At 70.4% G+C, this 111,722-nt stretch carries 111 protein-coding genes, 1 tRNA gene and 1 pseudogene (2 of these 113 running past the window's edge); 42 read left to right on the forward strand and 71 right to left on the reverse strand.

Going from position 1 to position 111,722, the window contains the following annotated elements:
• Positions 1-210, forward strand: partial view of a (Fe-S)-binding protein gene (locus ACYUD3_RS06085; RefSeq protein WP_470964811.1) — the end only. Its footprint begins 2,097 nt before the window's first position; the window shows 210 of its 2,307 coding nt (coding positions 2,098-2,307); its start codon lies beyond the left edge, outside the window; the stop codon is at positions 208-210.
• A gap of 124 nt (positions 211-334) precedes the next feature.
• Positions 335-1,237: a Yip1 family protein gene (locus tag ACYUD3_RS06090; protein WP_470964814.1), complete on the forward strand. Its 903-nt coding sequence runs from the start codon at positions 335-337 to the stop codon at positions 1,235-1,237.
• A gap of 80 nt (positions 1,238-1,317) precedes the next feature.
• Here ACYUD3_RS06090 and ACYUD3_RS06095 read toward each other — a convergent pair whose 3' ends face one another.
• From ACYUD3_RS06095 to ACYUD3_RS06105, 3 genes are all read right to left on the reverse strand, one after another.
• Positions 1,318-1,815, reverse strand: a complete 498-nt coding sequence (locus ACYUD3_RS06095; protein ID WP_470964816.1) for a phosphoribosyltransferase — start codon at positions 1,813-1,815, stop codon at positions 1,318-1,320.
• Positions 1,816-1,819: 4 nt separating this feature from the next.
• On the reverse strand, positions 1,820-2,395 hold the full coding sequence (gene dcd / locus ACYUD3_RS06100; RefSeq protein WP_470964819.1) for a dCTP deaminase: 576 nt from the start codon (positions 2,393-2,395) through the stop codon (positions 1,820-1,822).
• A 323-nt stretch (positions 2,396-2,718) separates the two neighbouring features.
• Positions 2,719-2,961, reverse strand: a complete 243-nt coding sequence (locus ACYUD3_RS06105; protein ID WP_470966083.1) for a hypothetical protein — start codon at positions 2,959-2,961, stop codon at positions 2,719-2,721.
• Between the two features lie 290 nt (positions 2,962-3,251).
• Between ACYUD3_RS06105 and ACYUD3_RS06110 the strand changes: the two genes are divergently transcribed.
• Positions 3,252-3,325: transfer RNA gene (locus ACYUD3_RS06110), tRNA-Gly, on the forward strand.
• 89 nt (positions 3,326-3,414) lie between these two features.
• On the opposite strand, the gene ACYUD3_RS06115 is transcribed toward ACYUD3_RS06110, so the two are convergent.
• Entirely contained in the window at positions 3,415-4,206 is a 792-nt protein-coding gene (locus ACYUD3_RS06115; protein WP_470964822.1) for a GntR family transcriptional regulator, read from the reverse strand.
• A 107-nt stretch (positions 4,207-4,313) separates the two neighbouring features.
• Between ACYUD3_RS06115 and ACYUD3_RS06120 the strand changes: the two genes are divergently transcribed.
• From ACYUD3_RS06120 to ACYUD3_RS06145, 6 genes are all read left to right on the forward strand, one after another.
• Positions 4,314-4,721, forward strand: a complete 408-nt coding sequence (locus tag ACYUD3_RS06120) for an NUDIX hydrolase (RefSeq protein ID WP_470966038.1) — start codon at positions 4,314-4,316, stop codon at positions 4,719-4,721.
• Between the two features lie 45 nt (positions 4,722-4,766).
• A complete protein-coding gene (locus ACYUD3_RS06125; protein ID WP_470964825.1) occupies positions 4,767-5,195 on the forward strand; it encodes an ATP-binding protein in 429 nt (142 codons plus the stop codon).
• A 534-nt stretch (positions 5,196-5,729) separates the two neighbouring features.
• Complete coding sequence (locus ACYUD3_RS06130) at positions 5,730-5,927, forward strand: hypothetical protein (RefSeq protein WP_470964828.1); 198 nt, start codon at positions 5,730-5,732, stop codon at positions 5,925-5,927.
• Positions 5,928-6,424: 497 nt separating this feature from the next.
• Entirely contained in the window at positions 6,425-6,778 is a 354-nt protein-coding gene (locus ACYUD3_RS06135) for a type II toxin-antitoxin system RelE/ParE family toxin (RefSeq protein WP_470964831.1), read from the forward strand.
• Positions 6,778-7,257, forward strand: a complete 480-nt coding sequence (locus ACYUD3_RS06140; protein WP_470964834.1) for a helix-turn-helix domain-containing protein — start codon at positions 6,778-6,780, stop codon at positions 7,255-7,257. Before ACYUD3_RS06135 ends, ACYUD3_RS06140 begins: the two co-directional genes overlap by 1 nt.
• Before the next feature lies 1 nt (position 7,258).
• The gene (locus tag ACYUD3_RS06145; RefSeq protein WP_470964837.1) at positions 7,259-7,729 is read left to right on the forward strand and encodes a hypothetical protein; all 471 of its coding nucleotides are present in this window, start codon (positions 7,259-7,261) and stop codon (positions 7,727-7,729) included.
• 415 nt (positions 7,730-8,144) lie between these two features.
• Here ACYUD3_RS06145 and ACYUD3_RS06150 read toward each other — a convergent pair whose 3' ends face one another.
• Complete coding sequence (locus tag ACYUD3_RS06150; protein WP_470964840.1) at positions 8,145-8,807, reverse strand: 8-oxoguanine DNA glycosylase OGG fold protein; 663 nt, start codon at positions 8,805-8,807, stop codon at positions 8,145-8,147.
• A 25-nt stretch (positions 8,808-8,832) separates the two neighbouring features.
• Positions 8,833-9,954, reverse strand: coding sequence for a hypothetical protein (locus ACYUD3_RS06155; protein ID WP_470964842.1), 1,122 nt, complete (start codon positions 9,952-9,954; stop codon positions 8,833-8,835).
• A 330-nt stretch (positions 9,955-10,284) separates the two neighbouring features.
• On the opposite strand from ACYUD3_RS06155, the gene ACYUD3_RS06160 reads away from it, so the two are divergent.
• The 3 genes from ACYUD3_RS06160 (at position 10,285) to ACYUD3_RS06170 (ending at position 13,669) form a co-directional block, all read left to right on the forward strand.
• Positions 10,285-11,085 carry a polysaccharide deacetylase family protein gene (locus ACYUD3_RS06160; RefSeq protein ID WP_470964845.1) on the forward strand — a complete coding sequence of 267 codons (801 nt, stop codon included), beginning with the start codon at positions 10,285-10,287 and terminating at the stop codon, positions 11,083-11,085.
• Between the two features lie 122 nt (positions 11,086-11,207).
• Positions 11,208-12,572, forward strand: coding sequence for a S53 family peptidase (locus ACYUD3_RS06165; protein ID WP_470964848.1), 1,365 nt, complete (start codon positions 11,208-11,210; stop codon positions 12,570-12,572).
• A 125-nt stretch (positions 12,573-12,697) separates the two neighbouring features.
• The gene (locus ACYUD3_RS06170) at positions 12,698-13,669 is read left to right on the forward strand and encodes a D-alanyl-D-alanine carboxypeptidase family protein (RefSeq protein WP_470964851.1); all 972 of its coding nucleotides are present in this window, start codon (positions 12,698-12,700) and stop codon (positions 13,667-13,669) included.
• 12 nt (positions 13,670-13,681) lie between these two features.
• Here the strand turns inward: ACYUD3_RS06170 and ACYUD3_RS06175 are convergent, their stop codons facing one another.
• The 20 genes from ACYUD3_RS06175 to ACYUD3_RS06270 all read right to left on the reverse strand — a co-directional run bounded on the left by ACYUD3_RS06175 (position 13,682) and on the right by ACYUD3_RS06270 (position 35,425).
• Positions 13,682-14,545 carry a polysaccharide deacetylase family protein gene (locus tag ACYUD3_RS06175; protein WP_470964854.1) on the reverse strand — a complete coding sequence of 288 codons (864 nt, stop codon included), beginning with the start codon at positions 14,543-14,545 and terminating at the stop codon, positions 13,682-13,684.
• 155 nt (positions 14,546-14,700) lie between these two features.
• Entirely contained in the window at positions 14,701-15,405 is a 705-nt protein-coding gene (locus tag ACYUD3_RS06180; RefSeq protein ID WP_470964857.1) for a 2'-5' RNA ligase family protein, read from the reverse strand.
• A complete protein-coding gene (locus ACYUD3_RS06185) occupies positions 15,402-16,790 on the reverse strand; it encodes an extracellular solute-binding protein (RefSeq protein WP_470964860.1) in 1,389 nt (462 codons plus the stop codon). The genes ACYUD3_RS06180 and ACYUD3_RS06185 overlap by 4 nt, the downstream gene beginning before the upstream one ends.
• A gap of 93 nt (positions 16,791-16,883) precedes the next feature.
• Entirely contained in the window at positions 16,884-17,738 is an 855-nt protein-coding gene (locus ACYUD3_RS06190; protein ID WP_470964863.1) for a carbohydrate ABC transporter permease, read from the reverse strand.
• The gene (locus ACYUD3_RS06195; RefSeq protein WP_470964866.1) at positions 17,738-18,577 is read right to left on the reverse strand and encodes a carbohydrate ABC transporter permease; all 840 of its coding nucleotides are present in this window, start codon (positions 18,575-18,577) and stop codon (positions 17,738-17,740) included. Before ACYUD3_RS06195 ends, ACYUD3_RS06190 begins: the two co-directional genes overlap by 1 nt.
• 29 nt (positions 18,578-18,606) lie before the next feature.
• Positions 18,607-18,753, reverse strand: coding sequence for a hypothetical protein (locus ACYUD3_RS06200; RefSeq protein WP_470964869.1), 147 nt, complete (start codon positions 18,751-18,753; stop codon positions 18,607-18,609).
• Positions 18,754-18,842: 89 nt separating this feature from the next.
• Entirely contained in the window at positions 18,843-19,862 is a 1,020-nt protein-coding gene (locus ACYUD3_RS06205) for a LacI family DNA-binding transcriptional regulator (RefSeq protein WP_470964872.1), read from the reverse strand.
• Positions 19,855-20,484: an HAD family hydrolase gene (locus tag ACYUD3_RS06210; protein ID WP_470964875.1), complete on the reverse strand. Its 630-nt coding sequence runs from the start codon at positions 20,482-20,484 to the stop codon at positions 19,855-19,857. The genes ACYUD3_RS06205 and ACYUD3_RS06210 overlap by 8 nt, the downstream gene beginning before the upstream one ends.
• A 19-nt stretch (positions 20,485-20,503) precedes the next feature.
• A complete protein-coding gene (locus ACYUD3_RS06215) occupies positions 20,504-21,205 on the reverse strand; it encodes a response regulator (RefSeq protein ID WP_470964878.1) in 702 nt (233 codons plus the stop codon).
• Positions 21,205-21,837: a potassium-transporting ATPase subunit KdpC gene (kdpC, locus tag ACYUD3_RS06220; RefSeq protein WP_470964881.1), complete on the reverse strand. Its 633-nt coding sequence runs from the start codon at positions 21,835-21,837 to the stop codon at positions 21,205-21,207. Before kdpC ends, ACYUD3_RS06215 begins: the two co-directional genes overlap by 1 nt.
• A 5-nt stretch (positions 21,838-21,842) precedes the next feature.
• Positions 21,843-23,930, reverse strand: coding sequence for a potassium-transporting ATPase subunit KdpB (kdpB, locus tag ACYUD3_RS06225; protein WP_470964884.1), 2,088 nt, complete (start codon positions 23,928-23,930; stop codon positions 21,843-21,845).
• The gene (gene kdpA, locus ACYUD3_RS06230) at positions 23,927-25,591 is read right to left on the reverse strand and encodes a potassium-transporting ATPase subunit KdpA (RefSeq protein ID WP_470964887.1); all 1,665 of its coding nucleotides are present in this window, start codon (positions 25,589-25,591) and stop codon (positions 23,927-23,929) included. Before kdpA ends, kdpB begins: the two co-directional genes overlap by 4 nt.
• A 6-nt stretch (positions 25,592-25,597) precedes the next feature.
• Complete coding sequence (gene kdpF, locus ACYUD3_RS06235) at positions 25,598-25,687, reverse strand: K(+)-transporting ATPase subunit F (RefSeq protein WP_069759860.1); 90 nt, start codon at positions 25,685-25,687, stop codon at positions 25,598-25,600.
• Positions 25,688-26,182: 495 nt separating this feature from the next.
• Positions 26,183-26,968, reverse strand: coding sequence for an inositol monophosphatase family protein (locus ACYUD3_RS06240; RefSeq protein ID WP_470964891.1), 786 nt, complete (start codon positions 26,966-26,968; stop codon positions 26,183-26,185).
• Positions 26,961-27,617, reverse strand: coding sequence for a glycerophosphodiester phosphodiesterase (locus ACYUD3_RS06245; protein ID WP_470964894.1), 657 nt, complete (start codon positions 27,615-27,617; stop codon positions 26,961-26,963). Before ACYUD3_RS06245 ends, ACYUD3_RS06240 begins: the two co-directional genes overlap by 8 nt.
• Positions 27,614-28,672 (reverse strand): ABC transporter ATP-binding protein, encoded by a 1,059-nt coding sequence (locus ACYUD3_RS06250; RefSeq protein ID WP_470964896.1) that lies wholly within the window; start codon positions 28,670-28,672, stop codon positions 27,614-27,616. The genes ACYUD3_RS06245 and ACYUD3_RS06250 overlap by 4 nt, the downstream gene beginning before the upstream one ends.
• Entirely contained in the window at positions 28,669-29,475 is an 807-nt protein-coding gene (locus ACYUD3_RS06255; protein WP_470964899.1) for an ABC transporter permease, read from the reverse strand. Before ACYUD3_RS06255 ends, ACYUD3_RS06250 begins: the two co-directional genes overlap by 4 nt.
• The gene (locus ACYUD3_RS06260; RefSeq protein WP_470964903.1) at positions 29,472-30,470 is read right to left on the reverse strand and encodes an ABC transporter permease; all 999 of its coding nucleotides are present in this window, start codon (positions 30,468-30,470) and stop codon (positions 29,472-29,474) included. Before ACYUD3_RS06260 ends, ACYUD3_RS06255 begins: the two co-directional genes overlap by 4 nt.
• Positions 30,467-31,636, reverse strand: a complete 1,170-nt coding sequence (locus ACYUD3_RS06265; RefSeq protein WP_470964906.1) for an extracellular solute-binding protein — start codon at positions 31,634-31,636, stop codon at positions 30,467-30,469. The genes ACYUD3_RS06260 and ACYUD3_RS06265 overlap by 4 nt, the downstream gene beginning before the upstream one ends.
• Positions 31,637-32,233: 597 nt before the next feature.
• The gene (locus tag ACYUD3_RS06270; protein WP_470964909.1) at positions 32,234-35,425 is read right to left on the reverse strand and encodes an AfsR/SARP family transcriptional regulator; all 3,192 of its coding nucleotides are present in this window, start codon (positions 35,423-35,425) and stop codon (positions 32,234-32,236) included.
• A 220-nt stretch (positions 35,426-35,645) separates the two neighbouring features.
• On the opposite strand from ACYUD3_RS06270, the gene ACYUD3_RS06275 reads away from it, so the two are divergent.
• On the forward strand, positions 35,646-38,006 hold the full coding sequence (locus ACYUD3_RS06275) for an ATP-binding protein (RefSeq protein WP_470966041.1): 2,361 nt from the start codon (positions 35,646-35,648) through the stop codon (positions 38,004-38,006).
• Positions 38,007-38,031: 25 nt separating this feature from the next.
• Here ACYUD3_RS06275 and ACYUD3_RS06280 read toward each other — a convergent pair whose 3' ends face one another.
• Together ACYUD3_RS06280 and ACYUD3_RS06285 are read right to left on the reverse strand one after the other, a co-directional pair.
• On the reverse strand, positions 38,032-38,556 hold the full coding sequence (locus tag ACYUD3_RS06280; protein WP_470964912.1) for a hypothetical protein: 525 nt from the start codon (positions 38,554-38,556) through the stop codon (positions 38,032-38,034).
• Between the two features lie 5 nt (positions 38,557-38,561).
• Complete coding sequence (locus ACYUD3_RS06285) at positions 38,562-39,815, reverse strand: hypothetical protein (RefSeq protein ID WP_470964915.1); 1,254 nt, start codon at positions 39,813-39,815, stop codon at positions 38,562-38,564.
• A 236-nt stretch (positions 39,816-40,051) separates the two neighbouring features.
• Here ACYUD3_RS06285 and ACYUD3_RS06290 point away from each other — a divergent pair, with 236 nt between their 5' ends.
• The gene (locus ACYUD3_RS06290) at positions 40,052-40,792 is read left to right on the forward strand and encodes a hypothetical protein (protein ID WP_470964918.1); all 741 of its coding nucleotides are present in this window, start codon (positions 40,052-40,054) and stop codon (positions 40,790-40,792) included.
• Positions 40,793-40,816: 24 nt separating this feature from the next.
• Here the strand turns inward: ACYUD3_RS06290 and ACYUD3_RS06295 are convergent, their stop codons facing one another.
• Together ACYUD3_RS06295 and ACYUD3_RS06300 are read right to left on the reverse strand one after the other, a co-directional pair.
• On the reverse strand, positions 40,817-41,836 hold the full coding sequence (locus tag ACYUD3_RS06295) for a hemolysin family protein (protein WP_470964921.1): 1,020 nt from the start codon (positions 41,834-41,836) through the stop codon (positions 40,817-40,819).
• On the reverse strand, positions 41,833-43,152 hold the full coding sequence (locus tag ACYUD3_RS06300) for a hemolysin family protein (protein ID WP_470964924.1): 1,320 nt from the start codon (positions 43,150-43,152) through the stop codon (positions 41,833-41,835). Before ACYUD3_RS06300 ends, ACYUD3_RS06295 begins: the two co-directional genes overlap by 4 nt.
• A gap of 299 nt (positions 43,153-43,451) precedes the next feature.
• On the opposite strand from ACYUD3_RS06300, the gene ACYUD3_RS06305 reads away from it, so the two are divergent.
• From ACYUD3_RS06305 to ACYUD3_RS06320, 4 genes are all read left to right on the forward strand, one after another.
• Complete coding sequence (locus ACYUD3_RS06305) at positions 43,452-44,444, forward strand: sporulation protein (RefSeq protein ID WP_470964926.1); 993 nt, start codon at positions 43,452-43,454, stop codon at positions 44,442-44,444.
• Complete coding sequence (locus ACYUD3_RS06310) at positions 44,445-44,669, forward strand: twin-arginine translocase TatA/TatE family subunit (protein ID WP_470964929.1); 225 nt, start codon at positions 44,445-44,447, stop codon at positions 44,667-44,669. It begins immediately after the preceding gene.
• Between the two features lie 114 nt (positions 44,670-44,783).
• Complete coding sequence (locus tag ACYUD3_RS06315; protein ID WP_470966043.1) at positions 44,784-45,245, forward strand: cupin domain-containing protein; 462 nt, start codon at positions 44,784-44,786, stop codon at positions 45,243-45,245.
• An 80-nt stretch (positions 45,246-45,325) separates the two neighbouring features.
• Positions 45,326-46,192, forward strand: coding sequence for a helix-turn-helix transcriptional regulator (locus tag ACYUD3_RS06320; protein WP_470964932.1), 867 nt, complete (start codon positions 45,326-45,328; stop codon positions 46,190-46,192).
• Positions 46,193-46,216: 24 nt separating this feature from the next.
• Here the strand turns inward: ACYUD3_RS06320 and ACYUD3_RS06325 are convergent, their stop codons facing one another.
• Positions 46,217-47,161 (reverse strand): cytochrome c oxidase assembly protein, encoded by a 945-nt coding sequence (locus ACYUD3_RS06325; protein ID WP_470964935.1) that lies wholly within the window; start codon positions 47,159-47,161, stop codon positions 46,217-46,219.
• Positions 47,162-47,322: 161 nt separating this feature from the next.
• On the opposite strand from ACYUD3_RS06325, the gene ACYUD3_RS06330 reads away from it, so the two are divergent.
• Together ACYUD3_RS06330 and ACYUD3_RS06335 are read left to right on the forward strand one after the other, a co-directional pair.
• Entirely contained in the window at positions 47,323-47,550 is a 228-nt protein-coding gene (locus tag ACYUD3_RS06330) for an acyl carrier protein (RefSeq protein ID WP_470964938.1), read from the forward strand.
• Between the two features lie 85 nt (positions 47,551-47,635).
• Positions 47,636-48,091, forward strand: coding sequence for a tellurite resistance TerB family protein (locus tag ACYUD3_RS06335; protein ID WP_470964941.1), 456 nt, complete (start codon positions 47,636-47,638; stop codon positions 48,089-48,091).
• Positions 48,092-48,178: 87 nt separating this feature from the next.
• On the opposite strand, the gene ACYUD3_RS06340 is transcribed toward ACYUD3_RS06335, so the two are convergent.
• Complete coding sequence (locus ACYUD3_RS06340) at positions 48,179-49,168, reverse strand: M56 family metallopeptidase (protein ID WP_470964944.1); 990 nt, start codon at positions 49,166-49,168, stop codon at positions 48,179-48,181.
• A gap of 6 nt (positions 49,169-49,174) precedes the next feature.
• A complete protein-coding gene (locus ACYUD3_RS06345) occupies positions 49,175-49,564 on the reverse strand; it encodes a BlaI/MecI/CopY family transcriptional regulator (RefSeq protein ID WP_470964947.1) in 390 nt (129 codons plus the stop codon).
• A 253-nt stretch (positions 49,565-49,817) separates the two neighbouring features.
• On the opposite strand from ACYUD3_RS06345, the gene ACYUD3_RS06350 reads away from it, so the two are divergent.
• Both ACYUD3_RS06350 and ACYUD3_RS06355 read left to right on the forward strand, forming a co-directional pair.
• Positions 49,818-50,393 carry a TerD family protein gene (locus ACYUD3_RS06350; RefSeq protein ID WP_470964950.1) on the forward strand — a complete coding sequence of 192 codons (576 nt, stop codon included), beginning with the start codon at positions 49,818-49,820 and terminating at the stop codon, positions 50,391-50,393.
• A gap of 68 nt (positions 50,394-50,461) precedes the next feature.
• Positions 50,462-51,127: a hypothetical protein gene (locus ACYUD3_RS06355; RefSeq protein ID WP_470964953.1), complete on the forward strand. Its 666-nt coding sequence runs from the start codon at positions 50,462-50,464 to the stop codon at positions 51,125-51,127.
• Between the two features lie 552 nt (positions 51,128-51,679).
• Here ACYUD3_RS06355 and ACYUD3_RS06360 read toward each other — a convergent pair.
• A complete protein-coding gene (locus tag ACYUD3_RS06360; protein ID WP_470964956.1) occupies positions 51,680-52,192 on the reverse strand; it encodes a signal peptide protein in 513 nt (170 codons plus the stop codon).
• A gap of 267 nt (positions 52,193-52,459) precedes the next feature.
• Between ACYUD3_RS06360 and ACYUD3_RS06365 the strand changes: the two genes are divergently transcribed.
• Entirely contained in the window at positions 52,460-53,644 is a 1,185-nt protein-coding gene (locus tag ACYUD3_RS06365) for a right-handed parallel beta-helix repeat-containing protein (protein ID WP_470964959.1), read from the forward strand.
• A 106-nt stretch (positions 53,645-53,750) separates the two neighbouring features.
• Here ACYUD3_RS06365 and ACYUD3_RS06370 read toward each other — a convergent pair whose 3' ends face one another.
• From ACYUD3_RS06370 to ACYUD3_RS06410, 9 genes are all read right to left on the reverse strand, one after another.
• Positions 53,751-54,584: a TIGR03620 family F420-dependent LLM class oxidoreductase gene (locus ACYUD3_RS06370; RefSeq protein WP_470964962.1), complete on the reverse strand. Its 834-nt coding sequence runs from the start codon at positions 54,582-54,584 to the stop codon at positions 53,751-53,753.
• A 902-nt stretch (positions 54,585-55,486) separates the two neighbouring features.
• On the reverse strand, positions 55,487-57,721 hold the full coding sequence (locus ACYUD3_RS06375; RefSeq protein WP_470964965.1) for a HelD family protein: 2,235 nt from the start codon (positions 57,719-57,721) through the stop codon (positions 55,487-55,489).
• Between the two features lie 101 nt (positions 57,722-57,822).
• Positions 57,823-58,440, reverse strand: a complete 618-nt coding sequence (locus ACYUD3_RS06380) for a TetR family transcriptional regulator (protein WP_470964968.1) — start codon at positions 58,438-58,440, stop codon at positions 57,823-57,825.
• Between the two features lie 234 nt (positions 58,441-58,674).
• Positions 58,675-60,585, reverse strand: a complete 1,911-nt coding sequence (locus ACYUD3_RS06385) for a phosphotransferase (protein WP_470964971.1) — start codon at positions 60,583-60,585, stop codon at positions 58,675-58,677.
• A gap of 241 nt (positions 60,586-60,826) precedes the next feature.
• Positions 60,827-61,546, reverse strand: coding sequence for an HAD family hydrolase (locus ACYUD3_RS06390; protein ID WP_470964974.1), 720 nt, complete (start codon positions 61,544-61,546; stop codon positions 60,827-60,829).
• A gap of 29 nt (positions 61,547-61,575) precedes the next feature.
• The gene (locus tag ACYUD3_RS06395; protein WP_470966046.1) at positions 61,576-62,433 is read right to left on the reverse strand and encodes a GntR family transcriptional regulator; all 858 of its coding nucleotides are present in this window, start codon (positions 62,431-62,433) and stop codon (positions 61,576-61,578) included.
• 117 nt (positions 62,434-62,550) lie between these two features.
• Positions 62,551-63,462 (reverse strand): winged helix-turn-helix domain-containing protein, encoded by a 912-nt coding sequence (locus ACYUD3_RS06400; protein ID WP_470964977.1) that lies wholly within the window; start codon positions 63,460-63,462, stop codon positions 62,551-62,553.
• 348 nt (positions 63,463-63,810) lie between these two features.
• Entirely contained in the window at positions 63,811-65,058 is a 1,248-nt protein-coding gene (locus tag ACYUD3_RS06405) for a GNAT family N-acetyltransferase (RefSeq protein WP_470964980.1), read from the reverse strand.
• 55 nt (positions 65,059-65,113) lie between these two features.
• Positions 65,114-65,620, reverse strand: coding sequence for an RsiG family protein (locus ACYUD3_RS06410; RefSeq protein ID WP_470964983.1), 507 nt, complete (start codon positions 65,618-65,620; stop codon positions 65,114-65,116).
• A 397-nt stretch (positions 65,621-66,017) separates the two neighbouring features.
• Here ACYUD3_RS06410 and dtd point away from each other — a divergent pair, with 397 nt between their 5' ends.
• Positions 66,018-66,443, forward strand: coding sequence for a D-aminoacyl-tRNA deacylase (gene dtd / locus ACYUD3_RS06415; RefSeq protein WP_470964986.1), 426 nt, complete (start codon positions 66,018-66,020; stop codon positions 66,441-66,443).
• 9 nt (positions 66,444-66,452) lie between these two features.
• Here the strand turns inward: dtd and ygfZ are convergent, their stop codons facing one another.
• Positions 66,453-67,424, reverse strand: coding sequence for a CAF17-like 4Fe-4S cluster assembly/insertion protein YgfZ (ygfZ, locus tag ACYUD3_RS06420; RefSeq protein ID WP_470964989.1), 972 nt, complete (start codon positions 67,422-67,424; stop codon positions 66,453-66,455).
• Between the two features lie 39 nt (positions 67,425-67,463).
• Complete coding sequence (locus ACYUD3_RS06425) at positions 67,464-67,898, reverse strand: Fur family transcriptional regulator (RefSeq protein WP_470964992.1); 435 nt, start codon at positions 67,896-67,898, stop codon at positions 67,464-67,466.
• A 184-nt stretch (positions 67,899-68,082) separates the two neighbouring features.
• On the opposite strand from ACYUD3_RS06425, the gene ACYUD3_RS06430 reads away from it, so the two are divergent.
• Together ACYUD3_RS06430 and ACYUD3_RS06435 are read left to right on the forward strand one after the other, a co-directional pair.
• Positions 68,083-69,408, forward strand: coding sequence for an AAA family ATPase (locus ACYUD3_RS06430; RefSeq protein WP_470964994.1), 1,326 nt, complete (start codon positions 68,083-68,085; stop codon positions 69,406-69,408).
• A 166-nt stretch (positions 69,409-69,574) separates the two neighbouring features.
• A complete protein-coding gene (locus tag ACYUD3_RS06435) occupies positions 69,575-69,994 on the forward strand; it encodes an RloB family protein (RefSeq protein ID WP_470964997.1) in 420 nt (139 codons plus the stop codon).
• A gap of 51 nt (positions 69,995-70,045) precedes the next feature.
• Here ACYUD3_RS06435 and ACYUD3_RS06440 read toward each other — a convergent pair whose 3' ends face one another.
• From ACYUD3_RS06440 to ACYUD3_RS06470, 7 genes are all read right to left on the reverse strand, one after another.
• Positions 70,046-70,621: a heme-binding beta-barrel domain-containing protein gene (locus tag ACYUD3_RS06440; protein WP_470965000.1), complete on the reverse strand. Its 576-nt coding sequence runs from the start codon at positions 70,619-70,621 to the stop codon at positions 70,046-70,048.
• Between the two features lie 802 nt (positions 70,622-71,423).
• Positions 71,424-72,455: a hypothetical protein gene (locus tag ACYUD3_RS06445; protein ID WP_470965003.1), complete on the reverse strand. Its 1,032-nt coding sequence runs from the start codon at positions 72,453-72,455 to the stop codon at positions 71,424-71,426.
• Positions 72,452-73,057 (reverse strand): hypothetical protein, encoded by a 606-nt coding sequence (locus tag ACYUD3_RS06450; protein WP_470965006.1) that lies wholly within the window; start codon positions 73,055-73,057, stop codon positions 72,452-72,454. Before ACYUD3_RS06450 ends, ACYUD3_RS06445 begins: the two co-directional genes overlap by 4 nt.
• Entirely contained in the window at positions 73,054-73,851 is a 798-nt protein-coding gene (locus tag ACYUD3_RS06455) for a hypothetical protein (RefSeq protein ID WP_470965009.1), read from the reverse strand. Before ACYUD3_RS06455 ends, ACYUD3_RS06450 begins: the two co-directional genes overlap by 4 nt.
• A gap of 99 nt (positions 73,852-73,950) precedes the next feature.
• A complete protein-coding gene (locus ACYUD3_RS06460) occupies positions 73,951-74,661 on the reverse strand; it encodes a hypothetical protein (RefSeq protein ID WP_470965012.1) in 711 nt (236 codons plus the stop codon).
• Between the two features lie 145 nt (positions 74,662-74,806).
• Positions 74,807-75,079: a DUF397 domain-containing protein gene (locus ACYUD3_RS06465; protein WP_470965015.1), complete on the reverse strand. Its 273-nt coding sequence runs from the start codon at positions 75,077-75,079 to the stop codon at positions 74,807-74,809.
• On the reverse strand, positions 75,061-75,903 hold the full coding sequence (locus ACYUD3_RS06470; protein WP_470965018.1) for a helix-turn-helix domain-containing protein: 843 nt from the start codon (positions 75,901-75,903) through the stop codon (positions 75,061-75,063). The genes ACYUD3_RS06465 and ACYUD3_RS06470 overlap by 19 nt, the downstream gene beginning before the upstream one ends.
• Positions 75,904-76,072: 169 nt before the next feature.
• Between ACYUD3_RS06470 and ACYUD3_RS06475 the strand changes: the two genes are divergently transcribed.
• From ACYUD3_RS06475 to ACYUD3_RS06495, 5 genes are all read left to right on the forward strand, one after another.
• Positions 76,073-76,450 carry a hypothetical protein gene (locus ACYUD3_RS06475; RefSeq protein WP_470965021.1) on the forward strand — a complete coding sequence of 126 codons (378 nt, stop codon included), beginning with the start codon at positions 76,073-76,075 and terminating at the stop codon, positions 76,448-76,450.
• 89 nt (positions 76,451-76,539) lie between these two features.
• Positions 76,540-76,680, forward strand: a complete 141-nt coding sequence (locus tag ACYUD3_RS06480; protein WP_470965024.1) for a hypothetical protein — start codon at positions 76,540-76,542, stop codon at positions 76,678-76,680.
• 64 nt (positions 76,681-76,744) lie between these two features.
• On the forward strand, positions 76,745-77,803 hold the full coding sequence (locus ACYUD3_RS06485) for a hypothetical protein (protein WP_470965027.1): 1,059 nt from the start codon (positions 76,745-76,747) through the stop codon (positions 77,801-77,803).
• Positions 77,793-79,445, forward strand: coding sequence for a polyprenyl synthetase family protein (locus ACYUD3_RS06490; RefSeq protein WP_470965030.1), 1,653 nt, complete (start codon positions 77,793-77,795; stop codon positions 79,443-79,445). The genes ACYUD3_RS06485 and ACYUD3_RS06490 overlap by 11 nt, the downstream gene beginning before the upstream one ends.
• Positions 79,442-79,885: a hypothetical protein gene (locus ACYUD3_RS06495; RefSeq protein WP_470965033.1), complete on the forward strand. Its 444-nt coding sequence runs from the start codon at positions 79,442-79,444 to the stop codon at positions 79,883-79,885. The genes ACYUD3_RS06490 and ACYUD3_RS06495 overlap by 4 nt, the downstream gene beginning before the upstream one ends.
• Here ACYUD3_RS06495 and ACYUD3_RS06500 read toward each other — a convergent pair.
• The 3 genes from ACYUD3_RS06500 to ACYUD3_RS06510 all read right to left on the reverse strand — a co-directional run bounded on the left by ACYUD3_RS06500 (position 79,854) and on the right by ACYUD3_RS06510 (position 82,447).
• The gene (locus ACYUD3_RS06500) at positions 79,854-81,347 is read right to left on the reverse strand and encodes a DUF642 domain-containing protein (protein ID WP_470965035.1); all 1,494 of its coding nucleotides are present in this window, start codon (positions 81,345-81,347) and stop codon (positions 79,854-79,856) included. The two genes, ACYUD3_RS06495 and ACYUD3_RS06500, sit on opposite strands and share 32 nt — an antisense overlap.
• Before the next feature lie 10 nt (positions 81,348-81,357).
• Positions 81,358-81,927, reverse strand: a complete 570-nt coding sequence (locus ACYUD3_RS06505) for a hypothetical protein (RefSeq protein ID WP_470965038.1) — start codon at positions 81,925-81,927, stop codon at positions 81,358-81,360.
• A 136-nt stretch (positions 81,928-82,063) separates the two neighbouring features.
• The gene (locus ACYUD3_RS06510; RefSeq protein WP_470965041.1) at positions 82,064-82,447 is read right to left on the reverse strand and encodes a hypothetical protein; all 384 of its coding nucleotides are present in this window, start codon (positions 82,445-82,447) and stop codon (positions 82,064-82,066) included.
• Positions 82,448-82,656: 209 nt separating this feature from the next.
• Here ACYUD3_RS06510 and ACYUD3_RS06515 point away from each other — a divergent pair, with 209 nt between their 5' ends.
• On the forward strand, positions 82,657-83,019 hold the full coding sequence (locus ACYUD3_RS06515; RefSeq protein ID WP_470965044.1) for a DsrE family protein: 363 nt from the start codon (positions 82,657-82,659) through the stop codon (positions 83,017-83,019).
• On the opposite strand, the gene ACYUD3_RS06520 is transcribed toward ACYUD3_RS06515, so the two are convergent.
• The 8 genes from ACYUD3_RS06520 to ACYUD3_RS06555 form a co-directional block, all read right to left on the reverse strand.
• Positions 83,013-83,273, reverse strand: a complete 261-nt coding sequence (locus ACYUD3_RS06520) for a DUF3099 domain-containing protein (RefSeq protein WP_470965047.1) — start codon at positions 83,271-83,273, stop codon at positions 83,013-83,015. The two genes, ACYUD3_RS06515 and ACYUD3_RS06520, sit on opposite strands and share 7 nt — an antisense overlap.
• A 77-nt stretch (positions 83,274-83,350) precedes the next feature.
• Entirely contained in the window at positions 83,351-83,638 is a 288-nt protein-coding gene (locus tag ACYUD3_RS06525; RefSeq protein WP_010351646.1) for a DUF1416 domain-containing protein, read from the reverse strand.
• 36 nt (positions 83,639-83,674) lie between these two features.
• Positions 83,675-84,514: a sulfurtransferase gene (locus tag ACYUD3_RS06530; protein WP_470965050.1), complete on the reverse strand. Its 840-nt coding sequence runs from the start codon at positions 84,512-84,514 to the stop codon at positions 83,675-83,677.
• Positions 84,515-84,639: 125 nt separating this feature from the next.
• On the reverse strand, positions 84,640-84,720 hold the full coding sequence (locus ACYUD3_RS06535; protein WP_470966049.1) for a putative leader peptide: 81 nt from the start codon (positions 84,718-84,720) through the stop codon (positions 84,640-84,642).
• An 84-nt stretch (positions 84,721-84,804) separates the two neighbouring features.
• Positions 84,805-85,539 (reverse strand): LmeA family phospholipid-binding protein, encoded by a 735-nt coding sequence (locus ACYUD3_RS06540; RefSeq protein ID WP_470965053.1) that lies wholly within the window; start codon positions 85,537-85,539, stop codon positions 84,805-84,807.
• A gap of 106 nt (positions 85,540-85,645) precedes the next feature.
• Positions 85,646-86,722 (reverse strand): hypothetical protein, encoded by a 1,077-nt coding sequence (locus ACYUD3_RS06545; protein WP_470965056.1) that lies wholly within the window; start codon positions 86,720-86,722, stop codon positions 85,646-85,648.
• A 7-nt stretch (positions 86,723-86,729) separates the two neighbouring features.
• Positions 86,730-86,984 (reverse strand): MoaD/ThiS family protein, encoded by a 255-nt coding sequence (locus ACYUD3_RS06550; protein WP_470965059.1) that lies wholly within the window; start codon positions 86,982-86,984, stop codon positions 86,730-86,732.
• Between the two features lie 50 nt (positions 86,985-87,034).
• Positions 87,035-87,874: an alpha/beta hydrolase family protein gene (locus ACYUD3_RS06555; RefSeq protein WP_470965062.1), complete on the reverse strand. Its 840-nt coding sequence runs from the start codon at positions 87,872-87,874 to the stop codon at positions 87,035-87,037.
• 167 nt (positions 87,875-88,041) lie between these two features.
• Between ACYUD3_RS06555 and ACYUD3_RS06560 the strand changes: the two genes are divergently transcribed.
• The 6 genes from ACYUD3_RS06560 (at position 88,042) to ACYUD3_RS06585 (ending at position 93,663) form a co-directional block, all read left to right on the forward strand.
• Positions 88,042-88,830, forward strand: coding sequence for a response regulator transcription factor (locus tag ACYUD3_RS06560; RefSeq protein ID WP_470965065.1), 789 nt, complete (start codon positions 88,042-88,044; stop codon positions 88,828-88,830).
• A 97-nt stretch (positions 88,831-88,927) separates the two neighbouring features.
• Complete coding sequence (locus tag ACYUD3_RS06565; protein ID WP_470965068.1) at positions 88,928-89,953, forward strand: LacI family DNA-binding transcriptional regulator; 1,026 nt, start codon at positions 88,928-88,930, stop codon at positions 89,951-89,953.
• A 122-nt stretch (positions 89,954-90,075) separates the two neighbouring features.
• Positions 90,076-91,083 (forward strand): S1C family serine protease, encoded by a 1,008-nt coding sequence (locus ACYUD3_RS06570; RefSeq protein ID WP_470965071.1) that lies wholly within the window; start codon positions 90,076-90,078, stop codon positions 91,081-91,083.
• 26 nt (positions 91,084-91,109) lie between these two features.
• The gene (locus tag ACYUD3_RS06575) at positions 91,110-91,304 is read left to right on the forward strand and encodes a hypothetical protein (protein WP_470965074.1); all 195 of its coding nucleotides are present in this window, start codon (positions 91,110-91,112) and stop codon (positions 91,302-91,304) included.
• Between the two features lie 173 nt (positions 91,305-91,477).
• Positions 91,478-92,212 carry a response regulator transcription factor gene (locus tag ACYUD3_RS06580; protein ID WP_470965077.1) on the forward strand — a complete coding sequence of 245 codons (735 nt, stop codon included), beginning with the start codon at positions 91,478-91,480 and terminating at the stop codon, positions 92,210-92,212.
• Positions 92,209-93,663, forward strand: a complete 1,455-nt coding sequence (locus tag ACYUD3_RS06585; protein ID WP_470965079.1) for a HAMP domain-containing sensor histidine kinase — start codon at positions 92,209-92,211, stop codon at positions 93,661-93,663. Before ACYUD3_RS06580 ends, ACYUD3_RS06585 begins: the two co-directional genes overlap by 4 nt.
• A gap of 12 nt (positions 93,664-93,675) precedes the next feature.
• Here ACYUD3_RS06585 and ACYUD3_RS06590 read toward each other — a convergent pair whose 3' ends face one another.
• From ACYUD3_RS06590 to ACYUD3_RS06610, 5 genes and pseudogenes are all read right to left on the reverse strand, one after another.
• Positions 93,676-95,808, reverse strand: a complete 2,133-nt coding sequence (locus ACYUD3_RS06590) for a TerD family protein (RefSeq protein WP_470965085.1) — start codon at positions 95,806-95,808, stop codon at positions 93,676-93,678.
• 92 nt (positions 95,809-95,900) lie between these two features.
• On the reverse strand, positions 95,901-98,411 hold the full coding sequence (locus tag ACYUD3_RS06595) for an ABC transporter substrate-binding protein (RefSeq protein WP_470966052.1): 2,511 nt from the start codon (positions 98,409-98,411) through the stop codon (positions 95,901-95,903).
• A 177-nt stretch (positions 98,412-98,588) separates the two neighbouring features.
• Positions 98,589-99,146 (reverse strand): annotated as a pseudogene (locus tag ACYUD3_RS06600) (serine/threonine-protein kinase); the annotation flags it as partial.
• Positions 99,147-99,685: 539 nt separating this feature from the next.
• A complete protein-coding gene (locus ACYUD3_RS06605) occupies positions 99,686-101,788 on the reverse strand; it encodes a protein kinase domain-containing protein (RefSeq protein WP_470965091.1) in 2,103 nt (700 codons plus the stop codon).
• Between the two features lie 238 nt (positions 101,789-102,026).
• Positions 102,027-102,758, reverse strand: a complete 732-nt coding sequence (locus ACYUD3_RS06610) for a hypothetical protein (protein ID WP_470965095.1) — start codon at positions 102,756-102,758, stop codon at positions 102,027-102,029.
• A 358-nt stretch (positions 102,759-103,116) separates the two neighbouring features.
• Between ACYUD3_RS06610 and ACYUD3_RS06615 the strand changes: the two genes are divergently transcribed.
• Both ACYUD3_RS06615 and ACYUD3_RS06620 read left to right on the forward strand, forming a co-directional pair.
• Entirely contained in the window at positions 103,117-103,593 is a 477-nt protein-coding gene (locus ACYUD3_RS06615) for a GNAT family N-acetyltransferase (protein ID WP_470965097.1), read from the forward strand.
• A 100-nt stretch (positions 103,594-103,693) separates the two neighbouring features.
• Positions 103,694-104,686 (forward strand): glycoside hydrolase family 26 protein, encoded by a 993-nt coding sequence (locus tag ACYUD3_RS06620; protein WP_470965100.1) that lies wholly within the window; start codon positions 103,694-103,696, stop codon positions 104,684-104,686.
• A gap of 93 nt (positions 104,687-104,779) precedes the next feature.
• Here ACYUD3_RS06620 and ACYUD3_RS06625 read toward each other — a convergent pair whose 3' ends face one another.
• The gene (locus ACYUD3_RS06625) at positions 104,780-105,439 is read right to left on the reverse strand and encodes a hypothetical protein (protein ID WP_470965104.1); all 660 of its coding nucleotides are present in this window, start codon (positions 105,437-105,439) and stop codon (positions 104,780-104,782) included.
• Positions 105,440-105,622: 183 nt separating this feature from the next.
• Between ACYUD3_RS06625 and ACYUD3_RS06630 the strand changes: the two genes are divergently transcribed.
• On the forward strand, positions 105,623-106,468 hold the full coding sequence (locus ACYUD3_RS06630; protein ID WP_470965109.1) for a M23 family metallopeptidase: 846 nt from the start codon (positions 105,623-105,625) through the stop codon (positions 106,466-106,468).
• A gap of 54 nt (positions 106,469-106,522) precedes the next feature.
• On the opposite strand, the gene ACYUD3_RS06635 is transcribed toward ACYUD3_RS06630, so the two are convergent.
• On the reverse strand, positions 106,523-107,275 hold the full coding sequence (locus ACYUD3_RS06635) for a G1 family glutamic endopeptidase (RefSeq protein ID WP_470965115.1): 753 nt from the start codon (positions 107,273-107,275) through the stop codon (positions 106,523-106,525).
• Between the two features lie 185 nt (positions 107,276-107,460).
• On the opposite strand from ACYUD3_RS06635, the gene ACYUD3_RS06640 reads away from it, so the two are divergent.
• Entirely contained in the window at positions 107,461-109,542 is a 2,082-nt protein-coding gene (locus tag ACYUD3_RS06640) for an InlB B-repeat-containing protein (protein ID WP_470965121.1), read from the forward strand.
• Positions 109,543-109,838: 296 nt separating this feature from the next.
• Here the strand turns inward: ACYUD3_RS06640 and ACYUD3_RS06645 are convergent, their stop codons facing one another.
• Positions 109,839-111,722, reverse strand: partial view of an ATP-binding protein gene (locus ACYUD3_RS06645; protein ID WP_470965124.1) — the 3' portion only. 435 nt of this gene lie beyond the right edge of the window; the window shows 1,884 of its 2,319 coding nt (coding positions 436-2,319); its start codon lies beyond the right edge, outside the window; its stop codon occupies positions 109,839-109,841.

A 111,722-nucleotide genomic window follows, 5' to 3' on the forward strand; every position in this document is an offset into this window, starting at 1 on the left:
CTCAACCCCGACATCGTCTCGACGGCGTGCCCGTTCTGCCTGGTGATGCTGACCGACTCGGTCAACGGCAAGAAGAACGAAGGCAAGGCCAAGGAGTCGATCCAGGTCGTCGACGTCGCCCAGCTGCTGCTGGAGTCGGTGAAGACGCCGGCCGACCCGGAGGGCGCCGAGGAGAGCGAGAGCGAGCCGGAGCCCGAGCCGGTGAAGTAACAGCCGGCCGGCCTGTGACATCCCCTACGGGTTCCCCCTAGGGGATGTCACAGGTCGGCAGCAATGGCGTCCTGGAAACGTCGGCCCCGGCCCGCCGGCCTCCGGGACCAGGTACGTTCAGTGAGTGGCTGGATTCAGGATCGGACGCGGCGGCCGGGACGACCGCGCCCCGCAAGCGCGACCGCACGACCCTCCGTACGGGCAGCAGGGCCAGGGCGGGCCGGCGCACGGCTACCCGCCGGCGCCGCCGCAGCCGTCGTACCCGCAGGGGCGGCCGTACGGCTCTCAGGGTGGGCCGGAGGGCCCGGAGTACTTCGGGAGCGACCCTTACGGGGCGACGCAGGCCGGGGTGCAGGGCGGGCAGGGTGCGGGGCATGACCCGTACGCCGCCAACAACCCCGGGCACACGCAGGCGTTCTCGGTCGGGGACCAGTACAACCAGGGCGGGACCTATCACGCGGGCTCGGCGCCCTCGGGTCCCGTCGGGCCGCGGCTGCCCTGGAAAGAGCTGCTGAAGGGCATCGTCACCGCCCCGAACCAGACCTTCCTCGTGATGCGCGACTACACGATGTGGGCCCCCGCCCTGATCGTGACCTTCCTCTACGGCCTGCTCGCCGTCTTCGGCTTCGACAGCGCCCGCGCGGACGCGATCAACGCGACCCTCGCCAACGCGATCCCGATCGTCCTGACGACGGCCGTGGCGATGGTCCTGTCGTCCTTCGTGCTCGGCGTCGTCACCCACACGCTGGCCCGCCAGCTCGGCGGGGACGGGGCCTGGCAGCCGACGGTCGGCCTCTCCATGCTGATCATGTCCCTGACGGACGCGCCGCGGCTGGTCGTGGCGATGTTCTTCGGCGGCGACGCGTCGTTCGTGCAGCTGCTGGGGTGGGCGACGTGGGTCGCGGGCGGGGCGCTGCTCACGCTGATGGTGAGCAAGTCGCACGATCTGCCGTGGCCGAAGGCGCTGGGGGCGTCGGCGATCCAGCTGGTGGCGCTGCTGTCGATCGTGAAGTTGGGGACGTTCTAAAGGAGTTGGGGTACACCTAGGGGCCCGGCGCCAGGGTGGCGCGGGGCCCCTTTTCCGTCCTGGGGGAAGTCCCTTAGGGGTCAGGCGTCGAGGACCTGGCCGCTGCGCCGGACGACCGGCGGCTCCACGGACCAGGGGAAGTTGATCCAGTCGTCGGTGCGCTTCCAGACGTACTCGCACTTGACCAGCGAGTGGGACTTCTCATAGATCACGGCGCTGCGGACCTCGGCGACGGTGTCGAGGCAGAAGTCGTGCACCAGCTTGAGCGTCTTGCCGGTGTCGGCGACGTCGTCCGTGATCAGGACCTTCTTGTCGGAGAAGTCGATGACGTTGGGGACGGGCGCGAGCATGACGGGCATTTCGAGCGTGGTGCCCACACCGGTGTAGAACTCGACGTTCACCAGATGGATGTTCTTGCAGTCGAGGGCGTAGGCGAGCCCCCCGGCGACGAAGACCCCGCCGCGGGCGATGGAGAGGACGACGTCGGGCTCGTACCCGTCGTCGGCGATGGTCTGGGCCAGCTCGCGGACGGCCGTGCCGAAGCGGTCGTAGGTCAGGTTCTCGCGTACGTCGCTCATGCGGTCACACCTGGGTCCGGTGGAAGTTGCGGAACGAGCGGGAGGCCGTGGGGCCGCGCTGGCCCTGGTAGCGGGAGCCGTAGCGCTCGCTGCCGTAGGCGTGTTCGGCGGGGGAGCTGAGGCGGAACATGCACAGCTGGCCGATCTTCATGCCCGGCCACAGCTTGATGGGGAGCGTGGCGAGGTTGGAGAGTTCGAGGGTGACGTGGCCGCTGAAACCGGGGTCGATGAAGCCGGCGGTGGAGTGCGTGACGAGGCCCAGCCGGCCGAGGGAGGACTTGCCCTCCAGGCGGGAGGCCAGGTCGTCCGGGAGCGTGATGACCTCGTAGGTGGAGGCGAGCACGAACTCGCCCGGGTGCAGGATGAACGGCTCGTCGCCCTCCGGCTCCACGAGCCGGGTGAGGTCCGCCTGCTCCACCGAGGGGTCGATGTGCGGGTAGCGGTGGTTCTCGAACACCCGGAAGAGGCGGTCCAGTCGTACGTCGATGCTGGACGGCTGCACCATTGATTCGTCGTAGGGATCGATCCGTACGCGGCCGGAGGCGATCTCGGCTCGGATGTCCTTGTCTGAGAGAAGCACGTGCCCGAGGATACGCAAGCCGCGCGGAGTCGCCCCAATCGGACGGGGGGCGCGGCTTGCGGGGGGGCCGGGGGGGGTTGGTTGGGGGTGATGGTTGGGGGTCTCGGCAAGGGGGTGTTGCTTAGGGGGTTTCACCTAAGGGGTTTCGCTTAGGGGGGATTGCTTAGGAGGTTTCCCCTAGGGGGTCTTGCCGAGACGGTGTGGCTGTGCGGCGGGGTGGGGCCGCGAGGCCGGGTGTGACTTGCGGGGTGTGGCCGCGAGGCCGGGTGTGGCTGCGGGGTACGACTGCGAGGCGTGGCCCCTAACGCTTTCCCGATGCTTCCCTAATGCTTCTCAAGATGCTTGCCGAGGGTGTCGTCGCGCTGCTTCTCGTTCTGCGGGTCGCGATGCGCTTCGGGCCGCTTGCCGGTCTGCGCCTCGGGAGTGACAGGCACCACACTGCGGAGCCGGGCACATCGAGGGCAGCGGACGAGCCGTCCGGGGCCGAGCCGCTCGGCCTGCTGCATCGGGAACGAGGTGGTGCTGAACACGTGCCCATCGGCACAGCGGACGACGGTGCGCTCCATCAAGTCCTAGAGTCCCTTCCCCAAGAACCGCGTCACCTCTGGCGGGGATGCCGTGACGCTGGCGTCACATTACGGGATGAAAGGGACGGGGTCGCGGGCGGCACTCCGCCTCCCCCGAACCCCGCGGGGACCTCTCCACCACCTTCACCGTACGCCTCAACTCCCGCCCCCCGCAGCCGGATCGGGGCTGCCTCGCGGTCCTGGACCGGAGGGTTCGGCGACGGGGGGCGGGGATGGGGTAGAGTGGCGGAGCAGTCAGTCACCGACCGGTCGGCCGGAAGCTGATTTTCGCGGGTGTAGTTTAGTGGTAGAACATCAGCTTCCCAAGCTGAGAGTGCGAGTTCGATTCTCGTCACCCGCTCCACAACGCAGGGCCCAAGTCAGAGACTTGGGCCTTTTTGCTGTGCGGGGTTGTTCGGGCTTTGCGCGCCAGAGCGGAAGTCTCAACGGCGGCTAGACCGCCGGAAGGTGGTACGACAACACGTATGCGTCCGCCGCCATGATCGTGTCGCAGACTTCGACAGCTCTCCCGTCGCTGTCGAAGGCGGTCCGGACCAGTTGGAAGACGGGCACCCCGGACGACAGGTTGAGCACCTTCACCTCGGCGGGGGTGGGCATCCGGGCCTTGACCTCCTCCTCGAAGTGGTCGAGGCGGTGGCCGAGTTCTTCGAGGCGGGCGTAGATGCCGCCGGGGCCGGAGTTGAGTTCGGCGATCTGGGTGCCGCGAGCGATGTCGAGGGGGATGTAGGAGGTGGCGAACTCGACGGGGCGGCCGTCGTGCAGGTAGCGGCGGTAGCGGGACAGGACGCGGCGGACGGAGCCGAGGCGGGCTGAGATGTCCGGGGTGGCCTTGACCTCCTTCACCTCCAGGCTGTCGACCTGGGGGCGGCTGCCCACCGTGTCGGCCTCGACGAGGAACGCGGCCTTGCCTTCGGCCCGGTGCCGGCGGGAGAAGCGGTCCGAGGCCAGCCGTCGTACGGGAGGGCGCGGCCGTACGAAGACTCCCTTGCCGTGTTCCGCGCGGACCAGCCCCTCCCCCTGGAGGACGGAGAAGGAGTTCCGGACCGTCATCCGGGACACCCCGTAGTGCTCGACGAGCTCGGCTTCGGAGGGCAGCTTGGAGCCTTCCGTGAATCGCCCCCGGTCGATCGCCTCGCGCAGCTGATCGGCGATCTGCCGGAAGACCGCGCGGTCACTCGTGGGGTCGAGGCCCCCGAGGGAGGTCGTGGCAGGGAGGGTATTCACATGTACTCCTTTAGATATCTAGACGAGTGGGTGACTGGAGTTGCTACCGTGTGGAGCCTAGCCATACGAGAGGGCCGAGGAACGTGAGCACTGAACGTCCGCACTCCGTGAGCGTCGCCGGGGTCGTCGTCGACGGCCAAGGCAGAGCCCTCCTGATACAGCGCCGCGACAACGGCAAATGGGAACCCCCGGGCGGCATCCTCGAACGCGAGGAGACCGTCCCCGAAGCTCTCCAGCGCGAAGTCCTGGAAGAGACTGGCATCAAGATCGCGCTGCCCGCAAGCCTCACGGGCGTCTACAAGAACATGACCGGCCTGATCGTTTCGATGGTCTTCCGCTGCGAGATCGCCGACGGCACGCCCACCACGGGGAGCGAGACCCGCGCGCTGCGCTGGGCCACCCGCGAGGAGGTCTCCGAGCTGGCCGACGAGGCGTACGCCATCCGCGTTCTGGACGCGATGGACGGCATGTCTCCGCCCGCCGTCCGCGCCCACGACGGCGTCAAACTCGTCTGACCCGAACTCGCTGCGCGTGCGGCCTACCAGCATGAAGGAACTTGTATGCACGAGTATATGAGTGGTTCCCGGGTTTGGGGGCTCACTTGCCCGGGATTGCCGGAAGAGGTCAGCCGGGCCCGTCGCTGGACCCGGGAAATCCTTGGCGGATTGCCTCTGGTCGACGACGCCGAGCTGATCGTGAGCGAGCTGAGCACGAACGCGATCCTGCACACGGCGAGCGGTATGGAGTTCGGCGGCTTTCATCTGGCCGTCGCCGTGTCGACCCACATGGTGGCGGTGTCGGTCACCGATGAGGGCGCTGCGGGGACCGCTCCGAAGGCCGAGCACCAGGACCAGGAGGCCGAGCACGGGCGGGGGCTGGACATGGTCAGCGCGATCGCCCACCGGGTCGTCGTCCACCGCAGCGGGAACGGCTACGCGGTCACGGCCCTGCTGTACACCTCCCCCTCGAGGAGGCCGCCCCTGAGCTGAGCGTCGGTTTCGGGCGCGGCCGGCACTCGGGGGTCGCGTCCACGGTCATCGAGACGGATCTAAGGACAAGAGGGGTTGAGGACCATGTCCGACAGCACAAGTGGGCGTCGTAGCAAGGTCGTTCGGGTGGCGCCGGTCGCGTACACGACCTATGCGCCCTCGGGGCATGTCTGTGCCGACTGCAAGCAGTTGATCGGCCGGGAGGAGAGGGTTGTGCGGCTTGCCGTCGATCATGGGGGGAGTGGGCGGGGGATGGCCGATTATCGGCATGCGACTTGTTATTACCCGATGCCGAGGAAGCGCGGGAGGGGGGTTTGATGAGGGCTCCGGACAAGCGTGTCATCGTCTGCGTGAGAGTGGTGGGGGTTCCTCAGCGGGGTCGGCTCTCGGGGAGCTCGGAAGGCTTGCCTGCCGGCTGGTGGGGCGAGTGCGGCGGTGCGTTCAACACTGGTACGGGAAAGGCGAGCTTCCCTTTCCGTCGTACTCGCCGTGTCCTGTTCCCGGCTGCGCCGACTGTGAGTGGGAGAGGGGTGCGTGATGGTCACTGCTCGGCTTATCGGGCAGACGGTCACTGATGGGACCCGCAGCGGCATCCTCAAGGCTGTGATCGAGGATTGGACGGACCCGGCTAGTGCCCCTCAGGACCGCCGCACGGAGACCAAGGCGTTCGTCCGGCCGCCGAACGGCGGGATCGAGTGGATGGCCGACCCGGCCGAGCTGGAGCTTGCATGAACAAGGCATGCGCCGTCGCCGTCACAGTCACCGGAGTTCTGTGGGTCATCGCACTCATGGTCACCGTGGCCCGAGCCATCCCCGAGTAACCCGCCACCAGGGGTGAGTTACAACTTTCTCTACTAGTTCAAGGCGGCTCGCTCCGCTCCCCGCGCGCGGCCCGGCCCCCGGCCGGGCCTGCGCTCCTGTCTCCGCCCCGCTCCAGCCCGGTCGGCGCCCGTGCCGCACGCATCAATCAGCCACCTGGCGCCAGCGAGGGCTAAGTCGCCACTTGGACAGTCGGCCGCTCAAGAGGCTCTGTATGCCTGGTCAACGCATGGCGCACCAAGCCATCGATCAGGAACGAAACGCACCGAAGCGGCTCCACAGTGTCGCAACCGGGATAGCATCCCGCTCACTCATATCGCTCGTTCGGGGAGGGCAGTACAGTGGAAACTGTACGGCGGGCAACATGCGCAGACTGCCAACGGATCAGCTACGAGCGCGGGACTGCACTCATGATCGAAGCTGCGCGAACGACGGAAGGCAGGTCTGAAGCCGACGATTTCATTGCCGACTTGGAGAAAAAAATCAAACGAAAGGGAAACCTCCAAAGGCTTGCAGATATTGCAGTGCGATTGGAGGAATTTGCGGAGCGAGGAACTCTAAGGGTCCCCCTTCAGCTAAACCACCTTCGCGGTGAAATATATGAGATTAAGGCCGGAGATGCGAGACTCCCTTTCTTTTACTGTACGCACTTCACGGGAAAGACTGCACGTCTGACTCACGGCTTCCTAAAGAATTCCCAAAAGACGCCACGTAAGGAAATTGACAAGGCTCTCTGGGTGATGAAGGAGGATAGCTCAGCGTAATGAAGAACTTGTACGAACGACTCGCCTCAACAGAAGAGGGCGCTCGCGCACTTTCTGCGGCACGCCTACGTTATGAAGCACTCGCTGCCATCCATAACAGCCTAGCCGAGTCAAGGATGACTCAGAGCGATCTTGCTCGCAGGCTAGGAATCCGGAAATCCGCTGTAAACCAAGTACTTCATGGTGACGGTAACATGCACGTCTCCACGCTTGCCGAGTACCTGCACGCCCTGGGCTACGAACTGTCCTTGGAGCGGGTTGAAGCGGGAGCGGCGCGAAGCCGCATAGTCGCCAGTCGACCGCAGGACGAATGCGACGTGGACGAAGAGCAGCAGTACGTAACTTGGGCAGAAGTCATTGAACTGCCAATCGTACGAAAGGCAAATTCCCCCGCAGGTGAGAGAGAGTCCGAAGACTCCGTTGCCTGGGAAAGCGTTGATGACTCCGTGATCGAACATCGCACGGTGCGGGTGCAGTGACATGTCAGATTTGACTCCCACAGAAGAACCCGCGACCGACCCGAAGTGGTTGCATGGAAATGCCCATCTGTGCCAAGTTGCAACCAAGCGCCTAAGCGCCGAGAGGATGCGTCCCGGGCAGGCGGCGGAATGGGAAATCTCCATTAAGCGCTCCTTTGGGTTCAGTAAAGATCATATTCATATCGGCCTGTCGTGCACTGCCACAGCTCACGGCAAGTCAGAAAAACCTATCGGGAATATTGAAGCCGAAGTGGTGGGGAATTATCGAATCGGCCCGGGGAATCCTTCGATCTCGCCGGAGCATGCGATGACATTTGGGAATGATGTCGGAATTCCCGATGTTTTTCCATATCTCCGCCAAGTAGTTGACCTGATGGCCATGCAGATCGGCATCGGCAGAGTCAAGCTCGATCGTCCCGAGTCGCAACGTGCCATCGCCTCCCACCCGCCGGGCGTCTCACACAGGAAATAAAGAAAATTCACAGCAACGTGGCTAAGGCCGGTGGGGGTGCAACGAGGCACACGCGCGCCTGATCGTTCGACGCAACCACCATCGTGGTTGACGTTCATCGGCTGAGGCGCAGACGTCCAGGGCCCAACCTCCGGGACGACGAGAAACAGGAGGCGTGCCATTTGCGTGCCAGAACCTGCGGGGACTCACGGGGAACAAGGGGAAATCGACCACGGTCCGCCATGGGCCGGAGCACAGTTCCACCGCAGGTCAGTGCGGTTCCGGCACCCACAAGACTCAAGCTTCCCAAGCTGAGAGTGCGAGTTCGATTCTCGTCACCCGCTCCATAACGCAGGGCCCAAGTCAGAGACTTGGGCCTTTTTGCTTTACGGATCAGGGCAGGCGATAGGTGCAGCGGGAAACCGCCCCCCAGAACTCACCCCTCCCCCACCCCCACCCCATCCACATGAAACAGAACCCACTCAAGCCGCTCCGCCGTAACCCCCACCCCCGACGCCCAGCCATGCATGGCGCTCACGTAAGTGGCGTACCGAGTCGGCCAATGATGCGTACCCGCTGTTTTCCAGCTGGACCAGCCGAGGGCGTTGAGGGAGCGGAAGACGCGGTCGTCGAGGATCAGCGCCCGTTCGCAGGGGGCGGGGCGGTCGTCCACCGCGGCGAACCACTTGGTGAAGAAGGACCGCCCCACCCCCGTGAGCCGGAACTTCCGGTAGGCCCCGCTGAGATCACCGGCGCGGACCGCGTCGCGGGTGGCCCGCAGGACCGTGGGCATACGCGGATCGGCCAGGGCCGCCTCGGCGTACCGCGGCCCGCGCCCGTTGGCGGTGCCCGAGCCCCAGATCATGACGGCCGCGAACAAGTCGCGCAGGCCGTCGGGGTCTTCACCGACCCGATCCCGCAGGCGGGTCAGGTCGTCCCGGGTGATGAGACGGTCGCCTGCCGTGGTCCTGACACCGATGTCGAGTACGTGCTCGGCTCCGTGCGCCGCCAGCCGTGGCCGCCACGTCGTCGGACGGAAGCGCACGGGCTGCTGTTCGCACTCCCCGTGCCGGACGACGAGCTTCTGAAGCTGCTCCATGACATTCCCCCCACGGCCGACACGATCAGGAACGCCCCCGCCCCTTCACCCTCCTCCCCCGATCCCGCACAGGCCAAAACAACACATAACCGGTAGAAATCACCACAAACCCCAACCGAATCAACCCCCGAGCCGCGTCATCGGGTATGACGAAGACCGGGCCGTAGAGGGTGAGCAGCGCGATCCAGCTCCACCAGGGCACCAGCCGCCGCTGCCCGATCACGTCCCACAGCAAGGTGCCCAGCAGGACGGAGGCCGTGTAGTACGTGTACACGCTCGGATCCAGCGCGATGCGCGCGTTGGCGCCGAGGAGTACGACCGCGGGCCAGCGTCCGCGCCAGACCGCGGCGCAGCCCAGGGCGAGGCTCGCCGCCGCCTGGGCGGGGCGGTCCCACGACGGGGTGCGGGGATCGTCGACGCCCAGCCAGCGCAGCGCCGACGCCGGCTGGTTGGGGATGGTGAACTCGGCGGCGGCGAAGGAGTGCGGCGCGCCGAGCAGGAACGGCAGCCAGGCCAGCGCCAGCAGCGCCGTACACCACAGGGCCGCGCGCGGCCATTGGCGGCGGGGGAGGGCCAGGAGGAGGGGGAGGAAGGCCAGGGCCGTGGGTTTGGAGTCCATCGCCAGGGCCAGGAAGACGCCGGTCGCGGCGGGGTTGCCACGGGTCAGCGCGTTGACGGCCAGGGCGGTGAAGAAGAGGGCGAGTACGTCGTCCAGGTGCCCGAAGCGGACGGCGACCTCGATCCACATCGGGATGAAGGCGAGGCCCGCGATCAGCACCCGTTGCCGCAGGCGCTGGTGGTTGATGCCAGTGCCGAGGAAGTGGCAGGCGGCGCTGCGGCCCACGACCACCAGGATGATCAGGCCCAGCAGCGACATCACGGCGGCGGCCAGGAACTGCCCGACCTGTTCGGGGAACGGGTTGAACAGGCCCGCCGTAAGAAAACTGACCGGGCCCATCTGGAGCTCGGGGTGATGGGCGTACAGGTTCAGCCCGCCGTCCGCGCGGCCCGCGCCGGCGTAGAGCAGCTCTCCGCCCGTCCGCAGGTAGTGCCAGGAGAAGCCGCCGTGCCGCTCGACCACGGCGAACCACAGCGTCGCCCAGGCGGTGAGCAGCAGCAGGTGCGTCCGCTGGCTGATGGCCGACACGCTCTCTCCCTCTTCTGTTCCCGGCGCCTCGCACGGCTCCGACAGGTCATTCGCCCTCCTTTGAGATGGCTGGAAGGGGGTGGGGGTTCTGGCCGGGGAGTAAGAAGTGGTCGGGGGTTGGGTGGGGGCGGGGGTAAGGGCGGGTGCGTACGACTGACCGCGGGGCCTTCGCAACACCGGCCGGGGAGCCTGCGTACGACCTTCGAGGAGCCCCCCGTATCCCCAACCCCCCGCGAATTCGTCCGCGATCCGTAACAGCCGGAGCCCCCGCCCCCGTCACCCCCTCTTGCCTGACGCACGGGCCACAGCGACGGCAGGGGACGGGAAGACATGCGGCGCAACAGCGGACACGAGCGCGGACGCGGACACGGGCGGGGCTGGGCCGGCAAGGTGCTCGCGGCGGCGCTCGGGGTGACCGCGGTGGCCGCGCTGGCGTCGTACGCGCGGGGCGGTTCCGTCGAGGGGCCCGCGCCCCGGGCGGGGGCCCCGGCCGCTTCGGCGCAGCCGCGGAGCCGGGCGGCGGCGGCCGTGTCGGCGGAGATCGCGCATGCCTCGGAGGGGGGCGCACGGGCCGTCAACATCACGGTGGACGACGGGCCCGACCCGGTCTGGACGCCCCAAGTGCTGGCCCTGTTCAAGGAGTTCGGGGTGAAGGCGACGTTCTGTGTGCTCGGTCCCGCCGCGCAGGCGCATCCGGATCTGGTCAAGGACATCGTGGCGGCGGGGCACCGGCTGTGTGACCACACCGTCTCGCACGACGTGACGATGGACCACAAGCCCGAGGCCTATCAGTCGCGGCAGATCCTCGACGCCGAGCGGATGATCACCGAGGCGTCGGGGGGCGTACGGCCGCTCTACTACCGGGCGCCCGGCGGCGCGTTCACGCCGTACAGCCGGCGGCTCGCCGCCTCGCACGGGATGCGGCCGCTGGGGTGGAACGTCGATTCCAAGGACTTCGAGCGGCGGGGGACGGCGTCGATCGTGGCGACGGTCAAGGGGGAGATCTCCAACGGGCCGACGCTGCTTTTCCATGACGCGGGCGGGGACCGGTCGCAGACCGTGGCGGCACTGCGGGAGCTGCTGCCGTGGTTGAAGGGGGAGGGGTATTCGTTTGGGTTTCCGGTGCGCTGACCCCGGTCCATCCCCTGGTAAAGCCTTCGGCATCACCCACCCAACCCCCTTGATATGCACATGACCCCCTAGGTCTGATGCGAACAGACCACTAGGTGAGACTCCGGACCACAGGGGGATTCATGCGCAGAGCCCGTACGGGGCGCGGCGTCGCGGTGGCGATCGCCGTCGCCGCGCTGGCCGTTGCCGCGCCCGCGGCCGTGCCGGTCGCCGCGGCTGTCGGTGTCACGTCACACACCCTGGCCACACCCGCGATCGCCGGACACACCCTGGCGCGCGGTGTCAGCAGCCCGCTGAGCAGCGCGCAGTGCCAGGCCAAATGGAAGATCAACTGCTATACGCCGCTCCAGTATCGGACCGCCTACGACCTCAACCCCCTTTACCGGGCCGGGATCACGGGCAAGGGGCGGACGATCGTGATCGTCGACTCGTACGGGTCGCCGACGCTCCAGCACGATCTCGACGTCTACAGCAAGCAGTTCGGCCTCCGCAGCACCAAGATCCAGGTCGTGAAGTGGGGGAAGGTGCCGGTCTTCGACCCGAAGAACGCCGACATGGCGGGCTGGGCCGGGGAGACGACGCTGGACGTGGAGATGGCGCACGCCGTGGCGCCGGACGCGAAGCTCGTCGTCGTCGAGACCGCGGTGTCCGAGACCGAGGGCACCACCGGGCTGCCGGAGATGATGAGCGCGGAGAAGCACCTCATCGACCAAGGCGTCGGGGACGTCATCAGCCAGAGTTTCGGGGCGACGGAGAACACGTTCCCGGGCTTCGGCAAGGGCGACTTCTCCAGCATCAAGAACCTGCGGTACGCCTACCAGGACGCAAGTCGCAAGCACGTGACGGTACTTGCCGCCTCGGGTGACGGCGGCGCGACCGACATGCAGGCGGACGGCAAGACTTACTACAAGGAGCGCGTCAACTCCTGGCCGTCGTCGGACCCGTTGGTGACGTCGGTCGGCGGTACGCAGCTGCACCTGGACGACAAGGGCAACCGCGTCAAGCCGGACAGCGTGTACAACGACCACGGCGCCGGCGGCGGCGGTCAGTCGCACGTGTTCGCCCGGCCCGCCTTCCAGAACGGCGTGAAGAACGTCGTCGGCGCCCAGCGCGGCACCCCCGACATCTCGATGTCCGCCGCGGTCGACGGCGGCGCGTGGGTGTACTCCAGCTACGACCCGACGGCCGTCGGCTGGAACGTCTACGGCGGCACCAGCGAGGCAACTCCCTTGTTCTCGGGGATCGTTGCCCTCGCCGACCAGGCGGCGGGCCACCGGGTGGGCGACATCCACCAGGCCCTGTACACGCTGTACGCCCGCCACTCCGCGCGCGACGGGATCGTCGACGTCAACGACGGCACCGACAACTCCTATGCGGGCGTGACCGGTTACAAGGCGGTCGACGGATACGACATGGCGACCGGCGTCGGCACCGTGGACGCCCTGCGCTTCGTCCCCGCGCTGGCCAAGGCCAGTTGGCAGCGCTGAGCATCAAATCCGGCTGAGGGAGAGCCTGTTCACGACGGCCCGGGTCCAGGACCCGGGCCGTCGTGTGCGTACGATTGTCGTACTTTCAAGGGCGTGTAGAGACACAGCACCGAGGACGGAACGACATGCACGGCGCGCGCAACGGACAGCCCCCCTCCCACCGCCGTAAAGGCCCTGGCCGCCGCCGGGTCCTCGGCCTGCTCGCGGCCGGGGTGGGAGCCGCCGGGGCCGCCGCGCTCGGCGAGCTGGCGTTCGCGGCGGACGAGGTGCCGGCCCGGACGTACCGCTCGCAGTGGGGCATCGACCGGCGCACATGGGCCGTGTCGCAGGTGCTGGCGGAGGCCGAGCCCGCCGCCGTCGCCGCGTGGATCACCGGCACCGGGAGCGCGCCGGGCTCGCTGAAGGCCGAAATGGACGTGCAGATAGGGGCGTTGGCGGACGCTGCGGCGGCCGGTCTGTCGGTCGCGCGGGACTCCGTCGTCGTCTCGTGGGTGCGCGCCGCGGCCGTGCAGCGGCAGATATGGGACCGCAAGTACGAGTTCCTGCGCACCGGTTCGGGCGGCGCGGGCACCTTCGGGATCGTCGTCGACGCCGTCCGCGCCCGGTACGCCGCGCAGCTCGGCACCGATCCGCAGTGGGACCCGGACAAGGACTCCCACCGCGAGGTGTGGGCCGAACTCACCGCCGACGAACGGCAGATCGAGATCCTGCGCACCTCGACCGCGCCCGGCGTCTCCCGCCACCACCTCGGCAGCGACGCGGACTTCTTCGACACCACCCCGCAGGAGTGGGCGGACGGCGGCCCCGAAGCCGCCAACTACGCCTGGCTGCGCGCGAACGCGTCCGGGTACGGCTTCCTCCAGACCTACACCGCCGACACGGCGAAGGCCTCGCCGGCGATCAGCGAGGAGCGGTGGCACTGGTCGTACGCGCCGGTCTCCGAGGCGGTGTTGGACTTTGTCCGCGCCAACGAGCCTGTGATCGAAGGGGCGTTGGAGCAGTTGTGGGGCTATGACCCGGCGCGGTACACGTACCTCAAGGCGCACTGGCGGGACTACATGTACCACGTCAACGAGAAGGCGTACTTCGGGAGTTGAGCGGTCCCGGCGTCACATGTAGTCCTCCAGCCGCGCGACCGTGAAGCCCTGCTCCTGGATGTGCCGCAGCATGTTCTGCGTCATCCGCGTCATCGTGGTCCCCTTCAGCTCCGACGGGCCCCGGAAGTGGGCCAGGATGATGTCGCCGGGGTGCAGCTTCTTGTCGCCGCGCTGGTACTGCATGTTCTTGATCTGCATGGACTCGCGCCACAGGACGATGCCCTGGATGCCGCAACTCGCCGCCGCCGCACGGGTGTTCTCGTTCCAGTTGCCGTAGGGCGGGCGGAACAGGCGCGGGGTGACACCGTAGTGCGCCTTCAACTTGGCCTGCTGGCCGCAGATCTGCTCCTTCTGGGCCGCCGCGCCGAGGGTGTTCATGTCGGGGTGGGTGAGGGTGTGGTTCTGGATGTCGCCGCCGAGCCGCTGGAGTTTCGTGAAGTAGCCGTAGTCGCTGCTGATGGCGGCGTCGGTGAGGAACATCGTGAAAGGCAGCTTGAGTTCGCTCATCATCGTCACGAACTTCGGGTCCTTCTCGGCCCCGTCGTCGAACGTGAGGAACACGATCTTCTGGTCGGTCGGGATGTCGCTGACCACCGGCACCGCGCCGCCCGCCGCCGGCAGTTTCACCGGCTTGACCGCCGGCGGGGCGGGCGCGGGGGCGAGCTGCGGGAGGCCCCACTTGCGGTAGGCGGCGGCGAGCGCGTCCGTCTGCGTGGTCGCGCCGGTGCGCTGGGGGGCGGGGGACGACGCCGAGGACGACGGACCGGCGTCACTGCCGTGCCCCGCCGCCGTACAGCTCGTCGCCAGCCCCGCCGTGAGAAAAGCGCACGTCAGCGCCGTACCCCTGAACCGCCTGCCCATCGTGTGTCGCCTCATGTTCGTCCGTACATCCCGAGTGGGTTTGTATTACTGGATGACGAACATACTTGTGCGGTTCCGTGGGGTGGGGGTGCTGGGGGGCGAGGTCAGGGGGACGACGACCCGGACGGCCTAGTGCGGGACGCGCCCGGGGCCGTCCGGCCGACGCCGGTTCACTCCCCCAGCGTCCACGTCCGCACGTGCTCCCACGTCAGCGTCTGCCACCAGCGCCCGCTCCAGTCGTCGCTGCGCGTGCGGTAGAGGGTGACCGTGTGGCCCGGGAACGTCTCGGGGTGGGTCACCGGCAGGGCGTGGACGAAGGACTTCGCCTCCGCGCCCAGGTCGGGGCGGACGTACAAGTCGTGGGAGAGGAGGGAGAGATGGGCGCGGAACGTCGCCGGGTCGAAGGGGTGCTCCGCCGGGTTGGCCGCCGGGGTCTCCAACGGGCGTACGGCCGCCTCGACTTGGGCCGCCAGGTCGATGAACTCCGCGTTGGGGGTGGTGCCGTCGGCCAGGTGGTGGACGTCGTAGACCAGACCCACGCCCTGGGGGCGGACACCCGCGTTGTGCACCGTGAAGGGGCGTACGCCGGCCAAAGCGCCGGTCAGCGCGGCCGTGATCTCCTCGACCGGGCCCGGGAGATGGCGGCTGCCGACGAGGGTGGCGTGCGGGGGGAACGCGCCGGAGGAGACGAAGCCGTACTGGGCGCGGACGTGGTCCGTGATCGTCGTCACCGCCGCGCAGGTCGCCGGGTCGGGGCGGAGGTAGACGCCGTAGCGGTAGGGGTCGCCGGCGGCGCGCGCGAAGCGGGCGGTCACCGCGGAGGCCGCCGCGCCCTTCGCCATGGCCGCCAGGCCGGCTATCTCTGTGTCACTCACTGCCCCGCCTGCTTCCGGTAGTTGACGATCTTCTCGGTGCCCGCCCGCTCGGCCGCCTTCAACGCGCTGTCCAGCGAGGTCTTGCCGGCGAACGCCTGCTGCATCTGCGGGACGACGACGTCGCGCACCCCGGGCATGGCCCCGCTGAGGCAGCCGGCCGTGGCCGTGACCGCCGGGGTCTCGCTGAACTGCTTGTCGAGGACGGCGTACGGCTCGTTCGCGCCCAAGAACGCTTTCCACGTGGGGGAGCCCGCGACGTCCGTGTTGATGGGGGCGTACCCGGAGGCCTTCGCGAACCGCTCCTGCGTGCTCGCCGAGGCGAGGTACGAGATCAGCTTCCAGCTCGCGACCTGTTCGGCGGCGCTGTGGCCGGCCTGGTCGACCCACATCGCGGCCCCGCCGATCGCCGCGCCCGCGTCCGCGCGCGCACCCGAGATCGGATACGGCAGCGCGGACCAGCCCTTCATGTCCGTCTTCTTCAACGCACCGATGGCGCCACTGGAGTTGAACATCATGGCGGTCTTGCCGGCGGCGAACGCGGAGACGGCCGCGTTGCCGTCGGTGCCGGTGTCGAGGCCGACGCCGGACGTGTAGAGGTCGGCGACCTCGCCAAACGCCTTGCGCTGGGCGGGACTTGTCAGCGACAGCGCCGTCGCGCCGCCCGCGGTGCGCCCGTTGCCCGGCGTGCAGTACGGCGAGCCGCTCGCCGCGCTCAGCTGCTCGAACCACCAGTCGTCGAAGGGCTGGTCGAGCCCCTTCGTACCCGGCACCGCCGCATGTACCTTGCGGGCGGCGGCCGTTACCCCGGCCAGCGTGCCGAGCGTCGAGCGGTCCACGCCGGCCTGCTTGAGCAACGCGTCGTTGACGTACAGCAGCGGCATCGAGGTGTTGAGCGGTACGGCGAGCAGCTTGCCGTCGGCCGTGTAGTAACTGCGGGCCGCCGGGCGGAGTTTGGTGAGGTCGAGGTCGCCGGGGTTGGCGGCGGCCATCGCCTGCGCGGACACGGTCTGCTGAGTGTCGCGCAGGTAGCCGCTGGTGATGTCGTTGCTGACCATGACGCTCGGGGTGCCGCCGCCGCGCACCGCCGAGGCGTACTTGGCGATCGCGTCGGCGTAGCTGCCCTGGAAAGACGCCTTGACGGCGATCTTCCCGGCGTTGGCCTTGTTGAACGCGTCGATCTCCGCCTGGAGGGCCTGTCCGGCGGGGCCGCCGAGGCCGTGCCAGAGGGTCACGGTGACCGGTCCGGTCGCCTTGGCCAGGGCCGACGGTCCGGGCGCGGCCCCGTCGGCCGCCTTGCCCGCCGGGGTGCCGGTGCCGCCGCAGGCGGTGAGGGTGAGCGCCGCGGCCGCGAGGCAGGCCGCCGAGGCGTACGGTCGTCTGAGCATCGCTCCATCAACTTTCGTGAGACACAGAGGAGTTGAGCAAAGGACTTTGGGGGCAAGGGAGTTGGCCGGCAAACAGCCGGTTTCAGAAGCGGCTCAGGTACTGACCCGCGCCGCCAGCCCCCGCACCAGGAACCGCTGCCCGAACAGCACCAGCAGCAGCGTCGGCAGCAGCACGAGCAGCGTCCCGGCGTAGATCACGGCCGGCGCGGTGGCCTGGTCGGTGACCAGCTGGGCCAGCCCGACCTGCACGGTCCGCCGCTGCGGCGAGTCGGTGATGAGCAGCGGCCAGAAGTACCCGTTCCACGCCGACAGCGCGCACCACATCGCCGCCGTCACCAACTGCGGCCGGGCCATGGGGAGTACGACGTGCAGCAGCGCGCGCAGCTCCCCGCAGCCGTCGAGCCGCGCCGCCTCCCACACCTCCCTCGGCAGCCCCAGGAAGGCCTGCCGCAGCAGGAACACGGCGTATCCGGCGGCCAAGTACGGGACGACGATGCCCAGAAGCGTGTCGCGCAGCCCAAGTGCCGTCACCAGCTCGAAGTTGGGGATCACCAGGCTCTCCCCGGGGAACGCGAGCGTCGCCAGCACCAGCGCGAAGGCCACCCCCCGCCCCCGCCAGCGCGGGAAGACCAGCGCGTACGCCGCCAGCGCCGCCGTCGCCAGCTGGGCGCCCGCCTGGAGCGTGGTCGCCGCGACGCTGACCAGGTACTGGTGGCCCAGCGGCGCCGAGTCCAGCGCCGCCCGCACGTTGGCCAGGGTCAGCCGGCCGGGCACCGGGACCAACCGGCCCGCCGCGACGTCGCCCGCCGGGAGGAGCGCGGTGACGACGGTGACGTACACCGGGAACGCCACGGCCAGGACGACCGCGCCCAGCCACAACCAGCGGGCCAGGGAGGCGAGTTGGACACGCCGCACACCGACTCCCCGGTCAGAGAACGAAGTTGCCATCACGCCCACCTCCGCAGCACCCGGAACTGGAGCGCCGTGATCGCGGTCACCAGCACCAGCAGTGCGACCGCCAGCGCCGACGCCGTACCCACCTGCGGCAGCGCCTCGCCGAACGCCCGCTGGTAGAGCTCGAAGACCAGCGTCGAGGTCGAGCCGCTGGGGCCGCCCCTCGTCAGCACCTGTACCTGGGTGAAGATCTGGAGTCCGCTGATCGTCTGGGTGACCAGCAGGAAGATCAGGCTGGGGCGGAGCATCGGGACGATGACCGAGCGGGCCAGCCGCAGTCCGGCGGCGCCGTCGAGGGCCGCCGCCTCGATGACCTGCTGGTCGAGTTGGGTGAGGGCGGCGAGCAACACGAGGAAGGCGAAGCCGAATTCGTACCAGGCCGTCGCCACCGAGATCGAAATGACCGCCCAGAACGGGGAGTTGAGCCACTGGGGGCCGTCGACGCCGATATGCGCGAGCACTTCGTTCAGGGTGCCGACCGCCGGCGCGAACAGGCCCGCGAAGACGGCCGACGCCGCTGCCGCCGAGTAGGCGAACGGCATCGACAGCAGCACCGACACCACCGCGCGCGGCCGGCTCGCGGCCCGCCGCAGCGGCAGTACGGCCGCCAGCGCGCCGCCCACCGACAGCGTCACGCTCAGCCCCGCGATCACCGCCGTGGCCAGCAGCGCCCGCCGCAGGTCGGGATCGGTGAAGAGGTCGGCGTAGTGCGCGGCCCCGGCGAACCGCGTCGGCTCGCCCAGCAGATCCGTGTCGTAGAGGCTCAAGCCGAAGCCGCGTACGACGGGCCAGTACGCGAAGACCAGGAGCAGGCCGAGGCAGGGCAGGACCATAAGAGGGCCGGCGAAACGGCCCGAACCGGTCAGTCGGCCAGGCCGCCCGACCCTGCCGAGCCCTCGGACTCCGCCAGCCGCGCCAGCTCTACCGACCTCGCCGGTCCCGCCGGTCCCGCCGGTCCCGCCGGCTCCGCCAGCCCCGCCACCCCCACGCCGGAGTGGAACGTTCCCAAACACCATGTGTGGAACGTTCCCACCCCCGCCGGGACGACGACAGCGCCACCCAGGTGAACAATGGGCGAACGCTGCCGGTCCACCGGCCTCAGCGCGCCGGCGTCGGCGCCGCCGCCGTCCGCCCCACCACCAGCGCCCCCGGCAGCGCCTGGTGGTGCGCGGGCGGCTGCTCCCCGTCCAGGAGCTGGACCAGCGCGTCGACCGCCCGCGCCCCGATCAGCTCGATCGGCTGGCGCCAGTGGGTCAGCCCGATCAAGGGGGTCCGGTACTCCCCGATCGCGTCGTACCCGGTCACGGACAGCCGCCCGGGGACGTCGACGCCCCGCATCTGGAGCTGCTCCAGGAGCGCCACCGCGTGCCGGTCGCTGGGTGCCATCACGGCCGTGATGCCGGGCCGGCGCAGCACCTCCGCCGCCCACATCCCGGCCGTCTCCCGGTGCGCCCCCGGTATCTCCAGCACCCGCGCCCCGCGCTGGCGCAGGCGTCTGGACATGGCCTCGGTGCGCGGGCCCATGGTCACCGAATCGCTGAACGGGACGGTGATCACGGCGACTTCGCGGTGGCCGAGGTCGCAGAGGTGGTCGGCGAGGGCGGCGCCGCCCTGTTCCTCGTCGCAGTAGACGCTGGTGATGCTGGGGTGGGTCTCGGGGCGGCCCGCGACGACGGTGGGCAGCCGGGCGGCGAACGGGACGATGCGTTCGCTGGGCAGCAGCCCGCTGCACACGATGAGCGCCTCCACCCGGAGCATCGCCAGGGTCTCCAACGCCCGGTACTCGTCGTCGACTTCGAACTTCCCGGAGCCGGTCGCGGTGACCACCCGGTAGCCGTGGAAGGCGGCGCGCTCCTGCATCGCGGTGAGGAGGTGGCCGTAGAACGGGGTCGCGGCGTCGCGGACGAACGCGCCGACCGTGTACGTCCGCCGGGCGACCATCGCGCGCGCGGACGCGTTGACGACGTACCCCAGCTCGCGGGCCGCCTCGGCGACCCGCCGCCGGGTGTCCTCGCCGACGCTGCCGCGCCCCGAAATCACCCTGGAGACAACGGACTTGGAGACCCCGGCGCGTTCCGCCACGTCTATGATCGTCGGGTTCTTGGGCCGCTCAGCCATCGAGCACGCCTTCGCGCGCGAGCAGCGCGGCGGCCTCCTCGGCGCCGGTCCACACGTGCGCGCGCCAGCCGTGCGCCCGCGCGGCCTCGACGTTCACGGGGCGGTCGTCGAAGAAGACGACGTCCTGCGGGGCCCGGCCCAGCCGCTCCCCCGCGCCGCGGTAGATCTCCGGGTCCGGTTTCATCAGGCCGAGGTCGCTGGAGAAGACCAGCGTCTCGAACCGCCGGCTCCACTCCGCCCGGCGCACGGCCGCCGCGAGCGAGCCCGGCGCGTTCGACAGGACGCCCAACGGGGTTCCCTGGGCGGTGAGTTGGTTGAGCAGAGCGGTCGCCTCGGCGGTGATGCCGGACCAGCCCTCGGTGTCTATACGGTCGAGCCGCTCGACCCACTCGGCGTCCAGCGGGCGCCCGAGGGCGGCGCCGATCCGGGACCAGTACCCGTCGGGGGCGCCGCCGAGGTCGTAGGCGTCCCTGAACTCCCAGTAGGGGGCCGCGAGTTCGGGTTCGGGGAGGTCCAGGGCCGCCGCCAGGGCGGTCAGGGCGCGGCCGGAGGGGGCCAGGACGCCGCCGAGGTCCCAGACGACTATGGGGGGCGGGGGAGGGAATTCTTGGGAACGTTCCACATGCGTGATGATAACGGCCTCACCGGGCGGTGCCGTCGGAATCCCCCCTCTCGAACCGGTACCCCATGCCCGGCTCGGTGATCAGATGGCGCGGATGCGCCGGGTCGGCCTCCAGCTTCCGCCGCAGCTGGGCCATGTACACCCGCAGGTAGTTGCTCTTGCTGGTCTGCGTCACCCCCCACACCTCCTGGAGCAGCTGCTTCTGTGTGACGAGCCGCCCCGGCCGGGTGACGAGGATCTCCAGCAGATGCCACTCGGTGGGCGTGAGCCGCACGTCGTGGCCGTCGCGCACGGCTTTCTTCGCGAGGAGGTCGAGGCGGAAGCCGTCGGTCTCGACCAGGCGGGTCTCCGGCTCCGGCTCCTCGGTGCGCCGGACCGCCGCCCGCAGCCGGGCGAGGAGCTCGTCCATGCTGAACGGCTTGGTGATGTAGTCGTCGGCGCCCGCGTCGAGCGCGGCGACCTTCTCCTGCGAGGCCTGCCGGGCGGAGATCACCATGATCGGCGTCCGCGTCCAGGTGCGCAGCGCGCGGATGACGTCGACGCCGTCCATGTCGGGCAGCCCGAGGTCGAGCAGGACGACGTCCGGGCGGCGCAGGGTGGCGAGCCGCAGGGCGGCGGCGCCGTCGGGGGCGGCGTCGACGCCGTAGCGGCGGGCCTGGAGGTTGAGCACGAGGGCCCGTACGAGCTGGGGGTCGTCCTCGACGACCAGCACCCTGGTCATCAGCCCGCCTTGACGAGGGTCCTGAGCGCGGCGTTGAGTTCGAGGACGTTGACGCGCGGCTCACCGATGAAGCCGAGCGTACGGCCCTGCGTGTGCTCCCCGACCAGCTTCTCCACCGCGCTCACCGAGAGGCCGTTCTCCAACGCGACCCGGTGGACCTGGAGTCGGGCGTACGCCGTGGAGATGTCGGGGTCGAGTCCTGAGCCGGAGGACGTCACCGCGTCGGCGGGGACCTGGGACGGCTGGACGGTGTAGCCCGGCACCGAGTTGTCCTTGACCACCTTCGCCTTGGCGTCCTCGATCTGCTTGACCAGAGTCTTGCTGTCGGCGGAGAGGTTCGTCGCGCCCGAAAGCAGCAGCTTGTACTGGGTGTTGACGGTGTTGGTGCCCAGGCCGTTCGCGGGCCGCCCCTGGAAGTAGCCGAGGCTGTAGCCCTGTTGGCCGATGAGCGACGAACCGACCACCCGGCCACCGGACTTGAGCTCCGAGCCGTTGGCCTGGTGGCTGAACGCGGCCTGGGCGATACCGGTCACGACCAGCGGGTAGACGACGCCGGTCACCAGCGTCAGGACGAGCAGGGCGCGCAGTCCCGCGCCCAGCAACCGGGCGCTGTTCACAAAGGAGTTGTTCATGGCCTTCAGCCGATCCCGGGAATCAACGAAATGAGCAGGTCGATGAGTTTGATGCCGATGAACGGCACGATCAGTCCGCCCAGCCCGTACACCGCGAGGTTGCGCCGCAGCAGCCTGTCCGCGCTGACCGGCCGGTAGCGCACGCCCTTCAGCGACAGCGGCACCAGCGCGATGATGACCAGCGCGTTGAAGATGACGGCCGACAGGATCGCGGAGTCGGGCGAGGACAGGTGCATGATGTTGAGCTTGTCCAGGCCCGGGTAGACGGCCGCGAACAGCGCCGGGATGATCGCGAAGTACTTGGCGACGTCGTTGGCGATCGAGAACGTCGTCAACGCGCCCCGGGTGATGAGGAGTTGCTTGCCGATCTCGACGATCTCGATGAGCTTGGTCGGGTCGGAGTCGAGGTCGACCATGTTGCCGGCCTCCTTCGCGGCCGACGTGCCTGTGTTCATCGCGACGCCGACGTCGGCCTGCGCGAGCGCGGGGGCGTCGTTGGTGCCGTCGCCGGTCATCGCGACCAGCTTGCCGCCCGCCTGCTCCCGCTTGATGAGGGCCATCTTGTCCTCGGGGGTGGCCTCGGCGAGGAAGTCGTCGACGCCGGCCTCCTCGGCGATCGCGCGGGCGGTGAGCGGGTTGTCGCCGGTGATCATCACCGTCTTGATGCCCATGCGGCGCAGCTCGTCGAACCGCTCGCGCATACCGTCCTTGACGACGTCCTTGAGGTTGATGACGCCCAACACCCGTGCCCCTCGGGCGTCTTCGACGGCGACGAGCAGCGGGGTGCCGCCCGCCCCCGAGATGGCCTCGGTCAACTCCTTGGCGTCCGGGGCGATGTCGCCACCGCGTTCGTCAACCCACTTGAGGACGGAGGCCGTTGCGCCCTTGCGGATGTGGCGGCCGTCGACGTCGACGCCCGACATCCGGGTCTGCGCGGTGAACCCGATCCACTCCGCGCCCGCCAGCTCCCCTTCGTGCCGCTCCCGCAGCCCGTACCTCTCCTTGGCGAGGACGACGATGGACCGCCCCTCGGGGGTCTCGTCGGCCAGCGACGACAGCTGGGCCGCGTCGGCGACCTCCGCCTCCGTCGTCCCGCGCACGGGCACGAACTCCGCCGCCCGCCGGTTGCCGTAGGTGATGGTCCCGGTCTTGTCGAGCAGCAGCGTCGAGACGTCCCCCGCCGCCTCAACCGCCCTTCCGGACATGGCGAGTACGTTGCGCTGGACCAGCCGGTCCATGCCGGCGATGCCGATCGCGGAGAGCAGCGCGCCGATCGTCGTCGGGATGAGGCAGACAAGCAGCGCGACCAGGACGACCATCGTCAGGTGGGTGCCCGCGTAGGTGGCGAACGGCGGGAGCGTGGCGCAGGCCAGCAGGAAGACGATGGTCAGCGAGGCCAGCAGGATGTTCAGCGCGATCTCGTTGGGCGTCTTCTGCCGGGCCGCGCCCTCGACGAGGCTGATCATCCGGTCGATGAACGTCTCACCGGGCTTCGTCGTGATCTTGATGACGATCCGGTCGGACAGCACCTTCGTCCCGCCCGTGACGGCGCTGCGGTCACCGCCCGACTCCCGGATGACGGGCGCCGACTCACCGGTGATCGCCGACTCGTCGACCGACGCGACGCCCTCGACGACATCGCCGTCACCGGGGATGACATCGCCCGCCACGCAGACGACGAGGTCCCCGATCTTCAGTTCCGTGCCCGGGACTTCGGTGCCGTCGACCTTGCGGGCGACCGTGTCGGTCTTGGCCTTGCGCAGGGTGTCGGCCTGCGCCTTGCCGCGCCCTTCGGCGACCGCCTCGGCGAGGTTGGCGAAGACGACCGTCAGCCACAGCCAGGCGCTGATCGCCCAGCCGAACCAGTCGCCGGGGTTCGTGAAGGAGAACGCGGTGGTCAGCACCGAGCCGATCCACACCACGAACATCACGGGTGACTTGACCATCACCCTCGGATCGAGCTTGCGGCACGCCTCGGGCAGCGACCTCAGCAGCTGCTTGGGGTCGAACAGGCCCGCGCCGACCCGGCTTTGACCGGGGTCCCGCTCGACAGGCAGTTCTTCTTGGGGTTTCGTACGCGTGAGAGTCGTCATGACGCCAGCCCCTCCGCCAGCGGGCCCAGCGCCAGCGCCGGGAAGTAGGTCAGCCCCGTGATGATGAGGATCGCCCCCACCAACAGGCCGGTGAACAAAGGCTTTTCGGTGCGCAGGGTGCCCGCCGTGACCGGCACCGGGCGCTGTTCGGCGAGCGAGCCCGCCAGCGCCAGCACGAACACCATCGGCAGGAACCGCCCGAGGGCCATCGCGAGCGCGGTCGTCGTGTTGTACCAGTCCGTGTTGGCGTTGAGACCGGCGAAAGCGGAGCCGTTGTTGTTGGCGGCCGAGGTGAACGCGTACAGCACTTCCGAGAATCCGTGCGCGCCGGAATTCAGCATGGAGTGCGGCGGGGTCGGCAGTGCCATGGAGGCGGCGGTGAAGACCAGGACGAGCGCCGGGGTGATCAGGATGTAGCAGGCGGCGAGTTTGATCTCCCGGGCGCCGATCTTCTTGCCCAGGTATTCCGGCGTGCGGCCGACCATGAGGCCCGCGATGAACACCGCGATGACCGCCATGATGAGCATTCCGTAGAGCCCGGATCCGGTGCCGCCGGGCGCGATCTCGCCCAGCATCATGCCGAGCATGGTGATCCCGCCGCCGAGCCCCGTGAACGAGGAGTGGAAGGAGTCGACGGCTCCGGTCGAGGTCAGCGTCGTGGAGACGGCGAAGATGGACGATCCGCCGATCCCGAACCTGACCTCCTTGCCCTCCATCGCGCCGCCCGCGAGCTGGAGCGCGGGCCCGTGGTGCGCGAACTCGCTCCACATCATCAGCCCGACGAAACCGACCCAGATCGTCGCCATGGTCGCGAGAATCGCGTACCCCTGCTTGACCGAGCCGACCAGCACCCCGAAAGTCCGCGTCAAGGAGAACGGGATGACCAGCATCAGGAAGATCTCGAAAAGATTGGTGAAGGGAGTCGGGTTCTCGAAGGGATGCGCGGAATTGGCGTTGAAATACCCGCCGCCATTGGTCCCGAACTCCTTGATGGCCTCCTGAGAAGCGACCGCACCCCCGTTCCACTGCTGCGACCCGCCCATGAACTGCCCGACTTCATGAATACCGGAGAAGTTCTGTATCACCCCACAGGCGACGAGCACCACAGCCGCGATCACCGCGCCCGGCACCAGGATGCGGACGACCCCCCGCACCAAGTCCGCCCAGAAGTTCCCGAGTTCACCGGTCCGCGAGCGCGCGAAGCCCCGTACGAGGGCCACCGCGACCGCGATCCCGACGGCCGCCGAGACGAAGTTCTGCACGGCGAGCCCGGCCGTCTGCACGACGTGCCCCATGGCCTGCTCGCCGTAGTACGACTGCCAGTTGGTGTTCGTCACGAACGACACGGCCGTGTTGAACGCCTGCGCCGGCTCGATCGAGGCGAACCCGAGCGACCCCGGCAGCACCCCTTGCAGCCGCTGGAGCAGATACAGGAACAGCACACCGGCGGCGGAGAACGCGAGCACCCCGCGCAGATACGCCGGCCAGCGCATCTCGGTGTCGGGGTCGGCGCCGATCCCCTTGTAGATCCACTTCTCCGCCCGCCAGTGCGAGCGGGAGGAGTAGACACGCGCCATGTAGTCCCCGAACGGGACATACGCGAGCGCCAGCGCCCCTATCAGGGCGAGGAGTTGGAGCACTCCGGCCAGAACAGGTCCCATGAGGTCTCAGAACCTCTCCGGGAAGATCAGGGCGAGGACGAGATAGCCCAGGAGCGCGACGGCCACGATCAGGCCCACGACGTTCTCGACGCTCACAGCTTCGCCACCCCCTTGGCGACGAGAGCCACCAGCGCGAACACCGCGATCGTGGTGACGACGAAGGCCACATCGGCCATCGCGAACTCCTAGCGAGAGTCGAGATCATCCGGCCATCCGGATCTGACCCTCAGAGCAAACCCCCAGGTCGGGCCGGGTTCACCCGCTCTTGACGGCTCCCATACGCCGCCGCGCGCACCTTTGACGGCCCCCTGACGGCCGTGTGACCGCCGCCACCGCCCGCCGCGCGAGCTAGGGCCTGTCCGGCGGATCTTGCCGGTGTCGCGGGCCCTGGCACGCGCTCCCCCAAGCTCTTCGAGCAGGGGGTACCCCCAGGCGTTGTCGTCGGTTGCCGACGTCCCCCAGCCTTCGGCCGGGAGGTGCCCCCACCGCGTCGACGCCCTCCTCCGCCTTGCAGCTGCACGCACCAGACCCCGCTCGCGTGAGCTGGGCAGATACCGTCTATTTCCTCCAGCCTGATCCGCCGGACAGGCCCTAGATCACGCCCGAGGCCGCCCACACCTCGGCCGCCTCGGTCACCGCCCCCGGCGCCGCCAGCAGCAGCGGGGTGTCGTACCCGGGCAGCTCGGGCAGCCCCACCGCGCCCGCCTCCGCCGCGATCAGCAGCGCCGGCAGCCCGTCGATCGGGTGGAACTCGCCGATCCCGGCGGCCGTGGCGCGCCCGGCGGCCACCTGGACGAGGGACAGGGCCGTCGAGCCCATGACGCGGACCGTGCAGTGCCGCGCGGCGAGCGTCGACAGGAGCGTGTCCATGCCGGGCCAGTGCGCGTGCGCGGCCCACTCGGTCAGGAAGACGTGGCCCGTGAGCGTCGTATGCGTCGCGGCCCGGATCGGTACGCCGTTCAGGAACGCGCCGCCGCCCCGCACCGCCGTGAACACCTCGCGCCGCCACGGGTCGGCGACCACGCCGACCAGCGGGCTCCCGTCGGGCGCGGCGAGGCCCAGCGAGAAGGAGCACCAGCCGAGGCCGTGCGCGTAGTTGGTGGTGCCGTCGATGGGGTCGATCAGCCAGTGCGGGGCGTCGGGGAGACCCGGGGTGGCGCCGTACTCCTCGCCGACGATCCCGTACGCCGGGAAGGCCCGCGTCAGCGCCTCGCGTACGACGCGCTCGACCTCCTCGTCCCGGTCGGTGACGATGTCCGCCGGGCTGTCCTTCTCCCGTACGCCCTCCGGCCGGGGCCGCCGGATCAGCTCCGCCGCCGTCTCGGCCAGCTCGGTCGCGAGCTTCAGGGCCGCTCGCAGGTCCACGTCCTCATGCACAGCTCTTCACCACACCTTCCACGTCATTGCTGATGATCGCGCTCACGCCCCACGCCAGCAGCTCGTCCCGCCGCCCGGCGTCGTCGACCGTCCAGCAGCTCACCCGGATGCCCCGGGCCCGCCACACCTCTACCTCGCCCGGGTGAAGGAAGCGGTGCTCGGGGTTGTAGTACTGGGGGCGCACGGCGGTCAGGACGTCCTCGGCGGGCGGCTCGGCGCCGTACCAGCTGAGGAAGAGGGTGATCTGGCTGTCGCGGGCGCGGACGGCGGCCATCGCCTCGGCGGAGCCGCAGAACATGGCACCGGCCTCTTCTTCGGCGAGCAACTGGTGTGCGGCGACGGCGAGTTCGGGGTCACCGGTGTCGAGCACCAACGGCCGTGCGGTGACGGTCAATGCCTCGGCGAGGGTGGGTATCCCCGGTGCGGCCGCCCTGAGTTGACGGAGTGTCAGCTGATCGACGCGTTCGGGGCGGCCCCAGAGCCGGGTGAGGTCGTCGTCGTGGTGCAGGACGAGGACTCCGTCGGCGGTGCGGCGCAGGTCGACCTCGATGGCGCCCGCCCCGGCGGCGTCCGCGAGCCGGATCGCCTCCAGCGTGTTCTCGACGGCACGGCGGGGGTCGCCCCGGTGGGCGATGGCGAGGGCGCTCACGCGGCGGCGTCCTGAGTGGTCTCGTACGACAGCGCGCGGCCGGCGGCGACCGACACCCGCTCGCCCACGCCGGGGACGCCACCCGAGAGGTACGCCCGGAGCGTCCGGTTTTTAATATCGCCCCCCAACTCCAGCACCACCTCGGTGAAATGCCCCCTCGGCAGCACCCGTACGACCACGGCCGGACTCCCGCCCTCGACCCCGATCCGCACCTCCTCCGGCCGGACGCCGACGACCTTGTCCGCCCCCTCGGGCCCCACCAGCTCGGCGCAGCGCAGGAGTTGGCGGCCGTCGGCGTCGCGCAGCACCCCTTGTCCGGCGGTGATGCCGTCGAGCCGGTTGAGACTGCCGACGAACTCGGCGGTGAAGAGGGTGGCCGGGGTGCGGTACAGGTCGTCGGGGGCCGCGTACTGCTCGATGCGTCCGCCGTTCATGACGGCGATGCGGTCGGCGACGGACAGGGCCTCGTCCTGGTCGTGGGTGACGAACAGGGTGGTGATGCCGAGCCGTTGCTGGATGTCGCGGATCTCCTCGCGCACCCGCTCCCGGAGTTTGGCGTCGAGGTTCGACAACGGCTCGTCCAGCAGCAGGAGTTGAGGCTGGAGCGCCAACGCCCTTGCCAGGGCCGTGCGTTGCTGCTCGCCGCCGGAGATGCGGGCCGGGTAGCTGTCGGCGTGGTGGGTGAGCCCGACGAGTTCGAGGGCCTCGGCGACCCGCCGACCGGCCTCCGCCTTGGGGACCTTGTGCATCTTGAGCCCGAAGCCGACGTTCCCGGCGACGGTCATGTGCGGCCACAGGGCGTAGTTCTGGAACACCATGGCGGTGGGCCGCCGTTCGGGCGGTACGGCCGCGTAGTCGGTGCCGCCGATCTCGACCCGGCCGGTGTCGGGGGTCAGAAATCCCGCCGCCATGCGGAGAGTTGTGGTCTTGCCGCAGCCGGAGGGCCCGAGCAGGCAGACCATCTCGCCGGGCGCCACCTCCAGGTCGAGACCGTCGACGACTCGGCGACCGCCGAGCCGTTTGCTGAGTGCGGCCAGCACGAGCCCTGATGTCATCGGAGTTGGAACCCTTCGGCGAGACGGCCGCCCATGATGTGCCGGCGGACGCCGAGCAGCAGGACCACGGTCGGGAGGGAGAGCAGGAGGGAGAAGACGGCGGCGACGCCCTCGGGGTAGTTGGTGACCATGCTGTACATCGCGGTCGGCATGGTCTGGTAGACGGGCGCGCCGACCAGCAGCGTGCCCTGCGCCTCGTCGAAGGCGGAGAGGAACGAGAGGATGACGGCGACGAGGATGCCGGGCCGGGCCAGCGGCAGCGTCACTTTCCAGAAGACCGTCAGCGGCCCCGCGCCCGCGTCCCGGGCGGCCTCCTCCAGACTGCGCGGCACGGCGGCGAACGCGGCGGCCGGCAGCCAGGTCATGTAGACGACCGTGCCCAGGAGTTGGACGACGACGACGCCCCAGAACGTCGTCATCAGGTTCAGCGTGTAGAAGAGCGAGGCCATCGCGACGTACAGCCCGATCTTCGGGAACGCGTTCACCGAGAACAGCGCGACCAGGAAGAAGCGGCGGCCGGGGAAGTCGTACCGGGAGAACGCGTAGGCGGCCGGGAGGCAGATCACGGCGGACAGCAGGGTCGCGACCGGGGCGAAGGTCAGGCTCCAGCGGATCGCCGACACCAGGTCGGGGTTGTCCGCGACCGCCCGCCACCAGCGCAGCGTCCAGTTCTGCGGCAGCAGGTCCGGGTAGTGCCAGGTCCCGGCGAAGGCGTGCGGGAACAGCCACAGCAGCGGGCCGAGCACGAAGAGGGCGAGCGAGCCAACGGCCAGTGTTTTCAAGGTGGTTCGTACGATGCTCATCGGGCCGTCGCCGCCTTCCTGGCCTCGCGGACGTTCGCGCGGACGTAGGCCACGCCGACCAGCGAGGCCAGCGCGAAGACGACGACCGCCATCACCAGCGACTGCTGGGGCTGGTTGTAGGACTGGAAGGTGTTGGCGAGCTGCACGCCGAGCATCGTCGGGGCCGTCGGGCCGACCAGGTAGGGCACGGTGAAGCTGCCGAGGACGGAGATCGTCGTGAACGCGGCCGTGATCACCGCCGGGACGCCGGTCATCGGCAGCATCACCCGCAGTACGACCTGCGCCCGCCCGGCCCCCGCGTCCCGCGCCGCCTCGATCAGCGCCTCCGGTACGGCGGCCATCCCGGAGGACAGCACCAGCACCGCGAACGGCAGGTTCGTCCACACCTGGCCGATGACCACGCCCCACATCGTGTAGCTGAGCCGGGGCGCGTGGCTCCAGCCCAGCGCGTGCGCGAGCGTGGTGAGCGCGCCGTCGCCGGCGTAGAAGGTGAGGATCGCGTAGCTGCCGATCACCGCCGGCAGGAACAGCGGGGTGATCGCGAGCGCGGGGACGACGCGGGCGGTGCGGCCGGTGCTGAGCCGGGCGTGCAGCGCGATCGCGAGGGCGAGGCCGAAGACGGCGAGCACGCTGATCAGCGTGACCTCGACGGTCGTCGTCAGGCTGCGCAGGAACACGTCGCTGGTCAGCACTTCTTGGTACGCGCCGAGCGTGCCCCACCAGTGGTCGGCCGCGTGCTGGTGCTGGCCGATCTCGGCGATGACGGAGTTCAGTCCGCCGAAGTGGCCGAGGGTGTAGAGGACGCCGGAGACGATGGGGATGCCGACGAAGAGGGCGACGAGGAGGAGGGGCGGGAGGGCGAGGAGGGCGCCGGGGGGCGGGAGCCTGCGGCGACGGCGGGTTGGGCCGTCGTAACTCGCCTTGCGGGAAGCCCTGTTCGGGACTCGGTCCTTTCCGGCGCCCCCGTTGCCGTTCGCGTGGTGCGCGACCGTCACTGGCCGGGCACCTTCTGCTGCCACAGGTTGTTCATGTCGTTGCCGGTCTTGCCGGAGTAGCTGGGCCGCAGCTTGGAGACGTCGACGCCGGTGAAGCGGGCGGCGGTTGCGGCGGGCAGCTCGGAGAGCGGGACGACCGGGTAGGCGGCGAGGTTCTTGACGATCGCGTCCTGCTGGGCGGCGTCCAGGAAGAAGTCGGCGAGCTTCAGCGCGGCCTTCTGCTTGCCGCTGCCCTTGGGGATGCCGAGGTAGGAGGCGCCGCCGGTGAAGGTGGGCGAGGAGATCTGGGTGAACTTCACCGAGGAGTCGAGGGTGTGGTTCTGGAGCGCCGAGAGGTACATGTCGGACCAGACCGGGGCGAGGGAGATCTGGCCCTTGCCGAGCAGGTCGAGGACGGCCTGGTTGCCGTTGGGGTAGACCCCCTTGCCGTACACGTCCTTGTTCAGCCCCTTCAGCTCCGCGAACCCGGCGTCCCACTTGGACTCCAGGGAGGCGTCGTAGCCGTCCTGGAAGGTCTTCAGGGTCGTCGCGTCGAGGTGGCGGTCCAGGGTGGTCTGGACGAACGAGCCGCCGGAGCCGCCGGTGGAGGGGCTGTTGTAGGCGAACTTGCCGGGGTTGGCCTTGATCCAGGCGACGAGGTCGTCGTACGTCTTCGGCGGGTTCTTGACCGTCTTGGAGTCGTAGGCGAGGACCACGGACGAACCCCGGTACGGGACCGCCGAGCCCGCCACCGGGCCGAGGAGCGCGGAGTCGACCTTGGCGAGGTTCGGGACGTTCGCCGACGACACCGTTGTCAGCAGGCCGGCGGCGGCCGCGTTCAGGGTGACCGAGGACTCCATGATGTCGTAGCCGGCGTCGCGCTTGGTCTTCGCGGCGGCCTGGAGCTTGGCGAGGGTCGCGGCGTCGGCGGTGCCGTGCGCGGAGTAGACGACCTTCACGGTGTAGCCGGGGTTCGCCTTCTCGAAGGCCGGCACCACGATGTTCTGCCACAGGGTCTGGATGTTCGTGTCACCGCTCACATAAGCGGTCAGGTGATGATCGGACCCGCCGCCCGACGAGGACGACGACGAGCAGGCGGACGCGGTGATCGCGAGCCCTCCGGCGCACAGCAGGGCGACCGCCGTACGCGTGGAACGGGCGGACGCGGTGGATATCCGGTAGGACATGGAGGCTCCGGGCAGTCAAGAGGAAGGGTGCGTTCCGCACGATAGGCACCCGGATCCGCCGCCCACAGGGACTTCCGGATGAACCCGCAGTGACGCCTGGCTGGCTATCTCTTGCCGCATTACGTCCCTTTTGCTCATCACTCAGGGTGACGCGTCCCTCTCGTCAGCCGCCGGCCCGCCTCGCCGCCCGCTCCGGACGCCATCGCGAGCGGCAACTCAGCCGACACCAGGATGTTCCGCCTGCCCGGAAGAAGCGTTCCGGACAGGCACACGGGTACTTTCAGAAGCTCGCGAAAAAGGCCAAGCAGGTCAAAACGGCCATGGAAAACGTACTCACGTTAAAGAGGCGTTCCTTTGCGATAAGAAGCGGCGCTGAATAAGAGGAAAGCGGCACGAGGCAGAGCCGTCGAAAGACGGGGGCCAGCGCGGGCTTGGCGCATACATTACATCCGCATACGCCGACCGCACCCCCCTTCAGGGGATTCACGAGATCCGGTCGGCGATCTACGCGAGTCACCCGGTCCGCACGGCAAATCACATGCGGCATACACCGAACGAGGGCACCTCGAAATGTCCTTTACGGCTGGAGCCGCCCGCTCACGGCTGGAGCCGCCCGCTCCGCCGCAGGCCGGCCAGCCGCTCCAGCTCCTGAGCCGCGCGCTCCTCCTCGGCCGAGGCCCCTATCCGCCTGCTCGTAATGAGGCTGTCCCTCAAATGCCCCGCCGCCCGCTCCACTTCCCCCGCCTCCCGCTCGGCCAGCGCCAGGCCGTACAAGATGTCGACCTCTTCACCTACGGCATGGACATGTCGAGCCAGCTCAAGAGCGGCGCGGTGGTACTCCAGCGCCCGTCCACTCCGGCCGGCCATGCGGTGAACCGCGCCGATACGGTCGAGCGCGATGGCCTCGGTCCGCCGGTCACCCACATCCCTCAGAGACAGCAGGGCACCTTCCAGCAGAGCCAGCGACTCGTCCGGCCTCCCCAGCTGCCCCAGCACGCCGGCCAGGTTCATCCGGATCGACGCCCGCTCCCGCTCGCTCCCCCACGCCTCGGCCACTTCCATCGCCTCTCTGTACACCCCTGCGGCCGAGCTCAGATCGCCTTTCTTACGGAAGACTTCGGCCGAGTTATTGAGTGCACTGAACCTCCCTTTCTGGTTTCCGACCTCGGTGAACCCGGAAAGCGCCTCCCGAAAGAATCCGATCGCTTCGGAAAACTCCCCGAGATGAAGGCTGACCACCCCGAGGAGATTGCGCCCCCGCGCGATGCGCAGCACATCACCACTTTGCAGAAGAAAATGAAGCGCTTTCTTCAGCAGCGACTGCGCCACCACATATTGTCCGGTATGCCATAGCGGAATCGAAAGCTGCTGAACACACTCGCTCTCCAGCTCCGCGTCCCCGATGCCCCGCGCGATGTCCAACGCCTCCCGCGCGGCCGAGATCGCCTCCTCGTAGCGGGAGCCGTGGCACTGCATCGTCGCCAGGTCCAGCAGCGCACGGGCACGGGCGGCGGGGTCACCCACCTCGGCCCAGTGCGCGACGGCCCGGCACAACAGAGGCTCCGCCATGACCAGATGGCGTCCCTCCTGATCAAGAAAACCTGCCAGAACATGGATACAGAGCGCCAGTTGACCTTCCGAACCATGCACAGTCAGCCATTCGAGGACACTCAGAAGGTTCTCGCCCTCGGTTATCAGCCAGCGCTCGGCAGCGTATGCGTCCGCGACTTCGGACCATGCCGACGGAACAGGATCTTCGACGGGCAGGGCCATACGGGAGCGGAACGGATAAGCGAGCCGGTCGGCGCGATCAGCTGTGCCGAGGTAGAACGCGATCAAGCGCCCCACCGCCTGCTGTGATTCCTCCGTGATCACCGCTTTGTCGGCAGAAGTCGTCAGTGAGTGGGCGTATTCACGCAATAGATCATGAAGAGTGAAGCGATGTGGCGAGAATTCGATCGCCAGATGATGGGAGAGCAGCTCTTCGAGTACCTGCTCCGCCGCCTCGGCCGACAGCCCCGTCAGCGCCGCCACCGCGTGCGGCCCGAACTCCGCCCCGAAGTGCAGGCCGATCCGGCGGAAGACCAGCTGCTGCTCGGGGTTCAGCTCCCGGTAGGACAGGGCGAACACCTGCGTCAGGGCCCGCTCGCTGTCCCGCAGCTCCGCCAGCTGACTCCCGTTGACGGCGAGTCGCTCCAGCAGGTCGGCCGTCGTCCATGACGGCCGGGCGAGCAGCCGGCTCGCCGCGAGCTCGATCGCGAGGGGCAGGTGCCCGCAGATTCTGACGATCTCGGCGACTTCTGACTCCTTCGTCCGGCTGCCGGCCCCGAGCCGCTGCACGAAGAGCGCCGTCGCGTCGTCGGGCGGCAGTATGCCGAGGGAGACCGGCCGCACCCCGGGCAGTCCGAGCAGCCGGCGCCTGCTGGTCACGACGACGACCGTCGGGGAACGGCCCGGCAGCAGCGGCCGGACCTGCGCCGCGTCAGCCGCGTCGTCCAGGATCACCAGCATGCGGCGGTCCTGTGTCACCGAGCGCCACAGAGCGGTCAGCTCATCCAGTTCGACGGGTAATCGGCTGCCGTCCAGGCCGACGAGCCGCAGGAGTTCGGTGAGCGCCCGCGCCGGGGTCAGGGCCGTCCGGTCGGGCGCATGCCCGCCCAGCCGCAGGAACAGACAGCCGGCCGGAAACCGGGTGCGCAGTTCATGCGCCAGATGCACGACGAGGGACGTCTTCCCCACGCCGCCCATCCCGTCGACCGCCTCGACGGTGACCACCGCGGCCGAGTCGTCACCCTCGCTCAACACCGCGGTGAGCTGCCGCAGTTCACCGCGGCGCCCGACCCACGGCACATCGCGGGGCAGGTTGTCCGGCACGCGGAGCCCCGGAGCGGGAACCTGATCCGCGCCCTCGGGCCGGGCCTCCGCCGCCGCCCGGCCCGAGGGCCGCAAAGTCCCTGCCCGGCCCGAGGGCCTCGAAGCCCCCGCCGGGTCCGCGGGCCGCGCAGCTCCCCGCCCCGCCCCCACCAGGCTCCCTGCCGAAGCCCCCGCCAGAATCCCCTGGTGAACGCGGTGCAGACGATGCCCCGCGTCCAGTCCGATGTCGCGGACGACCCGCTGCCGCGTCCGCTGGAGCAACCGCGTCGCCTCCGCCGTGCGGCTGCTCCCGTACAAGGCGACGGCCAGCCGCTCGGCCAGGGCCTCGTCCACGGGATGCTCGTCCATCAGCGGCAGCAGCACCGGTACGGCGTCGGCGAAGCGCCCCATGTCGAGCAGGATCCCGGCGCGCGTCATCGCGGCGGCGAGGCGGCTCTCGGCGACAGTGGTCCGCAGATGCTCGGGCCAGGAACCGGCGATACCGGCGAGCGGCTCGCCCCTCCAGAGTCCGGCCGCGCTCTCCAGCAGGCTCAGGGCGGTGTCGTCGTCACCGTCGCCCCAGGCGGAGCGGGCCCGTTCGACCCGGCTCAGGTAGCACCGCAGGTCCACCTGTTCCGGGTCGATGTCCAGCAGATACGCGTTGGTGTGGCTGACGACGGCCGGCGCCGCGCTCCCGGCCCGCTGCAAGGCGGCGCGGACGCGGGAGACGAGGACGTGCAGCGACTGCCTGGCCTTGGCCGGCGGATCCTCGTCCCAGACCCGGCGGATCAGCGAGTCCACGCTGACCGGGCGGCCCGCCTCCCACGCGAGTACGCCGACCAGCAGGCGGTTCTGTGTCGGGCCGAGGTCGCCGATCCGGCCGGCGACGGTGAAAGCGACTGATCCTGAAAGCCGAATCCCGAATTCCACCAGCATCTCCCGCCGGTATGGCCTTCTCCTGACCGTGTATTCGAGAGTGTCATGGGCGCGTCACTTCAGACCATATGCTCACCGTATGAGACTAGAAATAACCGCTCTGTAGCCTCTTTTGTTCGCTTGCCGCTCGGAACGGGGAGTGATCCCCCGACGAACCGCGCCGAAAGGAGCCGCTGTGCGCTATCCGCGACCGGACGGACGGCAAGCGCTCGTGTCAGCCATGCTCCGCTGCGAGCACGACCGGCAGTCCCCCGCCTGGCAGGAGCTGGGCCACGCCGTACGGATCGCGAGCCGCGCGGACCCGGCGATCGCCCGCCTCTGGCCCCCGACCGGGACGCGGACCCTGGACCGGGATCAACTCGCGGAAGAACTGGACCGGTTGGCCGCACAGGACGACGCGACCAGGGACGCCGTCAGGGACTGGTTACGCCGGTACGGGCCCCCTCCGCCCGGAACCACCGCCAACACCCTCGCCGGCGACGCCGTCGTGCACGGCCCCAGCCTCCAGGCCCGCGACATCCACGGCGGCGTCCACTTCCACGCACCCCCCGCGCCGCGTATCCCCGTGCCCCGCCAACTTCCCCCGGTCACCGCCCAGTTCGTGGACCGCGAGGGCGACTGCCGGACTCTGGACGCCCTGCTGGCCGGCCATCGGGCGCACGCCTCCCCGCTCGTCGTGGTCAGCGGACTCGCCGGAGTGGGCAAGACGACTCTGGTCACGCACTGGCTGCGCGACCAGGCGCACCTCTTCCCCGACGGCCAGCTCTACGCCGACCTCGGCGGCCACACCCTGGCGGGGACGGATCCGACGGGAGCGCACACCCCCGTCCCGCCGGCGACGGTCCTCGAAGCGTTCCTGGTCGCCCTGGGCGCACCCGCCGTCCCCGCCGACGCCGCCCAACGCACCGTGCTCTGGCGCTCATTGACCTCCGGCCTGCGGATCGCCGTCCTCCTGGACAACGCCTCCACCGCCGCGCAGGTACGGCCGCTGCTGCTCGGCACGCCGTCCGGGCTGACGGTGGTGACGAGCCGGAGAAGCCTCACCGGCCTGCGGGTCGACGGAGCGTCGGCGCACCTGCTGGAGGGTCTCCCGCCGCACGCCGCCGTCGAGCTGCTGACCGTCGGCGGCGGTGCACGGATCTCCCAGGAACCCGCCGCCGCACGGGAGTTGGTCGAGCTGTGCGGGCGGCTGCCCCTGACCGTCGGCCTCGCCTCCGCCCAGCTCGCGGTACGGCCGTACCACCGCGTCTCGGCGCTCGCCGAGAGCCTGGCGCAGGGGCTGGGGGCGCTCGACGCCCTGCGGGTCGACGGGGAGGCCGTCATGCGGACCGCGCTCGACCTGTCGTACGGCCTGCTGCCCGACGAGTCCGCCGCCCTCTACCGCCGGATGGGGGCGCTTCCGACGGACCGGTACGACCTGGCCATGCTGGTCGCGGTCGCCGGCGGCGGGGCGCGGACGCACCAGGTCGACGCCGCCGTCCACGCGCTCGTGGAGGCGAACCTCCTGACGCAGACCGGGGCGGACGCCTACCGCTTCCACGACATCGTCCGGCCGCACGCGCGCGGGCTCGGGGAGGAACGCGAGGAACCGCGGGAGCGGGAGCAGGCCATGAGCCGGTTCGTGGACTGGTGCCTGGCCACGGCCGCCGAGGCGGAGCGCCTCCTCACCCCCAACCACCGCCTCGCGGGCCACGACGGCCCCCTGCGCACCGCCGCGCCCACCTCGCTCGGCGGTCCCGAGGCGGCCCTGGCCTGGCTGGACACCTACCGGGCGGGCCTCATGGCCGCCGTACGGCACTGCGCGCGGGCCGGCTGGGACGGCCGCTGCTGGCGGCTGGTGGATGTCATGTGGCCCCTTTTCCTGCGGTTTCGCCCCACCGAGTCGTGGATCGAGGCCCACCGCCTGGGACTTGACGCCGCCCGGCGGGACGGATCACGGCGCGGTGAGAACCGCATGCTCACCTCCGGGGCGATCGGACTGCGCAGCGCGGGCCGGTACGCGGAGGCGGCCGAGTGGTACCGGCGGGCACTGGAGCTCGCCGTCGAGGACAGGGACGTACGGCAGCAGGCGCAAGCGCTCAACGGCCTCGGGCACATCGCTCTCCTGTCCGGCGAACTCGCCGTCGCCCGCGTCCACTTCGAGCACGCCCTGCGGCTGAGGAAGGCGATCGGCTACCGGCGCGGAATGGCGCTCACCCGGGGACGGCTCGGCGAAACCGCCTTGGCGGGAGGCGACTTGGCTGAGGCCGACCGTCAACTCGGGCTCGCGTACGACGAGTTGACGGCACTGGACGAATCGTACGAAGCCGCCCGGGTCCTCGCCCGGCGCGGGCACGTCCTGGACCGCGCCGGCGCCGGGGAGGGCACGGAGCTGTTGCGGGAAGCGCTGGCCCTGTTCCGTACCGGTGGCACCAGGGCCGCGGACTGGGAGGCCCGCTGCCTGGAGTGGCTCGGCCAGGCCGCCGAGGTCCAGGGCGACCGCGCGACGGCGGCCCGTCATTACGAGGCCGCCCTGGACCTCCTGCGCCGCTCGGCCCCCGCCGACGCGCAACGGGTGGAGGACCGGCTGGGGCGGCTGTGAGAGCGCGCCCCGGCCGGTCCGGCGGTCAGCGCCGGACCGGCAGCGCCGGTACGACGGCCCGCAGCGCGTCCGGCGCTCCCCCGGCCGCCACCCACGCGTGGACGACGGAGGCGACGGCCTGCGGGGCGGCACGGGTGCCGGCCGCGCCGCGGGCCAGGCGGACACAGCACACCGCGTCACGCGGGCCCCCGGCCCGTACGGCCGCCACGCAGCCGTCACCCGGCTCCGGGACGACGGCGACGAGGCACCCCGGATGCCGGGCCAGCAGGCCTCGCGCCCGCTCCCGGGCCGGGCCGGGCGGCAGCGGCGTACGAGTCACGAGGACGTCGGCGCAGTCCGCCAGGCCCGGCGGGTGAGGGAGGTTCAGGTCCACCCTCAGATGGGTGTCGCACAGGAGCGGGCCGGCCGGGTGCGGGCACGTCACCGCCCCGCCCGACCGGTCGACGCCGACGCGGACGGTTCCGTACGCCGTGCCGGAACGCCAGACGACGCGGGTGCCGCACAGACCGCCCGGGCCCGCGGACGGCGCGAAGCACACGGTGGTCCACACCCCGTTCACGAGGCCGCGCCCGTGTCCGTGGAGACCTCCCAGCTGCGCAGCGGCGCGGGCGGCGGCAGCGGGGCGACGTACGGCGGATGAGCGGGTTCGCCCAGGCCCAGCAGGCGGTAGAGCAGCTTACGCATCCGCCGGTGGAACTGCCCCGGCGCCGAGGACAGCGAGGCGGCGACGGCGGCGTACCGGCCGGGCCGGTGTGCTCGCGCGGCGTACTCGAGCTGCTCGGCCAGCGGATGCCCCGGCGAGAGCACCGGCGCGGCCTCGGCCAGCAGCGCGGCCGGTGAGTACGCCGCGATCTCACGGCGCGGGCCGGAGGTGAGCAGCATGACGGCGTCGGTGAGCGTTCCGTAAGCACTCAGCGACCCGTGGTCACCGATGATCCAGTCGGCCGCGACCAGGACCGCCTGCCAGTCGGCCTCCGTGGGGACGACGGCGACGCCGCGCCCCTGGCAGCCCGCCAGCCAGCCGCGCACCTGCCATCTGCCGTGCCCCGCGAAGACGTTGGGGTGCAGCAGCAGCGCGATGCGGTACTTGCGGGAGCGGTTTCCCAGCAGCTGCGGCAGCAGCGTCTCGATCCTGCCGAAGGTGGAGGCCGGCCCCCAGGTGGAGGTGACGACCACGAGCCGCTGACCGGGTTCGAGCCCCAGCGCCCGGCGGTACTCCGCGCGCCGCGGCCGGCCGGCGACGATCCGGTCGACGCAGGGGTCGCCCACGACGTGGGCCACCGGCAGCGCCTCGGGGCAGGTGAGCTTCAGTTCCTTCAGGTAGCGCTCGTGCGAGTAGACGATCGCCGCCGGGCCCACCCGCCCCTCGTGCAGCAGGTGCTGACGGCTGAGCATGCCCGGCGCCCGGATCTCCCCCGGCGCCAGCAGGCTGGTGTCGGTGAGCAGTTTGTTGTGCCCGGCGCCGTGCGAGATGCGCACGACCGGGGCCTTCAGTTCATGCACTCCCCGGGAGCTCGCGGCCAGCACGAGGTCGAACTCGGCCTGCCGCGCCTCCTCCCAGGGCAGCGGGGTGATCCCCATCCCCTCCAGATACGTCATGACTCCGTTCCCGAACGCGTGCGGGGCGGCCGTGAACACCGTCTGGACGCGGAGGTCGGCCTCCAGCAGGCCGAAGACCTCCCTCAGCCGCTGGGCGAACGTCACGGTGTGAACGACCACCAGAACCCTCTTGCAGTCCCGTACGGTGAGCCAGTGCCCCTGCACCGTCAGGGCTTGTCTCGTGAATCCGACAGACACGCGATCCCCCATCGCTCGTCGCCGCGCTCACTGCGCGCGGCGCTCGTGGAAGCGGTTGCCCGGCGGGTACGGCATTTTCCTTGCGGCGGCCTTGCAGAACCCTTGCGCGGCGGCGGCACCGCCCCAGGGGGGCGCTTCTAGCACACCGGGCGCCCCTCGTACGCGGAAACGCGCCGTTCGCAGCGGGCGCCCTGGGCCGGACAATACGGTTGCATCTCGCAGGAGTTCACCTGTCCCAGGAGTACGACATGAGCGGTCACCCGGCGTCTTTCGCGGCGATGACGGACGCCGAGGTGGACGGGGAGCTGGCCGCGCTGGGGCGGGCGGCCGGGGTGCTGCTCGGGGAGTGGGAGGGAGAGCGGCGGCGGCTGGAGGAGCTGAACCGGGAGCGGGAGGTGTGCCTGGAGCGCGAGCGGCTGCGCGGGGCGCGGCCCGGTGCCGGGGCCGTGCTGGAGGCGCTGCGGCTCGAACTCGCCGGGGACCGGGCGCGGGCCTGTGAGGAGGCGGCGCGGGAGTACGTGTGCTGGTGGGTGGACGCGGCCGTCGCCGCCTGGCGCTCCGCCGCGCTCGCCGAACCGCTCGCGCACACCCGCTGGACGGCCGTCGCCCCATATCACTTGTCCGACGCCGACGAGGTCACCCCCGAGGAGCGGCGCCGGGGCCTGTGGGGCCGCCTCTGGACGCAGTACGGCATCCCGGCCCTGCCCGCCCCCGCCGAACTGGAGCTCCTCCTCACCCACACCCCGCCGAACGCCGCCCGCCGCCTGCGCCTCGCCGCCAGATCGGTGGTCCAGGCGGCGGCGGCCGAGTCCCGCACCGCCCAGATGGAATCCGAGGACGCCCCCTGGACCCCCTCGGAGATCGCCGAGTACGACCGCCTCACCGTCCTCCTGGACCGCCTGACCCACCTGCTGGCGGATTACGCGCGAGCGGTGACGGAGGTGCTGCCGGAGGTGAGGGAGGCGAAGAGGGGGGCGGCGGCCTCCTGATCCCGAGCGCCCTTCAGCGGAGCCCTAGTTGGGCTGAGGATGCAGCAGCCGCGCCAGCAAGTCATCCAACGTCACCAACCCCGTCAACCGCCCCTCCCCATCCCGCACCACGGCGAACGTAGCCCTCCTCCGCCGCAGCACCTCGATCGCCTCAGCCACCGTCCGCTCCGGCGAAATCTCCGGCACGGGCCGCGCCAAGTCCCGCGCGGTGGCGGCTCGTTGACGGGACCGGGCCACCAGCGCGTCACGCGCGTGCACGGACCCCACGACCGCCTCCCCGTCCTTCACCAGCAGCCGGCTGCGGTCGTACGACGTCGTCAGCGCGAGGATCGCCGTCACATCCGCCCCCGCCGGCACGGACGTGATCCGCTCGGCCGGGATCTGGAGGACGGACACCGGCACCTGCGGCTCGGTCAGCGAGTTGGTGATCAGCTCGGAGTCGTCCTTGCTGATCAGCCCGATCCGCTCCGACTCCTCGACGAGATGGGCGAGTTGCTCGCGGTTGTGGACGGAGGCCAGCTCATTGCGCGGGGTCACCCGGAACAGCCGGACCAGCGCGTTGCTGATCGCGTTGAGGAAGCTGAGGATGGGCCGGACGGCCTTCACGATCCCCCGGAACAGCGGCGACAGCAGCATCGCGGACCGCTCGGGGTGGGCGATCGCCCAGGACTTGGGCGCCATCTCGCCGACGACCATGTGCAGGAAGACGACCACGATCATGGCGAAGGCGAAGGCGATGCCGTAGCTCAGCGCGCTCGGCAGCCCCAAGTCCTGGAGCAGCGGGTCGAGTTCGTGGGAGATGGCCGGCTTGGACACGGAACCGAGGCCAAGTGTGCAGACGGTGATACCGAGTTGGGCCCCGGCGAGCATCAACGACAGCTCCCGCATACCGGCGAGAGCGGCGCCCGCCCCCCGCTGCCCCTCGGCCGCCGCCTTCTCCAGCCGGTGCCGTTTGGCGGCGACCAGCGCGAACTCGGCGGCGACGAAGAACCCGCTGCCGGCCAGCAGCAGGAGTGTCACGAACAGTGCCATCGGGAAACTCATGACGAGCGCACCTCCAGGCGGACCCGCTCGGGGACATGGCGGTCGAGGGTGTGTACGTCGATGAGGACCGCGCTCCCGTCGGCGAGGGGAACGCTCAGCTGGTCCCCGACGGTCGGGAACCGCCCGAGCCGGTCGACGACGAGCCCGGCGACGGTGTCGTAGTCGTCGTCCTCGGGCAGCTCGACGCCGGTGACCTCGGCGACCTCGTCGAGCCGCCGCCCGGCGTCCACCAGCCACCCGGCCCCGTCCGCCACGGCGATCTCGGTGATCCGGTCGGACTCGTCGGCGATGTCCCCGACCAGCTCCTCGGCGATGTCCTCGTAGGTGACGACCCCGGCGACACCGCCATGCTCGTCGAGCACCACAGCGAACTCGTCGTCGGCCGCCCGCATCTGGTCCACGGCATCGGGCAGCGGCAGCGTATCGGGCAACAGCAGCGGGCGGCGGGCGGCGGCGCCGGCCGACACCGCCCCGAACTCCCCCTCGGGCAACGCCATCAGCTCCCGCACCCCCAGCACCCCGGCCACGTCATCGGGATGATCCCCGAGCACCGGATAGTTCGAGTGCCCATGTTTGGCGATGAGTTCGACCGCCTCCGCCAGCGAGGCGTCCTTGCGCACGAACACCGCGTCCGCGCGCGGCACCATCACCTCGTCCAGCGTCCGCTCGGAGAACTCCAGCGCGTGGTCGAGGAGTTGGGCGGTGGACTTGGGCAACTCCCCCTGCTCGCGCGACTCCCCGATGAGATGCCCCAGCTCCTCCAGCGTCGCGCCGTGATGCAGCTCCTCGACGGGCTCGATCCCGGCCTTGCGCAGCAGCTTGTTGGCGGCGCCGTCGAAGACGTGCACGACAGGACCGACGACCTTGAGGTACGTCAGCGTCGACCCGGCGAGCGCCTTGGCGAGCCGCTCGGGGACGGCGATCGCGAGGTTCTTCGGCGCCAGCTCCCCGATGACCATCTGCACGACGGTCGCGAGGACGAACGCGAGGACGACGGAGATCCCGCCGACGGCTCCTGAAGGGATGCCGATCCCGGTGAGTACGGGTTTCAGCAGCGCGGAGACCGACGGTTCGGCGATGAAGCCGACGACCAGCCCGGTCACCGTGATCCCGAGCTGCGCGCCGGACAGCATGAACGACAGCCGCTCCAGCACCTTCAGCGCGCGGGCCGCCTTGCGGTCCCCCGCCTCGGCCTCCCGCGCGAGGGCGAGCCGGTCGGCGGAGACGTAGGCGAACTCCTGGGCGACGAAATAGCCGGTCCCCAGTGTGAGCAGCAGGACGGCGAGCAGGCCGAGCCATGCTTCAACGGCACTCATCGGACACCACTTGGTCTCGGACCGCCGGGCACGCGCGTCACTCCTTGTGTCGGAAGACGTTCACCATGAACGTTCACCATGGCAACGATTCTGGCCGAGACCGAGTTCCCCCGCCCGGCGAGCACTTCCGCCACCAGTACCCGCGACGAAAACCTGCGACCGTTTTCGGCCGTTCCCGCGACGCGGGAGCGAAGGCACTGCCAACCCTCACACCCCCGACCCTATGCTGCTTCTACTTGAATGTAGAAGCCTCGCGGGTGAAGAACTCGCGCGCGTGGACATAAGGAGTGGACGCCACGATGGTGTTCAAGCGACTGCTCGGCTCCCTCGGAGTCGGCGGCCCCACGGTCGACACGGTCCTCGACCCGGGCCCGGCGCTGCCCGGCGCGGCCCTCACCGGCCAGGTCCACCTCAAGGGCGGCGGCGCCGCCTTCGAGATCGAGCACATCACGCTCGAACTGGTCGCCCGGGTGGAGGTCGAGGGCGGTGAGGGCGAGCGCGAGGGCGTCGCCGTCTTCGACCGCGTCACCGCCGGCGGCGGCTTCCGCCTCGCCGAGGGCGAGCTGCGCAGCGTCCCGTTCACCCTGGCGCTGCCCTGGGAGACCCCGGTCACCGAGCTGTACGGCCAGCCCCTGGGCGTCGTCCTCGGCGTGCGCACCGAGCTGGCCGTGGCCGGGGCGAAGGACAAGGGCGACCTCGACCAGCTGACCGTCGCGCCACTGCCCGTGCAGGAGGCGGTACTTGAGGCGTTCGGGCAGCTCGGGTTCGGCTTCCGCTCGGCGGACCTGGAGTACGGCCGGATCGCCGGGACGAGCCAGCAACTCCCCTTCTACCAGGAGCTGGAGCTCACCCCGTCCCCCCAATACGCGGGCGTCTTCAACGAGTTGGAGGTGACGTTCCTTGCGAACCCGGCGGGCGTCGAGGTGATCCTGGAGGCCGACAAGCGCGGGGGCCTGTTCACGTCCGGCCACGACACCCTCGTCCGCCATGCCGTCGGCCACCACGACGTCCGCGACTGGAACGCCGAAGTCGAGGGCTGGGTACGGCAGTTGGCGGAGAACCGGCAGTCGTACGGGTACGCGGGACACGGGGGATATGAGCAGCGGCACGGCCACGCCTACAAAGAGCAGCCGCACGAGGAGCAGCGCCGGTCCGGGCCCGGTGTCGGTACGGCCATCGCGGCCGGTGCCGCCGGGCTCGCGGTCGGTGTCGTCGGCGGCATGGTCGCGGCCGAAGTCATCGACGAGGTCGGGGACTTCTTCGAGGGTGACGACGAAGGGGAAGAGGACTAGATGTTCGGACTCAGTGAGCTGGCGGTCATCCTGATCGTCGTCATAGCCGTCCTGGCCGCCAAACGCCTTCCGGACCTGGCCCGTTCGGCCGGGAAGTCGGCCCGCATCCTCAAGGCGGAGGCGCGGGCGGCGAAGGAGCAGGAGGGGGCGGAGGGGCAGCCGCGGATCGTGCGGGGGGAGGCGGTGCGGCGGGAGACGCCTCCGGAGAGCCGGGAGGCCTCGTAAGAAGCGACGGTGGTACCGCTGGTCCTACCCCCGCCCCTGTCGGCGGGGGCCCGCGGGGCGGAGGATGGCCGCTGCTGGGCCGGCCCACCACGCAGAACGGATACCGCCGTGAGCATGATGTATCTCGCGCAGCCCGAGCGGCAGCAGAAGCTCGAATGGCTGGACGGCGGTCAGTTCGCCGTGCTGCTGGACAGCGCGGCCACCGACGGGCAGCTGACCGTCGGCCGGTTCAGCGTCGCCAAGGGGGAGGCGCCGCCGTACCACCTGCACACCCGCGAGGACGAGATCTTCCTGCTGATCAAGGGCACCGCGCTGGTGTGGTCGGACGACCAGGAGATGGAGCTGTCCGAAGGGGGCGTCGTCTTCCTGCCCCGGAACGTCCCGCACGGCTACCGGATCACCTCCGCCACCGCCGACCTGCTGATGATCTGCACCCCCGGCGGCATCGAGGGCATGTTCCGGCACGCCGGACGCGACCTGTCCACCCCCCGCCCCGAGGGCTTCGAACTCTCCCCGCAGCGGATGGCCGAGGCCGCCGACCTGTACGGGCAGATCATCGTCGGCCCGCCGCGCTGAACACCCCCAACTCCCAGGTTTTGCAAGGACGTTGACAAGCAGATCTGCCGCGCGCGGGACGTCCCGACGATGATGACCGCATGGCACCGGCGAACAGCTTCGGCACCGCCCTGCGGGGCTGGCGGGAACGCCTCGCGCCCACGACGGCCGGACTGGAGCCCCCCGCCGGACCGGCGCCCCCCGCCGCCCGGCGCGCCCCCGGTCTGCGGCGGGCCGAACTGGCCCGCCTGGCCGGTCTGTCGGTGGACTACGTGGTCCGGCTGGAGCAGGGCCGCGCCCGCAACCCCTCCCCTCAGGTCGTCGCCGCCCTGGCCAGAGCCCTGCGCCTGGACAGCGCCGAGCACGACCACCTGTTCCGCTGCGCAGGCCTCGCCCCGCCCCCGGCCGGCGACGTCCCCCTGCGCGTGCCGCCGGGCGTGCACCGGCTCGTCCGGCGGCTGGGCGACACCCCGGTCGCGGTCTACGCCGCCGACTGGACCCTCGTCGGCTGGAACCGGATGTGGACCGCCGCGATCGGCGACCCCCGTACGTACGGCTGGGACCAGGGCAATCTCGTCGCCGGCATGTTCCGCTCCCGCGCCGGCCGCCGGGTCGACCCCATCGCCGGCTGGCCGGTCAGGTCCTGGGCGGGCGACGCGGCCGAGGAGGAGTCGCTCGTCGCCGACCTGCGGATCACGGCCGCGGCCCATCCCTACGACGCCCGCCTCGCCGCGCTCGTCGACCGGCTACGGCGTGGCAGCCCCCGCTTCGCCCGCCTGTGGGCCGGCGGCGCGGCGGGCCCGCACACCGGGGACCGCAAGACCGTCGGGCATCCCGTCGTCGGGGACCTGAACCTCGACCTCGACGTCCTGCTGGTGCCCGGCGCGGGGTTCCGTGTCGTCACGTACACGGCGGTCGCGGGGAGCGACGACGCCGGGAAACTGGAGGCTCTGCGCGCTTACTGCTGACAGCTCTTTACTGCTGACGGCTCTTTACTGCTGACGCCGGATCCGCGAGGCGACGTCGTTCTGCTCGGTCTCCCACCAGGGCCGCACCCGGTCGGGCTCCTCCTCGGAGACGGCCCGTTGGACGACGTCGAGCCGCCGGTCGAGTACGACGGTCTGCGCCCGCTCGGTCCGCGCCCACTGGGCCAGCAGCACCAGCAGGAACGGCAGCGCGACCAGCTCGGCGATGCTGATCATGGCCCCGCCGCCGACCTGTTGGTCGTACCGCGGATCGGTGGACCAGCTGGGCTCGTGATGCAGATACCAGGCCCCGGCGATGAGCGACCCATGGGTCATGACGACGACCCCGGGCACGGCGTCGATGATCCCGTCGAGGAACACGAGCCCCGCGCGGACGGGGTGGGTGCACCAGGCGGGGAGCGTCTCCTCGCGGGTGAGGACGGGGACGACGAACAGGCACCCGGCGGCGAGCAGGTGCAGATACATCAGCTCGTGCAGCCAGCCGACGCGCAGGGCGGTGGGGAAGTACCCGGTGAAGTAGACGGCGAGTTCGGTGGCGAGCACGAGGGCCGTGCTGACCAGGGGAAACGTAAGAGTACGGACGACCCTCCCGCTCATCCCGCGCCGCACACGACCGGCCGCCCGCTCCGGCAGCGCCTCGACGGCGAGCCGCAGCGGATCCCCGAGCGCGAGCCCGAGCGGCGCGACGAGATCCAGCAGCACGTTCTGCACGGCGGCCGGCCAGAACACCACCCGGCCGTAGACGGCGAGCCCCGACATCGTCGCGACGACCAGCGTCCCGAGCCCGAGCCCCCCAAAGAGCACCGTCCGCACGACGGGCCACCGCCCCCGCACCCGTACGACCCCCCAGGCGTACGCCCCGCCGAGCAGCAGCACGAGCAGCAGCGCGGGGAGGTCGAACCGCCAGTGGGTGAGGAGGTGGGCGGCGGTGGGGGCGGGAAGGTCGGTCATGAGGGGGGACGGTAGTCCTCGGAGGTAAGGGGAGGGACTGCCCGGGTCCCGGTCGGCAATTGCACTCGTTCGAGTGAAGATCGCTGATCAAGGGGTACGGGTGGGGGCGCGGGGTAGTGCTGAGGCGCCCTATGAGTACGACACCCCAGGAGGTACGCCCGATGGCGACCACTCTTGAGCAGGTCAAGGCGATCGTCGCGAAGTACGCCGAGCTGCCGGCGGACGAGATCGCCCCGGACACGCGGCTCGATGAACTCGGTCTGGACAGCGTCATGCAGCTGGAGATCGCCGGGGAGGTCGAGCGGGCTTTCGGCGCTGAGCTGGAGCCTCAGCGGATCCGGACGCTCGGCGACATCGTGGAGCAGCTGGAGGCGAAACCGGTCGTGTGAGGCGGGAACTCGCCGGTGGTCTTCTACGTTCCTGTAGAAGACAGCTGTACGAGTAACCCGACCGACCTGACCTGGAGTTCACGAAATGGCCCTGTGGGACCGCATCAAGGATTCTGCATCGACGATGCAGACCCAGCTCATGGCGAAGAAGAACGACCTCAAGAGCGGCGCGTTCCGGGACGCGAGCATGGCCATGTGCGCGCTGGTCGCCGCCGCCGACGGCCACATCGACCCCGCCGAACGCCAGCGGGTGGCGCAGCTCATCGCCACCAACGAGGTGTTGCAGAACTTCCCGGCCGACGATCTGCGCCGCCGCTTCGAGGACAACCTCAACAAGCTGACCACCGACTTCGACTTCGGCAAGGTCAGCGTCTTGCAGGAGATCGCCAAGGCGAAGAAGAAGCCGGCCGAGGCCCGCGCGGTCATCCAGATCGGCATCGTCATCGGCGGCGCCGACGGTGACTTCGACAAGGACGAGCAGGCGGTCGTCCGGGAGGCCTGCTTCACTCTCGATCTGCCGCCGCACGAGTTCGACCTCTAAGCCGCCGAGCCTCTGAGGCATTGAGTCAGCTGAGGCCTCCACGGCGCCTGGACTCCGACCGGGTCCGGGCGCCGGGGGCGCAGTACGTCACAACGGCGTGGCCGCGTGCAGGATCACGAACATCGTGACCGCCGAGTTCGCGGAGGACATCGCCGAGACGGCCGTCCCCGCCGCCGCGCCCCAGGTCGCGACGCCGACCGCGGTGAAGGTGGGGGGCCAGTCGGCCGTCGAAGGGGCCGGGCCCAGGAGGGCCGCCACCCGGCGCGGTATCGGGCCCGGCGCGGCGAACGCGGGGAGGCCGGAGGAATCCGCCGCGAACTCCGGGGAACCCGGGGAACCCGTGAACCCCGCCAGCGCCGGAACCGGCGCCCCCCTCGACAGCAGGGCCGCCTTTCCGATGGCTCGGGCGACCGTGCGGCGGCTGCCGATCACGTTCGCCGCGGCCTCGTCCGCCCACCGTTCCGTCGTGTAGGACACGGCAGTTGCCAGCGGCTTCAGGAACGGGTTCATCTTGGCGGCCAGTTGGACCGTCAGGAGGTGGCGGTGGTGGCGGGCGGTGAGGTGGGCGCGTTCGTGGGCGAACAGGGCGCGGCGTTCGGCGGGGTCCAGGCGGTCCAACAGGGCTGTCGTCACGACGACTCGGTCACGGCGGGTGCCGGGAAGGGCGTACGCGTACGGGACTTCGTCGCGAAGGACCGCAACTTCCGTCGTGGGCAGGCCAGTTAGCGCCCGATGCGCGCGGTGGCGCAGGCGGAAGTGGCGCCAGGTCGTACGGCCGCCGGCGACGGTCACCGCGGCCAGGGCCGGGATCGCGACCTTGCCGGCGATCTCGTCGTAGGGGACGGCCGCCCGCACCTCGGGGTCCGACCAGCCGTCCGGGAGGGGGTTCCCGGGGAGCTGGGCGGTGCCGACGACCATGAGGAGGGCGAGGCAGACGGTGCTGCACAGGGCCATCACTGCGGCCATCGCGGTGAGGAGGCGGGTCGCGGTGCGCGGGTGGAGGTGCTGTTCCGCGAGGCGCGCGACGGGCCAGGCCGTCAGCGGCAGGATCAGCGGGAGGAAGACGAAGAACCCCATGCGGCGTCAGTCTGCCCCTTCGCTCCCGGCCTGGCCCAGCAGGTCCCGCAGCAGCTTCTCGTCGTGCGCGTCGAGGCCGGTGACGAAGCTGGCGAGGACGGCTTCGCGGTCGCGCTCGCCGTCGAGGACCTTGCGCATCTTGCGGGCGGCGAGGCCCGCCTGGTCCGAGGCCGGGGTCCAGGCGAAGGAGCGGCCGGCGCGCTCGCGGGTGACGGCGTTCTTCTCCAGCAGGCGGGTGAGGATGGTGATGACGGTCGTGTAGGCGAGGTCGCCGCCGAGGCGCTCCTGGACCCAGCCCGCCGTCGCGGGTCCGTCCGCCGCGCGCAGGGCCTGGAGGACCAGCCCCTCCAGCTCGCCCTGGCCCCGCCGCCGGGTCCGGTGCTCGTATCCGGTCACCGCCTGTCTCCTCTCCGCCGCCGTACGTTTCCCTGGCCGACATCGTATAGACGGGCCCCACCCCGAGGACCCTTAGGGGAACCGGCCGAGGCCGACCCTGAGGCCCCCTGAGGTCCCCTGAGGTCCCCTAGGGAACCGGTCGCCCGTCGCTGCCCTCTACACGATCGTAGAACCACCGCCCGGCCGACAACTTCTACAGTGCTGTAGATTCGACAGCGGCCGTACGGTCCCCCAGCTCTAGGAGGAGTTCGCAGTGGGAGTTTCCCTGTCCAAGGGTGGCAATGTCTCGCTCAGCAAGGAGGCGCCGGGCCTGACCGCCGTCGTGATCGGCCTGGGCTGGGACGTGCGTACGACCACCGGCACCGACTACGACCTCGACGCCTCCGCGCTGCTGCTGAACGCGTCCGGCAAGGTCCCCTCCGACGCGCACTTCGTCTTCTACAACAACCTGACCAGCCCGGACGGTTCGGTCGAGCACACCGGCGACAACCTGACCGGTGAGGGCGAGGGCGACGACGAGTCCGTCAAGGTCAACCTGGCGGCCGTGCCCGCGGACATCGACAAGATCGTGTTCCCGGTCTCCATCCACGACGCCGAGAACCGGGGCCAGTCCTTCGGCCAGGTCCGCAACGCGTTCATCCGCGTCGTGAACCAGAACGGCGGTGCGGAGATCGCCCGTTACGACCTCTCCGAGGACGCCTCCACCGAGACGGCGATGGTCTTCGGCGAGCTGTACCGCAACGGCGCGGACTGGAAGTTCCGTGCCGTGGGCCAGGGTTACGCCTCCGGCCTCTCCGGCATCGCGGCCGACTTCGGCGTGAACGTCTGAACTCGCCTTGCCCAAAAGGGGATCGCCGTTTCGTACGGCGGTCCCCCTTCATCTCCCTGGAGTACACCGTGGCCGGCCCGCAGCGCCTCCGCCCAGAAGACCGGCCCGACTTCGAGGAGACCCTGCGGCTCGCCCTGACCGGCCTTGACCGGCGCCGCCCGGGTCTGCGTGAACAGGCCCTGGGGGACGCCGACTTGATCGTGTCGGCGGTCGGGGAACCGTACGCCGCGTACGTCGCCCTGCGGCGCGGGGCCGCGCGGGAGCCGGTCGCGCAGAACACGGCGCTCGCGGCGCTGGCCGTCCTCACGCCGATGGTGTCGGCGGCGTCGGCGACGGTACTGCTGCTGGTCGGATATATAAGCCAACTCGCCGGCTCCGACGGCTCGTTGCCCGGTGCGCTGATCAGCGCCGGGTGGGTGCTCGCGGCCGTCTGCGGGATCAGTACGGTACTGGCGCTGGCGGCACTGCTGCGGACCGCGCTCGCGGAGCGGGGCGGGCCACCGTCCGTCGCGGAGGTGGAGCAGGCGCGGCTGGAGTGGAAACGGGCGTTGCTGGAGCGGGGGTTGACGCCGTATCTGGTGGAGCGGGTCGCTGAGGGCGGGTCGGGGGGCGGCTCGGGAAGCGGGTCGGAAAGCGGGTCGGGGGGCGGCTCGGGGGCCGGGTCGGGCGGCGGTTCCGACGACAACTCCGGCGATCGCTCTGGCGACAACTCCGGGCGCACGCCTACTAGTTGACCAACAGCCTTGCGGGGCGGGCGGGTTGGCGGTGCACCGGGTCTCGTGAGCGCGGTAGGGCGTGCGGGCGCAGGCGGGTTGGCGGCACCCTGGGTCTCGTGAGCGCGGGCGGGCCGGCGTACAGGCGGGGCAGGCGGGTTGGCGGTGCACCGGGTCTCGCGAGCGCGGGCGGGCGTGCGGGCGCAGGCTTGTCGGCGGCGCCTCGGGTCTCGTGAGCGCGGGCGGGAGCGGGCCAGCGTACAGGCGGCGCAGGCTTGTCGGCGGCGCCCCTGATCTCGCGAGCGCGGGCGGGAGCGGGCCGGCGTACAGGTGGGGCGGGCGGGTTGGCGGCGCCCCAGGTCTCGTGAGCGCGGGCGGGCCGGCGTACAGGTGGGGCGGGCGTGCGGGCGAGGTGACTGCTGCCCCCATAACAGCTGCCACCCCCGCTGCCCAGCTCAACCAACCTTCAGCGCAGGCCTGTTCAGCAACTGGCCCGTGAAGCAGGCCGATTCGGCTCAGCTAGCCCTACGAAGCAGGCCGATCCAGCTCAACTAGCCCACTACGCAGGCCTGTTCAGCCGTAGATCACCGTGCGCGGAACGACCGTCCCCTCGGCGCCCTGCTTGCGCACCTTCAGCCGGTAGCTCTGCGTCAGCGTCTCCCCGGGCGCGAGCGTCCGCTGGGCCGTGACGAGGTCGGTGAACAGGGTCCCGGTCTGGGTGCCCGGCGTGACCTGCTCCCAACAGCCGTCCACCGCACGGCGCTCCAGCTTTATGTCCGCCGGGGCGAGGAAGGGACCCGCGTCCGGGGAGGACACGAGGAGCTGCGGGGCGACGAGTTGGGGCGCCGCCGTGGTGTTGGTGTACGTGACGGTGTACGTGTGGTACTTCGCGTCGGACGGCAGCGCCGTCGCCGCCTGCTCGGCGAAGTCCACGGGGATCGGGGTCGCGGCCGCGGCGATCGTCGAGGCGGAGTGGGCCGGGGCCGCGAGCGCGGGAGCGGCGGTGGCCAGGCCCAGCGCGGCGGCGGCGAGAAGGGTCAGGGACGCGAGCCTGACGGGTGCGCGGTACGACAAGACGTTCTTCAAGGCGTTTCCGGTCTCTCGGTTGGTCAGTCCTACGCGTCCGAGTATCCCTGAGGGCCGCCTGGCATTTGCCTTTGGGATGCCCAAGAACATTCTTTTCACATTCATGGACATCGATCATGTACGTAAACATTGACGCGTCCACACCACAAGCCTACCGTCCCGGAAAAGCGCTTGCTATCGCCCGGATCACCTCTCCCCAGGGGGATCCGACTGCTCAGCACGTTCATGTACGTACACATCAGTCATGTACCAGAACGGAGCCGCACGATGCACCTGCGATCAGCGACATCCTTCCTCGCCTCCGCCGGACTGCTGGCCGGGGCGCTGACGGCGTTCACCTTCAGCGGGACCGCCCAGGCCGCCGACGCGATCTACGTCTCCCCCGCCGGCACCGACGGCGCGGCCGGCACCCAGTCCGCGCCGACCACCCTCACCTCGGCGATCAGCCGCGTCACGGCGGGCGGGACGATCTATCTGCGCGGCGGGACGTACAGCTACTCCGCCACCGTCACCATCCCCGCGACCAGCAACGGCACCGCGTCCGCGCCCACCGTCCTCTCCGCCTACCCCGGCGAGACTCCCGTCCTCAACTTCTCGGCGCAGAGCGAGAGTTCGGCGAACCGGGGGCTGCAACTCTTCGGCTCGTACTGGAAGTTGTACGGGCTGACCGTCGAGCGCGCCGGGGACAACGGGATCTACGTCGGCGGCAGCCACAACGTCATCGACCACGCCGTCACCCGCTACAACCGAGACACCGGGCTCCAGTTGGGCCGGATCTCCTCCACCACGCCCAGCAGTCAGTGGCCCGCCGACAATCTCGTCGTCAGCTCCGAGTCGCACGACAACCGGGACGCCGACGGGGAGGACGCGGACGGGTTCGCGGCCAAGCTGACCACCGGGGCCGGCAATGTCTTCCGCTACGACGTCTCGCACAACAACATCGACGACGGCTGGGATCTCTACACCAAGGACGACACCGGTCCCATCGGTCCCGTCACCATCGAGTACTCCCTGTCGTACAACAACGGCACGCTCTCCGACGGCACTTCGGCGTCCAACGGGGACCGCAACGGCTTCAAGCTCGGCGGCAGCGACATCGCCGTCAACCACACCGTCCAGCACAACCTCGCGTATCGCAACGGCAAGCACGGGTTCACGTACAACAGCAATCCCGGGTCCATGGCGATCTCCAGCAATCTCAGTATCGACAACGCGACGCGTAACTACAGCTGGGATGCGGGGACTTCGGTGTTCCGGAGCAACACCTCTTGCCGGTATGCGGTAAGTGGGTCCAATGACAAGACCGTTGGGGACTCGGACAGTTCGAATCAGTTCTGGAGTGGGAGTAATGGGGGGCGGTGTGCGGCGGCTTACTCCGGGGCGTTGGGGTGGGCGTTCGGGGCGGACGGGAAGTTGGTGGTTACGTTGGGTGGGGTGACGGTGGGTTTGTAGGTGGTGTGACCGGGCCCTGTCGGGGGCGGGCCCGGTCTGCCTGTTGCCGGGGTTGTCGGAGTGGGGGTGGGGGTGGGGGTGGGGGTGGCCCGGTCTGTCGCCGGGGTCAGCTCAGGCCGAGGGCCTTCGACACCGCCCGGTACGTCGGGAGGGGGTCGTCGTCCAGGACCTGTACGGCTACGTGGTTCGCGCCCGCCTCCAAGTGGGCGCGCAGGCCTGCGGCCACCGAGTCCGGGGTGCCCTGGAGGACCAGGTCGGCGCGGAGGCGGGGGCTGCCGGGGGCGGTGAGGTCTTCGTCGTCGTAGCCCAAGTCCTTAAGGTTTGCGCGGTAGTTGGTGAGGCCCAGGTAGAAGCTGACCGTGTCGGTCACGTTCTGGTGGGACTCCGGGCTCAGGGCGACTTTCTGTTCCGGGGCCAACAGGGCGTCGGGGCCGAGGAGTTCGCGGGAGCGGCGGGTGTGCTCCGGGGGGACGAGGTAAGGGTGCGCGCCCCAGGTCCGGTCTCCCGCGAGCCGCGTGACCTTCGGTCCCAGCGCGGCCAACGCGAGCCGTTCCTTGGGGACTTCGGCCTTCTCCAGCGCGTCCAGGTAGTCAGTGAGGGCCTGGTACGGCTTCACGTACTCCTGCGTCATCTCCCGGTGGCCGGCGCCGATGCCCAGAAGGAAGCGGTCCGGGTGCCGGGCGACCAAGCGCTCGTACGCCGGGATGACCTCCGTGACGGGGTTGGACCAGATGTTGACGATGCCCGTGGCGATGATCAGGTTCTGCGTCGCGTCCAGCAGGCGTTCGATGTGCGGGAAGTCGGCGGTCTGGGCGTTGCCGAGCCAGAGGGTGCCGTAGCCGAGCTGCTCGAGTTCGACGGCGAATTCGGGGGTGGTCTCTTTGATCCACCAGGCGCCGTAGGGGGTGAGGGGGAGGGGGGTGGGTGCGGTCTGCGTCATGGTGGGGGAACGGGGGTTGGGGGGTGGGTATTCCGGTTGGGGTCGAAGTATGGGGTGGGGTGGGGGCGGCCGGGTTGTTGAGGAGCGGGCTGGGGTGGGCTGCTGGGGAGCGGGGGCGTCAGCGAGTGGGGCGGTGTGGCGGGCGGGGGTGTGGGGGAGCGGGCGGCGGCAGCGAGTGTGGCGGGCAGGGGTGTTGGGGAGCGGGCGGCGGCAGCGAGTGTGGCGGGCAGGGTGTGGGCGGCAGAGGCTCCCGACGGGGCGGAGTAGGGGCGGCGGGGGTTCCGGGCGGGGGCGGAGTATGGGTGGCGGGGGTTGAGGGGTGGACTCGGTTGCGGGGGAGCATCGCGCCGCGGGCGCGGCATGGGGGTTGGCTTGGTGGGGCTGGGGCTTGGGGGTGCCCTTTCTCGGAGGGGCGTATGAGGGGGCTTCGGCGGGGCGGATGTGTCTCGGGGAGGGCGAGGGGGTGCACGAGGAAACTCCGGCAGGGCCGGCGCGCTCCGGGAGGCGGGGAGGTGTACGGGGAACTCCGGCAGGGCGGATGCACTTCAAGAAGCGAGGAGACTCACGAGAAACCCCGGCAGGGCCGACGCACTCCAAGAAATGAGGAGGCTCACGAGAAACCCCGACGGGCGCGTGTCTTTCAGGGGCGCGAGGAGGTACATGTCCGACGGGGCTGATGTACCTCCGAGGCACGAGGACGCGCACGAGGAAACTCCGGCAAGGCACACCTACTCCAGGGGCGCACGGCTGTATCGATTTGCGGCTCCGCCGCGTTGGGGGTGCCCCCTGCTCGAAGCAGCTTGGGGAAGCGACCAGCCACAACGCAACCCGCACCCACAAACCCACCGCACCCCCTCCCCCGAACCCCCTCGGCCAAGACGCCCCCTCACCAAGACGCCCCCTCACCAAGGCACCCCCCTCCCCTCCACCACCTCCACCCGCGATACCGCCCGAGTCAGCGCCACGTACAACCTCCTCAACCCCGCACCACCCCCGGCATCCCCCTCCTCCACAATCCCCACCGGCTCGACCACCACCACGTGATCGAACTCCAACCCCTTGACCTCCCCGGCCCCCACCACACTCACCCGCTCCCCAGCCCCCGCCAACACCCCCTGATACCGCCCGACTTCAGCATCCTCCACGACCACCCCGACAGCCCCCTCCCACCTCAGCCCCCGCTCCACGGCCCGCACCACGGCGACGTCCAACCCCTCGTCCCCGGCCGCCGTCACCCACACCTCCCCGCCACCCCGCAACGACCTCCCCACCGGCACCTCCACCCCAAGCCGCCCCACCAGCCGATTGGCGACCTCCAGCACAGCCGCGGGCACCCGGAACCCCACGGACAACGGCACCACCCGCGCCCCCGGCTTCCCCAGATACCCAAGCTGCTCCTCCCAGGACCGGGCAGCCCAGGGAGTCGTCCCCTGCGCCAGATCCCCCAGCACCGTCAACGACCCGAACTCCGCCCGCCGCGCGATGGCCCGGCACTCCATGGGCGACAGATCCTGCGCCTCGTCGACGACGACATGCCCGTACCCCTGGGGACGCGCCAACAGCCCGTCGACCTCATCGAGCAGAACCAGATCCGCAGCAGACCACCGAGCAGACTTCCAGGACCGCCCCCGCCCGCCGGCACCCACCCCGCCGACCGACGCCGCCCGCTTCCCGAAACCCCCGCTCACCGACCCCGCCCGCCCCCCAGAAACCTCGCCATCCAACACCGCTTCCCCCACCGAAACCACCCGCCCGCCAGCCACCCCTCCCGCCATGGCCACCCCCTCCCCAGCAACCCCACTCGCCGACACCGCCCGCTCCCCAGCAACCCCGCCAACCACCCCACCCACCAACACCCCTAGCTCCCCCTCCGACAACACCCCCTCCGAACACCGCCCCAACTCCCCCTCAGACCCCAAGAGTTCAAACACCACCGCCTCCGCCCGCACCCTCGGCCACACCTCGTCCACGAACACCCCCACCGCCCGCTCCACCTTCCGCACCCACCCCCCGGCCACCGCCCCCGCCCGGCGCTCGGCCCGCTCCCGGATCCGGCCCGTCAGCCGCGCGCGGACCCGCTCACGGCCCGCGCCGTAGGGCAGCCGCTCGGCCAGTACGCCGTGGACGATGGCACTGACCTCGTACGACGGCACGCGCCAGCGGTAGGAGCCGTCCTGTACGACGACCTCGGGCGCGTCCTCGGCTCGTACCCGCCGGTACAGCGCCCGCCGCAGCACCTCCGCCATCCGCACGTCATGTTTGAGCGCCGCCACCGGCAACGCGTCCACGGCCCGCACCGGCCGACCCCCGATCTCCTCCCCGAGCGTCGCCTGCCGCACCCCGCTCTCCCCCAGCGCGGGCAGCACCTCGGAGATGTACTTCAGGAACACCCGGTTGGGCCCGAGGATCAGCAGGCCGGAGCGGCGCAGCCGGTCGGGGTGGGTGTAGAGGAGGTACGCCGCACGGTGCAGCCCTACGGCGGTCTTGCCCGTCCCCGGCGCCCCCTGCACGCAGACCGAGTGCCCCAACTCCGCCCGCACCAGCTCGTCCTGGTCCGGCTGGATGGTCGCCGCGATGTCCCGCATCGGACCCACCCTCGGCCGCTCCAACTCCCCGAGCAGCAGCCGGCCCCGGCCTTCCTCTCCGAGCAACAGCCCCTCCCCCTGGCCCAGCCGCTCATCCTCCAAGCCGGTCAAGTCCGCCGACTCCCCCCGGCTGCCGGGCGCCCAGCCGAACCGTCGCCGCGTGTCCACACCTTGTGGATCGCGGACCGTCGCCTGATAAAAGGCCCGGGAGACGGGCGCCCGCCAGTCGACCACCAGCGGCGGATCCACGGGACGTTCGCTCACCCGGACCCGCCCGATGTGCAGCCCCCGCCCGTCGGCGAAGGCAAGCTTCCCGAAGAACAGCGGACCCTCCGGCAGCTCCCGCAACTCCTTGGCGCGGGTACGGAGTTGGTAGCCGAGGACTTCGGCGTCGGCGCCGGACGCGGAGACGTCCTCGCCGGCCACCACTTCCTCCTGCGCCCCTTCCACCATCGCCACGAAGGCGGCACGGCAGCGGTCGTGATGGGCGCGCTCCCGGCGCAGGGCCCCGGCCAGGTCGAGGGACACGTCACGGGACAGCTCTTCGGTCATGGATCCAGGCTAGACCCAAAACTTAACTGAGTCACATTTTTAACCAGGGATCATCATGGCGACCTCCCCTCCGGCTACGACGCCCCGCACCAACCCCCCGCTCACCCCAACCAAGGCAACCCCACCCGCAACCCCTCGAACGCCCCCTCCGCCTCCCGCACCGCATCCCCCCGCACCCCCGCGACCGCCTCCCCCCGCGACACCCGCCGCCAGTTCTCCTCCGCCAGAATCCGCCGCACGGCGACGATCTGCCCCGCGGCCAGCCGGGCCCGCAGATCCCCCCCCAGCACCTCCGCCAGCGCCGCCTCCGACCGCTCCAGATGCGCGTACAGCCGGGCCACCAGCGCCGGCGTCCCGTACAGCAGCGCGTAATACGTCCGCACCGCAGGGTGATCGTTCAGACCGGTGACCGGATCGCCCGCCTCGATCCCCGCCAGGAAGTGCCGCCGCAACGCCTCCAGCGGCGCGACCCCCTGCTCCCGGCCGGCCTCGACCACCTCCGCCGCCTCCCGCTCGTGATCGGCGATGCGGTGCAGGACGAGGTCCTCCTTCGCGGGGAAGTACCGGAACAGCGTCGGCTTGGAGATCTCCGCCGCCGCGGCCACCTCCGCGACAGAGACGGCGTCGAACCCCCGCTCCACGAACATCCGCACAGCGATGTCCGAGACCTCCCGATACATCCGCTGCTTCTTACGCTCCCGCAGCCCGCTCTCACTCATGCACAGAGCGTACGCACCCCCACTGACAACGCCCTCGGAGCAAGAGGGGGCACGAGGAAACTCCGGCGAGGCACACGTACCTAAGGGGCGTGAGGCTGTATCGATTTGCGGCTCCGCCGCGTTGGGGGTGCCCTCTGCTCGAAGAGCTTGGGGGAGCGACCAGCCACAACGCACCCGCACCCACACCCACACCCACACCCACACCCACCACACAGCACCCCCACCCCCCACCCCCTACCCCCTACCCACCCCCAACACAGCCAACGCCGCCCCCAAAGTCCCCTCATACTCCCCCACAGCCCGCCGCACATTAGGCGCATCCAACACCTCCCCACTCACCAACCGGTCAAGGTCGATATAAGCGGACCGCACCACCTCCACCCACCGGTAAACGAACCAGTCCGCCTGCCACCCCCACACCCGCTCGGCCCCCAACACCCGCTCCCACCGCCGAAACATCCGCTCCCGGATCACCTGCGGAGTAGGAGTCAGATGCATATGACGGACGAGGTCGTACAACGGATCCCCCACCAACGCCATCTCCCAGTCGATCAGCGTGAACTCCGCAGCGTCGGACCGCCGGACAAGGTTCCAGGGGTTCAAGTCCCCATGCAGCAACCCCGGTTCCCGCCGATGCACCCGATACCGCCCCAGCAACTGCTCCAGCCGCCCGGCACCGGGCAACCCCAACTCCCTTGCCCGCGCGGCGGATTGCTCCGGAAGCCCCGCCACCAGGCCGACGAGATCAGACTTGAGCCCGGCGAAGAAGTCCCGCTCCCCGGCCCCGGAATCAAGCCCCCGCCAGTCCACCCGCGTCAGCTCCGCCAGCTGATCCACCAACGCATCGGCCTCGTGCGGCAGCAGCCCGTTCACGGGATGCGCCGGCGCCCCCACCGGCACAGGACCGACGTACGTCTGGATCGCGAACCGCTCCTCCCGGTACCCGCTCCCCAGCGCCAGCACCTCCGGCACCCGCACCCCCACCCCCGCCCCGGCGATCGCCCGCAGCACCGCGTGCTCGTACAGCGGACGGGCCTCCCGCCGGTGCACATCGGGGAGTTCACGGCGTACGACGACCGGACGGCCCCCGACCGACACGACCGTGTTCAGATGAGCCGTCCCCTTGAAGATCTGGGACGACTCAGCGGCCCCCTCCGCCAGCAGCGCCTCGCGGACGGACGACAGGCCGAACTCCCGTGTCAGCGGCACCAGATCCTCGTCCAGCCGCAGATCGACCCCCGCGACCAGGCGGTCCCGGCCCCCTACGACCCCCGCCTGCCGCGCCCGCAGCCAGCGGAACAGCGCCCCCTTGATCTCCTGCCGCCCCGGCACACCCCCCATCCCCAACGGCTGCGCCGCTAGGGCCAGCGCCCGCTCGACCTCGTCCGTCGCCTCGTGCAACTCCCCTTGCGAGAACGACACTTCCAGCCCCCGCGCCGCCCCCATGACCTCCGGATACAGCCCCAACGCCCGCTCGAAGTCGACGTAATGCCGCAGATCGGCCGCACATCCCCGCACCGCCGCAGGCCGCCGCCCCCGCATCGCCCGCTCCCACGCCCCGCGCACCTCCTCCCACTGGTCCGCCGGGTACCGCATCCGCACGAGATGCGCCGCGAGGTCGTACAGCGGATCCCCGTACGTCGCCGCGTCCCACCCCGCGCACGCCAACTGGTCTCCGCCCACCAGGACGTTGTCCCGCCGCAGGTCCCCGTGGAGCAGGCTGAACGGGCGGCGGGACATCGGCGGGACGCGGTCGGCGAGCGACAGGAGGGCGTTCTCCGGTACCCCGAGCGCCTTGAACAGGCCGCCGAACACAGGCCAGTTGGGGTGGACCAGCTGCCGGTGCGCCTCCCCCGCGAGCGTCCGCAGGAAGCCCCGGCTGTCGGTGTGGTCGGCCGGCCAGGACTCTGGCAGACCGGGCAGCGCCGCCCGCCGAACCCGCGTCAACTCAGCGAGCAGCGAGGCCAGTTCACCGATCAGCCGGCTGTCGACCGGCTTCCCTTCCCCGCACTCCCGCGCCAGCGGAACACCCCCGGCGCCCACCTCCACGAACGGCCGCACGGCGTCCCGCACCGCCCCCGCGTCCCGCCACGTCCTGACGCCGGCGACACCCAAAGAAGCGACGCCCAAAGGAGATTCGGCCAACGGTGACTCCGGTCGTACTCGCGCGGGAAAGACTGGACAGCACCCGAAACTGGACAGCCCCGAAACTGGACAGCACCCGGAAAGTGGCGCTGCGCTGTTGAACGGCCCGGCGGCGGTGGAGTTCGGCCTTGGTGTGGTCGGCCACTCTGCCGTGTCAGGCCGTTCGACCCGGACGGTACGCCTTCCCAAACACACTGACGGATGAGGTTGCCCTCCGCAGTGTGCGCATGCTAACGCGGACTCAACGCGCGGCCCGCACCGCCGCCAGCACCGGCTCCAGGCTGGATACGACGGTCTCGGCGCCCTCCTCGCGCAGCAGGCCCTCCTTCTCCTCGCTGCGCGCGTAGCCGAGGAAGGCGACGCCGGCGCGGCGGGCGGCCTCCAGGTCGGTCGGGGTGTCGCCGATCATCAGGGCGTCGTCGGGGGCGCAGCCCATCGCGTCCAACGCCCGGTCCAGGATGTGCGGGTGGGGCTTGAGGAGGCGCAAGTCGGTGCTGCGGCCGTAGACATGAGGAGTGAAGCAGTCGGCCAGGCCTCTGCCCTCCAGGTACGAAGTCACCACGCGCGGGGCGTTGTTGGTGGTCACCGCCATGCGGGTGCCGACCGCCGACCAGGTGCGGATCAGGATGTCCGCGTACGGGGTCGGCCAGGCGGTCGCGGTCGCCTTCAGCTCCTCCTCGGTGAGCCAGTCCTCCAGCTCGGTCACGAGGTCGCTGCCGGGGTGGCGGCCGGCTATCGCGCGGAGGGTCGCGTTCGGGTCCTGGGACGCGCGTTCGCCTGCGGTGAGCAGGTCGTGCAGGCCGAGGCCGTCCAGCCGCTCCAGCATCCGTACGGCCACCTGCTCCGCCGGGTGGCCCGCGAACAGGCGGCAGACCGGGCCGTCGAAGTCCCACAGGACCACGTGGGTGCGGCCGGTCAACTTGCCCAGTTCGTCGGCGACTTGACTGCTGTCGAAGGGCATCCGTTCAGTCTGCGTCGTAGATGAGGTCACTAAGAGAGTGTCAGGTCAGTCGTGATCGTTTCCCAGAGGGCGTCGAACCACTTCTGTGACTCCTCGACGAAGCTGGCGTCGCGTTCCCCGCTGCGCTTCTCGAAGGAGAAGAGGAGGGATTCGGTGCCCATCACGTCGTACATGTCGAGCGAGCCGGTGTCGGTGGGCTCCTCGCGGCGGGAGACCGTGTAGTACGCCATCAGCGCCTCCTCTCCGTTGAGGAGGTACAGCTTCACCGGCGGGGTGAACGGCAGGGCGCGGAAGGTGACTTGGACGTCTATGCCCTGGGAGCGCAGGGCGTTGAGGTTGTAACTGAGGACCTGGCCCTGGGCGTTGCGCATCGCGAGCCAGCGCTGGTGGACCGGGTCGGTGTCCTCCGCCTCGTCCACCTCCACCTGCACGGGGAACGCCAGGGGTATGTCCCGCGACGGCAACAGCAGGCGTACGTCGATGCGTTCGGGGCGCAGGTCGCCGCCGTGGATGAGGCGCAACGGTTCGCCCAGGGCCGGGATCAGGCTCTCGGCGGTGAGGCAGGCGGCGTCGATGCGGACGTGGGCCGCCTGGAAGGCCTCGGTCAGTCTGGGGGCCAGGGCGACCATCGTCGGCTGCGGGCCCTCCCGGTCCGGCGCGGGGGCGTCGGCGATGCGCGGGGGGCTGCCCTTGCTGACGTTGGTGAGGAGGCCGTCCTCCTGGAGCGACCTCAACGCCTGGCGTACGGCGCCGCGTTCGACCCCGAACTCGTCGGCCAGCTCGGCCTGGGTGGGCAGCCGGTCGCCCGCCTTCAGGTCGCCGGAGCGGATGCGCTCGCGGAGGGCGTCCGCGATCTCCTGAGGCGTGAGCCTCCTGCTGCCGTTCACTGCCACGGTCTCCTGGGTCGTCACGACCGAACGCTACAACTGAGGTCAACCCTAAGGGAGTTGGTTGCCAACTTTTCAGAGTTGGCCCTCGGACAGTGGCTGACAAGCCCAACCCGCTCAGTCCATCAACCGCAGATCCGAACTGATCGTCCCCCACAGCGCGTCGAACCACCGCTGCGACTGCTCGACGAACGTCGCGTCCCGCGCCCCCGCCCCCTGCCCGAACCCGAACAGCATCGACTGCGTCCCCTCGGCGTCGTAGGTCTCCAACTTCTCGCCGTCGACGATCAGTTCGCGTCTCTTCAGGGTGTAGTAGGCGAACAGGGCCTCGGTGCCGTTCAGCAGGTACAGCTTGACCGGCGGGGTGAACGGCAGGGCGCGGAACTCGACTTGGACGTCGATGCCGTGGGTCTGGCGCAGGGCGAGGAGGTTGTGGCGCAGCACCTGGCCCTGGGCGTTGCGCTGGACGAGCCAGCGGCGGTGCAGGGGTTCGGACGGGAACGTCTGGTCCAGCGGCGCCGGGAAGGCGAGGGCGATGTTGCGGGACGGGAGCAGGACCCGCACGGTGACCTTGGCCGGTTTCAGCCGCCCGGCGTGGATGTGCCGGAGGGGTTCGCCCATGGCAAGTGTGAGCGACACCGAGGTCAGGCAGAGGGCGTCGATCACGACGTGCGGGGCGCCGAACGCGTGCGCGATCCTCGGCGCGAGACCGACCGTCGTGGGCAGCGGCGGCGGCACGGGACCGCTGGCGCGGCGGACAACTTCCAGGTCAGGGGCGACAGTTGCGGGTGAGCCCTTGGTGAGGTCGATGATCAGCCGCTCGGCCTGGAGGATGCGCAGGGCCTGGCGTACGGCCCCGCGCTCGACTCCGAACTCGTCGGCCAGCCGGGCCTGGGTGGGCATGCGTTCGCCGGGCCGCAGCACTCCGGACCTGATCCGGGTGCGCAGTTCGTCGGCCACTTCGCGATGTGACTTCTGTGGCCGTTGTGGCCTTTTCCGTCCATTGACGGAGGCGGGTTCCGGCTCCACGGCAAAACCCTACAACTTCCCGCCATCTTTGGGCAGTTCGCAGAGAGATGGTTATGGGTCCCGTCCAAGGGAACCTAAGTAGAGTGAAGTTGGCAGCCAACTTCACGGGACATGGTCAACATGGTCGGACTTCCCGTCGGTTGGTCGGGTTCCCTTCCGGAGGGGAGCCGGGAGCCCGGACCGACAGCACAGCCACAACCGCATACGAGGTCACACGGCACAGCCACAACTCAACAGCGCCAGCACAGCCACAACTTCATATCGTCTCCATCCAGCAGGACCAGCTACGGAAGACCGAGAAGAACAACGACCAGTGGACCGGAAAGGAGCCCCACAGCAGGTCACGGTTCAGAACATGTCCGGGCACCATGGGCGCCCGGACGCTCCCAGCAGGGCGCCGGCCGTCCGGACGGCCCCTGTCCGCTCTTCCCGCACCCGGCCCAGCGCCGCCAGCCGCGCCGCCGATTCGTCGCCGAGCCACAGCGACGCGAGATCGGAGATGTCCAGCGCGAGGTCGGCGCTCCGGGTGCTCCGGACACACCTCGACCCCTCGGGCCCGGCCGTCAGCTCGAACCTTCCCCCGGCCAGGCCGAGTCGGTCGTGGACCTCCAGGACGAGCGCGCCCTCTCCGTCGTAGGACCGGGATTCCAGGGCCTTCGGCACGTCCAGCAGCCTTACCCACAGCCAGTCGGAGAGCTGGGTGACGCGGGCGGCGCGCGGGTCGGGCAGGAGGCGGGGGAGCAGGTCGTCGGGGGCCCGGCCGCCCGACTTGACCTTCGTCACCCAGTCGATCGAGCACAGGTAGTGCCACAGCGCGCGCTGCGCCGCCGGGGTCGTCGCCGTCAACTCCCGTACGGTCGCGGTGTTCTGGGCCTGGCCGCCGCCGCTCCAGCTCTCCTCGATGTCGTAGCGCACCAGCCCTTCGGCCTCGCCCGAGGGGGCGCGGTAGACGGCGCACTGGGGTTCGGTCCACGGGCCCGCGTTCGTGCGCAGGACTCCGGTGACGATGTCCCAGTGCGCCGGCCTCCTGTCGATCGCCCCCGGTTGCGCCCGGCGGAAGCGCGCGTGCAGCTCCGGGCCCGTCTCGCGGACCCCGGCGCCGGTGATCAGCTCGATACTGCCGCCGCACTCCGGGGCGAACCAGCGGGGGTCGATACCCGTACGCGTCGCGTCAACTTCCCACTCCACGCTGGACGTTGCCGGGCCGAAGCCGTAGCGGCCGTAGATGCGGTACTCCGCCGCGATCAGGGTCGAGACGGTGTCGCCGCGTTCCTTCGCCGCCGTCAGGTCCATGCCGATGAACTTCGTCAGCAGGCCGCGCCGGCGGTGCGTCGGGAGCACGGCCACGTTGCAGATCGCGTTCGCGGTGACGGCCCCGCCGCCGACGGCCGTCAGCTCCTGCGGGAAGGAACGGTACGTCGCGACGACCCGGTCACCCTCGAAGGCGCCATAGCCCCGGGTGCCGGCGTGCAGCACCTCGCACGCGGCGATCTGCTCGGCGCTGGGCTCGGGCGACCGCAGAAACCCGGTGTTACTGGCCCGCAGCCAGGGGCGGAGGTCGTCATCGGTGGTCGGACGCACGTCGATATCGGTCATACGGCCACGCTAGGCGGTCGGACCGGAAGGGGGGAAAGGGATTTCCCCGACGAGGTCAGAGCAACAGATCATCGACCTGCGCCTCCCCCTCCCGATACCGCCGCGTGATCTCCCCCCCACACTCGTCCGCCACCCTCTGCAACCCCTGCCGCCGCCGCGACACCTCCTGCTCGTAGCGCGCCAGCCTCCCCATCCCCTCGCTCAGCTCCTGATCCGTACGCGCCGACAGGTCGGACAGTTCGACCTCCGCGAGCATGTCGGCGGCGAGCCGGCGGTACTCCTCGCCCTGCGGGGTGGAGAGGGTGACGTGGCGGGCGGAGGAGCGGTGGCGGGCCGGGGCGTCGGCGAGGATCTCCGACAGCCGCTCGACGACCCCGCCCACCACCGCCGCCCCCCGCCGCGCCAGCTCCGCGTCCAGGATGTCGATACGGCCCTGGAGCAGCCGCCGTACGTAGCTCAGATCCGCCTCGTCACGCAGCGCGCGCTGACGGAGTTCGCGGAGCTGGGGGAGGGTGAGGCGGGCGGGGTCGTACGCGTCGGGCGCACGGGGACTCGTACCCATGGCACCGCCGGACTCCAGGCCGGACCCCGCACCCGGCAGCACGCCGCCCCCCGCACCGGACCCCGCACCGGGCAGCGCACCCCCGACACCAGACCCCACGCCGGGCAGCGCACCCCCGACACCACCCCCCACTCCACCTCCCACTCCAGACCCCACGCCCCCCAAGGCGGGCCGCACGTCCCCCGTGTCGGGCCCCGCACCGGGCGTCGCGCCCCCCGGCGCTCCCCCGGTCATGCCCGTGTCCGTACTCGGTGTGCTCATCCGCCTCTACCGTCCCCTCGACCGGCGTGTGTGAGCATCGTGCCACCCCAAGTGGCCGCTATGTGACCGAGTGCCCCCGAACGGCCCCAGATGGGGGCTTTCGGCTGCGTGCGGGGCGGCGGGCATGATGGACGGTATGCGAGCTGTGGTGCAGAGAGTGGACGGCGCGAGTGTGGTCGTCGAGGGTGAGACGGTCGGCGCGATCGAGGGCGAGGGGCTGTGCGTGCTCGTCGGCGTCACGCACGAGGACACGAAGGAGAAGGCGGCCCAACTGGCCAGGAAACTATGGTCGATTCGGATGCTGGCGGAGGAGAGGTCGTGCAGTGACATCGACGCCCCGCTGCTGGTGATCAGCCAGTTCACGCTCTACGGGGACGCCCGCAAGGGCCGCCGCCCGACGTGGAACGCGGCGGCGCCGGGGGCCGTCGCGGAGCCGTTGGTGGAGGCGGTCGTGGCCGAACTCCGGTCGCTGGGCGCGACGGTGGCGACGGGCCGGTTCGGCGCGCAGATGCGCGTCTCGCTGACGAACGACGGCCCGTTCACCGTACTGATCGAAATCTAGGGAACCGCTCTAGGGTTCTACGACGACTTCCTGCGCCGCCGCCGTCGCGGTCGTGTCGACGATGAGCGGGGCGTCGACGGGGACGTTCCGCTTCACCAACGCCAGTGCGACGGGCCCGAGTTCGTGATGCCGGGCGGAGGTGGTGACGAACCCGATCTTGCGCCCGTCGGCACCTTCGGAGGCGAGCCGGATCTCGGCGCCGTGCCCAGGCAGCACCACCTCACTCCCATCGAGGTGAAGGAAGACGAGCCGCCGAGGCGGCTTGCCCAGGTTCTGCACCCGGGCAACGGTCTCCTGCCCCCGATAACACCCCTTCTGAAGGTGAACTGCCTTGCCGATCCAGCCCAGTTCGTGCGGGATGGTCCGGTGATCGGTCTCGAACCCGAGCCGGGGCCGGTGCTGCTCGACACGCAACGCCTCATAGGCGAGCAGCCCGACGGCGGGCCCGGCGTCGGCTGCGAACGCCTCCAACTCCCGCCGCTCCAGGAAGAGATCGCGTCCGTGGGAGGTCTCGCGTACGACGGCCCCGGCCGGGGCGGGGGCGATGGAGCCGGCGGGGAGGTGGACGACGGCGATGTCGGAGGTCCGGTCGGCGATGTCGACCCGGTAGAAGAACTTCATCGACTCCAGGTAGGCCAACAGGGCTTCCTGGGTGCCGGGTTCGACGTGCGCCCAGACGGTCGTACCGTCGTCGACGAGGTACAGCGCGTGTTCGATGTGCCCGTGCGCGGAGAGGATCAGGGCCTCGGTCGCCTGGCCGGCGGGGAGGTCACTGACATGCTGGGTGAGCAGCAGATGCAGCCAGCTGAGCCGGTCGTCGCCGGTGACGGTGAGCACACCGCGGTGCGACAGATCGACGAACCCGTTCCCCTCGGCGAGGGTCCGCTGTTCGCGGAACAGATCCCCGTAGTGGGCGGCCACACCTTCGTCCACGCCCTCGGCGGACACCGCGCCGGGGAGGGACAGCAAGGGACTCTTCATACGGTCAACCCTACGACGTGGTAGTTGAAGCCTTCAGCTTCAGGAGGTGCCCTTCCGCTGGGCGGAACAGTCGGCGCATCTGCCGAAGATCGCGAAATGCTTCATATCGGTCTCGAAGCCGAACCGCTCCATGAGGGCGTCGGTGAAGACGCTCGCGACGGCGACGTCGGCCTCGATGACGCTGTCGCAGTCGCGGCAGACGAGGTGGAGGTGATGATGCCGGTCGGCGAGGTGATAGGTGGGCGCGCCGTGCCCGAGGTGCGCGTGGCTGACGAGCCCAAGCTCTTCCAAGAGCTCCAGCGTCCGGTAGACGGTGGAAATATTGACCCCCGACGCGGTCTTCCGCACTTCGACGAGGATGTCGTCGGGGGTCGCGTGCTCCAGCGTGTCAACGGCTTCCAGCACCAGCTGCCGCTGCGGCGTCAGCCGGTACCCACGCTGCCTGAGGTCGCTCTTCCAGTCGGTGCTCACCACAGGGCCCAGTGTAGGGCGGGTGGCGGGGATCGAGGGCTGGCAAAGAGTCCCTGTCAGGCGTGCGAAATTCTCACACCAAACGGCCTCAGCAGCCCGCTCAGGTGTTGCCACAGCACCGTTTGCGAGATTTACTTGCAGGTAATTGGAATAGTGCGCCGCAAAGACACGAGACGGCCGGAGGTGCATGACCATGCTGCTCAGCTTCCGTGTGGCGAACCACCGCTCGATCCGCCAGGAGCAGCAGCTCAACCTCCACCCGGTCTATGAGGACGACCGTCCCAGGGACACCGAGTGGGAGGCCGTCCCCGTGGCCGGCGTCTTCGGGGCCAACGCCTCGGGCAAGTCGAACCTGCTGGACGCCCTTCAGTACATGGCGCGCATGGTGGTGTCCTCGCATCAGGACGCCGAGCCGGACGGAGGGGTCCGCCGCCACCCCTTCCTCCTGGACGAGGAGGCCAAGAACGAGCCTTCCTGGTACGTCGCTGACCTGCTGCTGGACGGAGTCCGCCACACCTATGGCTTCGCCGTGGACGATGAGCGGGTCATCGAGGAGTGGCTGGACAGCTACCCCAAGGGCAAGAAACGCCAGCTCTTCTCCCGCGAAGGCAACGACTACCAGGCCGGCTCCTCCCAGGACACCAAGGAGCTGGGGCTCGTAGAGAGCATCACCGAGCCCAACGTACTGTTCCTGTCCCTCGCCGCCCGCTCCCGGCAGCAGGATTTCCGGCCGGTGTACGACTGGTTCAGGCAGCGGTTCCAGTTCCGCCAGCCCGGTCATCGGTCGGCTGCGTCGATAACTCTGCACATGCTGGAGCAGTCCGACCAGTCTCCAGAGATCATGGATCTCCTGCGGGCGGCCGACCTGGGGATCGAGAGTTTCGGCACAGAGCGGATCCAGCTGGATGAGCAGCCCTTCCAGTTCTTCGACGGTTCGCATCCGATGGTCCGCATGCAGGACAGGAGGGGAGGGGAGATGATCCGGCCGTGGGTCGGGCACCGAGGCCGTGACGGCATCGTCCGGATGGGCCTGCACGAAGAATCCGCCGGCACCAGAACTCTCCTCGAACAAGCCCCCTTCTTCCTCTCCGTACTCCGCAGCGGCGGCACCCTCGTGGTCGACGAGATCGACACCAGCCTCCACTCCCTCCTCACCGCCCGCCTCATCGCCCTCTTCCAGAACCCGGAGACCAACCCGCACGGCGCCCAGCTGATCTTCACCACCCATGACCCCAGCCTCCTGGGCCGCCGGGACGGTGAGGACATCCTCAAGCGGGACCAGATCTGGTTCACGGAGAAGAACGAGTTCGGGGAGACCTCGCTCTACTCGCTTGCCGATTTCAAACCGCGCAAGGACGAGAACCGGGAGCGCCGCTACCTGGGCGGTAGTTACGGTGGTGTCCCGTTCATCGACGAGAGCTTCACCGAGGCACTGCTGAGGAGGGGTGGGGGGACCACTGACCAGGACGCCGAAGCCGAGCGGCAGACCGGGTCCGAAGAGGCCCAGCCGTGACACCGACCTGACGCGCCGCAAGAACGTCAGGGAGAGCGCGGACCAGTTCATGGTCGTCTGCGGCGCGCAAGGCACGGAGTACGACTACCTCACCGGCTTCAAGACCCAGTTCAAGCGCGAGAACCTGTCGATCAAGGTCACGTAGAGGCCCGGCTCCCCGCTCCAGGTGGTCGAGTACGCGGCGGAGCGCTGGGGCGGTGCCGGGGACGAGTACGACCAGGTCTGGTGCGTGGTGGGCGTCGACGAGTACACCGACCTGGAGGAGGCCGCACGTCGCTCGAAAGAGCGGGGCATCGAACTCGCCGTGTCCAACCCGTGTTTCGAGCTGTGGCTGCTCCTGCACCACACCGACCACCAGAGCTGGACGGGCAACTACGGAGAGCTCAAGAAGCGGCTGAACAAGTTCGTCACGGTCCCGCCCGACAAGTCGGTGAACTTCGCCCGCGACTACGGCGGGGACCGCTGGAGGGAGGCGGTGCGCCGGGCCCGTGCGCTGGCTCCCGAAGGCACCGAGCACCTGCCGGAGAGCAATCCCGCGACCCGTATGTGGCGGCTGGCTCTGGCGATCACCGGAGAGACGGAATAAGGAGGGCGCCCGACTGCACCAGCCAGGCGCCCGACTACCCGCGGAATCCGCCTACTTGAAGAAAGCGATCCCGTCGTCCGGCATGTCCTGCGGGAGGGCCTTGGCCCAGCGCTCGACTTCCTCCGGGGTGACGACCTTCTTGAGGTGGGCGGACATGTACGGGCGGAGTTCGACGTCGGGGGTCTGCTTCTCGCCGACCCACATGAGGTCGCTCTTGACGTAGCCGTACAGGCGCTTGCCGCCGGTGTAGGGGGCGGAGGCGGCGGTGCGGGCGACGGCGTCCGTGACCAGGTCGATCTGGGGTTTCTGGGCGGCGAGGTCGCCGTACCAGATCTCGATGACGCCGTCGTCGCGGGTCATCGTCACCTCGACCTTGCGGTCGGCGTCGATGCGCCAGAAGCCGTGCTCGGACTCCAGGGGGCGGACTTTGTTGCCGTCGTTGTCCAGGACCCAGGTGTGGGAGGAGTACTCCAGGAAGTTACGGCCGTCCTGGGTGAAGCTGACCTCCTGACCGAAGTTGCACTTCTCCGAGCCGGGGAAGTCGTGCACGCCCGCGCCGGCCCACTGGCCGAGGAGAAACGCGAGCGGGCGGAGGTCCGGGTGCAGGTCGGACGGGATCTCGATCATCAGGCTTCCTGGTGGGACGGGGTCAGCGCTGGCCCTGGTACAGCTTCTTCACGGTCAGACCGGCGAAGGCGAGCACGCCGACGCAGACCAGGACGAGGAGGGCTTCGAAGAAGACTTCAAGCACGGGGGCTCTCCTAGTTGAGGCGCGGGTTCTGTAGGTACGTAGGCCGGGGGCCAGCTTACGCCGCCGGGGTCGGGGGCGGCTCGGCGGAGTCCTTCTATTGGGGGGAGGCTCGCCTGCGGGGGCTGGGGGTCGGCTCGGCGGGGGCTGCCTGCTGGGGGTGGGGGTTGGCTGCTGGGGGTTGGCTGCTGGGGATGGGGGTCGGTGCTGAGGCTGGGGGTCGGTGCTGGGGATGGGGGTCGGTGCTGAGGCTGGGGGTCGGTGCTGAGGCTGGGGGTCGGTGCTGAGGCTGGGGGTCGGTGCTGAGGCTGGGGGTCGGTGCTGGGGCTGGGGGTCGGCTCGGCGGGGGCTGCCTGCTGGGGGTGGGGGTTGGCTGCTGGGGGTTGGCTGCTGGGGATGGGGGTCGGTGCTGAGGCTGGGGGTCGGCGCTGAGGCTGGGGGTCGGCGCTGAGGCTGAGGGTCGGCGCTGAGGCTGAGGGTCGGCTTGGCGGGGCCCGCCTGCTGGAGCTGGGGGGGGGTGGCTCGGCGGGGCCCGCCTGTTCACGGCCCGGCGGGTGTTTACGGTCTCGGCCCGGCGGAGTCCGCCTGCTAGGCGTCGGCTCAGCGGGCCTTGCCTGCTCACGGCCCCGCCGGTGTCCACAGCCCGGCCCGGCCCGGCGGAGTCCGCCTGCCGGCGTCGGCTCAGCGCAGCCCACCGAGCAGCTGCGCCTGCAATGCCACCGTCTGCTGGAAGGGGATCGCCGCCGCCTCCCCCTCGCGGGACTGGAGTACGACGGCGATGACGTCCCCGTCCAGCAGGTACGCCTGCCGCAGCTGCTCCGGCCCGTACGGCTTGGCCTCGTCGTACACGTGCCGCATCGCGCCGGGGGCCGCGCTGGCCGGGAACGTTCTGTCGAAGAGGGTGCGGGGGGCGCCGCGTACCTCGTACGACGGTCCCGCGTACGACGTCAGCGCGCGGTACGTCTCCTCCGCGGTGACCGGGGAGTCGAAGCGGAGGAGGTAGATGCCGGTGCGGGTGTGGTCGGCGGCCGTCCATCCGCGGGCGGCGATGTGCCGGAGTCCGTAGTCGACGAGGACCTGGCGGACCTCCGCGCGGTCGGATTCGTCCGTATAGACGGAGAGGAAATCCTTGGTGGCGAGCCAGCCGTTCGTGCCGTGCAGCGCTGTGTCGTCGACGGCGCCGCGCGGTGCGGGCAGGAGATAGGCGCGGGTGTCACTCCCGGTGACGGGGTACCGGATCTCGGGGTAGTCCCAGCGCCCGTCGGAGGCGGTGGAGAGCCCGGGTACGTCATCCCGATCGAGCCGGACGATCCCGTAGGCGGTGCCGGCGGCAAGGGAGGCGAAGAGGGCGAGGGCGGCGGTCCAGCGGAGGGTTGTGCGGAGGGGGTGGTGGGGTTTGCGGGGGGTGGAGTTGGGCTCTGGCAGGGGTGCGGGGGTGGAGTTGGGCGCGGGCGGGGATAGGGGGGCGCGCGCAGATGCAACACCCGAGACGGGCCGCAGCTCGGGCACCGGCTCCGGCGAGGACACGGGCGCGAATTCCGGCGCGGACACAGACCCCGGCGCGGACACCAGCCCAGGCGCAGACCCCAACTCCAGCCCAGGCGCAGCCTCCAGCCCCGACTCCGGCGCAGACGCCAGCCCCAACCCCAGCTCAGACTCCAGCCTCGGCCCCGACTCCCGCCGCACCCCCGCCCCCTCAGCAATCCCACTCATACGGCCTCCCCCCGATCCCCGATCCGCCCCAACTGCGCCCCCACAAACTCCGCCACCGGCCCCGTATCCATCGGCTCCGGAGCCATGACCCCCACCTGGAACAGCAAGTCACCGATGGCTGCCGTACAGGAGAGACCGGACAAGGCGTCCTTCCCGGCCGGCTTCGGGGACAGGGCGCAGAACGCCTCCCTGTGACCCTCGATCTGCGGCCCCTTACGCCCCGCCCCCTCGCCGAGTTCCCGAAAGGCATCCGCAGCCGCGCGGGCCCCCGCAACATCACCCATACGAGTGAGGCTGACCCGCGCGGTGAAGTACGGCTGGTCCGTGTACCGCGCGGTAACCAGGTAACTCCGCGCGGCAAGCCCCTGTATCCGATCCCGTTCGGCCCGCTTCTCGAAGAGCTTGCGCAGCTCGGGGGAGACGCCGTCCAGCTGGTCCTCCTGATAGGCGGCGGCCTGCTGCGCGTCCAGCTCGACGTCCGGCCCGAACTCCCCCATGTCCGGCCCGCGTTGCCGCCCCCCACCCTCCTCGAACGGCAGCAGCATCGCGCGCAGCGAACCGGCGCCGCCCCCACCGCCCCCGCCGGACGGACTGGGCGTCACAGAGGGAAACGCCCAGGTGGGCGCGCCAGGATCCCGATCGGCACCGCGCACGGTGACGACGGTGGCGCCGACGCCGACGAGTACGACACCGGCGAGGAGGCCGGAGCCCAGGAGGACACCGGTACGACGCCGACGGACGAGCCCCGAGACGACGCCGCCCTCACCGACTCCGACACCACCCCCAGCCCCGCCACCCGCACCGGAACCCGAGCCGGCGCAGCAGCCCGAGCCGACGCCGGAGACAGACCCCCCGACGACTTCGCCAACTCCGCCGTCCTCAACGCCTCCGGCACCCCCGCAAACTCCGCCGGCCCCGCCGCCCGCACCCGCACCCGCACCTGCGCCCACGCCGAAGTCCGCACCGGAGCTGTGGCAGGAAGCCGGGACTGAGCTGATGCCGGAGTCCGCGCCCGCGCCGGAGCCGGCGTCGGGGTTGCAGCGGCAACCGGACCCGGCGTCACAGCCGCACCCGGGGCCAGAGCCGAGAGCAGAGGCCGCACCTGCACCCGCGCCCGCTCCCGAATCCACGCCCACACCGCCACCAGCCCCACCAACTCCAGCAGCGCCGACAACTCCCGCAGCACCACCCACTCCCGCAGCGCCGCCCACTCCAAAACCCCCAACGACTCCGCCACCCCCGCCGCCCGAAACGGCACCGCCAACCCCGGCACCCTCCCCAGCCCCGCCAACTCCCGCAGCCCCGCCAACTCCCTCTCCGCCACCCCCGCCACCCCCCACCGCACCCCCAACTCCCCCAGCCCCCCCAACCCCAAAACCCCCAACGACTTTGCCAACTCCAGCCCCCTCGACACCCCTGTCAGCCCCGCCAGCCTCCACAACCCCAACCCCCTCCACGCCCCCGGCGTCCCTCATCCCGGCCCCCGAATCCCCCCTCACAGCTCCCCCAACTGCCGCTCAGCCAGGCTCAATATCGTCCCCTTGGAGATCGGCTCACTGTCATGCACCCAGACCTCGACGTACAGATCCCCCCGCCACGCATGCGCCTCCGCCGAGTACAGCGGGAAGAACCCGGGCTTCACGAACGGGGTGTCGTGGACGTACGCCATCCCGTTCTCCTCCCCGGTCCCGGGGATGTGCCAGCTACGGGTGTCGGACTGGTCCTCGGCCCAGTACTTGCCGTTGGCGGCCTGCCCGGACGCCTCCAGCAGCTCCCCTTGGTTGAACTGGACCAGGAAGATCTCGGTCGTCTGGTCTCCCGACTTCCAGGCCGCCCCCGCCACCCTCCGGAACCCGCTCTCCGCGAGGTCGCCGAAGGTGCGGGCCGGGGCGGTGTACCGCGCCGAGTACTCCGCGAGGTCGAGCCAGCCGTCGGCCGTCACCAAGGGAACCGCAGCCGCTCCCGCAGGCCGCTTCAACAACAGCTCCCGCAAATCCCCATCCACCTTCACCCGCCGATCCTCAGCCGCGGACAACGGCTCCGCCGCACCCCCCTTCACCCGCTCCACCACCCCCTGCGACAACGGCGGCAGAGCACTCGGCGGACGCTCCGCCTGGATCAAGTACCCGGTGCACGCACCCCCTACCACCCCCAACACCCCGGCCACACCCACCAGAAGCCCCGTACGCCCCCGCCGCTCCAACACGTCCCCCAATAAAGAATGTGAGGCGCGCACATGATCGTGCACGCCTCACAGGAGACTCACGGGGAGGGACGATGGTTGTACACCCGAGCCCGAGCCCCAGCCCCAGCCCCAGCCCGAACCCGAACCCCAGCCCGAGCCCGAACAGTTACAGCTTGACCGCCCCGACGAACGCCCCCCAAGACCCAGCACTGAAGAGCAGCGCCCCAAGGGAGGGATCCTTGCTGTCACGAACGGGGACGACGGAGGGGATGCTGTCGGAGACTTCCAGGCAGTTGCCGCCAGTCGTGTTGCTGTAGCTGCTCTTGCGCCACTCCGCCGCGCTCAGCAGGTCGTCGGACACTTCGAGGCACTCGCCGCCAGCATTGTTGCTGTGACTGCTCTTCCGCCACGAGACGCTGCTCAGGTCGATGGATCGCACGGCACTTCCTCCAGCATCCGCAAGATGAACGTTCGCGACTCGGCCGGATTCCAAGCCAGGTCACGTACGGCATCATAGGCGCCGTTAAGCGACTCAACCCTGCCCTTTTCTACGATGAGTTCACTCTGTACGTCGTTCTCCGCGTAGGCCACAACCTCGTCCTCCGACGTCCTCAGGAACATCATGTCGGTGTTCACCAACGGATGCAGACCCGTGCCGTACGGCAGCACCTGAATGCTGATGTTGGGGTGGTCCGCCGCCTCCACCAGGAACTTCAACTGCTCGCGCCACTCCCGGAGATCACTCAGCGGATTGCGCAACACCGCCTCCGAGATGATCACCCGGAACGGCGGCGAACCCTCCCCGAACACCAGCCGCTGACGCCCTATGCGCGCCTCGATCTGCTGCTCCAGCTCTTCCCCGGCGTAGCCGCCCGCCGCCAGCGCCTCCCGCGCGTACCCGGAAGTCTGGAGCAGACCCGGTGGCGTGATCGGCGAGTACTCCCACAGCGCGATCGCCCGCTCCTCCAGCTCCATGTATGGCCGGAACTCCGCCTTGAACTGGGCCTTGTCGCTGACCGCCAACTCCCAGAGCGTCAGCAGCTTGTTGCCGGTGCTGTAGAACGTGTCGAGCGCCTGCACAACCTCCGGTCCCCCGAGGCTGAGCCCGCTCTCCATCCTGCTGAGCACCGACATGTGCCAGCCCAGCGCCTTCGCCAGCTTCCTTAACGAGAGCTCGGCCTTGATGCGCAGGATCTTCAGCTCCTGCGCGAACCGTTCGGCCGGCCTCCCGCTGAGTCCCGTGATCGTGCTCCTGGCAGGCATCCCTTCCGCCCTCCCTGTACTGCTGCTCATGGCCCCTGAGTGATGCGTATGGGTCTGTCCGGGCTCCACAGCGGCCCGCCCCTGCGTCATCCTCTTACTACCCAGGAATACGCAGAGTAGTGCAACTGCCGCATTCCGTACAGAGGTTGGGTGAAAGGACCGAAAACATATGAAACCGGGAAATCTGTTCTACGACCCGGCGGTCAACAAGGTCGGCGAGTTCCAGGCGAAGTTCGGGAGATACGCGATGCTCCGCCCGCTCGGCGGCGGGATCGAGTGGCAGGCCGACCCGAGCGTGCTGCGGGCCCCGACGGACAAGGAACGGCTGAGCGCGAGCCTGAAGGCGCGCAACGAACTCACGTGGAAGGAGCCGAAGTTGGAGCACGCTTATACACCACTGCCACCACCGATCCCGGTCCCGGAGTGCGAGCGGTGCGTGGAACTGGCACTGCTGAGGAAGAGCGCGCGGGAGGAGCACGACTACAGCGCCGAGACCGACGCGAACGTCCTGCTGCGGCGGCACCTGAAGCAGGCGCACCCGGAGTGAGGCCACCGAACCCCGAGCAGATCGAGCGCGTCGACCCGACGTGGGCATGTCCCCCGCCCGTTGTCAAGTCGCCCCCGGCGTACCCGCCGATGCCGCCGTACCCTCCCCGCCCCCGCAACCCCTGCTTCAGTGAAGCCTTTTGGGCGACCGTCCTCACCGCCCTGAGCGTGGCGACCCTGATCGCCGTACTGGCCGCGACGGCGGCCCACGCCCTGCCGATACCGGCGTAAACCTGAAGCCATCAGATATATGCACGCACGGTAGGCATGTGACCACTGCATGTAGCCTCCCCGGGTGCTGGCTTCCCCTCTCCCCCGGACCGCCGTCCGTCCCCTCGGCCCGCCGGGTCCGTTCCCTGACGTACCGCTGCGCGAAGACCTCGAACGCCGCTGGCTGCACTACGCGTTCCTGTCCCGCACGCCCGGTCACGCGGTCATCGCCAACCTGTCGGTGCTCGGCCCCGAACCCGACCCGCACCGGATGGCGATCCTCTTGGTCTATGACCGCGAACTGGGCTGGTCTTCGAGCCAGTTCAACGCGCGTCAACCCCAACTCCCCTGGTCCGCCTTCCGCGCCGGGCACCCCTATGGCGTGCCCGGCGCCTTCACCGTCGGCGCCACCGACGCCAACTCCCCTTCGATCGAGCTGGACTTGCGCCGCACCAGCCGTCCCTGCACCTCCCAGTGCGCGGTGTTCGGGCCGCGCCGGGAGGAATTCCTGCGCTGGCAGTCCGAGCCGGGCGTGCTCGGCGGCGGGCGAGTGCACTCGCCGGGCGGCGACTGGACCGACGTAGACCTGATCGGTTACCACGAACGGGTGAGGGGCCGCTGGAGCTGGCCCGAACTCGGCGGCTGGGTCTTCGGGTTCGCCAACGACCCGACGCCCGACCCGTCCGGCGACCCGTCCGCGCCGCCGCCCGCGGCCATCGTCTTCACCCTCATCCAGCCGCGCACCCCGGGCGACACCATGACCGGTTCGGTGATGCTGTGGCGCTCAGGCCGCCTGGTCCGCCACTTCCCGCGCCGCGCGCTGCAAGTCGCCGTACATGACGTGCTGGAACGCGACCAGGTGGTCTTGGTCCCGCCGCTCGCCGAGACACTGGGTACCCCGCCAATGGCCCAGGTTCCACGGCGACTTGTGATCACCGCGCGGATGGGCGACGACCGGCTCGTCCTCGACTTCGACGCGGCCACCTCCGCCCGCATCGCCAACCCGTGCGAACGCGGCCGGGCCCCCTTCAGCGTCCACGAGACGCTGGGCCCCTTCTTCGTCGAGGGCGTCGTATCGGGCCGTCCGGTGGGCTTCCACTCCGAGGGCATCGTCGAGTTCGCGGGAGGAGCCGGTGAGTACTGAGGTGCGTACTGAAGCGACCGGCGCCGCCCTCCTCGCCGACACCGTCACCGCCCTGTCCGAGCGCGCCCCCGCGATCGTCGCCGCGGCCGCCGACCAACTCTCCGGAATCCGCCTGGGGTTGGGCTTCCACGACACCAGCGCCGCCACCCTCACGGTCCGCCACAGCCGACTGTTGGTGAGCCCGGGGAACGACGGCCCGTATGACGTCGAGGTCCGCTTCGACGACCGCGCGATGAACCTCCTGTTCGACCGCCAGTGCGCGCCCGCCGACGAAGTCCTCCCCGAAAGCCTGGACGTTCGCGGCGAACGCGAACAAGTCCTCGCCGTCTGGCGCGCGTTCCAGCTCCTGTCCCAGCGCGCGGCCGGGCTGCGCTTCATCCAGAGCCTGTGGCGCGACTACCGCGAACGCGCCCCCCGCCTCTGGGGCGAGCCCCACGACCGCCCGGCCGCACCCGCCGCCGCCGAGGACACCGGCTGGCGCGCCCTCGACCACCTCTCCAACCGCCGCCCCCAGGAACTCGACGGCGTCGGCGACAGCACGGTCGTGGCCCGCCCCCGCCTCCTGTGGGACGGCCACGCGGGCACCCCCTGGTGGGACGAACCCGGCGTCCTGGACGCCGACTTGATGACCACCATGCAGCGCTGCCGGGACCGCACCGAGGAGGAGATGAACCGCCTCATCCCGGACCGCGAACCCCGCCCCGAGCTGTACGACCTCATGCGCCTGTACCCCGCGCGCCGGGGCAAGGGGCTGCGGCCCACGCTCACCATGGCCGCGTGCCGCGCGTTCGGCGGCCGGCCGCAGGAGGCGGTCCGCGCGGCGGCGGCGCTGGAGCTGTTCCACAACGGCTTCCTCGTCCACGACGACATCGCCGACGAGTCCACCCACCGGCGCGGACTGCCCACCCTGCACGAGGAGTTCGGCCTCGGCCTCGCCCTCAACGTCGGCGACGGCCTCAACCTCCTCGCCGTCGACGCCGTCCTGTCCAACCTCGAAACCCTGGGCCTCGCCCGCACCCTCGGGCTGATCCAGGAGACCCTGCACATGTGCCGGGAGAGCATCGAGGGCCAGGCCATCGAACTCGGCTGGATCCAGGGCAACTTCGTGCCGGCCGCCGACGAGGCGTACTTCACGATGAGCACCAAGAAGACCGGCTGGTACACCTGCATGAGCCCGTGCCGCATCGGCGCGGTCTGCGCGGGCGTCACCGACCCGCGCGTCCTCGACCGCTTCGACGAAGCGTTCCGCCTCATCGGCATCGCGTTCCAGATGCAGGACGACATCCTCAACTTGGTGGGCGAGGAAGCCGTTTACGGCAAGGAGTCCCTGGGCGACCTCCTTGAGGGCAAGCGGACGGTCATGCTGATCCACCTCTTCCGCAGCATCACCGACCCCGCCGAACGCGTCCGCCTCGCCGCGATCCTCGCCAAGCGGCGGACCGACAAGACCCAGCAGGACGCCGACACCCTGCTGGCCGCGATGCGGGCCCACGGGTCGATCGACTACGCCGTCGACCTCGCGGACCGGCTCGCGGCCGAGGGGATTTCACGGTTCGAGAGCGACCTGGACATCGTCCCGGAGAACGAGGGCAAGGCCGTGCTGCGGCAGATCGCCCACTATGTGACTACGAGGCCACTGTGAACGAGACATCATCTGAGTCCGACAACTCCGCTTCCGCGCAGGACCAGTTGCTGCTCGGTGTGCTTGGACGGGTCAACTCCCTTACACGTACTGGGCTGTTGGCGCTGGCCCGGCAGGGGGCGGAGGTCCGGGCCTCCGACGCCGACCGGGCGCAGGGACTGGTCGAATCGCTCGCGCCCTGGCCGGTGTACAAGGCCGGGCAGTTCTTCTTCGACCTGATGGAGTGGGAGGACTTCTTGCTCGACGACGGGAGCGGAGAGGGCGAACCGGCGCCGGTGGAGGGCGGGTTCTACCTGTACCAGGACGTGGTGGTCGGCGCGATCACCTCAGCGGCCGGTCCTGCCGGACCGGTGGCGGCCTTCTTGTCGAAGGCCGCCACCGCCGCCTCGGAAGCGGCTGCCGCTGCGGCTACTTCGCCGACTTCGGACTCAGCACCGTAGCCACGAGCGGGATCTCCTTCTTCCGGCCGCTGCCGTCCGGGCCCAGCGTCGCCATCCCTGGCGGGTCGCACGGGCCCGGAGTGGCGTCGTCATTGGCGCGGACCTGGAACCCGTAGCCGAGGAACTTCAGCTTGCCCATGTCGTCCAGGTTGATCTTCGGGACCTGGATGTGTCCCGTCTCCGAGCCGGTCACCAGCAGCACGGTCTGCGAGCTGTCCTCGAAGCGGAACGTCAGCTTGTCCTTGGGCACGAACTGCCAGCCCTCGACCGCACCGAAGTACCCGAACCGCGCGACCCCGGTGAAGATGAAGCCGTGCGGCGCGACGAACCGCTGGGGCAGGCCGACGATGTCCTCGTCCTTGTCCCAGTCCCCCATCCCCACACACAGCAGCGACTCCGTGCCGGGCTCGGCCCTGGTCCAGGGCTCCTTGGTGGCGTCGTGGACGGGACCCTTGAACATCGACTCGGCGGCCGTCGGGTCGTTGGTGATCTGGAAGATCTCCAGTTTGCTCGCGTCGACGTCAACTACCGGCGTCGGCACGGGAGTCGGCGCCGCCGTCACCACGACCTGCCAACTCAGCGTGCCCACTTGGGTCTTGTCGTCCGGATAGCAGACGACTCCGGTGACCGTGTAGGTGCCGGGGGCGGTGTCCGGCGCGATGTCCACGCTCAACTCACCTGCCACCGGGCCGCCCTTGGAGGTGATCTCCCCGGAGAGGGTGACGGTGACCGGCTTCGCGCCCTTGGCCATCGGGGGCTGCTGGGTCAGCGTGACAGTGACCTTGTCGCCCTGCGCGGGGTCGTCCTTGCGGTTGCCGACCTTGAACTTGAGGGCGGTCTGGGTGCCGGCCTGGACGGTGACGGGGCTGCCGACCGCCGTGGCGTACAGGTCCGGTTTCCCGGTCACCGGGGTCGGGCCCGGAGGCGTACCCTCCTCGTCGACCGCGAGATCCGTGATCAGCGGGGCCTGCGAGCCCTCGGTCAGCGCGCGGAACTCCAGGGTGGTGGTGCCGTTCTGCGCGGTGAACTCGAAGGTCCGCTGCGCCCAGTGCGGTCCCGGCACGTCGTCGGGCGGGTTGAACTTCGCCACCAACGGGTCCCGGCTCCCGGCCACCGGACCGACCCTGAGCTGGTAACTCTGCTCATTGGTCTTCGTGCGCTTGGCGAGGGTGATGTCCGTGGACTCGTACCAGCTGACCGTGACCTTCTTGCCCGGCGTCGTACTGATGTCCTGCTTGATCCACCCGACGTCGTCCATGTCGGCGCTCTTCAGCCGCAGCGCCTGCGTGGTCCCGTTGTGGTCGGGCCGGTCCGGCTCCTTCAGCGCGACGACCTGCACGGCGCCCTGGGTGACGGTCCAGTCGGGGATCTTGCCCGGGGTTTTGACGGTCACCGTCACCGCCTTGGGCGCGGCGCCGACGTCGGGCTTGCTGAAGCAGGGGTTCTCGATCTTCGTCGTCATGCCGCCCGCCTCAGGACTCGACCACGTTGCCCGTGACACGGGTGATCAGCGGGCCGCAGTTGAGTTCGTTACGGCCGGTGAACTTGAGCGTGTACAGGTCCGTCTTGGCGAGGAACCTCAGCGGCTGATCGACCGGGACGAACCCGCCGCCGATCGGTTCGTACCGGCCCGAGGCCACCGGCCGCCCCTCGTCCAGCACTTGGGCGCTGTAGGGCTGCGGGTTGGTGCACGAGGGGTGCGTGTTGCGGTTCTCCTGCCAGACGATCTCGATCGTCTCGCCCTTCGGGACGGTGATGTCCTGGCTGATCGAGCCCAGCAGGTCCACCGCCTGGTACGGGGACTGCGCCACGTTCGCGCTGTACACCGCGACCCGGCCGGAGGTGACCGTCCACGCCCCCATCACGTCCTCGCCGGCGTTGACGACCGTGATCTTGTTCGGGGGGACATTGGGCTTGGGGAACGTGCCGTCCTCGACGATCCGGTCGGCGGCGACGGAGGCGGCGGAGGCCGCGGGCGCCGGGAGGACCGGGAGGGTGAGGGCGAGGAGGGTGGGGACGGCGAGGGCGACGGTGCGCTTCATTGCACTCCTTGGGGTGGGGAGTTGGGTGTGGGGGGGACCCGTCCCGCCTCCGGTGCCGTGCCGTACATCAGGGCAGCGCGCGCGGCACCGGAGGCGGGAACGGTCAACTACAGCCCGATCCTTGGCACTTGGGCCGTCAGAGGCCGATGCCGACGGCCGCGTGCGCCTCGGCCGGCAGGTACTGCTTGCTGCCGTTGTAGCGGGCCATGTAGCCCTGGGACAGGCCGGAGAGGATGTTGAGCGGCTTGCCGATCTGCGAACCGCTCTCGCACTTGGCGCGCCCGCTGGCGTCGGTGACGCCGGTGCCGATCGGTTCGGACGAACCGTCGAAGTAGAACTCGATCTCCTGGCCCGGGATCGGCTCGTTGTCGAACGTCTTGAGCGTGGCCACCGCGGTTCCCCTCGCGATGAAGGAGATGTGGCCGGTGACGTTCTCGGCGGTCAGCAGCACGTGCTGCTTCTGCGCGACTTCGGTGGGGGACGCCGGGGTGGGGGAGAAGAAGTCGACGGTCTCAGGCATGGGTGTGCTCCTCGCGAATGCGTGGGACTGAGAGAGGCGCGAGTGCGCCGTCGTCAGATTGGCACGGGCATAGTCGGCTCGCACGTGCAGAAGTCACGGTGCGTGACCGCGAATCGGCGGGACCGCGATGACCTGCCAGAACGCGTGTTCGCGCGCCGGAATCACGGTGTTCGGACAGGGCCGTCCGGGTGCGGACTACGCTTCACGGCATGCCCAAGAAGCTAGTGATCAAGGTGACCGCGGGTGTTGACGCCCCCGAACGCTGCTCCCAGGCCTTCACGGTGGCCTCCGTCGCGGTCGCGAGCGGCGTCGACGTCTCGCTGTGGCTGACCGGCGAGTCGGCGTGGTTCGCGCTCCCGGGAAAGGCGGCGGAATTCGAACTGCCGCACGCGGCCCCCCTCCCCGACCTCCTGGAGGCGGTCCTTGCCACCGGCAAGGTAACTCTCTGTACCCAGTGCGCGGCCCGCCGGGACATCACCGAGAAGGACGTCATCAAGGGAATCCGCATCGCGGGCGCCCAGCTCTTCGTCCAAGAGGCACTGGGGGAGGAGACGCAGGCGCTGGTCTACTGACGGCGCTTCTTGCCGTCCAGCTCGTCCCACCACTCGTCGGACTTGGGGTCGCCGGACGGATCGTCCCACCAGCGGTCCTCCGGGCCCCGGCGGTTCGCGACGATCGCCGCCAGCGGGGGGATCACCATCGCGACCATGCACATGGCCACCGCCGCCGGGACCGACCAGATGCGTACGACTCCCCAGGCCAGGACGAACAGGCCGATGCAGGTGCCCATCATGGCGAAGTACACGTGCCGCCGACGTGCGTACATGGTTCCAGCGTAGGCCCGGAGCAGCGGAAAGGGGCCGCGCCCGGTGCTCCCGGACGCGGCCCCTTCCACGAGGTCCCTCAGACCGCGATCGCGACCTCCGCGAGGCCGCCCTGCTGGGCGACGACCGTGCGGTCGGCGGTGGCGCCGGGGACGAGGGCGCGGACGGTCCAGGTGCCCTCGGCCGCGTAGAAACGGAACTGGCCCGTGGCCGAGGTGGGGACCTCCGCCGTGAACTCGCCGGTCGAGTCGAGGAGGCGGACGTACCCGGTCACCGGCTCGCCGTCACGCGTCACCTGGCCCTGGATCGTCGTCTCACCGGGCTTGATCGTCGAGGCGTCCGGTCCGCCGGCCTTCGCTCCACACATGGTCATACTCCAGAGGTCGTCGGTCTCGAAAAACGCTTACTTGTTGGCGCCCAGCTCGATCGGAACGCCGACCAGGCTGCCGTACTCGGTCCAGGAACCGTCGTAGTTCTTGACGTTCTCGACGCCCAGCAGCTCGTGCAGCACGAACCACGTCAGCGCCGAGCGCTCGCCGATACGGCAGTACGCGATGGTGTCCTTGGCCAGGTCGACCTGCTCGTCGGCGTACAGCTCCTTCAGCTCGTCGTCCGACTTGAAGGTGCCGTCGTCGTTGGCGTTCTTCGACCACGGGATGTTGCGGGCGCTGGGCACGTGACCCGGGCGCTGGGACTGCTCCTGCGGGAGGTGCGCGGGGGCGAGCAGCTTGCCGGAGAACTCGTCGGGCGAGCGGACGTCGACGAGGTTCTGCGCGCCAATCGCGGCCACGACGTCGTCACGGAACGCGCGGATCGAGGTGTCCTGCGCCTTCGCCTTGTAGTCGGTGGCGGTCCGCACCGGGACCTCCTCGACCAGCTCGCGCGCGTCCAGCTCCCACTTCTTGCGGCCACCGTCGAGCAGCTTGACGTTCTCGTGCCCGTACAGCTTGAAGTACCAGTAGGCGTACGACGCGAACCAGTTGTTGTTGCCGCCGTACAGGACGACCAGGGTGTCGTTGCCGATGCCCTTGGCCGACAGCAGCTTCTCGAAGCCCTCCTGGTCGACGAAGTCACGGCGGACCGGGTCCTGGAGGTCCTTGGTCCAGTCGATGCGGATCGCGTTACGGATGTGGTTCTTCTCGTACGCGGTCGTGTCCTCGTCGACCTCGACGATCGCGATCTCGGGGTTGTCCAGGTTGTCCTGGACCCAGTCAGCGGTCACCAGGACGTCGCTGCGGCTCATGCTCGTTCTCCTCCGGGGCAGTTGCGGCGGGGGTGTGCGAAGTGAGGGAGGTGCGCGCGGCGGGCAGGCTGTCTCAGCATGCGAGAGCGGCGCGCCGGGGCCCGGGAAAAAGGGGCCGGCGGGGGTCAGAAAGCGTTACAGAGCATGGCGGCGACGCGGCACAGGTCCACTGCCCGCCGCTTCGTGAGGTCCGCCTGTCGCTTCATGGGGTCGATCGTAGGGACGGATCGGGCACCCTGTCACCGGGAGGCCAGATTGCGAGACGCAAGGGTCCGGATAGTGAGACGTGCTCACCCGACCAACTTGATGTTCGTCCCCTTCACCGTGATCTCCACACCGTCCTTCGCGGGAACGACACTGTCCAGCTGTATCCCGCCCGGCAGATCGGCGATCTTCTGCTCGAAGTCGGTGATCGCGCGGACCTTGTCCTCGGCCACTGTCAGCCCACCGAAGCTCGGCAGCGAGTCGGCGTGCACGCGAACGGTGTCGCCTTGGACGGAGATGGTCGACAGCACAGACAACTCGTCCGACGCCCCGGGGATGTTCACCTTCACCGCGACCTTGAGCTTGCCGTTGCCCCCGTCGGAGAGGCCCACCACATCAGCGGTGACGCCCGGCAGGACTTGCGTCGGCTCCGACTTCGCCGCCTTCAACAGCTCCGAGTAACTGATACTCCCCGTCCCCGTCGCCGACGCGGCGGTCGCCGAGCTGAAGCTGGTCCCGTCGAACGAGACGCCCTTCATGGACGCCTTGAGGTCGTCGATACGGATCTTCTTGCCGGTGCTGTCGGCGGCGGCGTCGTACCCCTTGATGCCGACCTCGATGTCGTCCAGCTTCTTGCCCGCCACCTGGGTCAGGAACGGGAAGCCCTTGATGGACACGTCCGGGGTCTCGGACAGGCCCTCCGCCGACTTCAGCCGGTCCGCCGCCTCGCCCTCCGCGAAGTGCACGGCCAGGCGGTCGGCGGCCACGAAGAGCCCGCCCAGGACGATGACGAGGATCAGGAGTGTGCGAAGCGCGCGCATACGGTGGTTCCCCCCAGGGTTCAAGTGCACTCACCGTAACCCTGGGGGCAAGCCTCCCTAAGGGACTGTCGATCACCCGTGACAAAGCCCACGCGCGCGCGGGAGTTCACGCCAGCGCGCGCCCCAGGACGTACACGACAGGCGCCGCCAGGGACAGCGGCAGCGCGACCCCGGCCGTGAAGTGGACGAACCGCGACGGGTAGTCGTAGCTCGCCGCGCGGTGCCCGACCAACGCGCAGATCCCCGCGCCCGCGCCCAGGAGCGCCCCTTGCCCGCCCATGTCCGTCAGCTGCCCCACGGCGATCCCCGCACCGGCGGCGGCCAGCAGGGAGACGACCACAGAGGCGGGCGTCGGCAGCGGCAACGCGCGCGCGAGGATCGCGGCGGCCACGGCGGCGGCCCCTACGGAGACCGCGTCCCCGCTCGCGCCCAGGTAGCCGGCCGCGACGATCGCCAGGGCGGCCGACGTGATCGTCGCCATCAGGCCCGCCATGCGCTCGTCCGGGTCGGCGTGCGAGCGCAGCTGGAGGACCAGGCAGAGCAGGACCCACACCCCGAGGGTGCCGAGAACGGCGGCCGGGGTGTTCGAGCGGCCCGCGATCAGCAGGACGAGGTCGGAGACGAGCGCGCCGAGGAACGCGAGCGCGATGCCCTGGCGGGCCGGCCACATCCCGTTCAGCCGGAACCAGCCGGCCGCTGTGACGCCCTGGAGGACGACGAGGGGGAGCAGGACCCCGAGGGAGCCCAGCGGCGCCGTGAAGGCCAGCAGGAGGCCCAGGAGAGCCGTCAGGGCGGCGGGCTGCATACCGGGCTCGATGATGGGCGAGCGGCCCTCCAGACGGGCGCGCTGGTTGTCCTTGATCCGCGCGTTGCCGGCGAGGGTGGCGGGACCGAAGCCGGGTTCCGGGGCTGCTGGAGCTTCCTGGACGGGGGGCGCCGGGGGCGCGGCGACGGGGGCCGCGTACGCGTACGGGTTGTCGTACTGCGGCTGGGGCGGCTGCGGGGGCAGGTACGCGGTCTCCTCGACCGACGGCGCGACCGGCGCCGGGTACGCCGGCTGGACCGTCGTGTCCCAGGTCTGCCCCTGCCACTGCTGGGCGTGCTGGTCGTCGTACGGCTGCTGGCCCGGCCACTGCTGCTGGCCGTAGGGCTGCTGGTAGGGCTGGTACGGCTGGTCGGTCATCGGTGCGTCATCCTCCTGCGAACGGCGGGAGCACCTCGACCGCGGCGCCCTCGGCCAGCCGTACCGTCTCATGCGCGCGCGTGCCGACGGGGTCGCCGTCGACCAGGAAGGAGCAGCGCTCCAGGACGCGCGTCAGCTCCCCGGGGTGCCGGTCGCGCACGGCTGCCAGGGCGCCGGCGAGCGTCACCGCGTCGTACGGCTCCTCGGCGACCCCTGCGGCGGCCTTCGCGGCGGCCCAGTAGCGGACCGTGACCTTCGGCATCCGTCCCTCTCGGCGATCAGGCAATGGGCGGGCAATCAGTGCCTCAAAGGCTAGCCCGCCCGTACGACACTCCACTCCGCGATCCTCGCCAGCAGCTCGTCGCTGGCCGCGTGCTCGGCGTGGCCCATGCCCGGCTCCAGCCACAGTTCCCCGTGCCCACCTGCGGCTTCGGCCAGGGAGCGGGGGTGGTCGAGGGGGAAGTAGCCGTCCTGGTCGCCGTGCACGATCAGCAAGGGTGTCGGCGCGATCGACGCCACCGCCCGCACCGGGGGGATCGGCTCGGGGTCCCAGCCCCGGCGCTCGATCCGGGTCCCGAACCCGTACCGGCCGACCAGGCGGCCCTCGGGGCGCAGCACCAGCCAGTGGACGCGGCGCATCTGCGGGGTGCCCCGGTAGTACCAGCGCGCGGGCGAGCTGACGGAGACGACGGCGTCCGTCTCACCGGGGTGCAGGGCGGCGTGCCTGAGGACGACCGAGCCGCCCATGGAGAAGCCGACGGTCACCACGCGCGCGTGGCCGAGCTCCCGGGCCCAGCCGACGGCCGCCTGGAGGTCGTGCACCTCCCGGTCGCCCACCGTGGAGCGGCCCCCGGAGGAACCGTGGCCCCTAAAGGAGAACGTGACGACGGCACCGTATCGACGCAACGCCGCCGCCACCCTGCGCACGTGCGGGCGGTCCGCGGCGCCGGTGAAACCGTGGGCCACGACGAACGCGGGATGTCCGGCGGGGGACGGCTGGGTGTCGTATACGACCGGCGGGGGATCGTATACGGATTCGATCGGCACCCCATCGGCGGTGGGGAGAAACGTCCGTATAGGTGACCGTCCGTCCGTCTCAGAATTCGGACGAACGGTGGAACGTGCCACATGACCTGCCGGACTGTCGCTCATGTCGGCTATTCTCCTGAACAGAGGACTCGGGCAGCGAAGCCCCCGGGTCCTTTTGTGCTTTCGGAAGCCTTGTATACGAAGCGGCCAACCGCGGGTGTACACGGCGTGACCTCTAAGAGCATGCTGAAGTGCCGCAAATGTCCTCGCAGGGACCGAGGAGGAACCGTATGAGTTCTCTGCTGCTCCTGACCAACGCCCTCCAGCCCTCCACGGAGGTGCTCCCGGCCCTCGGCCTGCTCCTGCACAACGTGCGGGTCGCGCCGGCCGAAGGCCCCGCGCTGGTCGACACCCCGGGCGCCGACGTGATCCTCGTCGACGGCCGCCGCGATCTCCCCCAGGTCCGCAGCCTCTGCCAGCTGCTGCGCTCCACGGGCCCCGGCTGTCCGCTCGTCCTCGTCGTCACCGAGGGCGGCCTCGCCGCCGTCACCGCCGACTGGGGCATCGACGACGTCCTGCTCGACACCGCGGGGCCCGCCGAGGTCGAGGCGCGCCTGCGGCTCGCGATGGGCCGCCAGCAGATCGTCAACGACGACTCCCCCATGGAGATCCGCAACGGCGACCTCTCCGTCGACGAGGCGACCTACAGCGCCAAGCTCAAGGGCCGCGTCCTCGACCTCACCTTCAAGGAGTTCGAGCTCCTCAAGTACCTCGCCCAGCACCCCGGCCGCGTCTTCACCCGCGCCCAGCTGCTGCAAGAGGTCTGGGGCTACGACTACTTCGGCGGCACCCGCACGGTCGACGTCCACGTACGGCGGCTGCGCGCCAAGCTCGGCCCCGAGCACGAGTCGCTGATCGGGACCGTCCGCAACGTCGGTTATCGATTCGTTACCCCTGAGAAGGGCGAGCGGGGCGGCGACGACGCGAAGGCCAAGGCGGCCGCCGCGGCCACCGCAAAGGCGGAGGATGCGGACGAGTCGGCCGCGCTGCCGCCGGCCGAGGCCTCTGTCGAGGTGTAGTACCAGGTCGGGCGGGGCTTGCGCGGGTTGTGGTTACTGTGTGGTCACCTCCCGTTCGCCCTGCCCACCAAGGGTTGATCCGCGTAGACTCCGCCGCGTGGCCAAGGTGACGAGGGACGACGTAGCACGCCTGGCGGGGACCTCCACCGCCGTGGTCAGCTATGTGATCAACAACGGACCCCGGCCGGTCGCACCGGCCACGCGCGAGCGTGTCCTCGCCGCCATCAAGGAGCTGGGGTACCGGCCCGACCGCGTCGCCCAGGCGATGGCGTCCCGCCGCACCGACCTCATAGGCCTGATCGTCCCCGACGCGCGCCAGCCGTTCTTCGCGGAGATGGCCCACGCGGTCGAACAGGCCGCCTCCGAGCGCGGGAAGATGGTGCTCGTCGGGAACTCCGACTACATCGCCGAACGCGAGGTCCACTATCTGCGCGCGTTCCTCGGGATGCGCGTCTCCGGCCTGATCCTCGTCTCGCACGCCCTCAACGACCTCGCCGCCGCCGAGATCGAGGCGTGGGACGCGCGGGTGGTGCTGCTGCACGAGCGGCCCGAGGCGATCGACGACGTGGCGGTCGTCCTGGACGACCTCAACGGCGCGCGCCTCGCCGTCAAGCATCTGCTCGACCACGGCTATCCGTCCGTCGCCTGCATGGGCGGCACCGCCGACACGCCTTCCGTGGGCGACCCCGTCTCCGACCACGTGCACGGGTGGCGGCGGGCCATGGAGGACGCGGGGCTGCCGACGGAGGGGCTGCTGTACGAGGCGCCGTACAACCGGTACGACGCGTACAAGGTGGGGCTCGAGGTGCTGGCGCGGCCTGAGGGTCGTCCCCGTGCGATTTTCTGTTCCACCGACGACCAGGCGATAGGTGTGCTGCGGGCCGCGCGGGAGCTGCGGATCGAGGTGCCGGGGGAGCTGGCGGTGGCCGGGTTCGACGACATCAAGGAGGCGGCGCTGGCGGATCCGCCGCTGACGACGGTCGCGTCCGACCGGTCGGCGATGGCCCGGGCGGCGGTGGATCTGGTGCTGGACGACGGGGTGCGGGTGGCGGGGTCGCGGCGGGAGCGGGTGAAGGTGTTTCCGTCGCGGGTGGTGACGCGGCGGTCGTGCGGCTGCGCATGAGAGCTTCCTGAGAGGGTCCCGCTCCCTGCCTGACGTGGATTTATCGGAGCCCTACGACCTTCTCGCGGCGTTCTCAGGGAGCACTCAGGAAGCTCTCATGGTCGGGGGCGAAGCTTTGTGACATGACCGAGAGCTTCCGCCGCGACGGCGAGTACGAGTACTCCTCTTCCGCCAACCCTGAGTGGCCGCCCCCGCCGGTCGCCCCGCCCACGTACCCGGTGCACCACGCGCCCGCCCCCAAGCGGCGCTCGCGCGGCCCGCTGGCCCTCCTCGCGGCGGTCGCGATCGTCGCGGCGGCCATCGGCGGCGGCACCGCGTACGGCATACAGGAGCTGACGCACAAGAACGAGACGGTCAGCGCGACCACCACGAGCGTCGTGCCCTCCAGCAAGAAGGGCGACCTCGCGGCGATCGTCGCGGCCGTCAGCCCGAGCGTCGTCGAGATCAAGGCGACCCTCAGCAACGGCACCTCGACCGGCTCCGGCGTCATCATCACCAGCAACGGCGAGATCGTCACGAACAACCACGTGATCTCCGGCGCGAACCAGATCCAGGTCGTCACGAGCGACGGCAAGACGTACACCGCGAAGGCCGTCGGCACCGACAGCAAGAAGGACCTCGCGCTGATCAAGCTGGAGAACGCGTCCGGGCTGAAGGCGGCGACGCTGGGTGACTCGGCGAACGTCCAGGTCGGTGACTCGGTCGTCGCGATCGGCTCGCCCGAGGGGCTGAGCGGCACGGTCACCAGCGGCATCGTCTCCGCCCTCAACCGGGACGTCACCGTCGCGACGGACGAGGGGCAGAGCCAGAGCCAGCAGCAACAGCAGCAGGGCGGCGGCGGGTGGCCGTTCTCCTTCGGCGGGCAGCAGTTCAACGGCGACACCGGCTCGACGACCACGACGTACAAGGCGATCCAGACCGACGCCTCGCTCAACCCGGGCAACTCCGGGGGCGCGATGTTCGACATGAACGGCAACGTCGTCGGCATCAACTCCGCGATGTACTCGGCGAGTTCGTCCAGCTCCTCCGGGTCCTCGGACGCGGGCAGCGTGGGCCTCGGCTTCGCGATCCCGATCAACACCGTCAAGGCGGACCTGGCCACACTGCGGGCCGGCGGCTCGGACAGCTGACCGATCAGTTCAGTAAGGGGTACGACATGATTCAGCAGATCTCGCACCAGAAGGTCGCGGCCGGCGCCGCCGACGTGACGCTCGCTCTGGCCGTCGTGGCGCAGCTGCACGCACCGCAGCCGCCGCTGCGGGCGCCGGAGGTGGCCGTCAGCTCGACGGCAGCGGCACGGCATGCGCTGCGGACCAGGCGGCTGACGCGGATCTCGACGATCGCGGCCTGAGCCGACGTATCGCTTGCGCCGCTTGCCTTGCGCCGCTTGCCTTGCGCCGCTTGCCTTGCGCCGCTTGTGCTTGCGCCACTTGCTTTCGCCCCGGACCTCCCTACGCCCCCGCGCGGAAACGTGCGACGCTGAGGCAGTCGTAGGAGATCCACCGCACCCGAGGAACCGAGCCCATGAGCCCCGCCGATGGCGACCGTGACACCCAGCGCATCCTGATCGTCGACGACGAGCCGGCGGTACGGGAGGCCTTGCAGCGCAGCCTCGCCTTCGAGGGCTACGGCACCCAGGTCGCGGTCGACGGCGCCGACGCGCTGGACAAGGCGAGCGGGTACCGGCCGGACCTGATCGTCCTGGACATCCAGATGCCCCGCATGGACGGCCTCACCGCCGCCCGCCGCATCCGGGGCGCCGGGGACACCACCCCGATCCTGATGCTGACCGCGCGCGACACGGTCGGCGACCGCGTCACGGGCCTGGACGCGGGCGCCGACGACTACCTCGTCAAACCCTTCGAACTCGACGAACTCTTCGCCCGCGTACGGGCGTTGCTGCGGCGCAGCTCCTACGCGGCGGCGGCCGGCGCCGCCGTCGAGGAGGACGAGGCGCTGACCTTCGCCGATCTGCGGATGGACCTCGCGACCCGCGAGGTCACCCGCGCCGGACGACAGGTCGAGCTGACCCGCACCGAGTTCACGCTGCTGGAGATGTTCATGGCGCACCCGCGCCAGGTCCTCACCCGCGAGCAGATCCTGAAGGCCGTCTGGGGCTTCGACTTCGAGCCGTCCTCCAACTCCCTTGATGTGTACGTCATGTACCTGCGCCGCAAGACCGAGGCGGCCGGCGAACCCCGGCTCGTGCACACCGTGCGGGGCGTGGGGTATGTGCTGCGGCAGGGCGGCGCGGAGTGAACCGCCTGCTCCGCCGCTACCGCAACCTCCCGATCAGAACCCGGCTGTCGCTGCTGGTCGCGGCGGCGGTCGCGTTCGCGGTCGCGGCGGTCTCGGTGACCTGCTGGTTCATCGTGCAGGGCAAGCTGTACGACCAGCTCAACAACGACCTCGAACGCAGTATGCAGCGCCCGGGGCAGATCCAGCAGGCGCAGAACGCGATCGACTCCTGCTCCAGCACCCCGCAGGGCCTGTCCTTCGGCCAGAACAACTACTCGCAGGTCGTCACCTCGGCCGGCAAGGTGTGCGTCAACTCCGGTTCGGCGGGCGTCATCAAGACCACCGACGAGGACCGGTCCAAGATCAAGAGCGGTGACACGCAGAAGATCTACTTCCGCAACGGCACGGCCTCGGACGGCACTCCGGTCCGCGTGGTGCTGCGCCCGCTGGCCACCAAGACGGAGACCGGCGCCGCCGGACCCAACGTCGGCCTGATGGCGGCCGTCCCGCTGAACGGCACCCAAAGCACCCTGAACGACCTCGCGTTGATCCTCCTCCTCGTCTCCGGCGTGGGCGTGGTCGGCGCCGGCGCGGCGGGCCTGGCGGTCGCCCGCGCGGGCCTGCGCCCGGTGGACAAACTGACGGAGGCCGTCGAACACGTCGCCCGCACCGAGGACTTGAACATCCGCATCCCGGTGGAGGAGGAGTCCGACGACGAAGTGGCCCGCCTCTCCAGGTCGTTCAACTCGATGACCGCGTCCCTCGCCAACTCCCGTGAGCTGCAACAGCAGTTGATCGCCGACGCCGGCCACGAGCTGCGCACCCCGCTGACGTCACTCCGTACGAACATCGAGCTGCTGACCCGCAGCGAGGAGACTGGCCGCCCGATCCCGCCGGCCGACCGCAAGGCGCTGCTGGCCTCGGTCAAGGCCCAGATGACCGAACTCGCCTCCCTCATCGGCGACTTGCAGGAGCTGTCCCGGTCCGAGGGGCAGCGCGGGGAGCGGGTGCAGGTGGTCGCGCTGGAGGACACGGTGGAATCGGCGCTGCGGCGGGCGCGGCTGCGCGGGCCCGAGCTGACGATCACGGCGGAGCTGGAGCCCTGGTACACGCGGGCGGAGCCTGCGGCGCTGGAGCGGGCGGTCGTCAACATCCTTGACAACGCTGTGAAGTTCAGTCCTGAAGGGGGGACGGTCGAGGTGTCGTTGGCCGGGGGTGTGCTGACGGTCCGCGATCACGGTCCTGGTATCCCGGAGGATGAACTCCCGCACGTGTTCGACCGGTTCTGGCGGTCGCCGTCGGCTCGGGCGCTGCCTGGGTCTGGGCTGGGGCTGTCGATCGTGGCGCGGACTGTTGAACAGGCGGGTGGGGAAGTGCGGTTGGCTCGGGCTTCGGATGGCGGGGGTGGGACGGTGGCGACGGTACGGCTGCCGGGGGCGCCGGTGCCGCCGCCGGAGACGCCGGGGGCTTAGCGGGAGTTGGGGTCAGCCGACGGCTGACTGGGCCTCCTCCTTGGCGGGCGTTTCTTTGGCGGGCGTTTCTTTGGCGGGCGGGCGCTCCAAGTGGGCCAGTACCGTCGTATGGAAGCGCTGGACCGCGTCGTCGACGCTGCGGATGAAACCCGTCTCGGCGTTGCCCCGGCCGCTGCCCATGCTCTTCAGGAGGGAGAGGCGGTAGCCGGTGATCTTCGTGCCGTCGGCGGGGAGGAGGTCGGCGGGTTCGGGGCGCAGGCGTTCGAGGGTGCCCCGGGGTCCGGGCCGGTCGCCCTCGACCAGGGCCTCCACGTGCAGGTCGGCCGGCGCCTCCGCCAGCCGCCTGATCAGGCGTTTCGCCGCGCTGAGGGGGTAACCCCGGTCGGGGGCGGGGATCTCGACGGACGTCCGCAGCCGGCTCGTCCGCAGATCCGCCGTCACCCCGAGAACACCCGGCGCGCCCTCGACGCGCAGCTCCGCCGCCAGCCGCCCGTCCGCGCACAGCTGCTCCGCCATCCGCGCCCGCCGCGCCCCCGGGTCGCCGCCGCGCCGGGCCCGCTGCACCGGCAGCACCTTCTCCCCCAGCTCGCCGCCGAGCCCCAGGCAGACCTGCCGGATCAGCCGCTCCCAGCTCTCCACGACCTCCAGCGCGCGAGGATCACCGGGCACCAGCGTCTCGTCCTCGATGCCCTTGCGCACCGGCACCCACGCCGCGCCCATGTTCTGGAAGCCGTGGCAGCCGGAGTTCTCGTGCTGGAGGTAGTGCAGCAACTCCTGGAGCAGCCAGGCGTGCGCGCTGTTGCCGACCCCCTCGTGCCGGATCAACAGCTGTGCCTGCTGGGCGACTTCGGCCCAGGAGAGATGGCGGAGGGCGACCTTGTGTTTGCGGCGGCCGTCGATGCGTACGTCGACCAGTGGACTCCCTTCCAGCGCAACGTCGTTGGAGAGCGTGATCACCGCCTCGTAGCCCCGGCGCGCCGCGATGTCCATGTACGCCTGGACCTGTTCCGCCTTCAGCGCGTTGCCGTTCGTCTTCGTCTCGATCAGGGCCGTCCACAGTTTGCCGGCGCGCTCTACGCGGATGACTCCGTCGGGGCGGCGGGGGGATTCGCCGTGCGGGAGGGAGACTTCGGCGAACGTCTCCATCCGGCCGGCGGGCGCGCCGAACGCGGCGGTGAGTCTTCTGCCGAACTCCGGGATCTGGGCCATCACCGCGAGCAGGACGGAGGTCGCGCGGGTCTCGCGGTCGCGGTCGCTTTTGAGGGCGGAGACGGGGAAGAGGCGGGAGGGGGACCAGGAGTCGTTGTCGGCGAGGGATTTCTTGGGGGACTTGGGGAGGGTGACTTTCTTTTTTGTGGTGCGGGGGCGTTTGGGGGGTGTTGGGGGGAGGGGGTGTTCGGGGGTGGGGTTGGGGGCGGGGACGGTATCGGGGTTGGAGCCGGGGTTGGAGCCGGGGTCGGCGTCGGCGTCGGCGTCGGCGTCGGCGTCGGCGTCGGGGAGGGCTTGTCCGGGAGCTCGGGTGGCTTCAACTGACGTATAGGTGAGGTCATTTGACGGCTCATCGACTTCCTCGTATGCCGCCGCCGCTGTCGTCTCCGTTTCGTCCTCGACGTCCACCCCGAAGTCCGCCGCGAGGCCCGCGAGGCCGCTGTCGTAGCCGTCGCCCACCGCGCGGAACTTCCAGTCGCCCGAACGGCGGTACAGCTCGCCGAAGATGAGGGCGCTGACCGGGCCGGGGGCGGGGATCGTGAAGTTGAGGAGGTGCTCGCCGGAGCTGTCGGCGAGGGTGACCCGGAGTTCCTCCAACTCGGCGAAGCTCGCGGCCTCGTAGCGGCTCGCGGCGATGACGAGACGTTCCACCGCGGGCGGGATCGCGGTGAGGTCGAAGCCGATGCGGTCCTCGCTGCCCTCACCTACCGGTGTTTTACCGAGGAGTTGGACTCCGCCGTCGGCGGCCACCGGGTTGTTGTAGAAACAGAAGTCGGCGTCGCTGCGGACTTTCCCGTCCGCGCCGAGCAGCAGTACGGAGACGTCGGCGTCCCCCTCGCCGGTCGGGCTCTCCCAGCCCAGGCTCACCACCAACGCGTCGGCGCTGTCGCTGAGTTCGGCGAGCGCTACGTTGCCGCCTTTGAGTAATTCACGCACTTGGCCCCCCAAATGTGATGTGCGCGGAAGCGAACGCGCAGTGGAATTCTAGTGCGCGATCAGTGGAGTTCGGGGCGATCTTCCGAAAACGCCTATGCCCTGACGTCCTGGTACCGCCCGAGGAAAACGGGCTTCCCGGCGCGGATCCGCCACAGGAACAGCCCCGAATTCAGGTTCACCGTGCCCGAGTTGCCGTCGAAGGCGTAGGTGCGGGTGATGCCTCGGTAGCTGAGCGTGCGGAGTTGGTGGGCCAGGGTGCCTCGGTTCAGGGGGCTGGTCTTCGTGAGGGCCTGGGCGGTCAGGGTCAGGAGGTCGTAGGCCTCTGCCGTGCCCTGGGGGATCGCGGTGGTGTGGGTGCGGGCCCTGTAGGCGGTCACGAAGCTTGTGGCTGTGGGGAGTTGGGTGGGGTCCACGAAGGTGGAGGAGAAGAGCCAGCCTTCCGCCGTGGCGCCTGCCTGTTTCAGGAAGTCGGGGGTCAGGGTGGGTTCTGTGGCCGCCGCGATTCCGGTGAAGCCGGCGGCTCGTAGCGCCTGGGCGCAGGCTGCTGCCCGCAGGGGGTTCGCGCCGCAGTAGATCACCGCCTCTGCGCCTGCGGTTGTCGCCGCTCGGGCGGGGGTGGTGAAGTCCGTTGAGTTCGCCGGGACTTTGTAGCGGAGGGTCGTCCCTGATGCCGGGGGCGACTGGGAGAGGGAGTTGGCGAGGCGCCAGCTGTAGTCCTGGGTGTTTTCGTCCTCGATGAGGGCCGTGTGTTTCGCCGGGTGGTTGGTCGTGAGGTAACTCACCAGCGGGATGGCCAAGTTGACGTCCATCTGGTGGGTCTGGAAGACCGTCGGGGAGGCGGCCGGGTCGTCGACGTACAGCTTCTCCGTGCCTGCCCATGCGGTGAGGAGGGGCATTTGGGCGGTGCGGTAGGTGTGGAGGGCGGCGAGGGCGGTGGTGTCCGAGGTGGGGCCGAGGACGGCGACCACTTTTGGATCGGCGGCCAACTCCCTGGCTGCTTCTGCTGACTTGACCGCTGATCCCCTGTCGTCCCGCACCACCAGCGCGAGGTCGAACTTCCGGTGCGTGGTGCGGTTGTGGTCGGCGATCGCCAGTTCGACTGCTTGGCGGAGGGGGGCGGTTGGGCCGGCGCCGGCGAGGTCGGCTTGGAGGGCGATGGTGTGGGTGGGGAGGGGGGTGGGGGGTGCTTGGTGTTGGGTCCGCCAGGTCCACCAGGCGGCGGTGGTGGTTGCGGCTGCGGCGGCTGCGGCTGCGGTTAGTTGGAGTATGCGGCGGCGGGAGGGGGTTGGGGGCGGGGAGGAGCCAGGGTTCAGGGAGGGGGCTTGGCGCGGGGAAGGGGATGGGTGTGGGGAGGAGGCCGGGGGTGCGGAGGGGGCTCGGAGCGTGGAGAGTGCTCGGCGCGCGGGGGAGGCTTGGGGCATGGAGGGGGCTTGGCCCGGAGAAGGGGCGTGGCCCGGAGAGGAGGCTGGGGGTACGGAAGGTGCTCGGCGCATGGAGAGTGCTCGGCGCGCGGGGGAGGCTTGGCGCGCGGAGGAGGCTTGGCGCGCGGAGGGGGCTTGCTGCGGCTTAGGTTTCCTTGGCGGCTCCGGCACCCGCAGCGCCTCCGCCGAACGTGCGGCCACGATCGCCGCCAACCCCTCCGGCATCCACGCGTCGTCCTCGAACTCCCCGAGCTCCGAACGGAGTTGACTGATCGAGGGCCGCTCGTCCGGGTTCTTCGCGAGGCAGCGCAGGAGGAGTTCCCGCAGGGCGTCGTCAGCGATGCCGTCCAGTTCGGGGGCGGCGTGGACGGTCCGGTAGACCACGGCTACGGGGAGTCCGGTACCGAAGGGAGGGCGGCCGGTGGCGGCGTAGGCGAGGACTGCGGCTAGGGCGAAGATGTCGGTGGCGGGGGTGGGGGCGGTGGCTTGCTCGGGGGTGGGGGGCTGTTCGGGAGTTGGGGGGCTGGCGCGGCCTTGCCCCAGGGCGGGGGCGTCGGCTTGGGGGGTGGGCTGCTCGGGAGCAGGGGGCCGCTCCGGAGCTGGGAAGCCAGCGCGGCCTTGCCCCAGGGCAGGGGCGTCGGCTTGGGGGGTGGGCTGCTCGGGAGCAGGGGGCCGCTCCGGAGCTGGGAAGCCAGCGCGGCCTTGCCCCAGGGCAGGGGCGTCGGCTTGGGGGGTGGGCTGCTCGGGAGGCAGGGAGTTGGCGGGGGCGGAAAGCTGTTCGTGGGCGGGAGGGGCGGCGCTGGCCGGGACCTGCTCGGGGGCGGGGGCGGGACGCCCGGTGCTCTGCTCGGGAGTGGATGTCCGTTCGGCGGCAGAGGAGGCGGCGCGGCTGGTGGTCTGGTCCGGGGCAGAGGCGGCGGGGCTGTCCGTACCCCGCTCCCGCACAGGCCCATCCACACAGGCCGCGACCTGCTCGGGAGCTGAGGCAGCGCGCCCGACGCTCTGCTCGGAAGTAGACGTCCGTTCAGCGGCAGAAGAAGCGGCGCGACCGGTGACCTGGCCCGGGACAGAGGCGGCAGGCCTGTCCGTACCCCACTCCCGCACAGGCCCGCCCGGCCACGCCGTTACCTGCTCGGGGGCGGGCGAGTCAGCGTGCCCGCTGGACTGCTCCGGAGCGGGCATCCGTTCGGCGGCGGAAGTGACGGCGTGGGCGGTGGCCTGGTCCGGGGCGGAGGCGGGGGCGCCGGCTCGGTCTGTGGACTGCTCCGGGGCGGGCGGCTGTTCAGCGGCGGAAGTGGCGGCACGGGCGGTGGGCTGGTCCGGGGGCGTAGCCCTGGGCGTACCCCGCCCCCTCGCCGCCCCGCCCGCCCCGCCCGTGACCTGTTCCGGTGCCAGATAGCCCGGTGAGCCCATCACCGAACCCGTCGCCGTCAAGGCTGTCGCGCCGGAGACTCGGGCTATGCCGAAGTCGATCAGGCGGGGGCCGTCCAGTGACAGGAGGACGTTCGCCGGTTTTACGTCCCGGTGGACCAGGCCGGCCTCGTGCACGGCGGCCAGCGCTTCCGCCAGCCGTGCGCCCAGCGCCCGCACCGCGCGCGGCGGGAGGACGCCCACCTCTGCCAGGGAGGGCGCCGGGATGTAGGCGGTCGCGATCCACGGCTCGCGGGCATCCGGGTCGGCGGCGGTGACCGGCGCGGTCCAGCGGGAGTCGACCCGGGCGGCGGCCTCGGCCTCCCGCCGGAACCGGGCCCGGAAGGCGGGGTCGGCGGCGTGGACGGCTTGGATGAGCTTGAGCGCGACGAGGGCGCCGCCGGAGGTACGGGCGAGATAGACGACACCCATCCCACCGGCCCCGATCCGAGCCAGCAGCCGATGCCCGGCAACAGTCTCGGGATCGTCGACACGGAGGGGGCGCATCTCAACTCACCTTCGGCTGCGAGAACTTGACTGGGCCCGACCCCGCGGAGCGGAAGCAGCCCGCACTCAGCTCCGGCTGCGGGAACTCGACCGGGCCCGACCCCGCAGAGCGGAAGCAGCCCGCACCCAGCTCCGGCCGCGGCAACTCGACCGGGCCCGACCCCACACAACAGAAGCCACCCGCACCCAACTCCGACCGCGGCAACTCGACCCGGACCGACCCCACACAACAGAAGCCACCCACACCCAACTCCGACCGCGAGACCATGCCCGGAACCGACCCCACACAACAGAAGCAACCCACACCCACACTCGGCTGCGGAAGCTTTCTCGGCGCTGACCCCGCACAGCAGAAACCACCCACACCCACCTCCGGCCGAGAGACCTTGCCCAGAGCCGACCCCGCGCAACAGAAACCGCCCACGCTCGCCCCGCACACCAACCCCAGGCCCCCTACGGAAACGCGGCCCCGGCGGAAGCCACCCCCGCCGATCCCCGCCCCCCTCTCCGAGCCGTCCACACGCAAACCCCCCATCCCCTCAACTCCCCTTCGGCTGAGGCGCCTTGTCCGGAGCCGCCCCCGCATACCGGAACGCCCCCTCCCTCACCTCATGCACAAAGCTCGCCGGCGTCAGCAGCACCGGCTGACCGTAGTTGGTGAAATCGAAGCTGAACTCCCTTGTTATGCCTTTGTACTTGGCCACCCTCAGCGCCTTCAGGGCCGTCGCCCTCGTCGGAGTGGCCCCGAGAGCGGTCAGCTTCTCTATCAGCAGGCCCGCCGCGTCGTAGCCCTCCGCCGCCCAGAAAGGCGGGCGTTTGTCGTAACGGTCCCGGAATGACTCCGCGAAGGACTTCACAGGAGCCGCGCTCGGGGAGGTCGCGCTCGCTATCACCGTCCAGCCCTCCGCCGCCGGCTCCGCCGCGAAAGCCGCGTCCAGGGCCGGCTCCGTCGCGTACTTCGGGCCCTTGAAGTCCCTCAGCAGGCGCGCCGCCTGGAGTGCGCCCGACAGCGGGCCCGCGTAGACCACACCCTTCACCCCGGCCCCCGTCATCTCCCGTATCACCGGCGCCAGTTGAGCCCCGGCAGGCAGCACCCTCGGATGCGTCACGCCCCCGTACTGGCGCACGATGAGGTTCACCATCTCGACCGTCATCCACGCCATGTCCCCACCCGCACGGTCCAGCAACAACCCCACCGGCGCCGCAGCACTCACCGCCTCGAACTGAAACGCCAGCTTCATCGCGACCTGATTGTGCAGCGGACGCCCCCGCAGGAACGAGCGGACGTTCTGGGTCAGGTTCTGGCCCGCCGACATGCTGATCACCGGCAGGAGCGCGGCATCGTAGACGGGCAGCGCGGCGGCGGTCGTGGCGTCGGTGCTGCTGCCGATGACCGCCAATACGTCGTCGTGGGCGGCGAGTTGGCGGGCAACCTCCGGCGCCGTCGCCGTGTCCCCCCGGTCGTCCCCCTCCCGCACCCGCAGCTCGAACGGCCGATCCTTCCGCCGGTTGAACTCCGCCACCGCCAGCCGCGCCCCCTCCAACTGCGCCCGCCCGGCGGCCCCTTGCCGCAGATCCCCCTGCACCCCGATCGCGTACGACGGCCCCCTGGACCCCGACGACCGCCCGGCGACCGCCCACACGGCGGCCCCGCCCCCACCCGCCAGCAGCGCCGCACCCCCGACCCCGAGCAGCAGGAACTTCCGCCGGGAGGAAGGGAGTTCAGCTACGACCGTCTGCTGGACGTCCGGCAGCGCCAGCGTCTCCGCCGAGCGGCGGGCGACGAGCCGTACGACGTCCTCGGGCAGCCAGTTGGGGCTGTCGTCCGGGGTGTCCTCGACCAGTGCGGCGTCGAGTTCGGCCGGGGTCGGGCGGTCGGCCGGGGTCTTGGCGAGGCAGCGCAGGAGGACGGCGGTCAGTTCGTCGTCGGCGATGCCGCTGAGGTCGGGGGCGTCGTGGACGGTGCGGTAGAGGAGGGCTTCTGTGGTGCCGGTGCCGAAGGGGAGGCGGCCGCTGGCGGCGTAGGCGAGGACCACTCCGAGCGCGAACACATCGCTGGCCGGGCCGAGTTGGGCGCCGTCGGCGGTCGCCTGCTCGGGGGCGAGGAAGCCGGGGGTGCCGACGATCAGGTCGGCGGAGGTGATCGCCGTGTCGTCGGTGCCGCGCGCGATACCGAAGTCGATCAGGCGGGGGCCGTCGGCGGCGAGGAGGATGTTGCCGGGCTTGACGTCCCGGTGGATCAGGCCGGCCTCGTGTACGGCGGCCAGGGCGCGGGCCAGCTTCTTGCCCAGCAGCCGCACCGACCGGCCGGGCAGCGGGCCGTACGCGGCGATCGCCTCCGCGAGGGGTGGGCCGGGTTCGAACTCCGTTGCCAGCCAGGGTTGTTCGGCGTCCGTGTCGGCGGCGAGGACTTTGACGACCCAGGGGCTGTCGACCCGGCCGGCCGCACGGACCTCGCGGCGGAAACGGGCGCGGAAGTCATCGTCGTCGGCGTACTCGCTCTGGATCACCTTCAACGCGGCGAGCGTGCCGCTCTCGGCGCGGGCGAGGTAGACGACACCCATGCCGCCGGCACCGAGCCGGGCGAGGAGCCGGTGGGCGCCGAGGAAGGAGGGGTCGGTGGGGTGCAGGGGGGACGTCACTTCTGGCTCCCGGCAAGGGGGTTGGGGGACGGGCGGCGCATCACTCGCGACCTCCCGGACGGCAGGGGGCTCGCATCAGGCGTCCCGGGCGGCAGGGGGCTCGCTTTCAGCGCCCCGCACAGCAAGGGGCTCGCTTCCGGCCCCCCGCACAACGGGCGTCCCGCTTCCAGCGCCCCGCACAACAAGCGGCCCGCCTTCGGCCTCCCGCACAACAAGCGGCTCCCGCACAGCAGAGTTCTCATTTCCGGCCCCCCGCCCGCGAGTTGACCGCCGACTGCATCCCCGCCATCGCCCTCGCCGAGATCGTGAGCAGCTCGCTCTGGTCGTAACCCGCGCCGCCCTCCAACGCCACCGCCAGCGTCACCGGGCCCAGGCGGGACTGGCTCCAGGCGTAGAAGGTCGGCTGGCTGCCCAGTGCCGGGGCGGTGAACTGGCCGACCTCCACCAGGTAGTCGTCCGCGCTGGTGTTGCCGTTCGTGCCGTAGCCCGAACCCACCGAGTTCAGGCCGCTGATCCGTTCCGTCGCCCGGAGTTGCTGGTCAGGGCAGCGCAGCACCTCCTCCAAGGTCTGCGCCATCTCCCAGTCGGCCTGGGCGGGGGTGCGGTGGACGGTGACCGTCGCGGCCACGCGTATCTCGCCCTTGCCGGCCGCCGGAGGTTGGCGGCTGTAGCGGGTGAGGGTCGCGAGGACGTCCGCCGGGCGGTCCGCGAGTGTCCAGACACAGTCCGTGCCGAGCTGCGGCCACTCCGCGGGGTCGCTCTCGTACGGCTGCCGCTTCACGAACGCCGGGCCGTAGGCGTCCGGGGCCGACGCGACCGCCTGCGCCAACTCCAGGGCGGCGGACGGGGTTTGGGGTCCAGTGATCGTGCTGCGCAGGGTCACCGACGGGGAGGGGGACGACGGCTGCGGCGCCGGCGCCGTGTCGTCGTCCGCCGCACCGCCTCCCGAACAGGCCGACGCCAGCAGCACGCAGGCCACCGCGAGCAGGGCCGCCGGCGCCCGGCCACGCCGGCTCGCACCGAACCGACCCGCGCCGAACCGGCTCGCGCCATGCCGGCTCGCGCCACTCCAGCCAGCGCGACTCCTACCCGCGCCACGCCGACCCGCGCCACTCCGACTCACGTCACTCCAGCCAGCGCCGCGCCCCCTCGCGCCCCGCCAACTCCCCCCGTCTGCAAGCACGTTCAGCACAGAACGTCACCCCCGCCGCACATCGGCCGGCCGAGCGGCTGACCGGTCGGCCGAACAGTTGATCACCCGAGAACGGGAGCGAGTGTAGGTGACATCCGGCGATTTCCTGTGTGTGTTGCATGGTTAGGGTGATCTCGTGACAAGAAGCTCCATACGAAGGGCCCGCTGGACGACCCGCCCCGCCACCCCCGCCGACGCCGAACCCATCGCCGAGCTGCGGGCCGTCGTCATGCGCCCCGATCTGGAGCGGCTCGGCCGGTACGACGAGCAGCGGGTGCGGCAACGGTTCCGGGACGGGTTCCAGCCCGCGTACACGCAGGTCATCGAGGTCGAGGGGGCCTTCGCGGGCTGCGTGGCCCTGCGGCCGGCCAAAGATGCCGGAGCCGCCGGAGAAGGGGACGCGGACTGGCTGGAGCACTTCTACCTCTCGCCCGACCTCCAAGGCCAGGGCATCGGCTCCGAGCTCCTCACGAAGCTCCTCGCGGACACCACCCGCCCCATCCGCCTCAACGTCCTCCAAGGCAGCCCCGCCCGCCGCCTGTACGAACGGCACGGATTCAAGCTGGAGAACGAGGACGAGGTGGACGTCTTCCTCATGCGGCCCGCAGGATAACCCCCCTTCCCCCAAGCCACCCACTCCACATCCCCGGTCCGAGTGGTTCACCCCCGAGTCCGCCACCCACACCCCCCACCCCCCACGATGATGACCCGCTGTGTCATCCCCTCTGCGTGCCCTCCTCCTCCCCCTCCTCCCCCTCCTGACCCTGGCCCTCGTCGCGGCCCCCTCCTGCGTGCCCGTGCGCGGTACCCCGCCGGCCGCGGGACCGCCGCCCCGGCCGGTGAAGTTCGGCGCGTACGTCGGCTACGGCAGCGACGGCGTCAGCCTCATCTCCGGCCTCGACACCTGGCTCGGCAAGAACAAGAAAGCCAGCGTCGGCCACGCCTACCTCCCCGGCGACCGCTGGAGCAACATCGAGGGCGCCCCCGACTACCTGAAGAACTGGGCGAGTTGGCGCAAGGCCCGCGCGGACCGGCTGTTCGTCCTCAACGTCCCCCTGCTGGAACGCAACGAGGCCCACCTCCCCGACAGCGCCGTACGCGCCGAACTCGCCAAGGGCGCCCGCGGCTCCTACGACGCCCACTTCCGCGCCCTCGCCGCCCGCCTGGTCCAACTCGGCCTGAACGACACCGTGTTGGTCCTCGGCTGGGAGATGAACGGCATCACCTACACCCACCGCTGCGGCCCCGACCCCACCTCCTGGAAGCGCTACTGGATCCGCATCGTCACCGCCATGCGCAAGGCCCCCGGCCAGCGCTTCCGCTTCGAGTTCACCCCCAACAGGGGCCGCGACGCGATCCCTTGGCCCCGCTGCTACCCGGGGGACAGGTACGTCGACGTCATCGGCATGGACGCCTACGACTCCCCGCGCGGCCTCACCTTCGCCATGCAGCGCGACGAGCCCTACGGCCTCAAAGAGCACGTCCGCTTCGCCCGCGCCCACCGCAAACCGATCGCCTACCCGGAGTGGGGGCTCTACGAGAACGGCGACAACCCGGCTTATGTGCGGGGCATGTTGGAGTGGATGGGGCGGCAGCGGCCGATGTACCAGACGATCAGCGACTACTGCCCGCACGGCGTGTGGAGGTGCCGCGCCAATCCGAAGTCCTCTGCCGTATACCGGTCGTTGGTGGGCAGGGCCCGCTGAAACAGCGACTCCCCGGACGGCCGCACAAGGCCAACTCCGGGGAGCTGCACAGAGGTTGCCCTCCCTAAGACGCTAAGACGCTAAGACGCCCCCTTAAGACGCCCGCCCCCGCCGCCGCCGCACCGCCAACACCGCCACCCCCGCGACCCCCGCCGCCGCGACCGCCCCGCCCAACGCCAGATTCGTCCCGCTCAACGGAATCGCCGACGCCTTCGCCGCCGCCCCCTCCGCCCCCGCCGCCCCGCCGGGCAGCGTGTCGAGGTCGCTCGCGCAGACCGTCGGCGCCTTCGCCCCGTCGAGGAACGCACAGGCCGTACTCGCGATCCGCAGCGCCTTCTTGTCCGTCTTCCCCAGCTCGATCCGCGCGGTGAACTCGGCCTTGGCCTGCGGTTTCACGTCCGCCGTCCAGCTGATGAGGCCGTTCTCGGCGACCTTCCCGCCCTCCGAGGCTTCCGGGCGGCCCGCGGTGTCGGGGACGTGCTGCTCGACGCGGAGGTTCTTCAGCTCCTCGCCGCCCTGGTTGTGGACGATGATCCGGTACGCGAGCTTGTCGCCCCGGTCCGCCTTGTCGACGCCGTCGCTGATCTCGATGGACATCGGCGGGGCGGCCTTCTTGCCGGCCTCGGCCTCGGCCGCGTCGGCGCCGCTCTTGCCCGGCCCGTCGGCGACCGCCGCGGTGACCGGCTGGAGGAGGGCGAGGCAGACGGCGGCCGGGACGAGGGCGATACGCGACAGACGCAGACCAGAGGTCACGGTGGGGGGTCCTTTCCGTACGGGCACGGGGCTCATGGCAGCACGCCCCGCCCGCCGGGCCCTCCCGACATTCCGGCGGGCGCGCCCGCTTGGGCCACGCGGCTGACGCCATCCGGGCGAATGACCGGGGCGAGGGGCTGTCGCTCCGTTCAGGTGGCGGACCGTACGCAGATGATCCGGACAATGCGACGAGAACACGATCTGCGAATCCCGCGCCTCGGGGCCGCGGCCGGCGCCGTCCTCCTGGTCGCCCTCACCGCCGTCCCGGCGCACGCCGACAGCGAAACGTTCCCCCTAGGAGCCCTGGGGCTCACCCAGCCCTACGACGCCACCGGCCTCCCCCACTCCGCCCGCCTGCGCGCCTCCGTCTACGACCGCGCCGCCCAGCTCGTCCAGGAGCACGAGCGGGCCCGCAAGCACGTGGCGGCCCTGCGCAAGTCCGGCGCCAAGGCCTCGGTGATCCGGGCCGCCGAACGGGACCGGCTGAAGATCCGCAGCCGCCTGTGGGACATGCTGCGCGCCCACGGCAAGGCCACGCACGACCCGGTGGCCGTCAACCCCTCGGGCAGCGGCGCCGGTTGCCCCCGGGGAGCGCGCACGGCGGCGCCGCGCGCCGTCTCCCACTGGACGGCGCCGACCCGGTCGTACGCGTTGTCGGCCGGGTACGCCGCCAAGGGCAGCCGGTGGAAGCACCGGCACACCGGGCAGGACTTCGCCGTGCCCAAGGGGACGCCCGTGTACGCGGTCGGGCCAGGCGAGGTGCGGGTGACGACCTGCGGGGACGGGTTCGGCAACCAGATCCTGATCCGGCACCGCGACGGCTACTTCACGCAGTACGCGCACCTCTCGCGCATCGACGTCCGCAAAGGGCAGCGGGTCGCGGCGGGCCAGCGCATCGGCCTGTCCGGCGCGACCGGCAACGTCACCGGACCGCATCTGCACTTCGAGGTGCGGATCACGCCGTACCTGGGGTCGGCCGTGCAGCCGGTCAGCTGGCTGAAGCGGAAGGACGTGCGGGTCGTGCGCTGACGTCCCCGTACGCCGAGGCGCCCCGCGCTGGTCCGCGCGGGGCGCCTTCATTCCTTACGGGCGCCCGCGATCGTTCCCCGGGCGGATGACCGCGTCCCGTCCGACCGACCTGACCTGCGTCTTCTTCGTCGGCGTCAGCAGCGTCGTCGTCCCGCTGATGCTGGTGTTGACGCAGACGCCGCCGAACTGGGCGGAGTACAGGTACGCGCCCTTGTAGCCGGCGAACGGCTTGTTGTCGACGTTCACGTAGTCGTACTCGACCCCGTTGGTGACGGCCGCGCCCCAGTCGTGGATCTCGGTGATGACCTCGACCTGCGTGCCGTTGGAGGGGCCCGAGACGTGCACGGTCTGCCACCAGTCACGGGTGACGTCCTTGATGAACATCGAGTAGTCCTGCTTGCCCGGCATCTTGCTGATGCTCGCCTGGATGACGTCCCCGGGGCGGATCGTGTTCTTGGCGGTCACGTAGTTCGCCGGGTACTGCTCCCACCAGGCGTAGTACGACGCCCTGCCGTCGGTGCACTCGACGCTGGTGCCGATCTGGTTGAGCGGGTCCTTCCAGCTGTCGCCGCTGCCGAACCCGATCCACTCGTCGGTCAGCCCGTTGCGGTTGCCGGTGGCGGCGGAGCAGTCGGCGGTCGGCACCCGCCACTGGGCGCGGACCCCGGTGTGCACGCCGTTGAGCTGCCAGCCGGTCCAGTTGCCCTGCGGGGCCGTGCAGGCGGCGGCCTCGGCGGTCGGGCCCATCACCATCAGGGCGGCGCAGGACAGCGCGCCGAGCACCGCGAATCGTCTTTTTGTACGCATACGTCGAATGATCAACTGACGGTCAGTCAACTTTCCGCCGCCACACCGGCCACTGGTCCGCTCGGGCGCGACCTGACGGGTGAACGGGGGGACGTCCGACGGGTGATCGTGCGGGCGGGCGGTCACACCTGTGGGGAATGAGGGGCGGGGGCCGCTGTCCGGGGGTGATCAGAGAGAGGCATGACATGACCAGACCTGCACGACTCAGACCCTGGGCGACCTGCGCGGCGCTCGCCGTCCTGGGAGCCACGGGGTTCACACCGGCGGCCGGCGCCTTCGCGTACGAGCCGGCGGCCGACGCCCTCGCGTACGACCGGACGGCGCCCGCCGACGTCGTCACCCCCTCCTCCACCCCCCGCGCCGCCGCCGCAGCCGCCGCCGTCCCCGGCCGGACCGTCCGCCAGCGCGCCGGGACCGTCCGCGAGTCCGCCCTGAAGCCGATCTGCGGGCCCACCCGCCCCGGCCAGGAGGTCCGCTTCCCGCTCTTCGACGACGTGCTGGTGAAGGCCGTCGAGACCGGCCGCGAGACCGTCGACGGGCGGCTGCTCTGGCACGGCGCGGTCCCCGGCACCACCGACCAGACCGTCCTCGTCACCCTGGAGGGCGGCTGCGACGGCAAGCCGGGCAACGCGTTCCTCGGCGCCCAATTCGCCCTGGGCGGCGCCCTGTTCGACATCACGCCGACCGGGCCCGGCAAGGTCCTGGTCGCCGAGACGACCCCGCTGACCGACGAGGACGAGCACCGCGTGACACCGCCGCGCGTACCGAATCCGGCGCCGCACACGAAGGCCCGCAAAGCTCCCCGCGCCAAGTGCAAGGGCAGCGACGGCATCGCCGTGGTCGACACCCTCGTCGCGTACACGCCCAAGGCGCTCGCCGAGGCCGGCAGCGACAGCCAGATCCGCGCCCAGATCGTGAAGGGCGTCTCCCTGGCCAACGAGGCCTTCGCCACGAGCGGGATCGCCGTACGGCTGCGGCTCGTGCACACCACCCCGGTCAGCGTCCCGGCCGCGTACGACGCCGTCACCCCGGCCGCGCTCGCCGCGTTCGCGCAGAAGAACGACGGGGTCGCCGACAACCTCGCGGCCCTGCGCGACCAGTACGGCGCCGACCAGGTCAGCGTCGTCGCGGGCGGCACGGCGGCCGGCGGCATCGGCTACATCCCGAACCCGCCGGGCCCGGCCTGGTCGGAGTGGGCATACACGGTCGTCGCGCAGTCCGCGATCGCCAACTACTCCTTCGGCCACGAGATCGGCCACAACCTCGGCTCCAACCACGACTGGACGACCGACCCCGCCCAGCCCGACAACGGCGCGAGCGGCTACTTCCCGAAGGCGGGCGAGTTCTCGACGCTGATGGCGTACGAGTCCAGCTGCCGCACGACGACCAAGGGCACCTGCGGCCGGGTCAACCGCTTCTCCAACTCCGCCCAGAACTACCGGGGCATCCCGCTCGGCAGGCCGCTCACGCAGGCCGGCTCGGCGGACTCCGCGAAGGTCCTCGGCGCCAACGGCCGCGCGGTCGCCGCCTATCGCACGGCCGTCACCGACAACTCCCTCTGCTCGGTGACCAGTTCGGTCGCCCCCGGCGCCTCCGGCACGGTCACCGCCGAGACCCCCGGCCCCTACGCCCAGAACGCCACCGCCTGGTTCACGGCGACCCCGGCCCAGGGCTACGTCTTCGACCACTGGGTCCTCGACGGCAGGGCGCAGCCGTCCAAGAGCACCCGCATCCCGGTCGTGACCAGCGCCGACCACACCTTGCAGGCGGTCTTCAAGAAGGGGGCCACGCCCACGGCGAAGGTCACCACCACGACGTCCGGCGGCGGCAAGGTCAAAACGGCCGCGAAGAAGTCGGCGGCGGCTGGTTCGTCCCTGGTCGGCACGGAGTTGCTGTACGAGGCCGTCCCCGAGCCCGGGTGGAGCTTCGCGGGGTGGAAGCTGAGCGGGGGGAACTACGCCGGTGACCTGTCGCGAGTCGGGGTGCGGGTCGGTGTCAACGACCAAGGTCTGCAAGCGGTGTTCGCGCCGCGTGAGCATCATCTGGAGCTGTGCGCCCACGGCCACGGGACGCTGACACCGGCCCGCGAGGGGAAGTACGCCACCGGGGACACGGCGATCGTGACCGCGCGGGCGGGGGAGGGGCAGGTGCTGGAGGGGTGGTATCTCGATGGGCGGGCCTATTCGGGGACTCCGGCGGGGGCGGCGCTGGTGTCGTTCGCGGACGGGCACAGCCACAAGCTGACGGCTAAGTTCCGCAAGAAGTAAGGGAGTTGGGGGGTCTTCTTAAGGGGCTGTCTGTGGGGGCTGCCCCGCCGACCAGGGGCAGCCCCGCAGTGTCGCCGGGGGAGCGGGCCGGGTGCCATGCCATGACAGTGGCCGTGGGGATAACAGCCTGTCGGCACCCGCCTCCCGCTCCCCGGGCGACAACGGACAGGCTGCCGCACGGGGGCGCGGGGGCGCAGGGGGCGGGGCGAAGATGCGTACACCTAGCTGGAGTTGGGGGCGGGGAGTGGGGTGCGTACGTATGCGGGGGCGGGGTGTCCGGGGTGTTCGAGGCGGGCTCAGGGACCCGCTGTCGCCGGGATGTCCGTACGCGAGGTGATCCCCAGCTTGGCCAGGATGTGCTCGACGTGGGCGTCGACCGTCCGTTTGGAGATGACGAGGCGTTCGGCGATCTCCCGGTTGGACAGCCCTTGGGCGACGAGCGCGGCGACCTCGCGCTCCCGCCGGGTGAGAGCGTCGGCGGACCGGGCGCGGGCGCTCGTAACGGCCTTTGGCTGCTGGGGAGTTGATGGCTGCGGCAGGGGTACGTCGGCGTCGGCGCGGACCGCTTCGAGGACCTCGCGGCCGGAGAGCCGCGCGCCCACCTCCCGCCACCGCTCGAACAACTCCGCGCCCAGCGCCGCCTTCACGGCCTTCTGCGCGGACTCCTGCTCTTCAAGAAGCCGGGGCAGCAGCGCGACGGGGTCGCCGCCGAGCCGCCGGGCGTGTTCGGCGTACCCCATCAACCAGCAGGCGCGCACGTGCCGTTCGTGCAGCGCGGCATGCCAGGAGAGGCCGAGGCAGGCGAGCCCGGCGACGAGCACCTCCCCTATCTCCCCGGCGGCCTCGAGCCCGAGCCGCAGCGACTCGGCGCCCTCCTCGTGCGCCCCCGCGAGGGTGAGGATCATGCCCTGCGCGGCGCGCGTGGAGGCGTACAACTGCCGTTCGCCACGCCCTTCGAGGTACGCCAGACCGGTCTCGCACAGCCGCAGCGCCCCGTCGGTGTCGCCGAACACGGCCCGCAGCAGGGCGGCTTCGTAATGGATGACGCCGATGGCGAGCCCGTCGCCGGAGTCGAGGATGCGCAGCCGGGCCGACTCGACCTCAGCGAGCCCCTGTTCGACGGCGCCGCCGAACGCGGTCATCGCCCCGAGATACGCCTCGGCGGACAGCGCGACGCGCTCTTCTCCGCAGCGCCGGGCCACCTCGTAGGCCTGCGGGAACCGCTCCAGCGCGGTCTCCAGATCGGCGGCCCAGACCCCGCTGATCCCGGTCATCTGGAGCCCCCAGGCCCGCTCGGGGCAGTCCTGCGGGGTGCGCGCGAGCCCCTTGTCGATCCAGTGCCGGCCCTCGGAGAGGGTGCCGGCGGCCCGCCAGTAGGGCCCGAGCCTGGTCGCCGTCCACAGCGCCTCGACGGCGCGTTCGCCGGTGGCGCAGCCGTACTCCAGGGCGGCGCGGATATCGGCGATGTTCTCGCGGACGGCGCGGTGCAGGGCGACCTGGGCCGGGCTCAGGAACTCGTCCCAGAAGCGGCCGACGAGCCGTTCGTAGTGGGTGAAGTGCCGGGCGCGGACGGCGAGTTCGTCCGGTTGCCCGAGCCGCCCGGCGCCGTACTCGCGGATGGTGTCCAGCAGCCGGTACCGGCCGCCGTCCTCGCCGATGCGCTGGACGACCGACTTGTCCACGAGCCCGATCAGCGCCTCGACCACCTCGCCCTGCGGCAACTCGCCGCCGCCGCAGACGAGTTCGGCGGCCGACAGCTCGAACGACCCCGCGAACACCGAGAGTCGGGCCCACAGCAGGCGTTCCTGCGGGGTGCAGAGGTCGTAGGACCAGTCGATGGCCGTGCGGAGGGTCTGGTGCCGGGTGAGGGCGGTGCGGCGGCCTCCGGTCAGCACCTCGAAGCGCCGGCCGAGGCGGGCGACGAGTTCGGCGAGGGGGACCGCGCGCAGGCGGACGGCGGCGAGTTCGAGGGCGAGGGGGATGCCGTCGAGGCGGTCGACGAGGGCGAGGACGTGGTCGTACTCCTCGGTGTCCTTGTCCTTGTCTTTGTCTTTCGGCGTGGTGCCGTTGGTGACGAGGGCGGCCCGTTGGGTGAACAGGTCGACCGCGTCCTCGCGGCGCAGTGGGGCGAGGGGGACGCAGTGTTCGCCGGGGACGTCCAGGGGCTGGCGGCTGGTGGC

This window comes from Streptomyces sp. AMJ-169 (assembly GCF_055597585.1).

Coding starts and splice junctions, on each gene's coding strand:
- ACYUD3_RS06095 (WP_470964816.1), bottom strand. CDS start 1,815: ATGAGCGACGTACGCGAGAACCTGACCTACGACCGCTTCGGCACGGCC.
- ACYUD3_RS06105 (WP_470966083.1), bottom strand. CDS start 2,961: ATGGAGCGCACCGTCGTCCGCTGTGCCGATGGGCACGTGTTCAGCACC.
- ACYUD3_RS06125 (WP_470964825.1), top strand. CDS start 4,767: ATGCACGAGTATATGAGTGGTTCCCGGGTTTGGGGGCTCACTTGCCCG.
- ACYUD3_RS06135 (WP_470964831.1), top strand. CDS start 6,425: ATGATCGAAGCTGCGCGAACGACGGAAGGCAGGTCTGAAGCCGACGAT.
- ACYUD3_RS06140 (WP_470964834.1), top strand. CDS start 6,778: ATGAAGAACTTGTACGAACGACTCGCCTCAACAGAAGAGGGCGCTCGC.
- ACYUD3_RS06145 (WP_470964837.1), top strand. CDS start 7,259: ATGTCAGATTTGACTCCCACAGAAGAACCCGCGACCGACCCGAAGTGG.
- ACYUD3_RS06150 (WP_470964840.1), bottom strand. CDS start 8,807: ATGGAGCAGCTTCAGAAGCTCGTCGTCCGGCACGGGGAGTGCGAACAG.
- ACYUD3_RS06160 (WP_470964845.1), top strand. CDS start 10,285: ATGCGGCGCAACAGCGGACACGAGCGCGGACGCGGACACGGGCGGGGC.
- ACYUD3_RS06165 (WP_470964848.1), top strand. CDS start 11,208: ATGCGCAGAGCCCGTACGGGGCGCGGCGTCGCGGTGGCGATCGCCGTC.
- ACYUD3_RS06170 (WP_470964851.1), top strand. CDS start 12,698: ATGCACGGCGCGCGCAACGGACAGCCCCCCTCCCACCGCCGTAAAGGC.
- ACYUD3_RS06175 (WP_470964854.1), bottom strand. CDS start 14,545: ATGAGGCGACACACGATGGGCAGGCGGTTCAGGGGTACGGCGCTGACG.
- ACYUD3_RS06185 (WP_470964860.1), bottom strand. CDS start 16,790: ATGCTCAGACGACCGTACGCCTCGGCGGCCTGCCTCGCGGCCGCGGCG.
- ACYUD3_RS06190 (WP_470964863.1), bottom strand. CDS start 17,738: ATGGCAACTTCGTTCTCTGACCGGGGAGTCGGTGTGCGGCGTGTCCAA.
- ACYUD3_RS06195 (WP_470964866.1), bottom strand. CDS start 18,577: ATGGTCCTGCCCTGCCTCGGCCTGCTCCTGGTCTTCGCGTACTGGCCC.
- ACYUD3_RS06205 (WP_470964872.1), bottom strand. CDS start 19,862: ATGGCTGAGCGGCCCAAGAACCCGACGATCATAGACGTGGCGGAACGC.
- ACYUD3_RS06215 (WP_470964878.1), bottom strand. CDS start 21,205: ATGACCAGGGTGCTGGTCGTCGAGGACGACCCCCAGCTCGTACGGGCC.
- kdpC (WP_470964881.1), bottom strand. CDS start 21,837: ATGAACAACTCCTTTGTGAACAGCGCCCGGTTGCTGGGCGCGGGACTG.
- kdpB (WP_470964884.1), bottom strand. CDS start 23,930: ATGACGACTCTCACGCGTACGAAACCCCAAGAAGAACTGCCTGTCGAG.
- kdpA (WP_470964887.1), bottom strand. CDS start 25,591: ATGGGACCTGTTCTGGCCGGAGTGCTCCAACTCCTCGCCCTGATAGGG.
- ACYUD3_RS06250 (WP_470964896.1), bottom strand. CDS start 28,672: ATGACATCAGGGCTCGTGCTGGCCGCACTCAGCAAACGGCTCGGCGGT.
- ACYUD3_RS06255 (WP_470964899.1), bottom strand. CDS start 29,475: ATGAGCATCGTACGAACCACCTTGAAAACACTGGCCGTTGGCTCGCTC.
- ACYUD3_RS06265 (WP_470964906.1), bottom strand. CDS start 31,636: ATGTCCTACCGGATATCCACCGCGTCCGCCCGTTCCACGCGTACGGCG.
- ACYUD3_RS06270 (WP_470964909.1), bottom strand. CDS start 35,425: ATGCTGGTGGAATTCGGGATTCGGCTTTCAGGATCAGTCGCTTTCACC.
- ACYUD3_RS06275 (WP_470966041.1), top strand. CDS start 35,646: ATGCTCCGCTGCGAGCACGACCGGCAGTCCCCCGCCTGGCAGGAGCTG.
- ACYUD3_RS06285 (WP_470964915.1), bottom strand. CDS start 39,815: ATGGGGGATCGCGTGTCTGTCGGATTCACGAGACAAGCCCTGACGGTG.
- ACYUD3_RS06290 (WP_470964918.1), top strand. CDS start 40,052: ATGAGCGGTCACCCGGCGTCTTTCGCGGCGATGACGGACGCCGAGGTG.
- ACYUD3_RS06295 (WP_470964921.1), bottom strand. CDS start 41,836: ATGAGTTTCCCGATGGCACTGTTCGTGACACTCCTGCTGCTGGCCGGC.
- ACYUD3_RS06300 (WP_470964924.1), bottom strand. CDS start 43,152: ATGAGTGCCGTTGAAGCATGGCTCGGCCTGCTCGCCGTCCTGCTGCTC.
- ACYUD3_RS06305 (WP_470964926.1), top strand. CDS start 43,452: ATGGTGTTCAAGCGACTGCTCGGCTCCCTCGGAGTCGGCGGCCCCACG.
- ACYUD3_RS06310 (WP_470964929.1), top strand. CDS start 44,445: ATGTTCGGACTCAGTGAGCTGGCGGTCATCCTGATCGTCGTCATAGCC.
- ACYUD3_RS06315 (WP_470966043.1), top strand. CDS start 44,784: ATGATGTATCTCGCGCAGCCCGAGCGGCAGCAGAAGCTCGAATGGCTG.
- ACYUD3_RS06320 (WP_470964932.1), top strand. CDS start 45,326: ATGGCACCGGCGAACAGCTTCGGCACCGCCCTGCGGGGCTGGCGGGAA.
- ACYUD3_RS06325 (WP_470964935.1), bottom strand. CDS start 47,161: ATGACCGACCTTCCCGCCCCCACCGCCGCCCACCTCCTCACCCACTGG.
- ACYUD3_RS06330 (WP_470964938.1), top strand. CDS start 47,323: ATGGCGACCACTCTTGAGCAGGTCAAGGCGATCGTCGCGAAGTACGCC.
- ACYUD3_RS06335 (WP_470964941.1), top strand. CDS start 47,636: ATGGCCCTGTGGGACCGCATCAAGGATTCTGCATCGACGATGCAGACC.
- ACYUD3_RS06340 (WP_470964944.1), bottom strand. CDS start 49,168: ATGGGGTTCTTCGTCTTCCTCCCGCTGATCCTGCCGCTGACGGCCTGG.
- ACYUD3_RS06365 (WP_470964959.1), top strand. CDS start 52,460: ATGCACCTGCGATCAGCGACATCCTTCCTCGCCTCCGCCGGACTGCTG.
- ACYUD3_RS06370 (WP_470964962.1), bottom strand. CDS start 54,584: ATGACGCAGACCGCACCCACCCCCCTCCCCCTCACCCCCTACGGCGCC.
- ACYUD3_RS06375 (WP_470964965.1), bottom strand. CDS start 57,721: ATGACCGAAGAGCTGTCCCGTGACGTGTCCCTCGACCTGGCCGGGGCC.
- ACYUD3_RS06380 (WP_470964968.1), bottom strand. CDS start 58,440: ATGAGTGAGAGCGGGCTGCGGGAGCGTAAGAAGCAGCGGATGTATCGG.
- ACYUD3_RS06390 (WP_470964974.1), bottom strand. CDS start 61,546: ATGCCCTTCGACAGCAGTCAAGTCGCCGACGAACTGGGCAAGTTGACC.
- ACYUD3_RS06405 (WP_470964980.1), bottom strand. CDS start 65,058: ATGACCGATATCGACGTGCGTCCGACCACCGATGACGACCTCCGCCCC.
- ACYUD3_RS06410 (WP_470964983.1), bottom strand. CDS start 65,620: ATGGGTACGAGTCCCCGTGCGCCCGACGCGTACGACCCCGCCCGCCTC.
- dtd (WP_470964986.1), top strand. CDS start 66,018: ATGCGAGCTGTGGTGCAGAGAGTGGACGGCGCGAGTGTGGTCGTCGAG.
- ygfZ (WP_470964989.1), bottom strand. CDS start 67,424: ATGAAGAGTCCCTTGCTGTCCCTCCCCGGCGCGGTGTCCGCCGAGGGC.
- ACYUD3_RS06430 (WP_470964994.1), top strand. CDS start 68,083: ATGACCATGCTGCTCAGCTTCCGTGTGGCGAACCACCGCTCGATCCGC.
- ACYUD3_RS06440 (WP_470965000.1), bottom strand. CDS start 70,621: ATGATCGAGATCCCGTCCGACCTGCACCCGGACCTCCGCCCGCTCGCG.
- ACYUD3_RS06445 (WP_470965003.1), bottom strand. CDS start 72,455: ATGAGTGGGATTGCTGAGGGGGCGGGGGTGCGGCGGGAGTCGGGGCCG.
- ACYUD3_RS06470 (WP_470965018.1), bottom strand. CDS start 75,903: ATGCCTGCCAGGAGCACGATCACGGGACTCAGCGGGAGGCCGGCCGAA.
- ACYUD3_RS06475 (WP_470965021.1), top strand. CDS start 76,073: ATGAAACCGGGAAATCTGTTCTACGACCCGGCGGTCAACAAGGTCGGC.
- ACYUD3_RS06480 (WP_470965024.1), top strand. CDS start 76,540: ATGCCGCCGTACCCTCCCCGCCCCCGCAACCCCTGCTTCAGTGAAGCC.
- ACYUD3_RS06500 (WP_470965035.1), bottom strand. CDS start 81,347: ATGACGACGAAGATCGAGAACCCCTGCTTCAGCAAGCCCGACGTCGGC.
- ACYUD3_RS06505 (WP_470965038.1), bottom strand. CDS start 81,927: ATGAAGCGCACCGTCGCCCTCGCCGTCCCCACCCTCCTCGCCCTCACC.
- ACYUD3_RS06510 (WP_470965041.1), bottom strand. CDS start 82,447: ATGCCTGAGACCGTCGACTTCTTCTCCCCCACCCCGGCGTCCCCCACC.
- ACYUD3_RS06515 (WP_470965044.1), top strand. CDS start 82,657: ATGCCCAAGAAGCTAGTGATCAAGGTGACCGCGGGTGTTGACGCCCCC.
- ACYUD3_RS06520 (WP_470965047.1), bottom strand. CDS start 83,273: ATGTACGCACGTCGGCGGCACGTGTACTTCGCCATGATGGGCACCTGC.
- ACYUD3_RS06525 (WP_010351646.1), bottom strand. CDS start 83,638: ATGTGTGGAGCGAAGGCCGGCGGACCGGACGCCTCGACGATCAAGCCC.
- ACYUD3_RS06530 (WP_470965050.1), bottom strand. CDS start 84,514: ATGAGCCGCAGCGACGTCCTGGTGACCGCTGACTGGGTCCAGGACAAC.
- ACYUD3_RS06535 (WP_470966049.1), bottom strand. CDS start 84,720: ATGAAGCGACAGGCGGACCTCACGAAGCGGCGGGCAGTGGACCTGTGC.
- ACYUD3_RS06540 (WP_470965053.1), bottom strand. CDS start 85,539: ATGCGCGCGCTTCGCACACTCCTGATCCTCGTCATCGTCCTGGGCGGG.
- ACYUD3_RS06545 (WP_470965056.1), bottom strand. CDS start 86,722: ATGACCGACCAGCCGTACCAGCCCTACCAGCAGCCCTACGGCCAGCAG.
- ACYUD3_RS06550 (WP_470965059.1), bottom strand. CDS start 86,984: ATGCCGAAGGTCACGGTCCGCTACTGGGCCGCCGCGAAGGCCGCCGCA.
- ACYUD3_RS06555 (WP_470965062.1), bottom strand. CDS start 87,874: ATGAGCGACAGTCCGGCAGGTCATGTGGCACGTTCCACCGTTCGTCCG.
- ACYUD3_RS06560 (WP_470965065.1), top strand. CDS start 88,042: ATGAGTTCTCTGCTGCTCCTGACCAACGCCCTCCAGCCCTCCACGGAG.
- ACYUD3_RS06570 (WP_470965071.1), top strand. CDS start 90,076: ATGACCGAGAGCTTCCGCCGCGACGGCGAGTACGAGTACTCCTCTTCC.
- ACYUD3_RS06575 (WP_470965074.1), top strand. CDS start 91,110: ATGATTCAGCAGATCTCGCACCAGAAGGTCGCGGCCGGCGCCGCCGAC.
- ACYUD3_RS06580 (WP_470965077.1), top strand. CDS start 91,478: ATGAGCCCCGCCGATGGCGACCGTGACACCCAGCGCATCCTGATCGTC.
- ACYUD3_RS06595 (WP_470966052.1), bottom strand. CDS start 98,411: ATGCCCGCTCCGGAGCAGTCCAGCGGGCACGCTGACTCGCCCGCCCCC.
- ACYUD3_RS06630 (WP_470965109.1), top strand. CDS start 105,623: ATGCGACGAGAACACGATCTGCGAATCCCGCGCCTCGGGGCCGCGGCC.
- ACYUD3_RS06635 (WP_470965115.1), bottom strand. CDS start 107,275: ATGCGTACAAAAAGACGATTCGCGGTGCTCGGCGCGCTGTCCTGCGCC.
- ACYUD3_RS06640 (WP_470965121.1), top strand. CDS start 107,461: ATGACCAGACCTGCACGACTCAGACCCTGGGCGACCTGCGCGGCGCTC.